99 protein-coding genes and 8 pseudogenes (2 of these 107 only partly in view) are annotated in these 114,502 nt (G+C 69.9%); 37 read left to right on the top strand and 70 right to left on the bottom strand.

The window, feature by feature from the left end; translation table 11 throughout:
• Window positions 1-615 carry the 3' portion of a 4-hydroxy-2-oxovalerate aldolase gene (gene dmpG / locus OG562_RS41460; protein WP_266407324.1) on the top strand. The gene continues 408 nt to the left of window position 1, outside the view, so 615 of the gene's 1,023 nt are visible here — the last part of the coding sequence; its start codon lies beyond the left edge, outside the window; it ends in the stop codon at window positions 613-615.
• A gap of 36 nt (window positions 616-651) precedes the next feature.
• Here the strand turns inward: dmpG and OG562_RS41455 are convergent, their stop codons facing one another.
• From OG562_RS41455 to OG562_RS41430, 6 genes are all read right to left on the bottom strand, one after another.
• Window positions 652-1,674, bottom strand: a complete 1,023-nt coding sequence (locus OG562_RS41455) for a hypothetical protein (RefSeq protein WP_266407322.1) — start codon at window positions 1,672-1,674, stop codon at window positions 652-654.
• Window positions 1,675-1,996: 322 nt separating this feature from the next.
• A complete protein-coding gene (locus OG562_RS41450) occupies window positions 1,997-2,929 on the bottom strand; it encodes an anti-sigma factor RsbA family regulatory protein (RefSeq protein ID WP_266407320.1) in 933 nt (310 codons plus the stop codon).
• Complete coding sequence (locus OG562_RS41445; RefSeq protein ID WP_266407318.1) at window positions 2,926-3,222, bottom strand: STAS domain-containing protein; 297 nt, start codon at window positions 3,220-3,222, stop codon at window positions 2,926-2,928. Before OG562_RS41445 ends, OG562_RS41450 begins: the two co-directional genes overlap by 4 nt.
• Before the next feature lie 72 nt (window positions 3,223-3,294).
• Window positions 3,295-3,570, bottom strand: a complete 276-nt coding sequence (locus tag OG562_RS41440; RefSeq protein WP_266407315.1) for a CDGSH iron-sulfur domain-containing protein — start codon at window positions 3,568-3,570, stop codon at window positions 3,295-3,297.
• Entirely contained in the window at window positions 3,542-4,204 is a 663-nt protein-coding gene (locus OG562_RS41435) for a HemK2/MTQ2 family protein methyltransferase (protein WP_266407313.1), read from the bottom strand. Before OG562_RS41435 ends, OG562_RS41440 begins: the two co-directional genes overlap by 29 nt.
• Window positions 4,205-4,307: 103 nt before the next feature.
• Window positions 4,308-5,297, bottom strand: coding sequence for an iron-containing redox enzyme family protein (locus OG562_RS41430; protein WP_266407311.1), 990 nt, complete (start codon window positions 5,295-5,297; stop codon window positions 4,308-4,310).
• Window positions 5,298-5,413: 116 nt separating this feature from the next.
• On the opposite strand from OG562_RS41430, the gene OG562_RS41425 reads away from it, so the two are divergent.
• From OG562_RS41425 to OG562_RS41410, 4 genes and pseudogenes are all read left to right on the top strand, one after another.
• A complete protein-coding gene (locus OG562_RS41425) occupies window positions 5,414-5,587 on the top strand; it encodes a hypothetical protein (protein ID WP_266407308.1) in 174 nt (57 codons plus the stop codon).
• Between the two features lie 146 nt (window positions 5,588-5,733).
• Window positions 5,734-6,543, top strand: a complete 810-nt coding sequence (locus tag OG562_RS41420; protein ID WP_266409805.1) for a SigB/SigF/SigG family RNA polymerase sigma factor — start codon at window positions 5,734-5,736, stop codon at window positions 6,541-6,543.
• Window positions 6,540-7,013, top strand: a complete 474-nt coding sequence (locus OG562_RS41415; RefSeq protein WP_266407305.1) for an STAS domain-containing protein — start codon at window positions 6,540-6,542, stop codon at window positions 7,011-7,013. Before OG562_RS41420 ends, OG562_RS41415 begins: the two co-directional genes overlap by 4 nt.
• 64 nt (window positions 7,014-7,077) lie before the next feature.
• A pseudogene (locus tag OG562_RS41410) lies at window positions 7,078-7,212 on the top strand (response regulator); the annotation flags it as partial.
• A 31-nt stretch (window positions 7,213-7,243) separates the two neighbouring features.
• Here OG562_RS41410 and OG562_RS41405 read toward each other — a convergent pair.
• Window positions 7,244-8,077, bottom strand: a complete 834-nt coding sequence (locus OG562_RS41405; protein ID WP_266407302.1) for a DUF1206 domain-containing protein — start codon at window positions 8,075-8,077, stop codon at window positions 7,244-7,246.
• A gap of 106 nt (window positions 8,078-8,183) precedes the next feature.
• On the bottom strand, window positions 8,184-8,552 hold the full coding sequence (locus tag OG562_RS41400) for a PRC-barrel domain containing protein (protein ID WP_266407299.1): 369 nt from the start codon (window positions 8,550-8,552) through the stop codon (window positions 8,184-8,186).
• Window positions 8,553-8,957: 405 nt separating this feature from the next.
• Between OG562_RS41400 and OG562_RS41395 the strand changes: the two genes are divergently transcribed.
• Window positions 8,958-9,953 (top strand): LacI family DNA-binding transcriptional regulator, encoded by a 996-nt coding sequence (locus tag OG562_RS41395; protein ID WP_266407296.1) that lies wholly within the window; start codon window positions 8,958-8,960, stop codon window positions 9,951-9,953.
• A 297-nt stretch (window positions 9,954-10,250) separates the two neighbouring features.
• Here the strand turns inward: OG562_RS41395 and OG562_RS41390 are convergent.
• The 8 genes and pseudogenes from OG562_RS41390 to OG562_RS41355 form a co-directional block, all read right to left on the bottom strand.
• A pseudogene (locus OG562_RS41390) lies at window positions 10,251-10,745 on the bottom strand (alpha-L-rhamnosidase C-terminal domain-containing protein); the annotation flags it as partial.
• A 75-nt stretch (window positions 10,746-10,820) separates the two neighbouring features.
• Complete coding sequence (locus tag OG562_RS41385; RefSeq protein WP_266407294.1) at window positions 10,821-11,348, bottom strand: globin; 528 nt, start codon at window positions 11,346-11,348, stop codon at window positions 10,821-10,823.
• Between the two features lie 26 nt (window positions 11,349-11,374).
• Entirely contained in the window at window positions 11,375-12,250 is an 876-nt protein-coding gene (locus OG562_RS41380) for an LLM class flavin-dependent oxidoreductase (RefSeq protein WP_266407292.1), read from the bottom strand.
• A gap of 173 nt (window positions 12,251-12,423) precedes the next feature.
• On the bottom strand, window positions 12,424-13,533 hold the full coding sequence (locus OG562_RS41375; RefSeq protein WP_266407289.1) for an FAD-dependent oxidoreductase: 1,110 nt from the start codon (window positions 13,531-13,533) through the stop codon (window positions 12,424-12,426).
• 38 nt (window positions 13,534-13,571) lie between these two features.
• A complete protein-coding gene (locus OG562_RS41370; protein WP_266407287.1) occupies window positions 13,572-14,423 on the bottom strand; it encodes a pirin family protein in 852 nt (283 codons plus the stop codon).
• The gene (locus OG562_RS41365; RefSeq protein WP_266407285.1) at window positions 14,420-15,934 is read right to left on the bottom strand and encodes an MFS transporter; all 1,515 of its coding nucleotides are present in this window, start codon (window positions 15,932-15,934) and stop codon (window positions 14,420-14,422) included. Before OG562_RS41365 ends, OG562_RS41370 begins: the two co-directional genes overlap by 4 nt.
• Window positions 15,935-16,052: 118 nt before the next feature.
• Complete coding sequence (locus OG562_RS41360; protein ID WP_266407283.1) at window positions 16,053-16,967, bottom strand: VOC family protein; 915 nt, start codon at window positions 16,965-16,967, stop codon at window positions 16,053-16,055.
• Between the two features lie 151 nt (window positions 16,968-17,118).
• Window positions 17,119-17,745 carry a GntR family transcriptional regulator gene (locus tag OG562_RS41355; protein WP_266407282.1) on the bottom strand — a complete coding sequence of 209 codons (627 nt, stop codon included), beginning with the start codon at window positions 17,743-17,745 and terminating at the stop codon, window positions 17,119-17,121.
• A 161-nt stretch (window positions 17,746-17,906) separates the two neighbouring features.
• Here OG562_RS41355 and OG562_RS41350 point away from each other — a divergent pair, with 161 nt between their 5' ends.
• Window positions 17,907-18,815, top strand: a complete 909-nt coding sequence (locus OG562_RS41350; protein WP_266407281.1) for a fumarylacetoacetate hydrolase family protein — start codon at window positions 17,907-17,909, stop codon at window positions 18,813-18,815.
• Between the two features lie 76 nt (window positions 18,816-18,891).
• On the opposite strand, the gene OG562_RS41345 is transcribed toward OG562_RS41350, so the two are convergent.
• The 3 genes from OG562_RS41345 to OG562_RS41335 all read right to left on the bottom strand — a co-directional run bounded on the left by OG562_RS41345 (window position 18,892) and on the right by OG562_RS41335 (window position 21,066).
• Complete coding sequence (locus tag OG562_RS41345; protein ID WP_266407279.1) at window positions 18,892-19,590, bottom strand: TetR/AcrR family transcriptional regulator; 699 nt, start codon at window positions 19,588-19,590, stop codon at window positions 18,892-18,894.
• A gap of 99 nt (window positions 19,591-19,689) precedes the next feature.
• Window positions 19,690-20,439: a GntR family transcriptional regulator gene (locus OG562_RS41340; RefSeq protein WP_266407277.1), complete on the bottom strand. Its 750-nt coding sequence runs from the start codon at window positions 20,437-20,439 to the stop codon at window positions 19,690-19,692.
• Between the two features lie 267 nt (window positions 20,440-20,706).
• A complete protein-coding gene (locus tag OG562_RS41335; RefSeq protein WP_266407275.1) occupies window positions 20,707-21,066 on the bottom strand; it encodes a nuclear transport factor 2 family protein in 360 nt (119 codons plus the stop codon).
• Between the two features lie 194 nt (window positions 21,067-21,260).
• On the opposite strand from OG562_RS41335, the pseudogene OG562_RS41325 reads away from it, so the two are divergent.
• Window positions 21,261-21,458: pseudogene (locus OG562_RS41325) on the top strand (oxidoreductase); the annotation flags it as partial.
• A gap of 155 nt (window positions 21,459-21,613) precedes the next feature.
• Here the strand turns inward: OG562_RS41325 and OG562_RS41320 are convergent.
• From OG562_RS41320 to OG562_RS41310, 3 genes are all read right to left on the bottom strand, one after another.
• Window positions 21,614-22,759 (bottom strand): RNA polymerase sigma factor, encoded by a 1,146-nt coding sequence (locus OG562_RS41320; protein WP_266409804.1) that lies wholly within the window; start codon window positions 22,757-22,759, stop codon window positions 21,614-21,616.
• Between the two features lie 8 nt (window positions 22,760-22,767).
• Window positions 22,768-23,175 (bottom strand): YciI family protein, encoded by a 408-nt coding sequence (locus OG562_RS41315; protein ID WP_266407272.1) that lies wholly within the window; start codon window positions 23,173-23,175, stop codon window positions 22,768-22,770.
• A 314-nt stretch (window positions 23,176-23,489) separates the two neighbouring features.
• Window positions 23,490-23,981 (bottom strand): CGNR zinc finger domain-containing protein, encoded by a 492-nt coding sequence (locus OG562_RS41310; RefSeq protein WP_266407270.1) that lies wholly within the window; start codon window positions 23,979-23,981, stop codon window positions 23,490-23,492.
• A gap of 64 nt (window positions 23,982-24,045) precedes the next feature.
• Between OG562_RS41310 and OG562_RS41305 the strand changes: the two genes are divergently transcribed.
• Together OG562_RS41305 and OG562_RS41300 are read left to right on the top strand one after the other, a co-directional pair.
• Window positions 24,046-24,726 carry a hypothetical protein gene (locus tag OG562_RS41305; protein ID WP_266407268.1) on the top strand — a complete coding sequence of 227 codons (681 nt, stop codon included), beginning with the start codon at window positions 24,046-24,048 and terminating at the stop codon, window positions 24,724-24,726.
• A 136-nt stretch (window positions 24,727-24,862) separates the two neighbouring features.
• Complete coding sequence (locus tag OG562_RS41300) at window positions 24,863-25,561, top strand: TetR/AcrR family transcriptional regulator (RefSeq protein WP_266407266.1); 699 nt, start codon at window positions 24,863-24,865, stop codon at window positions 25,559-25,561.
• 70 nt (window positions 25,562-25,631) lie between these two features.
• Here the strand turns inward: OG562_RS41300 and OG562_RS41295 are convergent, their stop codons facing one another.
• Window positions 25,632-26,309, bottom strand: coding sequence for an SDR family oxidoreductase (locus tag OG562_RS41295; RefSeq protein WP_266407264.1), 678 nt, complete (start codon window positions 26,307-26,309; stop codon window positions 25,632-25,634).
• A 139-nt stretch (window positions 26,310-26,448) separates the two neighbouring features.
• On the bottom strand, window positions 26,449-27,873 hold the full coding sequence (locus OG562_RS41290) for an aspartate ammonia-lyase (RefSeq protein WP_266407262.1): 1,425 nt from the start codon (window positions 27,871-27,873) through the stop codon (window positions 26,449-26,451).
• A gap of 134 nt (window positions 27,874-28,007) precedes the next feature.
• On the opposite strand from OG562_RS41290, the gene OG562_RS41285 reads away from it, so the two are divergent.
• From OG562_RS41285 to OG562_RS41275, 3 genes are all read left to right on the top strand, one after another.
• Complete coding sequence (locus tag OG562_RS41285) at window positions 28,008-29,351, top strand: dicarboxylate/amino acid:cation symporter (RefSeq protein WP_266407260.1); 1,344 nt, start codon at window positions 28,008-28,010, stop codon at window positions 29,349-29,351.
• On the top strand, window positions 29,348-30,103 hold the full coding sequence (locus OG562_RS41280) for an aspartate/glutamate racemase family protein (protein ID WP_266407258.1): 756 nt from the start codon (window positions 29,348-29,350) through the stop codon (window positions 30,101-30,103). Before OG562_RS41285 ends, OG562_RS41280 begins: the two co-directional genes overlap by 4 nt.
• A 68-nt stretch (window positions 30,104-30,171) precedes the next feature.
• Entirely contained in the window at window positions 30,172-30,813 is a 642-nt protein-coding gene (locus OG562_RS41275; RefSeq protein ID WP_266407255.1) for a GntR family transcriptional regulator, read from the top strand.
• Between the two features lie 828 nt (window positions 30,814-31,641).
• Here OG562_RS41275 and OG562_RS41270 read toward each other — a convergent pair.
• The 10 genes and pseudogenes from OG562_RS41270 to OG562_RS41225 form a co-directional block, all read right to left on the bottom strand.
• Window positions 31,642-31,857, bottom strand: coding sequence for a DUF6243 family protein (locus OG562_RS41270; RefSeq protein WP_266407253.1), 216 nt, complete (start codon window positions 31,855-31,857; stop codon window positions 31,642-31,644).
• 458 nt (window positions 31,858-32,315) lie between these two features.
• Window positions 32,316-32,471, bottom strand: a pseudogene (locus tag OG562_RS41265) (phosphotransferase); the annotation flags it as partial.
• Between the two features lie 233 nt (window positions 32,472-32,704).
• Entirely contained in the window at window positions 32,705-35,641 is a 2,937-nt protein-coding gene (locus OG562_RS41260; RefSeq protein ID WP_266407251.1) for a discoidin domain-containing protein, read from the bottom strand.
• Between the two features lie 110 nt (window positions 35,642-35,751).
• Window positions 35,752-37,203, bottom strand: coding sequence for a GH32 C-terminal domain-containing protein (locus OG562_RS41255; protein WP_266407250.1), 1,452 nt, complete (start codon window positions 37,201-37,203; stop codon window positions 35,752-35,754).
• A 100-nt stretch (window positions 37,204-37,303) separates the two neighbouring features.
• The gene (locus OG562_RS41250) at window positions 37,304-39,523 is read right to left on the bottom strand and encodes a glycoside hydrolase family 3 N-terminal domain-containing protein (protein ID WP_266409803.1); all 2,220 of its coding nucleotides are present in this window, start codon (window positions 39,521-39,523) and stop codon (window positions 37,304-37,306) included.
• A gap of 142 nt (window positions 39,524-39,665) precedes the next feature.
• Window positions 39,666-40,553 (bottom strand): carbohydrate ABC transporter permease, encoded by an 888-nt coding sequence (locus OG562_RS41245; protein ID WP_266407248.1) that lies wholly within the window; start codon window positions 40,551-40,553, stop codon window positions 39,666-39,668.
• A gap of 6 nt (window positions 40,554-40,559) precedes the next feature.
• Complete coding sequence (locus OG562_RS41240) at window positions 40,560-41,537, bottom strand: carbohydrate ABC transporter permease (protein ID WP_266407247.1); 978 nt, start codon at window positions 41,535-41,537, stop codon at window positions 40,560-40,562.
• Between the two features lie 43 nt (window positions 41,538-41,580).
• Window positions 41,581-42,879: an extracellular solute-binding protein gene (locus OG562_RS41235; protein WP_266407245.1), complete on the bottom strand. Its 1,299-nt coding sequence runs from the start codon at window positions 42,877-42,879 to the stop codon at window positions 41,581-41,583.
• A gap of 489 nt (window positions 42,880-43,368) precedes the next feature.
• The gene (locus OG562_RS41230; protein ID WP_266407242.1) at window positions 43,369-44,376 is read right to left on the bottom strand and encodes a LacI family DNA-binding transcriptional regulator; all 1,008 of its coding nucleotides are present in this window, start codon (window positions 44,374-44,376) and stop codon (window positions 43,369-43,371) included.
• Between the two features lie 236 nt (window positions 44,377-44,612).
• Window positions 44,613-45,614 carry a LacI family DNA-binding transcriptional regulator gene (locus OG562_RS41225; RefSeq protein WP_266407241.1) on the bottom strand — a complete coding sequence of 334 codons (1,002 nt, stop codon included), beginning with the start codon at window positions 45,612-45,614 and terminating at the stop codon, window positions 44,613-44,615.
• 346 nt (window positions 45,615-45,960) lie between these two features.
• On the opposite strand from OG562_RS41225, the gene OG562_RS41220 reads away from it, so the two are divergent.
• Complete coding sequence (locus tag OG562_RS41220) at window positions 45,961-48,510, top strand: glycoside hydrolase family 32 protein (protein WP_266407240.1); 2,550 nt, start codon at window positions 45,961-45,963, stop codon at window positions 48,508-48,510.
• Window positions 48,511-48,761: 251 nt separating this feature from the next.
• On the opposite strand, the gene OG562_RS41215 is transcribed toward OG562_RS41220, so the two are convergent.
• On the bottom strand, window positions 48,762-49,172 hold the full coding sequence (locus OG562_RS41215) for a hypothetical protein (RefSeq protein ID WP_266407237.1): 411 nt from the start codon (window positions 49,170-49,172) through the stop codon (window positions 48,762-48,764).
• A complete protein-coding gene (locus OG562_RS41210; protein ID WP_266409888.1) occupies window positions 49,169-49,600 on the bottom strand; it encodes a hypothetical protein in 432 nt (143 codons plus the stop codon). The genes OG562_RS41215 and OG562_RS41210 overlap by 4 nt, the downstream gene beginning before the upstream one ends.
• Before the next feature lie 15 nt (window positions 49,601-49,615).
• On the opposite strand from OG562_RS41210, the pseudogene OG562_RS41205 reads away from it, so the two are divergent.
• Window positions 49,616-50,253 (top strand): annotated as a pseudogene (locus tag OG562_RS41205) (transposase family protein); the annotation flags it as partial.
• A gap of 130 nt (window positions 50,254-50,383) precedes the next feature.
• Here the strand turns inward: OG562_RS41205 and OG562_RS41200 are convergent.
• A pseudogene (locus OG562_RS41200) lies at window positions 50,384-51,189 on the bottom strand (IS5 family transposase); the annotation flags it as partial.
• Window positions 51,190-51,323: 134 nt separating this feature from the next.
• The gene (locus OG562_RS41195; RefSeq protein WP_266407234.1) at window positions 51,324-52,172 is read right to left on the bottom strand and encodes a helix-turn-helix transcriptional regulator; all 849 of its coding nucleotides are present in this window, start codon (window positions 52,170-52,172) and stop codon (window positions 51,324-51,326) included.
• An 85-nt stretch (window positions 52,173-52,257) separates the two neighbouring features.
• On the opposite strand from OG562_RS41195, the gene OG562_RS41190 reads away from it, so the two are divergent.
• The 5 genes from OG562_RS41190 (at window position 52,258) to OG562_RS41170 (ending at window position 57,311) form a co-directional block, all read left to right on the top strand.
• Window positions 52,258-53,061, top strand: coding sequence for an SDR family NAD(P)-dependent oxidoreductase (locus tag OG562_RS41190; RefSeq protein WP_266407231.1), 804 nt, complete (start codon window positions 52,258-52,260; stop codon window positions 53,059-53,061).
• 259 nt (window positions 53,062-53,320) lie between these two features.
• Window positions 53,321-53,566 (top strand): hypothetical protein, encoded by a 246-nt coding sequence (locus tag OG562_RS41185; protein ID WP_266407229.1) that lies wholly within the window; start codon window positions 53,321-53,323, stop codon window positions 53,564-53,566.
• A 434-nt stretch (window positions 53,567-54,000) separates the two neighbouring features.
• Window positions 54,001-54,849, top strand: a complete 849-nt coding sequence (locus tag OG562_RS41180; RefSeq protein ID WP_266407227.1) for an alpha/beta fold hydrolase — start codon at window positions 54,001-54,003, stop codon at window positions 54,847-54,849.
• On the top strand, window positions 54,842-55,699 hold the full coding sequence (locus OG562_RS41175) for an SDR family NAD(P)-dependent oxidoreductase (RefSeq protein WP_266407225.1): 858 nt from the start codon (window positions 54,842-54,844) through the stop codon (window positions 55,697-55,699). The genes OG562_RS41180 and OG562_RS41175 overlap by 8 nt, the downstream gene beginning before the upstream one ends.
• A 70-nt stretch (window positions 55,700-55,769) precedes the next feature.
• Window positions 55,770-57,311, top strand: coding sequence for a long-chain fatty acid--CoA ligase (locus OG562_RS41170; protein WP_266407222.1), 1,542 nt, complete (start codon window positions 55,770-55,772; stop codon window positions 57,309-57,311).
• A gap of 811 nt (window positions 57,312-58,122) precedes the next feature.
• Here the strand turns inward: OG562_RS41170 and OG562_RS41165 are convergent.
• The 6 genes from OG562_RS41165 to OG562_RS41140 all read right to left on the bottom strand — a co-directional run bounded on the left by OG562_RS41165 (window position 58,123) and on the right by OG562_RS41140 (window position 65,058).
• Window positions 58,123-58,641: a helix-turn-helix domain-containing protein gene (locus tag OG562_RS41165; RefSeq protein ID WP_266407219.1), complete on the bottom strand. Its 519-nt coding sequence runs from the start codon at window positions 58,639-58,641 to the stop codon at window positions 58,123-58,125.
• A gap of 655 nt (window positions 58,642-59,296) precedes the next feature.
• Complete coding sequence (locus OG562_RS41160) at window positions 59,297-59,512, bottom strand: hypothetical protein (RefSeq protein ID WP_266407217.1); 216 nt, start codon at window positions 59,510-59,512, stop codon at window positions 59,297-59,299.
• Window positions 59,513-59,679: 167 nt separating this feature from the next.
• Window positions 59,680-61,443, bottom strand: coding sequence for an FAD-dependent monooxygenase (locus OG562_RS41155; RefSeq protein ID WP_266407214.1), 1,764 nt, complete (start codon window positions 61,441-61,443; stop codon window positions 59,680-59,682).
• Between the two features lie 25 nt (window positions 61,444-61,468).
• Window positions 61,469-63,394, bottom strand: a complete 1,926-nt coding sequence (locus tag OG562_RS41150) for a maleylacetate reductase and hydroxyquinol 1,2-dioxygenase domain-containing protein (protein ID WP_266407211.1) — start codon at window positions 63,392-63,394, stop codon at window positions 61,469-61,471.
• 109 nt (window positions 63,395-63,503) lie between these two features.
• Window positions 63,504-64,388, bottom strand: a complete 885-nt coding sequence (locus tag OG562_RS41145) for a helix-turn-helix domain-containing protein (protein ID WP_266407209.1) — start codon at window positions 64,386-64,388, stop codon at window positions 63,504-63,506.
• A 172-nt stretch (window positions 64,389-64,560) separates the two neighbouring features.
• Window positions 64,561-65,058 (bottom strand): MarR family winged helix-turn-helix transcriptional regulator, encoded by a 498-nt coding sequence (locus OG562_RS41140; protein WP_266407206.1) that lies wholly within the window; start codon window positions 65,056-65,058, stop codon window positions 64,561-64,563.
• 150 nt (window positions 65,059-65,208) lie between these two features.
• On the opposite strand from OG562_RS41140, the gene OG562_RS41135 reads away from it, so the two are divergent.
• Complete coding sequence (locus tag OG562_RS41135) at window positions 65,209-66,549, top strand: aminomethyl transferase family protein (RefSeq protein ID WP_266407204.1); 1,341 nt, start codon at window positions 65,209-65,211, stop codon at window positions 66,547-66,549.
• 446 nt (window positions 66,550-66,995) lie between these two features.
• Here OG562_RS41135 and OG562_RS41130 read toward each other — a convergent pair whose 3' ends face one another.
• The 7 genes from OG562_RS41130 to folP form a co-directional block, all read right to left on the bottom strand.
• Window positions 66,996-67,922 carry a LacI family DNA-binding transcriptional regulator gene (locus OG562_RS41130; RefSeq protein ID WP_266407202.1) on the bottom strand — a complete coding sequence of 309 codons (927 nt, stop codon included), beginning with the start codon at window positions 67,920-67,922 and terminating at the stop codon, window positions 66,996-66,998.
• A 299-nt stretch (window positions 67,923-68,221) separates the two neighbouring features.
• Window positions 68,222-69,274, bottom strand: a complete 1,053-nt coding sequence (locus OG562_RS41125; protein ID WP_266407200.1) for a chorismate-binding protein — start codon at window positions 69,272-69,274, stop codon at window positions 68,222-68,224.
• Window positions 69,275-69,370: 96 nt separating this feature from the next.
• Entirely contained in the window at window positions 69,371-70,234 is an 864-nt protein-coding gene (locus OG562_RS41120; protein ID WP_266407197.1) for a bifunctional 5,10-methylenetetrahydrofolate dehydrogenase/5,10-methenyltetrahydrofolate cyclohydrolase, read from the bottom strand.
• 208 nt (window positions 70,235-70,442) lie between these two features.
• A complete protein-coding gene (gene purU, locus OG562_RS41115; protein ID WP_266407193.1) occupies window positions 70,443-71,348 on the bottom strand; it encodes a formyltetrahydrofolate deformylase in 906 nt (301 codons plus the stop codon).
• Window positions 71,345-72,217: a methylenetetrahydrofolate reductase gene (locus OG562_RS41110; protein ID WP_266407190.1), complete on the bottom strand. Its 873-nt coding sequence runs from the start codon at window positions 72,215-72,217 to the stop codon at window positions 71,345-71,347. The genes purU and OG562_RS41110 overlap by 4 nt, the downstream gene beginning before the upstream one ends.
• Window positions 72,218-72,249: 32 nt before the next feature.
• Window positions 72,250-73,593 carry an aminomethyl transferase family protein gene (locus OG562_RS41105; RefSeq protein WP_266407187.1) on the bottom strand — a complete coding sequence of 448 codons (1,344 nt, stop codon included), beginning with the start codon at window positions 73,591-73,593 and terminating at the stop codon, window positions 72,250-72,252.
• A 165-nt stretch (window positions 73,594-73,758) separates the two neighbouring features.
• Window positions 73,759-74,652 carry a dihydropteroate synthase gene (folP, locus tag OG562_RS41100; RefSeq protein ID WP_266407185.1) on the bottom strand — a complete coding sequence of 298 codons (894 nt, stop codon included), beginning with the start codon at window positions 74,650-74,652 and terminating at the stop codon, window positions 73,759-73,761.
• 994 nt (window positions 74,653-75,646) lie between these two features.
• Here folP and OG562_RS41095 point away from each other — a divergent pair.
• Window positions 75,647-76,138 (top strand): hypothetical protein, encoded by a 492-nt coding sequence (locus OG562_RS41095; RefSeq protein WP_266407182.1) that lies wholly within the window; start codon window positions 75,647-75,649, stop codon window positions 76,136-76,138.
• A gap of 408 nt (window positions 76,139-76,546) precedes the next feature.
• Here OG562_RS41095 and OG562_RS41090 read toward each other — a convergent pair.
• Window positions 76,547-76,657: pseudogene (locus OG562_RS41090) on the bottom strand (molybdate-binding protein); the annotation flags it as partial.
• An 87-nt stretch (window positions 76,658-76,744) separates the two neighbouring features.
• A complete protein-coding gene (locus OG562_RS41085) occupies window positions 76,745-78,106 on the bottom strand; it encodes a glycine cleavage T C-terminal barrel domain-containing protein (RefSeq protein ID WP_266407180.1) in 1,362 nt (453 codons plus the stop codon).
• A 620-nt stretch (window positions 78,107-78,726) separates the two neighbouring features.
• Here OG562_RS41085 and OG562_RS41080 point away from each other — a divergent pair.
• The 3 genes and pseudogenes from OG562_RS41080 to OG562_RS41075 all read left to right on the top strand — a co-directional run bounded on the left by OG562_RS41080 (window position 78,727) and on the right by OG562_RS41075 (window position 80,419).
• Entirely contained in the window at window positions 78,727-79,128 is a 402-nt protein-coding gene (locus OG562_RS41080; RefSeq protein WP_266407177.1) for a Crp/Fnr family transcriptional regulator, read from the top strand.
• Window positions 79,037-79,243: pseudogene (locus OG562_RS46290) on the top strand (hypothetical protein); the annotation flags it as partial. The gene OG562_RS41080 and the pseudogene OG562_RS46290, both read left to right, overlap by 92 nt.
• A 285-nt stretch (window positions 79,244-79,528) precedes the next feature.
• A complete protein-coding gene (locus OG562_RS41075) occupies window positions 79,529-80,419 on the top strand; it encodes a universal stress protein (RefSeq protein WP_266407175.1) in 891 nt (296 codons plus the stop codon).
• Window positions 80,420-80,466: 47 nt separating this feature from the next.
• Here OG562_RS41075 and OG562_RS41070 read toward each other — a convergent pair whose 3' ends face one another.
• The 3 genes from OG562_RS41070 to OG562_RS41060 all read right to left on the bottom strand — a co-directional run bounded on the left by OG562_RS41070 (window position 80,467) and on the right by OG562_RS41060 (window position 84,578).
• Window positions 80,467-81,492 carry a 6-phosphofructokinase gene (locus OG562_RS41070; protein WP_266407173.1) on the bottom strand — a complete coding sequence of 342 codons (1,026 nt, stop codon included), beginning with the start codon at window positions 81,490-81,492 and terminating at the stop codon, window positions 80,467-80,469.
• Between the two features lie 703 nt (window positions 81,493-82,195).
• A complete protein-coding gene (locus tag OG562_RS41065; RefSeq protein WP_266407171.1) occupies window positions 82,196-83,716 on the bottom strand; it encodes an AAA family ATPase in 1,521 nt (506 codons plus the stop codon).
• Window positions 83,709-84,578, bottom strand: coding sequence for a universal stress protein (locus OG562_RS41060; RefSeq protein WP_266407170.1), 870 nt, complete (start codon window positions 84,576-84,578; stop codon window positions 83,709-83,711). Before OG562_RS41060 ends, OG562_RS41065 begins: the two co-directional genes overlap by 8 nt.
• Window positions 84,579-85,054: 476 nt before the next feature.
• Between OG562_RS41060 and OG562_RS41055 the strand changes: the two genes are divergently transcribed.
• The 3 genes from OG562_RS41055 to OG562_RS41045 all read left to right on the top strand — a co-directional run bounded on the left by OG562_RS41055 (window position 85,055) and on the right by OG562_RS41045 (window position 87,340).
• Window positions 85,055-86,359: a chloride channel protein gene (locus tag OG562_RS41055; protein ID WP_266407168.1), complete on the top strand. Its 1,305-nt coding sequence runs from the start codon at window positions 85,055-85,057 to the stop codon at window positions 86,357-86,359.
• Between the two features lie 127 nt (window positions 86,360-86,486).
• The gene (locus OG562_RS41050) at window positions 86,487-86,942 is read left to right on the top strand and encodes a DUF6325 family protein (protein WP_266407166.1); all 456 of its coding nucleotides are present in this window, start codon (window positions 86,487-86,489) and stop codon (window positions 86,940-86,942) included.
• Between the two features lie 113 nt (window positions 86,943-87,055).
• Window positions 87,056-87,340: an SHOCT domain-containing protein gene (locus OG562_RS41045; protein WP_266407164.1), complete on the top strand. Its 285-nt coding sequence runs from the start codon at window positions 87,056-87,058 to the stop codon at window positions 87,338-87,340.
• Window positions 87,341-87,347: 7 nt separating this feature from the next.
• On the opposite strand, the gene OG562_RS41040 is transcribed toward OG562_RS41045, so the two are convergent.
• From OG562_RS41040 to OG562_RS41025, 4 genes are all read right to left on the bottom strand, one after another.
• Window positions 87,348-88,016: a hypothetical protein gene (locus OG562_RS41040; protein WP_266407162.1), complete on the bottom strand. Its 669-nt coding sequence runs from the start codon at window positions 88,014-88,016 to the stop codon at window positions 87,348-87,350.
• 212 nt (window positions 88,017-88,228) lie between these two features.
• Window positions 88,229-90,007, bottom strand: a complete 1,779-nt coding sequence (locus tag OG562_RS41035; protein ID WP_266407160.1) for a sodium:proton antiporter — start codon at window positions 90,005-90,007, stop codon at window positions 88,229-88,231.
• Between the two features lie 27 nt (window positions 90,008-90,034).
• The gene (locus OG562_RS41030; RefSeq protein WP_266407158.1) at window positions 90,035-90,955 is read right to left on the bottom strand and encodes an aldose 1-epimerase family protein; all 921 of its coding nucleotides are present in this window, start codon (window positions 90,953-90,955) and stop codon (window positions 90,035-90,037) included.
• A gap of 231 nt (window positions 90,956-91,186) precedes the next feature.
• A complete protein-coding gene (locus tag OG562_RS41025) occupies window positions 91,187-92,140 on the bottom strand; it encodes a DUF389 domain-containing protein (protein WP_266407156.1) in 954 nt (317 codons plus the stop codon).
• Between the two features lie 309 nt (window positions 92,141-92,449).
• Between OG562_RS41025 and OG562_RS41020 the strand changes: the two genes are divergently transcribed.
• The 4 genes from OG562_RS41020 to OG562_RS41005 all read left to right on the top strand — a co-directional run bounded on the left by OG562_RS41020 (window position 92,450) and on the right by OG562_RS41005 (window position 97,420).
• Complete coding sequence (locus OG562_RS41020) at window positions 92,450-94,270, top strand: glycoside hydrolase family 15 protein (RefSeq protein ID WP_266407155.1); 1,821 nt, start codon at window positions 92,450-92,452, stop codon at window positions 94,268-94,270.
• 3 nt (window positions 94,271-94,273) lie between these two features.
• Window positions 94,274-95,218 (top strand): cyclase family protein, encoded by a 945-nt coding sequence (locus tag OG562_RS41015; protein ID WP_266407153.1) that lies wholly within the window; start codon window positions 94,274-94,276, stop codon window positions 95,216-95,218.
• Between the two features lie 26 nt (window positions 95,219-95,244).
• The gene (locus tag OG562_RS41010; protein WP_266409801.1) at window positions 95,245-95,730 is read left to right on the top strand and encodes a gluconokinase; all 486 of its coding nucleotides are present in this window, start codon (window positions 95,245-95,247) and stop codon (window positions 95,728-95,730) included.
• 109 nt (window positions 95,731-95,839) lie between these two features.
• Window positions 95,840-97,420, top strand: a complete 1,581-nt coding sequence (locus OG562_RS41005) for a GMC oxidoreductase (RefSeq protein ID WP_266407150.1) — start codon at window positions 95,840-95,842, stop codon at window positions 97,418-97,420.
• 52 nt (window positions 97,421-97,472) lie between these two features.
• Here the strand turns inward: OG562_RS41005 and OG562_RS41000 are convergent, their stop codons facing one another.
• From OG562_RS41000 to OG562_RS40975, 6 genes are all read right to left on the bottom strand, one after another.
• A complete protein-coding gene (locus OG562_RS41000; protein WP_266407147.1) occupies window positions 97,473-98,513 on the bottom strand; it encodes a cytochrome d ubiquinol oxidase subunit II in 1,041 nt (346 codons plus the stop codon).
• Window positions 98,513-100,000, bottom strand: coding sequence for a cytochrome ubiquinol oxidase subunit I (locus OG562_RS40995; RefSeq protein WP_266407144.1), 1,488 nt, complete (start codon window positions 99,998-100,000; stop codon window positions 98,513-98,515). Before OG562_RS40995 ends, OG562_RS41000 begins: the two co-directional genes overlap by 1 nt.
• Window positions 100,001-100,092: 92 nt before the next feature.
• Window positions 100,093-100,302, bottom strand: coding sequence for a hypothetical protein (locus OG562_RS40990; RefSeq protein ID WP_266407142.1), 210 nt, complete (start codon window positions 100,300-100,302; stop codon window positions 100,093-100,095).
• A 6-nt stretch (window positions 100,303-100,308) separates the two neighbouring features.
• Window positions 100,309-101,145, bottom strand: a complete 837-nt coding sequence (locus tag OG562_RS40985; protein WP_266409800.1) for an SDR family oxidoreductase — start codon at window positions 101,143-101,145, stop codon at window positions 100,309-100,311.
• A 386-nt stretch (window positions 101,146-101,531) separates the two neighbouring features.
• A complete protein-coding gene (locus tag OG562_RS40980; RefSeq protein ID WP_266407139.1) occupies window positions 101,532-103,136 on the bottom strand; it encodes an MFS transporter in 1,605 nt (534 codons plus the stop codon).
• 213 nt (window positions 103,137-103,349) lie between these two features.
• A complete protein-coding gene (locus OG562_RS40975) occupies window positions 103,350-104,660 on the bottom strand; it encodes a diacylglycerol kinase family protein (RefSeq protein ID WP_266407136.1) in 1,311 nt (436 codons plus the stop codon).
• Here OG562_RS40975 and OG562_RS46105 point away from each other — a divergent pair.
• A complete protein-coding gene (locus OG562_RS46105; protein WP_323187617.1) occupies window positions 104,542-105,522 on the top strand; it encodes a serine hydrolase in 981 nt (326 codons plus the stop codon). The two genes, OG562_RS40975 and OG562_RS46105, sit on opposite strands and share 119 nt — an antisense overlap.
• Before the next feature lie 183 nt (window positions 105,523-105,705).
• Here OG562_RS46105 and OG562_RS40965 read toward each other — a convergent pair whose 3' ends face one another.
• From OG562_RS40965 to OG562_RS40950, 4 genes are all read right to left on the bottom strand, one after another.
• The gene (locus OG562_RS40965) at window positions 105,706-106,452 is read right to left on the bottom strand and encodes an SDR family oxidoreductase (RefSeq protein WP_266407131.1); all 747 of its coding nucleotides are present in this window, start codon (window positions 106,450-106,452) and stop codon (window positions 105,706-105,708) included.
• A gap of 116 nt (window positions 106,453-106,568) precedes the next feature.
• On the bottom strand, window positions 106,569-107,468 hold the full coding sequence (locus OG562_RS40960) for an RNA polymerase sigma-70 factor (RefSeq protein ID WP_266407129.1): 900 nt from the start codon (window positions 107,466-107,468) through the stop codon (window positions 106,569-106,571).
• A 1,370-nt stretch (window positions 107,469-108,838) separates the two neighbouring features.
• On the bottom strand, window positions 108,839-109,141 hold the full coding sequence (locus OG562_RS40955; RefSeq protein ID WP_266407128.1) for a putative quinol monooxygenase: 303 nt from the start codon (window positions 109,139-109,141) through the stop codon (window positions 108,839-108,841).
• A 614-nt stretch (window positions 109,142-109,755) separates the two neighbouring features.
• On the bottom strand, window positions 109,756-110,718 hold the full coding sequence (locus OG562_RS40950; protein WP_266407127.1) for a carbohydrate kinase: 963 nt from the start codon (window positions 110,716-110,718) through the stop codon (window positions 109,756-109,758).
• Between the two features lie 257 nt (window positions 110,719-110,975).
• On the opposite strand from OG562_RS40950, the gene OG562_RS40945 reads away from it, so the two are divergent.
• The 4 genes from OG562_RS40945 to OG562_RS40930 form a co-directional block, all read left to right on the top strand.
• On the top strand, window positions 110,976-111,992 hold the full coding sequence (locus tag OG562_RS40945) for a sugar ABC transporter substrate-binding protein (protein WP_266407125.1): 1,017 nt from the start codon (window positions 110,976-110,978) through the stop codon (window positions 111,990-111,992).
• A gap of 156 nt (window positions 111,993-112,148) precedes the next feature.
• Window positions 112,149-113,144 (top strand): ABC transporter permease, encoded by a 996-nt coding sequence (locus tag OG562_RS40940; RefSeq protein WP_266407124.1) that lies wholly within the window; start codon window positions 112,149-112,151, stop codon window positions 113,142-113,144.
• Window positions 113,141-113,977 (top strand): ATP-binding cassette domain-containing protein, encoded by an 837-nt coding sequence (locus OG562_RS40935; RefSeq protein ID WP_266407123.1) that lies wholly within the window; start codon window positions 113,141-113,143, stop codon window positions 113,975-113,977. The genes OG562_RS40940 and OG562_RS40935 overlap by 4 nt, the downstream gene beginning before the upstream one ends.
• A gap of 76 nt (window positions 113,978-114,053) precedes the next feature.
• A protein-coding gene (locus OG562_RS40930; RefSeq protein ID WP_266407121.1) for a LacI family DNA-binding transcriptional regulator crosses the window boundary here: on the top strand, window positions 114,054-114,502 show its beginning. The gene runs 583 nt beyond the window's last position; the window shows 449 of its 1,032 coding nt (coding positions 1-449); the start codon lies at window positions 114,054-114,056; its stop codon lies off the right edge, out of view.

Raw genomic sequence — 114,502 nt, 5'->3', positions numbered from 1 at the left:
ATGATGTCCCACCTGGCCGAACCGGCCGAACTCGCCCGGCAGGCCAAGCTGATGGAGTCCTACGGCGCGCACTGCGTGTACGTCACGGACTCCGGCGGCCGGCTCACCATGGACGGCGTCCGCGACCGTTTCCGCGCCTTCCGGGACGCCCTCGACCCGGCCACCGAGCTCGGCATCCACGCCCACCACAACCTCGCCCTGGGCGTGGCGAACTCCGTCGTCGCCGTCGAGAGCGGAGCCGTACGCGTCGACGCCTCCCTCGCCGGGCAGGGCGCGGGGGCGGGCAACTGTCCGCTGGAGGCGTTCGTCGCGGTCGCCGACCTGATGGGCTGGCGGCACGCCTGCGACCTGTTCCCTCTCATGGACGCCGCCGACGACCTCGTACGACCGCTGCAGGACCGCGAGGTGCGGGTGGACCGCGAGACCCTCAGCCTCGGCTACGCGGGCGTGTACTCCAGCTTCCTGCGCCACGCCGAGACGGCGGCCGCCCGCTACGGGCTGGACACGCGCAGCATCCTGGTCGAGGTCGGCCGGCGGGGCCTGGTCGGCGGCCAGGAGGACATGATCACCGACGTCGCGCTGGACCTGGCCGCGGAGGCGGGGAGCTCGGCCTGAACCCGGTGCCCTCTCCCGCCCCGCGGGCGACTGCTGTCAGCGCAGGCGCCGGTGCAGCCGGGCGAGGAGCAGGTCGGGGTCCTTCTGGGTGAAGTACGCCGCGCTGGTGACGTAGGCGGTCCGGCCTCGTACGGCCACGGCGGTCGGGTTGGACAGGCCGTCCTGCTGGGTGAGCACGACGGTGTGGGCGCCGTCCGCGCGCACCAGGGCGACCTGGTTGGTTACGGGCAGGGCCGCGAAGGCGGTGTCCTCGTGTGCGGCGACGAAGCCGAAGTCGTCGATTCCGGCGAGTCCGGTCGCCCTGGTCTCGATCGCGCCGGCGGAGCCGTTGTCGCGGACCGGGATGCGCAGCAGGGTCCCGGTGTCGGTGTTGGACACCCAGACGGCGTCGCGGTGGAACCTGAGGCCGTTGGCGCCGAAGCCGGCCGCCGGGGCGGGCAACGGGTTCAGGACGGATCCCACGGCCCACGCGGTGGGCTCGCCGCCCGTGCGCGGAACGCTCCAGACGGTGCCCCGGACCGAGTCGGCGGCGTAGAGCACGCCTCGCCGCTCGTCGAGGGCCAGGCCGTTGGGGAACCCGTTCGTGGGCAGCTTGGCGATCTGCACGGGTGCGCTGCCGTCGGTGCCGAGACGCCAGATGCCGGTCTCGCTCGTGCCGGTGGCGTAGTTGACGTAGAGCGCGCCGTCGTGAGCGCGGGCGATGCCGAGCACGACGGCCGCACCGACCTTGGGGGTGCTCGGGTTCGCCACGGCGGGCAGGGTCGCCAGGATCCGGGTGTCGCCGGTGTGGGTGACATGGGCGATCTGGCGGGCGTAGGCGAAGGTCAGATCGGCGGAGCCGTCGGATTCGAGCGCGATGTTCTCCGGCGTCTGACCTGCGGCGAAGTCGAAGTGGGCGATGATGCGCGGATGGGACACGGTCGGCTCGTCGCCCGACGCGGGGCCGGTGGCGAGCAGCCCGAGCGCAGCGGCGGCGGCGACGGCGCCCGCCAGGCGTGGCAGCCGGCCCGTGGACCTCTGCTCGACGCGGCGCTCGGACTTCTCCTTGATGCGGGACACAGTTCTCTCCTTGGCCTGGGACAGGGGCGGACAGGGCGCCTGGGGAACACACGGGCACGCGGGACGCTCGCGCATCGGCGTCCGCCGGTGTGCGGCGTTCAGACGAACATGTCGGCGCGTCCACGGTGGTCACGGCAGCCCCGGCCGGGAGATCGCCCACGTGGCCCACGGCGTGCGGCCGCTTGCCGCGCACGTGGGCGAGCGTCGATCGTCGTCGGCGCGCTGATCCAGGCCGTACGGCTCGACGGGGACCGTCCGTCGGCGCGCTGCTGACCGCAGGCCCTCAGCAGTCGTTCCCTCCCGCCGGACAGGTCCTTGTCCTCTAGTAGCCGATGTAGCAGCGGATCGCCGTGCCCTCGGGGCCGGTGTGGATGCGTACGAGATCGGCGAGGCAGTGCACGAGGAGCAGGCCTCGGCCGCCTCGTTGGTCCCGGGCGGGTGGGCGTCTTCCGGCGAGCGGGTCGGTCAGGTGGCCGCGGTCGCGGACCTCGCAGACGACGTGGGAGCCCTCGCGCCAGACCCGCACGTTGCCGGTGCCGTCGCCGTGCACCACGCTGTTGGTGGTCAGTTCGGCGACCGCCAGCGCGAGATCGTCCAGACGGGTCCCGGACAGTCCGAGGCCGGTGGCCTGTGCGACGGCGAAGTAGCGGGCGGTCGGCAGATCGTCGACCCCGAAGGCATGGGCCTCGGTCGTGCCCGCCGCTTCGTCGAGCGGCTGGTTGTAGTGCGCGACGATGTGCTCGGGCGCGTAGGAGGGGCTGGGCCTCGTACGGCCGTCGGCGACGACGACGGGGTGGGTGGCGTACGCGTCGGTGAGCACCTGGTCGTCGAGGCGACCGGCGTCGTACGGGCACAGGATGGTCGCGACGCGGCCCTGGAACGCCGCGTTGATGAGCGCCTCGTGCTGAACGCAGGCGGGATACTCCAAGCTGCTGCGGCCGGGCCAGATCGGCTCGCCGATGATGCGTACCCGCGTGTGCGGATGGGCGTCGGCGAAGGGGCGCAGCACCCTGGGGATGATGCGGCCGGGGTTGCGGCCCGCCTCGGTCATGTCGACGAAGTGCACGGCTGTCGCGTCCTCGGCGAGGGCCTCCTGGAGCACCGTCAGGTTCGGGCCGGGCACCGCGACCGCCACGGGTTCCCCGTGCTTCAGGCCGTCGCGGATGAAGGGCAGCGTGCCCCGCAGATACTCCTGCCGGCCCCGGTAGAACAGGGCGGGATGGGCGAACGCCTCCGTGGTCGTGAGGGCGGTCATCGCGGCGCCACCTCGATGGCGGTCAGGTCCGGCCAGAACATGTCCAGCAGCCGACGCAGGGTGGCGGGCGGCCGATCGAGCACGATACGACGTCCCCGGGGCAGTTCCTGAGCGGTCGCCGCCAGAGCGGAGGCGCCGGCGACGTCGACGAAGCTGACGGAGGAGAGCTCCAGGTGGCACACCGCTTCGTCGAGTCGGGACAACCGTTCCAGCGCCTGTTCCCAGGCGGGGCAGGTGATCACAGTGATCTCACCGGCCGCCCGCCATCCCGTCCGACCCGCCAGGGGTCGCACCTGGAGTGCCTCCGCAGCGCGAACGGGCGCCGCTGCCGAGGCAGCCGCCTCCCGTGAACTGTCCACACTGAATCACCCCAGGTGCTCGCCGCCGGCTCCGTGCCCAGTATCCATCCTCCCCGCGCCGCCCGGCCGCCCGAGCCGCTCGGGCGTGCGATGGCTGGTGTCGCACCACGGGTAGGTCCGGCTGCGCCGGCAGGTGCACAGGGCGACGCAGAACCGGTCGGACGACACGGTGGAGCCGTCCTCCAGGGTGACGTCCACCGGGCCTTCGACCAGCAGCGGTCCCGCACGCTGAGCCACTATGCGACAGCGACGTTCATCCGGGTCGTCCGAGTCGTACCGCACGAATGATCACCAGCTCTTCCTTGTCGTCGTCGCCCTCGACCAGGCCGCGACCGCGCAGCCAGTCGTTCCGGGACCGCAGGACGGGGCCGAAGGCGATGCAGTGGCGTTCCACGATCCCGGCGCGCAGGCCCGCCGCGCGCAGTTGCCGCAGCGACTCCTGCGGACCGCTCAGCGCGGACTGGACCAGCAGCAGCACCCCGCCGGGCCGCAGGAGCACGGGCGCGTTCTGGCATATCCGGTCCAGTACGAGACGGCCGTCGCGCCCGGCGTCCCAGGCCCGTGCCCCGCCCCGCCGGGGGCACGAAGCAGCGGGGGCCGGCACGTACGGCGGGTTGGACAGGATGAGGTCGAAGGACCGGCCCGACACCGGAGCCAGCAGGTCGCCGCGCCTGACGCGCAGCGGGAGGCGGGCCAGCACCGCGTTGACCTTGGCGTTGAGAGCCGCTCGCCAGGAGATGTCGACGGCCGTCACGCGTGCCCCGAGCCGGGCCGCGGCCAAGGCGACGGCGCCTGTGCCCGTGCCGACGTCGAGGACCTCGGCCTGCGGGGGAAGGGTTTCCTGGTGGAGGTGGTGGACGAGGAGGTCGGTGTCGTCCTGTGCGGTGTAGACGCCGGGCAGAGTGACCGTGGTCATGGGGTTTCGTCTCCGGTTCTCGCGCCTGCGGGAGAAGCTGTTCGTCCGTGTGGGAGAGCCTGTTCGTCGGTGTGGGAGAACCTGTTCGTCGCGGGCACGCCGGTCAGACAGGGATGCGCAGCGACGACTCCCCGGCCCGCCACGCGTCGAGGAGACGCTCGGCAAGGCGGTCTTCGAGGTAGGCGGTGGCGTCCACGCCGAAGGCGACGTCGCCGTCGAGGTGGGGCTCCTCCTCGAGAAGGCCGGCGACGACCTCCCGGCGGACGATCTGTTCGTGCACGGCGTCGGCCTCGACGTGCTCGTCGTAGAAGTGCACGGCCGCCGGTCCGGCGCCGGTACGCCGCATGGCCTGCGCGAGGCGGCGCGAACCGGGGGACGAGGTGATCTCGACGGCGGCGAAGTGGCCCACCAGGGCTCCTCGCAGGGCGCGGTGCAGACCGAAGAGGGACATCATGTTCACGACGGCGAGGGCTTCGGCGCCGGTCGCGTCGAGGTAGTGCCCGTACGACGGGTCCAGATCGAGGTCGGCCATGAGATCGGCGAACAGGCGGGCGTGCACGCGGTCCGCGCGGCCCCCTCCGAACTCGTCGAACTCCACGGCGGCCATGCCCGCCTTCGCCCGGCCCCACAGTCGGGGCAGCACCCAGGCATGCGGGTCGGCTTCCTTGAGGTGGTACAGCGACCGCTGGGCGGCATACTCGCGCAGCTGCCACAACTCGCCCTCGTGCTGCAGGAAGTGGCTGACGCCGTTCCCGTCGACGGGTTCGACGAGCAATTCGTCCACTGCCTCGTCGGCCCGCTTGTGCGTGTGCGCCGCGTCGCGCAGAAGCCCGAGGAACGGCTGCTCCAGGGCTGCTCGGACCCTGAGCAGATCGGGATCCCATTCACGGTCGGCATCGACGTCGGCGAATCCCCGGTAATGCAGCTCGTAGCACATGTACAGGGCCAGCTGCGGATCGTCTCCGAGCGGGTCGGCGCCGAACAGCGCCTTGTCGTCCGGCGGCGGTCCCGTACTCCGCAGATATTCGGTAATCGCCTCCGATATCGGACCACGGGCGGACGGCAGCGCCGGCTCTCTCGGTTCGAAATCCATGAGCACCGAGTACCCACGATCCAGAAAATCCCACCTGTACCGTTGCGGTCAGGGATTTTCAGGGTACTCGGCAGGTTAATTCTGCATCCGGACTCGTGAGCCGGGAGCCGAATACCGTGATCGATCTCGATCCGTTCACCGATCCGCTCGCCGATCCGCTCGGCGATCCGCTCGGCGATCCGCTCGGCGATCCGCTCGGCGATCCGCTCGGCGATCCGCTCGGCGATCGCCCCACGCCGCTGTCGCTGACCGACGCGCGGGGCGTCACCCCGGGCCATCCGGCGGACTGACCGTCAGGACTCTCGCGCCGCGTGGACATGCATACGGCCGAAGGGGGCAGGAGACGCTCATCCTGCTTTCCATCTGAGGCGGCACCGTGATCTCTTCCGTGAATGCCCGCCGAGCGACCGCCGTCACCACGAGAACACCCGACGCCATGGACGACCTGCCGTGGATCGAGGACGGCGCCAAGGTCGCCCCCAAGGACGCGCGCGTCCTGTCCAAGCTGTTCCTGGACCGGCTGCAGGTGCTGGAGGAGGGCACCCGCGAGTACCAGTACGCCCGCGACACGCTGATCGAGATGAACCTGTCCCTGGTGTCCTTCGCGGCCCGCCGCTTCCGCAACCGGGGCAGCGGTGACATGGAGGACGTCATCCAGGTCGGGACGATCGGTCTGATCAAGGCCATCGACCGGTTCGACCTCAGCCGCGAGGTCGAGTTCACGTCGTTCGCGATCCCCTACATCGTCGGCGAGATGAAACGCTTCTTCCGCGACACCACCTGGGCCGTCCACGTCCCGCGACGTCTGCAGGAGCTGCGCGTCGACCTCGCCAAGAGCAGGGAGGCGCTCACCACCACGCTGGGCCGTACGCCCACGGTGAAGGAACTCGCGGCCCACCTGGACCGGACCGACGACGAGGTCATCGAGGGCCTCGTGGCCGCCAACGGCTACATCGCCGGCTCCATCGACACCGCGGGCGGCGACGACGAGCCCGACGGCGCGCCGAGGTACGCGGACACGATGGGCGACGTCGACCCCGCACTGGACCTCTTCGAAGACCTGCACTCGCTCGGCCCGCTGCTGCAACGGCTCGACGACCGGGAACGGGCCATCATCGAGATGCGCTTCGGCCAGGAGATGACCCAGGCGGAGATCGGCCGCGAACTGCACGTGTCCCAGATGCACATCTCCCGTCTGCTGACCCGCACCCTGACCAAGCTCCGCAGCGGTCTCCTCACCGGATGAGCCCGCGGATCCCACCGAGACCGAAACCCGAGCCCGAACCCGGGAGCCGGGCGGGGAGTCGGGCGGGGCGTCGGTGCGGGGCGTCGGCGCCGGGCGCCGGTGCGGCGCACCCAGGCATCCAGCCAGCCCAGCCCGGCCGTCTGACGGTCAGCCACTCCACCGTCGACGGCGTCCGCATCGTCGCCCTGTACAGCGAACTGGACCACGCCGCGCATGACTACGTCGATGCGGTGCTGCGTCCGGCGGTCGGCGACGCGCCGCCGCGGACCGTCGCGGATCTCTCCGGTCTGACCTTCATGGACTCCAGCGGCATCAACGCGCTCGTCAACGCCCACCGCGCGGCCGTGGACGCCCGGGGCCGGCCGCGCGTGGCCGGTACGCGGCCGCCCGTGCTGCGCGTGATGGAGCTCGCCGGCATCGACGCCCTCATTCCCTGCCGCCCGACCGTGGGTCAGGCGCTGGGTAACTGACCGCGGCGCATGGCCCTCAGGCCGCGCCGGTCACCCCTGCCCCGTACATATGAACTTTCCCGCACTCCTGCGCAGCTACAAGCTGCAAGCCGACGCCTACGTCACCGAGCCGGTCGACCCGGACCGGTTCATGGCCGCGGTCCGTCAGATCGACGACTCCTTCGTCCAGGTCGTACGCGTGCCCCGCAGCGGCGGCTGACCCCGCGCGGCCCCGCCGTACGGCAACCGTGTCACAGGCGGCGCCACCGAGCGGAGGCGAAGGAGAAGGCTCCGAAGAGGATCAGCCCGAGCGCGACGGCGACCAGGAGCCAGGGTCCCGCCGGTGTCTGCGCAAAGCTGCGGAGCGTCGCGTCCACGCCCTTGGCCTCGTGCGGGTCGAAGCGGACGGCCGCCACCAGGAGGAAGACCCCGGCCGCGGCGAACACCACACCCCGTGCCACGCCTCCGCCGACGCCCAGCGCGGTGACGACCTCCTTCGTACGAGGGCTCATCGCGCCGGTGTTCAGCTGCCGCAGGAAGCGTCGCAGGGCCGCCCGGACGGCGAGCACCACGCCGATCCCGATCAGCAGACAGCCCGCGGCGCCCACCAGTGCCTGGCCGTAGGGCAGTTCGAGCGCCGACGCCGTCCAGTCCTGCGACTGCGCGTTGCCACTGGAACCCTGCCCGCCGCCGGCGGCGTACACGGCCGTCCCCCAGCAGACCGAGGCGTAGAAGACCGCCCGGCCGCCGTCCAGCGCGCGCGAACCCGCCTTCCGCCGAGGCCCCCTGGTGAGCACGGCGCGGGAACCGCGCCACAGCGCCATGGCGCCGAAGCCGACGACCAGGGCCCACAGCATCGCCTCTCCGAAGGGCTTCGTCGCGATCTCGTGCAACGCGCCCTGGCGGTCCGCCCGGCCGCCGCCGCTGCCGACGGCGATCCGGAGGGACAGCAGCCCGATCAGCACGTACACGACCCCGCGGGCGATGAAACCCGCTCGCCCCGCGGCGGTCAGCGTCTCCTTCTGCGTGGTACGGGCCGCGGACTTCGCGGCCCCGCCTCCCCCTCGTGTGTGAGACGACCTCACGATGCCCTCCCCATTGCTCGGGCGCGAGGTACGCGTCCGTGGCTGTCGAGAGCCCCGGGACTCGTCGAGGAGTCCCGGGGCCGTGGTGCTCGGAGCAGGTGTCGGATCAGGCGTGCGGGCCGCCGAACGGGGCGCCGGTGCCGTAGTAGGCGCCCACCTCGTCGTGGTAGCCCGGGTCGCCGAGGTGCTTGTCGCGGTCGAAGTCCGGGGCGTCCTTGATCTGCTGCTTGGTGCGGTCGACGAAGACCTTCTGCTCGCTCGGGTCGATGCTGACGACCGTGCTCGCCGGGAGCAGGACCTCCTTGCCGAAGATCCACACACCGGTGTCCACCACCAGATGGGCGTCACCTACCTCGTCGGAGTGCTTGTCGACCTTGCCGATGCCGCCGTCCGTGGCCTCGACCTTGTACCCGGTGAGGTCGGCGCCCGCCAGACGACCCGCGGTCGACTTGTAACTCCACACATTTTCAGTCACGCGAAAACAACTCCTCCGGTAAAACAGAGGACAGCGGGGATACCCGTCGTTCCTCTTTTTTCCGTACGTCGTGCGCAGCGGTTTCATCGACCGCCTTTGTTGCGGGTGCCCCAAGTCCCTGGTTTCACGCCCCCATTTAATGCGGGATGTTTTTCGAACCTTGGAAGCGAAGTGGCGGAATCATGATTTCCAGCCTCCGAACCACCGTCTGCCCAGCCATTCCCCGTCCACGCACACGGATTCACCTCACGCACACACCCGCTGTGTGCACACGCGACGCGCGCACGGTTTTCCTGGTGCGAGGCGCCCGAAGCCTCGGACATCCCGCACCTTCACTGTTACGATTCAGTGACGCTCGCCACTCGGTCGGGCGCGCCGTACCGGCTTGTCCTACAGGAGGTTCCCGTGGCGCGCAGGACCGGCCGGGTGACGGCGACCGACGTCGCCAAGGAAGCGGGGGTCTCACAGACCACGGTCAGCTATGTGCTGAACGACGTGCCCAACCAGAAGATCTCCGAGCAGACTCGGCGCAGAGTGCTGGACGCGGTGGTGAAACTGGGCTACAAACCGTCGGCGGCCGCACGCGCACTGCGCCTGGGCCGCAGCGATCTGGTGCTGATGTTCCTTCCGGACGTTCCGGTCGGCGGCACCCTGACAGCCCTGGTCGAGCTCCTCGGCGACGAGCTGGAGCGGCACGGCCTGAACCTCGTCACCCGGCGCGAGCGGCACTCCCCGCTCGAGTCGCTGTGGCGGGAACTGATGCCCGCGGCCGTGATGACGACCTTCGACGTCTCCGCCGAGGACGTGTCCAGCATGCGCGCGGCCGGCATCCACGTGGTCAGCGCCGGGATGAGCCCGTCGACCGACCCGGGCGTCCTGACCATCCCCCAGCACCTCATCGGCGCCATACAGGTCGAGCGGCTGGCGACGACGAGGCACTCGCGTATCGGCTATGCCGCTCCCGGGGATCCCCGACTCCAGGAGTTCCTGGCCCTGCGACTCGACGGCGCTCGCGCCGCCTGCACGGAACTCGGCCTCGAACCCCCCGTCGTGCTCGAGGTGCCCCTCGACATCTCGGCGGCCGCCGCGGCCGCCGAGCAGTGGCACTCGGCCGTACCCGCCGTCACGGGGGTCTGCGCCTACAACGACGAGACGGCCTTCGCCCTCCTCGCGGGCATGCGCAGGGTGGGTCTCGCCGCCCCCGGCGACCTGGCCGTGATCGGCGTGGACAACGACAAGCTGGCGCCCTTCGCGATGCCGCCGCTGACGACCATCGACAACAACCTCGACGTCCTCGTGGGCCGCGCGGCCCGGATGATCGTCAATGGCGTGACCGGCCGATCGCTGCCGACGCCGCCCCAGGTGACTCCGCTGAGCCTGGTCGTACGCGAGTCCGCCTGACCTATACCGGCCTGACGCAGACCGGCCCGACACACCTCGGCCCGACGCACACCGGTGCGGGCCACAAGACTCGTGCGTCAGCTTTTTCCGGAAAGCCGGAAAGCCGGAAACCCTGAGGGGCGGTGCCATGGAGCGCCGGGAGATGATCTTTTCCGGAGGCGGCCCGGAGTCGGCCCGGAGGCGGCCTGGTCGGGCCTCGGGCCGGGGCGCGCTGACTGGAGCGCGCGGACCGGTGTTGAACCGACGTACTGATACGTACAAGTGAAACGTATGCGTAACGTAGCCCCGCGCTTTGGAGCCCGCCTCGGCCCTGCCGTACGGGGTGTCGTGGGACGCCTTCGCCCACGTCAGGTCGCCACCGGGGACCGGGGCGATGCGCAGCCGTCGCCAGCCGGGCTCGGCGGCGGCGAGGCCCGCGACCGTACGGTGCAGCCAGTCGGCGACGGCGCCGAGCGCGTAGTGGTTGAACGAGGTCATCTCGCCGGGGTTGACGGCGCCGTCGGGCAGCCTCGAGTCCCAGCGCTCCCAGACGGTGGTGGCGCCCATGGTCACCGGGTACAGCCACGACGGGCAGCCCTGCTCCAGAAGCATCCGGTAGGCGAGCTGCGGTTCGCCCGCCGCGCACAGGGCGTCGCAGATCAGCGGCGTGCCCGTGAATCCGGTGGCGATACGGAAGGAGGCGCGCCGCACGATGTGCGTCCGCCGTCGGGGAGTTGGACCTCGGCCCGGGTGTTCGGGGGGATGACGGCCTCCACGACGAGGGTGTCTCCGTTGCTGCCCTCGATGCGCCAGACCCGTTCGAGATCGGCTCGGGCCGGCACACGTTCCACCGTCCCCATACCGCCCCGGCCTGGCCGCCGACCGTGATCACGCACCCGTGAACCGCAGGCGGTCGGACGAGGAGGAACGCACGGTCAGCCGGCCACGCGGGCAAGGGTCTTCTTGAGCCTCGCGCATCATCAGCTGCGAGGCGCCCTGCGTGCTTCGCGGTCCGTCGCCGAGCATCGCTCTGGCCTCGGCCGGGCTCAGATGGGACACCCGGGTGGTGTTGCGGGACGGGCCCTGGAGGAAGTTGACGAAGACGGTGACGAACGCCTCCGGCAGGTCCGTCTCGCGCGCCGATGCGGTCATCAGCCGGATCCAGCGGAGCCGCTGCTCCTCGGTGATGCGCAGGCCTACGTGCTGCTTGAGCAGGAAGCGCAGGTCGCCGCGCTCGCGCTGATAGTCGTCGGGGCCGCCGAAGGTCATGACGAAGAAGTCCGCGATGTGCCCGGCGTGGTCGTCCAGACCGGCGAACATCGTGCCGAGCAGGTCGTCGGCCTGGGCCTTGGCGAGGAACGTCTTGGTCATCCGGTGGAAGGCCTCGCTGCCGCCGGCCAGTTCGTAGAGGTTCATGTCCGTGGCCCCGGCACTCCCTCCCTTCAGCCGGCCAGCGCCGCCCGCACGCCCGGCACGACCTCCAGCGCGAAGAGGGTCAGCTGGCGCAGATGGTCGGCGTCGGGCCAGTAGACGAAGCCGTTCATCCCGTACTCGCGCACAAGGGCGACGAGCTGGTCGACCCACTGGCGCACGGTGCCCTGGAAGGGCACAGCGGACTCGACCGGGCTGATCAGTCCGTTGAGGTTGTAGATCTTGCGCAGCGACGCGGGGTCCCGGCCGGCCTCCTGCGCGCCCGCGTCGATCCGCGCGACGGCGTCCTTGAGCCGGTCGAGGCCGAGGAAGCCGTACGAGGGCATCCAGCCGTCCGCCTTGCGGCCGGTGAGCGTCAGCATGCGGGGGCCGTAGGCGCCGAGCCAGATGCCGAGGTCAGAGGAGGGGGCGGGCCCCGGGTGGACGCCGGTGATCGAGTAGTGCTCGCCCTGGAAGCGCACCGAGCGCTCGCCGCTCCACATCAGCCGGGTGATGTCGATGGCCTCGTCGAGCGCCGCCACGGCCTCCTTGGGCTCCCGGCGCGGTCCGCCCATGGCCTCGATCGCGTCCCAGAAGGCCCCGGTGCCGAGGCCGAGCTGGATCCGCCCGGGAGCGAGCACGTCGAGGCTGGCCGCGGACTTCGCGAGCATCGCGGGCGGGCGCAGCGGGAGGTTCGCGACCGTGGGCACGAAGGTGACCTTCCGGGTCGCGCCCGCGAGATAGCTGATCAGCGTCCAGGCGTCGTAGAACCTGGGCTGATACGGGTGGTCCTGGACCGTGACGAGGTCGAGGCCGGCCTTCTCGACCTGCTGGGTGATCCGCAGGGGTTGCCCCGGGTCCTCCCAGACGGGGTCGACGTTGGCTCCGAACAGCACGGGAAGTGACATGGGGGCTCCGCTCACTCGGCCATCACCGCTCACTCCGAAAGAGTATCCACTTACCGTCCCTCGCTCGACGCGACAGCACCGAAAAGCTTTCTCTTCCCTGGGAGGTCACCCAAAGTGCATCCAAGAACCAGGGAAAGAGCGCGCCCGACCTCGTCCGCGACCTCCTGCGTCGGTCAGTCCGTCCGCGTGCCGAACAGCTCGCCGAAGCGGCCCGTCAGCAGGTCCGCGCCCTTGTACCGGGCGGCGACGTCGGCGCCGAGGACGCCCTGGCCGGGGAGTTGGGCCGCTCCCCCGGTCGGGCCGAGCGGCAGGAGGATGGCAGGGGGACCCGGCCGATAGGCGGCCAGTCCGCCAGAGCCCTCGCCCTCGCCCTCGCCCTCGCCCTCGATGAGCGCCTTGATGTTGTCGGCGACCACCTGCGCGTGGCGCGAGGCCGTGCCGGCGCGCTTGGACTCGGCGATGTCGGTGATGTCGCCGAGGGCGAAGACCGTGTCCTGTCCCTTGACCTGGAGGGTGTCGGTGACGGCGACCTCACCGTTTGCCTGGCGTACGTCCGCGAGGGCGCCGGCAAGGTAGTCGGTGTGGGGGACGACGCCGAAGCAGCGGAACCAGATGTCGGCGGTGATGTCGACGTCGGCGGCGGTGCTGACATGGAAAGTGCCGCGCTCGCCGGACGCGGTGGCCGGGTTCTCCTTCAGGGGTGTGCCCAGGACGAGTTGGACGTCGAGTGCGGCGAGCTGGCGGCGGATCTCCTCGCGCAGTTCGGGCTCGTACTCGCTGAGGATGTCGGCCACCGGGTCGACGATGACGACCTTCTTCTCGGGCCATACGGCCTTGATCTCACCGGCGAACTCCAGCCCGACCGGTCCGGCCCCGAGCAGCAGCACATGGTCGGCAGCCAGGAGGTCGGCGTGCGCCTCCCGGTACTTCCGCTGGGCCGCGGCGCTGTCGTCGAGGTCGCTCTTGGCGGGGAAGGGGTAGCCCGAGCCGGTCGCCAGCACGATGTAGTCGGCGGCCAGTTCTTCGCCGGAGGCCAGGGTCACACGGCCCGGTTCGACCCGTACCGCACGGTCGCGCACCACGCGCCCGTTGGCGAGCAGCTTGTCGTAGGGGAAGAAGACCTTGGGCAGGAACTCCGGGTCGACTACCGCGCGCAGGGCGCCGACGGCGTGGAAGAACGCGTCCTTGGGGTCGACGAGGACGACGTCGGCGACGCCGTCCAGGGCCTTGGCCGCGGCGCTTCCGCCGTAACCGCCGCCGATGACCACTACGGTCGGGGACATCTGTGCTCCTTCAAGTCGGGTGTGCGTCGTGCGTGTTGTCACGGGGCCGTCAGCAGGCCGTGCATCTCGCCGGACCGGTAGCGCTCGACGGCTTCCGTGACGCGGGTGCGGCTGGAGAGGCAGAACCCGCCGTACATGTACGCGGGGGTGCGCAGCGGTCGGCCCGCTCCGAACAGGAACTGTGCGCCCTGCTCGCCTGCCTCCACCTGCACGGCTCCGGTGCCGGGTTCGAACACGGCGAGGCCCGCCGGGCCCAGCTCGCCGCGGCTCGCGGGGGTGGCGATCCGGCCGTCGCCGTCGACGGTCATGACGAAGCCGCGGAACTCGGGGTCCACGGGAACCTCGACGCGGGCGCCGGGTCCCAGCATCAGGTCGTAGACGTGGGAGTCGGCCGCCTCGCGCACCGGCGAGCGCATGCCGAACGCCTCGCCCGCCACCACCCGGACCCGCACACCCTCGGCGAGTTCGTCCGCGGGCAGTTCCCGCGGGGTGAAGTGCATGCCGTACGGATCGTCCTGCTCGACGCTCTGGGGCAGTCGTACGAAGATCTGCGCGCCGTGTCCGAGCCGGCCGAGCTCCTCCACGACCTCGTCGTGCACGATGCCCGAGCCGGCGACGGTCCAGTGCACCCCGCCGGGTTCGATGAGGCTCCGGTCGCCGAGGCTGTCGCGGTTGTGGAAGCGGGTGGTGGAGTCGTCGAAGAGGTAGGTGACGGCGGAGAAGCCGGCGTGGGGGTGCGGGGAGAAGACCGGTCCGGTCATCCGGAAGAGGTCCGTGTTGAGGAACGGGTCGAGGTCGACCGTGAAGCGGGCGCCCCGGGCCGAGAACAGCGTTCCGCGCTCGTGGGTGTCGAGCTCCATGACGGTGGACAGCGCTCGGGGCTCGTTCACGGGGTGTGCTCCTGCTTCTTCGCGTTGATGGCGAACAGCGTGATCAGCAGGCCGCCCACGAAGAGGAAGCCCGCGACCGTGAAGGCCGTCGTATAGCCGTGGGTCAGGGCCTCGCCGGCCTTGGCGACCGTGGCGAGGTCCTTCATGGCGACGGCGCGGTAGAAGGCGCCGGCCGCCTCCGGGAGACGGTCGTTCGCCGCCGAGGTCGAGATCGTGGTGAGCACGGCGAGGCCCAGGGCGCCGCCGACCTGCTGCGCGGTGTTGAGGAGTGCGGAGGCGATGCCGGAGTCCTGGTCGCGCACTCCGCTGACCGCGCCGAGCGTCATCGGCACGAAGCTCATGCCGAGGCCGAGCGCGGTGACGAACATGGCGGGCATCAGGTGGGTGACGTAGGAGGCGCCCGGCTCCAGGGTGCTGAACCAGAACATGCCCGCCGCGCCGATGACCAGGCCGGGGCCGGCGATCTGCCGGGGCACGAGGCGGGCGACCAGCTTGGAGCTGACGCCCGCGGCGATCCCCATGCCGAAACTGAACGGCAGATAGGCGAACCCGGTCTTGACCGGGCTGTAGCCGAGGATCTGCTGCATGTACAGCGACAGGAAGTAGAAGGTGGCGAACATGCCCGCGCCCAGGAACAGCATGGTCGCGTACGACCCGGCACGGTTGCGGTCCTTGAACAGGCGCAGCGGCAGCATCGGGTGCGTGGTGCGCATCTGGAGGACGAGGAAGAGCGCCAGCAGGACGACGGCCACGCCGAAGAAGACCAGGGTCAGGGCGTCGGTCCAGCCGTCCTGGCCGCCGCGTGTGATGCCGTAGACGAGCGAGATGAGGCCGCCGGCGCCGGTGATCGCGCCCGGGACGTCGAGGCGTCCGGTGTTGCGCTCGCCCTCGGCGAGGACCTTCGTCCCGGCGAGTACGGCGATGCCGATGGGGATGTTGACGAAGAACACCCAGCGCCAGTCGAGGTAGTCGGTCAGGACGCCGCCGAGGAGGAGTCCGACCGTGGAGCCGAGGCCCGCCATGGCCGCGTACACGCCCATCGCCTTGTTCCGGGGCTTGCCCTCGGGAAAGCTGGTGGCGATCAGCGAGAGCGCGGTGGGGGCGGCGATCGCGGCGCCGACGCCCTGGAGGACGCGGGCGCCGATCAGCAGTTCCTCGTTCGGGGCCAGACCGCCCAGCAGGGAGGCGAGGGTGAACACCGTGATGCCGATACGGAACATGCGGCGGCGTCCGAAGAGGTCGCCGGCCCGGCCGCCGAGCAGCAGGAGTCCGCCGAAGGCGAGGGCGTAGGCGTTCACGATCCAGGCCAGGTTCGTCGCCGAGACGTCGAGGTCGGTCTGGATGCTCGGCAGCGCGATGTTGGTGATCGTTCCGTCCAGCACGACCATCAGCTGCGCGGCGGCGATGACGACGAGGGCGAGGCCGAGGTGGCGCCCGCCGGGGGCCTCCCCGGGTTCTCCCGGTGGGGCGGACTCCGGGTCCGCGGGCGTGGTCGTGCTGTCGGTGGGCATGGCAGGACTCCTGGTTCGGCGGTAGGCCGGAAGCGGCACCTCAAAAAAAATATACAAGCGTTGAGATTTATTCGGCACCGCCCCCGACCCGACCCGCCCGGTCAGGAATCGCGGGGGTTCAGGAGGACTTCTCCTCCTGGTTGACGATGAAGTCGGCCGGGATCTCCGGGCTCCAGACAGCCGGCGGGCAGTCCCAGTCGCCCGCCTTCCAGCTGTCCGTGATGCAGTCCATGTCGCTGGAGTACTCGATCCAGCTGCCCCACGGGTCCTGGATGTAGTGGAAGAAGTTGGAGCCGAGCGTGTGCCGACCGAGGCCCCAGCCGTGGCTGTGACCGGCCGCGGCCATGGCCTGCGCGCCCATCGCGATCTGGTCGATGTCGGCGACCTCCCAGCTGGAGTGGTGCAGGCCGGGGTGGGTGGCGGGCAGGAAGCCGAAGACGTGGTGGTCGCCGGGGCCGGAGTTCATGAAGACGGCCATGCCCCGGATGCGGTCCGAGAGGCGCAGGCCCAGGGTGCGGGCGTAGTAGGCCTCGGACGCGTCCAGGTCCGTACTGAAGATCAGCATGTGGCCGAGGCGCCGGGGACGGGGCTTCTCGTCTGCGGTGAGCCAGCGCGCCTGGTCGACACGGCGGACGCGGTCTCCGAAGTTGGGCTCGTGGGCGTCCGTGGTGCCGAAGTCCCGCCAGGCGCCAAGCTGTTCGTCGCGCAGGTTCAGCAGGTTGCCCTCATGGTCGCGGAACCACAGGCCGCCGGGGAGCTGGGCGGGCGCGTCGAGCAGCCGCACACCGAGGCCCTCCAGATGGCGCTGCCACTCGGGCAGTGAGTCCGGCTCCACGGCGAACGCCACATGATGCAGCCGCTTGACCGGCCCCTCCAGCAGGACCGCCTGGTCCTGTTCGCGGCCGTCGCAGCGGACCACGAGAGCGTTGTCCCGCTCGACCGTCCGCAGCCCGAAGGTGTCGTAGAAGCTCTGGCCCGTGTCCAGGGAGGGGACCTGAAGTCCGTAGTGCAGCAGGCCTTTGACACGCAGCATGGCAACCTCCTCACAGTTCCGTTGCGCCGCGCCCCGACGGCTCGCACCACTAAGTGTGTACACTTTTTTCGACAGGAGTCCAGCTCTCCCAGACGGCCGTTCCGAGATCCTCACCGCACACCATGGCGGTCGGAGCGGGCCGCACAGCTGATCACGAGACACCTCGCGCGCACGGCCCGCCGGGTGATCGACGACCTCGCCCCGGGCCGTGAGGCCCCCGACGTGGGCCAGGCCGCTCGCTGCGTTCGGCGTAGGAGGTGATCGTGCGCAGCACCGTGGGGGTGCAGCGGCACACGAGCACACGGTGGAAGGCCCGGTGCGCCTCGCGCCACGCCATGGCGTCGCCCGTCTCCTCGGCGCGGTCCACGTCGTGCAGGTGCGCCGAGCCCTCCTGCACATCCTGACGGGTCAGGCGCCCGGCGGTGACCCGCACGCCCATCGCCTCCAGGGAGATCCGGGCCGCGTAGAGGCAGTCCAGGTCGGCCACGTCCAGAACCGTGACCCGGCCCCGGTGGTTGATGTCCGCGTCGATCAGCCCCTCTTCCTGGAGCATCCGGAACGCCTCGCGCAGCGGGGTGCGGCTGACGTCGAAGACCCGGGCCAGCCCGGCCTGTTTCAGTTCCGTGCCGGGCGGCAGGTGACCGTCCAGGATCAGCCGTCTCAGGTGGTCGTGGATCTCGACGCTGGTGCGCCGGGGGTGGGAGATCACCGGCCGTGGCAGGCCCCCGAGCAGGCCGAGCAGATCACCTGTCGGCTCCGCCGCATCCGTCCGCGTCACCCGCACCGACCGCCTCTCCACTGCACAGGGCCACCGCGCGGGACCACCGCGTCCGGCTTCCCGGCCTGGCCACCACACCTACCGCAGCCTACCCTTTCCGACATAATGTGTATGCACTATGGTCCGGCTAGCCCACTGAGCCGCCCGCTGGAGGAAGAGCCATGCAGTCGCCTGACTGGTCGTTGGTGCAGTACTGCACCGGAGACTCCGAGAAGACCGTCGTCGGTGTCCTGATCGACGGGGAGGTGGTGGAGGGACCTCCCGAGACGGGCGGCCTGACGCTCCTGGAGGTGCTGGGCCGCTGGGACGCCCTGGCACCCGGGCTGCGCGACTGGACGCCGTCCGCATCCGCGACCCTCGCCGATGCCCGGCTCGCCCCTCCCCTGACCTACCCGGGGAAGGTGCTCTGCGCCGGCGCCAACTACTGGGACCACATAGCCGAGATGGGCATCGAGGCCCCGGGTGAACCGGGCGAACCGTTCTCCTTCCTCAAGCCGCCGACGACGACGGTGACAGGACCCGGCGATCCCGTGCCGCTGCCCGCCTATCCCGGCGCACGGGTGGACTGGGAGGCCGAACTCGCCGTCGTCATCGGCAGGCCGGGCCGTGGCCTCTCCCCCGACCAGGCGCTCGACCACGTGGCCGGCTATCTCGTGGCCAACGGCATCTCCGCCCGGGACCGTCTCAGGTCCGCGCTGCCCGTCGCCGAGCCGTTCACCTTCGACTGGCTGGGACACAAGGGGCAGGACGGGTTCTGCCCGCTCGGCCCCGGGCTCGTGCCCAGCTGGCAGGTGCCCGACCCGCAGAACCTGCGGATCCGGCTCAGCGTCAACGGAGTGGTGAAGCAGGACTCCTCCACCGCGCAGATGATGGCGCCGGTACGGGGAGTGGTCGCGGCCTCGAGCCGCCTCACCCGGCTCGAAGCCGGGGACGTCATCCCCACCGGCACACCGGCGGGATGCGGGATTCCCCGCGGTGAGTTCCTCGCCGCCGGAGACGAGGTCGTCGTGGAGATCGAGCGGATCGGCCGCCTGCACAACACGGTGGTGCCAACGGCGGTGACGTCATGAACGAACGGCGTACCGATGCGTACACGACGGTGGCGTCGAGGCGTTCCCGGAGGACCGGGAGGTGTGAGAGGCCAGGTCACTCCCCGGGCGAACGGCCCGGCGCCTCCGCCTTCTCGGGGTCGATGAGGCCGCGGAGCACCGGCACGACGAGGCGCAGGACGTCCTCGGTGTCCGCGGCGGCCAGGTCCGGCATGCGCAGCAGATAGCGCTGGCTGGCGATGCCCATCATCATCGCGCTGCACAGCGCGGCCCGCAGCCGGGCGTCGGGGCTGTCGACCATGGCGGCCACCGGATCGACGCCCTGGGCGGTGATGTGGCCGCGCAGGATCTCGGCGGCCTCTTCGCTGGTCATGCTGGCGCGCAGCAGTACGGCCATGGGGCTGTCCGGATCCGCGGCCCAGGCCCCGAGCATGCCTCGTACGAGATTCTCGACGGTCTGGGCGGGGTCGTCGGCGGTCAGCTCGGCGACGGGGATGTCCCAGCGGACCGCCTCGCGGAACAGCCCGTCCTTGCTGCCGAAGTACTGGATGACCGAGGACTTGTCGACGTCGGCCTCGGCCGCGATGGCCCGGATGGTGGCGCGCTCGTAGCCGACCTCGGCGAACTTGCGCCGAGCCGCCTCCAGAATGCGCTGCCGGGTGCGCTCGCCCTTGCGCGGGCAGTCGGCCTCGGTCCCGTGCTTCCTGGGCCGGCCTCGACCGGACGCCGTCGGCTGCGGCGCTTCTTCTGTGACAGTCGCTTCTTCTGTGACAGGCAGTTCTTCGCTGACAGGCACGTCTTCTGTGACATCGGCGGCGGCCACGCTCCGGCCCCTTTCCTCACTCGCTCGTTCCGATGCTACGGCGAGGAGGTACCGCTGTTACGAGGCGGAGTGTCAGGCCTGCCCGGCGCCGACGAGTCTGAGGGCCGTGCGCGTGGTGACGGGCTCGTACTCCGGGGCGACATCGGCCAGCACGCTCAGGGCGGTGCGCGCCAGGTGACCGGCGACCACTCTGGCGGCCTCGGCCGCGTCGTTCGCCTTCAGTGCCGCCAGCAGCGCCTCGTGCTCCTTGTGCGCCCGCGCCCGGGACCCCGGTACACCCAGCTGGGCAAGACGGATGTAGCGCTCGCTGTGCTCGGCGTGCGAGGAGAGCGTGCGCCGCAGCTGCGGCCCGACGGCCTGGGTGGCCACGCCGTGGAACTCGCGGTGCGCGGCATACCACTCGTCCGGCTTCTCCTCGTCCGCGAGGGCCTTCATCCGCTCCAGCAGCTCGCTCATGCGGTCGAGGTCCTCGCCGGTGAGCGTCTTCGCCGTCGTCGTCACGGCCAGAGCCTCCAGCATGATGCGGGCTCCGTACACCCCGTCCAGGTCCTGGGGGTCCACCGCGCGTACACGGGCCCGCTGGTCGGGCCGGGCATCGATGAGGCCCTCTTCCTGCAGGAGCCGGAACGCCTCGCGCATCGGAGTCCGGCTGACGCCCAGTTTTCGGGCCATCTCCGCCTGGAGCAGCGCCGAGCCCGGCGGCAGTTCGCCGCTGAGGATCATCCCCCGCAGTCGGCTGTGCACGTCGAGAGCCATCCGGCGTCCGCCCGGGGCCGCCTCGGGACCCGCGCCGGGTGCCGGAGTACCGTCGACCACGCTCACGGGCCCGCCTGGTTCCGGCTCTTCCGACGATTCGCTCGTATTCCTGCTCACGCCGGGAGTGTACCCAAGAGGTGTATCCAATATGGGTGCGCAGAAGCCCGGACCCGGCGATGACCCGCCGACAGGCCATCGCCCGAGCCCGGGCGGATCCGAGACTGTATCCACCTTCGGATACGTCGACAGTTCAACGGCTCAAGTATGCAAAGCAGCCGAGCGCGCACAGCACCGAAGCACGCGAAGCAACCAAGCGTCCAAGCGTCCAAGCGCTCAGGAGAAGAGCGGAGCGAGGTCGAAGTAGACGCGGAAGTCGTCGATGAGGCCGGTCTCGTCGACGTGCCACAGGGTGGCGGCCGGGATGGTGACCGTTTCTCCGTCCAGCCGGTAGTAGTCGACCAGTTCCTCGATGACGGCGTCCGCACCGGCGTACCACTCACGGACTACGGTGTGCCGCGGCCCCTTGACGGTGCCGAAGAAGCCACCGACTCCGGCCGCTATCTCCTCGGGGCCCACCATCGGCTCGTTGTTCCCGAAGCGCATACGGCCCTGCGGGGTGAACAGCCGACTGAAGCCGGCGGCATCGGTGGCGTCGACCAGGGCGAACACCTTGGCGGCGAACTCTGTGGGCATGGCAGGCTCCCTCAGGCCGAGATTCCGGTGGTGGCGCCGGCGACCCGGTCCCGTACGGCCTCAAGCGTCGTCCACACCGCGTCGAGGTAGTCGGCCTCCATGTGCGCGGCGAACTCCCTCCCCTCGGCGCCGCCCGCCTCCACTCCGTCGACGACGATGCGGAAGGAGAACGTGAGGGTCAGCTCACCGGCGTCGCCGAGTACGCGGCCTCCGAGGACTGGGGCGGCAACGGCGACCCCCTCACCGACACGCTCCCCCACCGGATCGTGCGCGCGGCCGGCGAGCTGGCCGGGCTGATGCGCGGGCGGGCGGGTTCCGCCGCCCGGACGACGGCGGATGACGTCGCCGTCGTACCGTTCGCGCAGCAACTGGAGGCGCTACGCCCCGCGTGAAGCCGCAGGCGCTACGCCCCGCGTGAAGCCGCAGGCCATGAGCTCCGCCGCGCCGGCCCGACTCCCGCTGCCGGGAATGGCCGCGGCGGGCGGACGATGCGCACAGACCGGCCGGCCGATGCGCGCCGACGCCGTACACAACCGGGCGCGACCCGTCAGTGACTGCGGCGGGCGTTGAGGCGGGCGGCCTGGCGGGTCAGGTGGTCGCGTTCGGCGAGGTCGGGCGCCTTGTGGGCCGCCTCGGCGTACAGCCGTGCCGCCGTCGTCAGGTCGCCGTCGCGTTCGTGGAGGTAGGCCGCCACCGCGGTGTGGCGGGGCAGCGAGTCGTCCAGCGCCGCGAGCGCGGCCAGCCCGGCGCGCGGTCCGTCGGCCTCGCCGACGGCCACCGCGCGGTTGAGCCGGACGACCGGGCTGTCGGTCAGGCGCGCGAGTTCGTCGTACCACTCGACGATCTGCACCCAGTCGGTCTCCTCGGTGGTGGGCGCGTCGGCGTGGAGCGCGGCGATGGCGGCCTGGGCCTGGAACTCGCCCAGCCGGTCGCGGGCGAGGGCCGCCTGCAGGATCCCGACGCCCTCGGCGATCAGCTTCGTGTCCCACCGGCCGCGGTCCTGCTCGGCGAGCGGCACCAGGCTGCCGTCGGGTGTGGTGCGGGCGGCGCGCCGGGCGTGGTGCAGCAGCATGAGGGCGAGCAGTCCGGCCACCTCGGGATGGTCGATCTGGGCCGCGAGCCGGCGGGTGAGGCGGATGGCCTCGGCGGCGAGGTCGACGTCGCCGGAGTAGCCCTCGTTGAAGACCAGGTAGAGGACGCGCAGCACGGTGGCGACGTCGCCGGGCTGGTCGAAGCGCACGCCGGAGACGGTGCGCTTGGCCCGGCTGATCCGCTGGGCCATGGTGGCCTCGGGCACGAGGTAGGCCTGGGCGATCTGGCGGGTGGTGAGCCCTCCGACGGCGCGCAGCGTGAGGGCGACCGCGGACGACGGCGTCAGCGACGGGTGGGCGCACAGGAAGTAGAGCTGGAGGGTGTCGTCCACGGCGGGCGCGGGTCCGGGGGCCGGCTCCTCGTCGAGGCGGTCCTCACGTCGGCGGCGGGCGGTGTCCGCCCGCGCCTGGTCGAGGAACCGGCGCCAGGCCACGGTGACCAGCCAGCCCTTCGCATCCCGCGGAGGGTCGGCCGGCCAGACGCGGACCGCCTCCACCAGCGCGTCCTGTACGGCGTCCTCGGCCGCCGCGAAGTCGGCTCCGCGGCGGACGAGGATCCCGAGCACGCTCGGCGTGAGGCTGCGGAGCAGGACCTCGTTCACTTCAGGACTCACTCCGTGATGGTGGGGGGTGCGGTCAGGAACGGGCGCAGCTCGAGCCACTCGTGGATCGGCTTCCCGCCCGCCCCGGGGGCTGCCGACAGTTCCCCGGCCAGTTCGACGGCGCGCTCGTAGCTGTCGACGTCGATCACCATCCAGCCGGCGATGAGGTCCTTGGTCTCGGCGAACGGGCCGTCGGTGACCGGCGGGCGGCCCTCTCCGTCGTACCGGACGAACGTCCCCTCGGGGGCGAGCGCCTGACCGTCGACGAACTCGCCGGTACCCTCCAGCCGGGCCGCGAAGTCGTTCATGTACTGGATGTGCGCGGAGATCTCCTCCTGCGTCCACTGGTCCATGGGCACGTCGTTGACCGCAGCCGGGGCACCTCGGTAGTGCTTGAGCAGCAGGTACTTGGCCATCGTGGTTCTCCTCAGTGCTGGTGCGGCCTATTTTGGTCGCGTTCACCGCTGGGACGGAGCCGGACACGGGTTCTCGACATCGCCGTCCGAATCTTTTCTGGTTCCCGTGGACGAGCCCGGGCGAGCCGTCACTTGCGGTGGAGTCCCGGCCGAGGCCTGCCAGGATTCCGGGGACGCTCGGTTCAGCGGGCCGAACCAGGGCTCCCCCTCCAGGCACCGGAGCAGAGAGTCGACGGGACGGGCGGCCGCAGCCGACGTCGGGGCGGCATCACCGAACCGATCGACGGCCGGCGACGACTCCACAACAGACTCTGCTAGGAGTCTTTCGCCGCCCGGGCCCGATAAGCCGCGACCGTCGTCCGGCTCGCACACGCGTTGGAGCAGAACCGGCGCGTCCGGTTCCGTGACTGGTCCACGAAGTAGTTTCCGCACCCGGCCGCGGCGCACCGCCCCAGCGTCACCGCCGGATCCCCGGCCGCGACCAGGGCGAGCTTGGCGGCGATCTGCTGGCCGACCCAGCGCTTGGCCGGGGTGCCGTTGCGGCTGAAGTGAATGTGCCAGCCGCCGAGGCCGTCGTGGTCGGACAGGTGCATTTCCGGCGGATAGTCGCGCAGCAGGCGGTGCACGGCCTCGGGGGCGGCGCCGTCGACCGACTGCGCCAGGGCCGTGCGCACGAGGTCCGGCAGCTCGCCGTAGTCGCCGCCCGGCGGCGGAGTGACCTCGTGCTCTGCGAAGAACGCGGCGACCAGTTCGCCGTGCTGGTCGAGGGTCCCGGTATTGGCCAGCTCGACGGCCAACCGCGTCACGTTTCCAATGTAGTCACCGTATTGCACTTGACCACCTACATCGCCGCTTCTTATTGTAGGTGCCATGTTACCTGATGACACCTACATAGCCCGCCGTCTGCAGCTGCTCGGGGAGTGGGACGCCGCGCTCGCCGCCTTGGGCCCGGACGCCGAGCCCGAGCTGCGCGCGGAGATCGCCGTCGACCGCTGGTTCTTCCGGATCGAGGGCCATGAGGAGGCCGAGAAGGCGGTCGCGGCGCTCGATCCCGCATCGCCGACCGCGCACCTGCTCACGGCGCGACTGGCCTACAGCCGCCTGCTGTTCCAGCGCGACCCCCGCGCCGACGACCGCGCCGTGGCCGAGGCCGGCTACCGCGCGGCGGTGGAGAGCGGCGACGAGAAGCTGCGCGGTTGGGCCGAGTACCACTGGGCCGTCCTGCTGGACAACATCGACGAGGACCCGGCGGGCGCCCTCCCGCGCTACGAGACAGCTCTCGAGATCGCGACGAAGTCCGGCGACGGCTACTTCGAGTCCTACATCATCCGGCACCTCGCACCGCACAAGGAGCCCGCCGAGCGGATCGCGATGCTGCGCCGCTCACTCCACCTGCGCGCCGCGCTCGGCGCCCGGCCCCAGACGCTCGCCGCGCAGGCCCTCCTCGCCGACAGCCTCCCCGAAAACGACCCCGAGCGCGCCGAGCTCATGCAGACGTTCCGCCCCGGCGCGAAAGAACTGCACATCGGATGGCTCCTGCCCGAGGACTGATCCGCCGAGCGCCCCGGCCCCGAGGAGAGTGCGGCGGGGTGGCCGCCGCCCCGCCGCACTCCGACGGCGAGTGCGCTTGCCGAATCAGCATGGCACTGGAATCGGATAGCCCTATCCGATTGCTAGACTGGTCGGCATGAAGCCTGGCACCCCGCACCCCGACAACCGCGCCGCCCCACCGCTGCGCAGCGACGCCGAGCGCAACCGGGCGCGGATCATCGCCGCCGGGCGCACGGTGTTGGGGCGCGACGGCCTGAACGCCTCCATGGCCTCCGTGGCCCGCGAGGCCGGAGTGGGGATCGCCACCATCCTCCGCCACTTCCCCGCGAAGGAGGAGCTGGTCGCCGCCGTCTTCTCCGACCGTATGAGCGCCTACGCCGACGCGGTCGCCGTCGCCCTCGACGACCCCGACCCCTGGCACGGTTTCACCGGCTACATCGAGGCCGCCTGCGCGATGCAGGCCGCCGACTACGGCTTCGCCGACGTGCTGACCATGACCTTCCCCACCGCCAAGGCCATGGAGGAGCGCCGCAATGAGGCGTACGAGGGCATGGTGCGGCTCATCGACCGAGCCAAGGCCACCGGCCGGCTGCGCGAGGACTTCGACCCCTCGGACCTCGTACTGATCCACATGGCCAACGCCGGCGTCGTCAACGCCTGCGGCGATGCCGCTCCCGACGCCTGGCGACGCGTCGTCGCCCTGACGATCCAGTCCCTGGAGGCCCCCGCGCGCGGCCCGCTGCCCGCCTCGCCCGAGCACGCCGCTCTCTACCAGGCCATGCTCCGCAACAGCCCGGCAGGCCCCACCGCCCCGCCGACAGGCACGAGCACCTGACCTCGGGGGGCGACGGCCATCGGAGCGATGCAAGGTTCGAGGAGGGGCGGATCACGAAGTCGGTCCGATGTCAGAGGCTGAACACGAGCTCGGCCTGGTCCCGCTTCGTGGTGTGCAGTTCCCAGTAGACGGGGGAGATCTGCTCGGGCCGGGCCGTCGGGAATCCGGGGACGACCGACATGCCGATCGACACGTCGATGCCGACGTGGGCGGCCTGGATGCCGGTGCCGTCCAGTTCCTTGTGCAGGTTGATCGCCCAGTTGCGCAGGGCCGCGGCGGCGGCGTTGACGTTGCCGACCTGCGGCACGGGGTCGATGGAGCCGGCGCCGGTGGTGTAGAGCAGGGTGCCCGCGCCGGCCTCGCGCATCGCGGGCAGCACCGCCTTCGTGGCGGCGATGGCCCCGTACAGCTGGAACTCCATCTCCTGCTGCACATGCGAGGGGTCGGTGTCGGCCGGAGTGGTCAGAACGGTGGAGCCGAACGTTCCCACCGGGGAGTACTCCAGCACGTCGATGCCACCGAACCGGGTGGCGGCGTCCTTGAGCGCCTGGGTGAGCGCGTCGCGGTCGAGCACGTCCGCCGGGAACGCGGCGGCGGTGACGCCCTCGGCGGTGAGCTTGCCGACGAGCCCGTCGAGCTTGTCGCGGTTGCGGGAGATCAGGGCGATGTCGAGGCCGTGGGAGCCGAAGGCGCGGGCGATGGCCAGGCCCAGCTGGGGGCCGGCTCCGACTATGGCGATGCTGGTCACAGCAAGTCCTTTCGTGGAAGACAGGGCAGAGGAAGCCGAAGAGTATGGATAGCCCTATCCGTTTTCATGATTCGGATAGGGCTATCCGGTTCCCGGCCACCGTACCACGAAACTGGATAGGGCAATCCGATTGCTTGCTTCACCGAGCGGCTGCTGTCGACGGCTGGGCGGAGTGCCCGGTGAGGTTCTCGGGCCGCAGGATCGCTTCCAGTTGATCGGTGGTGAGCAGGCCGGCTTCGGCGGCGAGATCCCTGACGGCTCGGCCGGTGTCCAGGGCCTGACGGGCGAGGGCGGTACCGGCGGCGTAGCCGATGTACGGGGCGAGCGCGGTCACCAGTCCGATGGAGCGGTGGACCGTGTCGTGGAGGTGTTCGCGGTTGGCGGTGATGCCGGGGACGCAGCGGGTGGCCAGGGTGTCGCAGGCGGCGCGCAGGTGGGTCAGGGAGCGCAGCAAGCTGTATGCGATGACCGGTTCGAAGGCGTTGAGCTGGAGCTGTCCGGCTTCGGCGGCCATGGTGACGGTCAGGTCGTTGCCGATGACCTCGAAGGCGACCTGGTTGACGACTTCGGGGATCACCGGGTTGACCTTGCCGGGCATGATCGACGAACCCGCCTGCACCGGCGGCAGATTGATCTCGCCGAGTCCTGCGGTGGGGCCGGACGAGGCCAGGCGCAGATCGTTGCAGGTCTTGGAGAGTTTCACGGCGACGCGCTTGAGGACGCCCGAGAGCTGGACGAAGGCGCCGCAGTCCTGGGTGGCCTCGATGAGGTCGCCCGCCGACCGGACGGGTTCGCCGCTGATCTCCGCGAGGTACGCGCAGGCGAGTTCGGCGTAGCGGGGGTGGCCGTTGATGCCGGTGCCGATGGCCGTGCCGCCGAGGTTGGACTCCAGCAGCAGGGCGGCGGCCTCGGTGAGGCGCTGGCGGTCCTCCCCGATCATGACGGCATAGGTGGTGAACTCCTGACCCAGCGTCATGGGGACGGCGTCCTGGAGTTGGGTGCGGCCCATCTTCAGCACATCGCTGAACTCCGCCGCCTTCGCGGTGAAGGCCGCGGCCAGAGCCTGCAGCGAATCGCCGAGCCGGCGCAGTGAGGCGACCAGGGCCAGGCGGACGGCGGTGGGGTAGACGTCGTTGGTGCTCTGGCCGAGGTTGACGTGGTCGAGGGAGTGGATCACCTCGTAGCAGCCGCGGGGGTGGCCGAGGATTTCCAGGGCTCGGTTGGCGATGACCTCGTTGGCGTTCATGTTGGTGGAGGTGCCCGCCCCGCCCTGGACGGGGTCGACGACGAACTGCTCGTGCAGTTGTCCGGCGCCTATCTCCTCGCAGGCGCTGATGATCGCTTCGGCGATGTCCGCCGGCAGCAGGCCGAGGTCGCGGTTGGCCCGCGCGGCCGCCTGCTTGACCGCGGCCAGTGCGGCGATCAGGTCGGGGAACCGGGCGATGGTCGATCCGGTGATCGCGAAGTTCTCCACGGCCCGCACGGTGTGCACCCCGTAGTAGGCGTCGGCGGGGACCTCCTTGTCGCCCACCAGGTCGTGCTCCGTTCGCGTGGTCTGCGCCATCTGATGCTCCTCGTCACTGCCGCCGGACGTCATCCGGGATGCCGATACGGGGCCCTTGACAGGCCACCGCCTCCGGCCTCAGTGTTACCGACCAACATGCAGAACGCAATATATTGCATATGTCAGGAGGTCTCATGAACACCACTCGTCCCCGTCCCACCAGCACAGACACTCCACCGGCCCGGCCCTCGGGGTTCTGGCTGCGATGTCTGCGGATGCCGATCGGAATCCAGTCGATCATCGCCGTCGGTCTCGGAGCCCTCATCGGATCCCTCGCCCCGTCAGCGGGCGAGCAGATGAAGATCCTCGGGGAGGTGTTCCTGAACCTGGTGCAGGTCGTCGTCCTGCCCCTGGTCTTCCCGCTCATCGTGCTGGGCATCGCCCGCATGGAGTCGGTCAAGAAGGTCGGCCGGATCGCCGGCAAGGCGATCCTCTACTTCGAGCTCGTCACCACCGTCGTCCTGCTCATCGCGGTGGGCCTGGCCAAGTTCACGGGCATCGGCAAGGGCGCCCCCGTCCACGGGGCCGACGCCAAGGAGCTGGACGGCCTGAGCCAGGGCATCGACTTCCACGAACTGCTCCTGCACGCCGTACCGAAGAACATCTTCGCCGCCTTCGGCGAGGGCAACCTGCTGGGCGCGATCGTCTTCGCCCTCCTCGTCGGGGTCGCCATGGCCGCCCTAGGGGAGAAGTCCGAGCCCTTCGCCTCGGTGCTCGAGTCCGTCGCCGCGGTCATGTTCAAGGTCGTCGGCTACGTCATCCGGATCGCCCCACTGGGCGTACTCGGCTTCATCTCCTACGACGTGGCGTACTACGGCTTCGGCAACCTGCGCAGTCTGCTGGGCTTCATCTCCGTGGTGTACGCGGGCCTGGCCATCGTCATCGGCGTGCTCTTCCCGCTCATCGCCGCGATCTACCGAATCCGCTACGTCGAACTGCTGAAGTCGATTGCCGGGCTGGCCTGGATCGCGTTCGTCACCCGCAGCTCCGAGTCGGTGCTGGCCCCGCTGATGGGCAGGCTCGAAGCGTTCGGCCTCAGCCGCTCGACGACCTCCTTCGTCGTCCCCCTCGGCTACTCCTTCAACACCGACGGCTCCGTTCTCTACCAGGCGACCGCGCTGGTCTTCCTCGCCAACGCCTACGGCGCGGACACCTCACTGCCCGCCCTGCTGCTCATGGTCGGCGTGCTGGTGATCCTCTCCAAGGGCATGGCCGGCGTCGCCTCCGCCTCCATCGTCGTCCTCATCGCCGCCGGCAACTCCATCGGCCTGCCCGCCGAAGGCATCGCGCTGCTTCTCGGTGTGGACTTCATCGTCGACATGGCCCGCACCGGCGTGAACGTCATCGGCAACTCGCTGGCCGCCGCCGTCGTCGACAGCTCCGAGAACCGGCGCGAAGCCAAACGCGGCACCCCCGAAAGCCCCCACACCCCGGCCGGGCACCAGGCCCCGGTCCTGCAGAAGGACACCGCACAGTGAACAGCCCCACCGCCGCCACCGCCGCCACCGCCGCCACCGAGATCATCGGAATCCTCGGCGGCATGGGCCCGGCAGCCACCGCCGACTTCTACGCCAAGCTGGTGTCGATGACCCCGGGCAGCAGCGACCAGGACCACCTGAGAACGGTCATCTGGTCCGACCCCACCATTCCCGACCGCACCGAGGCGCTGCTGGGCGACGGACCCGACCCCACCCCTTGGCTTCTGGACGGCAGTCGCGTTCTGCGCGAGGCCGGCGCCACGGTCATCGCCATCCCGTGCAACACCGCACACGCCTTCGTCCCACGCATCGCCGACCATGTCGACCTGCCCATCGTCCACATGATCGGCGAGGTCGTCCGGCACCTCACCAGCCTCAGTCCCCGCATCCACACCGTCGGACTGCTCGCCAGCACCGGCACCGTCCGCGCGGGCCTCTATCAGGAGTGGCTGGACCGCTTCGGGATCCGTCTTGTCCTACCCGATGGCGCCAGCCAGGACCGCGAGGTCATGGCCGCCGTCCGGGCGGTGAAAGCCGGCGTCCGCGACGATACGACGACCGCGTTGCTGACTCGCGCCGCACAGCGCCTGACCGAGCAGGGGGCGCAGGCAGTGATCGCCGGCTGCACCGAGATCCCCCTCGGGCTCACCGTCGACGCCGTGGACGTCCCCCTCATCGACCCGGCGCTCGTCCTGGCCCAGGTCCTGGTCCGCCGGGCCCGAGCTGAAGGCGGAGCCGAGCCGGGCGAGTGACGGACCGATGTACTGTACGCAATATGTCACTTGACCGCCCTGTCTCTCGCCGCCTCCTAAGTGACGAGGTGTTCGACCGTCTTCGCGACTCCATCGTGCGGGGGGAACTCGTCCCCGGCGAGAAGGTCAGGGACGCCGAGCTCGCCGAGCGCCTCGGCCTCAGCCGCACCCCGGTGCGCGAGGCGCTCGCCCGGCTCGCCGACATCGGCCTGGTCGAGGCCAAGCCCGGCGTCTACACCCGCATCACGACGCTCAACCGCCGCGACGTGGAGAAGACCCTCGCCGTCCTGCGCTCCCTCGACCAACTCGCCGTCGAGACAGCCGTGCCGGTCATGACCGAGCAGGATTTTGAGCGCATGCGAGAGGCGAACCGCGACTTCGAACGGGCCGTCGCCGCCAACGACACCACCGCCGCACTCGCCGCTGACGACCGCTTCCACGCCATCCCCATCGCGACCGCGGACAATCCCGTGCTCAGCCGGATCGTCGAGCAGCTCCACCCGCAGATCCACCGCATCCTCTACCGCAAGTTCTCCACCCTGCTCGGCGGCCGCAACACCATCGAACACCACGACCAACTCATCACCGTCTGCGCCGGCGGTGACGCCCGCGCCGCCGCCGAGCTCTCCGGACAGCACTGGTCCGAGCTCGGCGGGCACATCAACCAGCTCTTCGACACCAACCAGTTCACCGAGGCGGCCGCCGGTTAGGACGCCACTCTCTGTGGCGACGGCCGGGCTCCATCCGGACTGCGCGAGGGGAGCGTCCCCGTAGAGGGGCGCGGCCCGGTGGACTGAACGGCCGGGGCGGCCTCCATCACCCTTTGCCGAGGCCCGGCCCGGTCACAGACACGGTGCAGGCGGCGGAGGCGAGATGTCCGGCGTCGGGGAGGCGGCGAGGTCGTCGTCGGCGCCCAGGACGGGGCCAAAGCCGGTTAGCGATTGCCGGCCGTCACCGGCTCGAAGGCCACCAGTCTGGCGCGTGCCGCCGTGACGGGGCTGCGGGTTGCCGCTTGACGGGTTGGTCGAGGGATTCGGCCGGGCGAAGCTCGCCACCGACCGCGGTACCGTCTCGATGTCCGTCGGGACTGCCCCGGCAGGACAATCGGGTGTTCCGCGTGCCCGCAACTCGTGAACAAAGCCACTCGTCGCCGGGGTGAGCGTGGACTGCCATGAGCGTCAGGGGCCGGTCAGTCATGACAGTCCTCCTGCAGAAATACGTGCGGGTTTCGTGGTCGTCCCACCGAGGTGTCCACCAGTGTTGTCCTGCGCCCGTGTCCACTTCCTCTGCCGCGGTGCCGCCCCTAGCTGCGGTGTCGCCCGGGCCGGGCACGGGGAACGTGCTGAGCTGTGGTGCAGCTCGGGGTGGTGGCGGTGACGGGGCTGCCGAATCTCCGGCTGCCCCGGGTGGTCAGCTGCACCGCCGGGTGGTCGGCCGAGGGCTGAGCGGGACCGGCCGCGCCCGGTACGGCAGCAGAGCCCAGATACGGCAGCAGGGCCCGGACCGCGCGTCGCGCGGTCCGGGCCCTGCCCCGTGCGTCAGCTCTGTGCGGTGTCGTCGCCCGCCTGCCCGGCGTCCTCAGCTGCGCCTGCCTTCTCTCGCATCTTGCGCACGAGCTCCGCCTTCTGGTCAGCTGCACCCTGGCGGTCGAGGTTGCGGTACGGACCGTTGTTCTGCCGTTCGGCGCGAGACAGCTTCTTGCGCTGGCCGCCGCCCATGCCCACGGGGTTGTTGATGTTCTTGCTCACGGTCAAGGGTTCTCCCGGTAATGAGGTGAAGTGATCTACGGATTCATCGGTGGGGGACGGGTGGCGACGTCGAAAGGCGTCAGCAGGGGCCCATCACGCTCTCACTCGTAAATCGGCGCCTGGAAGAACATGACAAAGACGTTACCCGGTTCCGTCGGCCCCGCACACCAATCTGTTCGCCGCCCCGGCGTCGGCCGGGCCTTCGGCGAGCGCCCGGGGTCAGCCGTTTCCTCGACCTGATCAACACCTTGGCCGTCACCGAGGCGCTTTCCGCCATCGGCGCCATCGCCGACCCCGTGGCCCGGGAGAAGGCCGCCCGCGACTTCCAGGGCGGCCTCACCGAGGCCATCGCCGAACCCCTGACGCAGGCCAAGGCCGTCCGGCAGCAGGCCGTGCCCGAACTGCGCCAGATCCTCACCCTCGCCAAGGTCGCCGAGAAGATCGGCCTGTCCGTCGTCGGCTGCGCCCTGGGGCAGCAGTTTCCAAGCGGCGGCGAGGTCAGTGGCCGGATCGCCGGCACACAGGTCACCGAAGTCGACGATGCCGGAGATCGTGCCGTCGGAGACGAGGGCGTTGGCGGGGTGAAGATCGGCGTGCAGCCAGACCGCTGGGCCTGTCCAGGGTTGCGCTCTGACGTATCTGTTGAGTGATCAGCACGTGCTGCGCCGTAAACGATGTACGGCCGCAGCTGGACCCGAGGCCAAGCTCGGCAGGCGGCCTCCACGGGCTGCCTGCCGAGAGCGATCGCACATTTGCCTCAGCCAGGGCCCGGGCACGAGGCACAGCTCCATCACACGTCCTGCACTACTTGGCAGCGTCTTGGCGCCGAACCACGACGGAGCTTCGCCTGAGGTCAGCCGTATACGTTGAATTCCGCGATTGACCACCAGTTACTCGCGACGTCGCCGGTGTTGACGACCTTGATGTAGCGAGCCGACTGCGTCGGGAAAGACACCAGCTGGACGCGTTGGCCGTCTGTTACGGGAGAAACCTTGGTCCAGTCGGTTCCGTCCGTGGACACGTATACGTCTGCGCTTCGCGCGTAGTCGCCGGTGCTGCTGCCGACATCCAGCACGATCTTGTCGAAGGTCTGCGTCTGCCCCATGTCGACTTGGATCCAGAGGCCGTTGTACTGCCCTGTTCCGGAGCTGTACCGAGTGCCGGAGTCGCCGTCCAGCATGTTTCCGGGCGCGTCGCCGGAACTCGCGTCCGATGCCGTTGCGACCCATCCCGTCCGGGGCAGCGCGGAGGCCAGATCCATGACGTCGAAGGAAGATCCACCCGCAGCGGCTCCGCTGGCTCCGTTCACGGAGATCGTGTGTTTCCCGGACGGAACTCCGTCCGGAACGTAAGCACTGATGCTGGTGTCCGACCAGCTGTCTATGCCGGCGATGGCCGATCCGAAATACACGGTGCCCAGCTCCTGCGTGTCACCGAAACCTGAACCGCTGATCGTGAACCTGGAGCGCGGCATGCCTTCGCTCGGCGTCAAACCGCTGAACGCGGGCGCCGGGAGGCTCGACAACTTCTTGGTCGTGAACATCGCCGACGTCCCGCTCGGGAGTTCATAGACATAGGAGCCGTCGTCGGACACCGGGAAACTCTGGCTCCTGGCGGTTCCGTTGAACACCACGGTGACGTGCGACCCTTCCGAGCTGGTCCAGGTCTTCAGCCGAAGGCCCTTCGACACCGCAGCCGGAGCCGCGATCGATCCGGTTCCACGCGGAGAACCGTACACATCGATTTCGGCGATGGACCACCAGAAGCCGGATGTCGCGGTACTGCCTACGCGGATGTACCGCGCCGTCTGGGCCGGTATCGTGACGGTCGCCTTTCCTATGCCGCCGCTGCCGCTCGCGATCGCGCCGCCCCAGTCGACACCGTCGTCCGAGACATACACCTGATATTTGGTGATGTAGTCGAACGAATTGTCCTTGCCGGTGTCGAGGACGATTTTGTTGAAGCTGGTGGAGCTGCCCAGATCGATCTGGAACCAGTCGCCGCTCGTCATCCCGTGCCCGAGGTTCCACCTGGTGTTGATATCGCCGTCGATCGCGCTCGCGGCCACACCCCAGTCCGCGCTCGCCGACGCCGTGGCGGTCCACTCGCCACGGCTCAGCGCCGCTCCCGTCGTCTGGACGGAAGCTCCGATCGGCAGGGAGTACGTGATCAGGTTGTTTCCGGCGCGGATGGTGTTCTGGTAGGGCAGTAGTGCCGGATCGTAGGTGATGGTGACCGGACCGGACGGCGAGGTGAACGTGAAGTCGTGCGTCGGGTCCGAGACCTTGGCCGCGGCGGGGGTCCTGCCGCTCTGCGTGAGCCCTGAGTAGGTGAAGGTGACGGCGTCGCCGGCGTTCAGGGTGTAGTCGAACGACTGTGTTCTGTCTGCGACGCTGAAGGTTTTCGCGGAACTCCCCGAGTTGTAGGCGATCAGGACCTTGGAGCCGTCCGGGTTCCGGAAGGCGACGTTCTCTATGCTTCCTTCCCCGAAGGTGTTCGAGTAGATCCGATGCGCTCCGGGCTTGACGAACCTGCTGGCGTGAGCGAGGGCGTGGTAGTCCACGTTGTAGGACACCTTGCCGCTGGCCGGATCAATCGTGACCAGTCCCCGGCACATGGGGATGCCGTCGGTGTCGCTGTTGAGCGGGCCCATGTCGGGGTCGAGTGCGATGTTCCAGAGCATCACGCCGTTCGCCCAGTTGCGCATGCTGTCGATGATCCACGTGCCCAGTGCGTCGTTGAACGCCGTCTGATTGTCGCCCTGCCAAAGACCTCCGGTGGCTTCCGTGAGATAGGCTTCCTTGCCCGGATAGTCGTTGTGGACCAGGGTCTGGTAACGCGGGTTTCCGCTGTAAATGTGCCATCCGGTTCCGGCGGCGTACTTCGAGGCCGCGGGATCGTTGAAAATCGTCTCGGGATACGAGGGCACATCCCAGTTGTGGTCCCACGCCAGAATCTTCGTGGATATCCCGTTGGCCTCGAACGCCTTGCCGATCGCCTGGATCACCTGGGATTCCTGGTAGGCGGACAGGAACATGCCCGGCCAGGTGGGCGTGCCCATCGGTTCATTTTGCGGTGAGACGTAGGAGATCGGTACGCCGGCCTTGCGGTAGGCCTGGATGAACTTGACGAAGTAGTCGGCCAGTTCGGCGGTGTACTCGCTCTTGAGGGTGCCTCCCACCATGGAATCGGAGGTCTTCATCCAGCCTGGCGGGCTCCACGGGGTGGCCAGGATCTTGATGGACGGGTTGAGCGAGAGAGCCTGCCGCAGGGCGGGAATGATGTACGGCGCGTCATGCTGGATGGAGAAGTGGGACAGCGCCGGATCCGTCTGCCCCGCCGGCATGTCGTCGTAGGAGTAGCTTCCCGAGGCGTTGAAGTCCGTGGCGCCCATCGGGGAGCGGACCATGCTGAGGCCGATGCCCCTGGAGGGGTCGAAAAGTTCTTGCATCAACTTGGTTCGACCGGCGCTGGGCAGCTTGTTGATGAGCCAGGCGGCGGAGTCGGTCATGGCCGCACCGAACCCCTGGACTCTTTGGTACTTGACGCTGTCGTCGATCTTGATCGTGAGCGGGTTGGCCGTGCGCTTCGTCGCAAAGCGCACGGGGCTTTGAGGAGCGACCCATTTCTCTGCCGAGACGTCTGTCAGCCAGACACGCACGGAGTTGCCGTGTGAGGCTTCCTCCCGCTGCGGGGCGGCGACGGCGTTTTCGGAAACCCGCGTCCAGGCGGCGGCGACGCCGATGGCGGTGGTGAGGAACTGGCGTCGTCCGAGACCGTACGAGCTCATCGAAGATCCTCCTTCGGACCTGTGTGTCGGGTGCTTGAAAGGCAGGTGCGGGGAGGGGAGCGGCTTGGAGTCGGCTCCAGGGCGACGCCGTCGGCGTCAGTGCCTGCCGACTACGCGGCGCCGGTGCTCGGCTCCTTGATCACGAGCGGGTGCAGCTGCCACACGTCGACCGCGAATCCGAAGCTCGCACCTGATGCGGTGCGGGCCTGCAGGCGCCAAGGTCCCTGCCCTGTCGGGTAGAAGCGCAGGGTGAGGACCTGGCCGGTGGTGGTCAGGAAGACCTCGGCGATGGAGTGATCGACGACCACGCGCAGATCGACGGGCCGACCCGTGGGGCAGGGCATCCGGTAGGAGCCGCCGCGGGCCCGGGTATCCAGCGAGGCGTGCTCGCGGTCGACGACCAGTTCGCCCGCCTCGGCATCGAGGCGGATGTCGAGGTATTCCGAGCCGTCCGGATCGGTGAGCAGGCGCAGAGCGGCGTCTGCGGTGGGCTGCAGGCGGGCCGTCAGGTCGAAGGCCCGGCCCACGTCGCCGAAGTCCACCGGCTGCGGGCCGTGTGTCTCGCCTCGGGCGTGGACGGTGTGTTCGCCGCGCAGGGCGAGCAGTTCGGTGGCGGGCTGCTGGCGCAGCCTGTTGTCGTCGCCGACGTGGATCTCGCGGGGCAAGGTGAGGACGCCGGCCCATCCGTCCGAGACGGTCCAGGCTTGGTCGCGGGCTTCCCATGACCAGCCCCACAGCAGCCATCGGCCGCCAGGTGCACGCAGGAGGGCGGGTGCGTAGAAGTCGGGGCCGTGGTCCGCCCACACCGGTGGGCCGGCCTTGAAGTGGCCGTCGTGCTCTTCGCCGGTCAGGGCTGCGACGCGCTGCGGGCCGGTGTGGTAATTCCAGGTGCTGAAGATGAGCGCACCGCGTCCGTCGGCCGCCGGGAGGTACTGGGGGCATTCCCAGCCCTCGCCGGTGAGCTGCTCGGCGCCGCCGATGGGCTCCGGGTGGCGGGTGGCGAAGGGGCCTCGGTAGGTCCAGTTCTCCAGGTCGGGTGAGTCGTAGAGGAGGGCGGCGGCGCGGCCGTCCGCGAGGGCGGCGCCGACCAGCATCCGCCAGCCGTCGCCGTCCCGCCAGGCGTACGGGTCGCGGTACATGGTGCAGCCCTCGGGCAGCTCGGGGATGAGTAGTTCGCCCCGCGGGCGGAAGGTCCGGCCGCCGTCGTGGGAGACGGCGGAGGTGACCGGCTGGTGCTGGAACGAGCGGTCCTCGCGGTGTGCGGAGTAGAAGGCGACGAGCCGGTCGCCGTCGGAGACGGCGTTGCCGGAGAAGCAGCCATCGGCGTCCACGCCACCGGGCGTCGGGGACAGCGCGGTCGGCAGCGGCTCCCAGCTCAGCAGGTCGGGGCTGCGGAAGTGGCCCCAGTGCATGTTCGCGTGGGTCGCTCCGTACGGGTTGTACTGGTAGCAGAGGTGGTAGTGGCCGTCATGGAAGACCAGCCCGTTGGGGTCGTTGATCCAGTTGCGGGGCGGGCGCAGGTGCGCCACGGGGTGGTGCGGATCGCGGGGTGTGGTGGACACACGCGTGCCTTTCGTATGTCAGCGGGGCCCGCCCCGCCGGCCCTCGAGTTGGCGGGGCGGCGGGCTGACGAGGCGGGGTCTGCAAGCCTGTAAGCGGTCTTCAGGTCCGGATGCGGAAGCCCGCGCTCAGCTGCTGTTCCCGACGTGAGCTGGGGCCGACGCGAAGCGCGAACTCACCTGGTTCGACCACGCGGCGGTTGTCGGCCGTGACGAGTGAGCACTGCGAGGCGGGGATGCTCAGGCGGACGTCCCGGCTTTCGCCGGGACGGACTTCGACCTGGGTGAAACCCTTCAGCTCCTGCTCGGCCCACGTGACGCTGGTGGTCAGGTCGCTGACGTACGCCTGGACCGTTTCCAGGGCCGGACGGCTTCCGCTGTTGGTGAGCCGTACCGTGGCGGTGACGGTGCCGTCCGCGGACACGTCGTGGTCGTGCACGACAAGGTCGGAGTAGGTGACGGTGGTGTAGCTCAGGCCCTCACCGAATGCGAACAGGGGGTCCTGGGTCAGATCGGCGTAGCGGTCGCCATGCTGGCCGCGCACCTGGTTGTAGAAGACGGGTTGCTGTCCGACGTGGCGTGCGAAGGAGACCGGGAGCCGGCCGCTGGGTTCGACGAGTCCGAGGAGGAGTTCGGCGATGGCGCGGCCGCCGCGCATGCCCGGGTTGAACGCCTCGATGAGTGCTGGAGCGTTCAGTGCCGAGTCGGGGAGGGTGCTCGGCTTGGACTGGGCGAGTACGACGATCATGGGTGTGCCGGTGGCGGCGACCGCGTCCAGCAGAGCGATCTGGCCTCCCTGGAGGTCGAGGGTGGCCGTGGAGCGCACCTCGCCCGTCAGGGCGATGGTGTCCCCGACGACCACTACGGCGTAGTCGGCGGCCTCTGCCGCGGCGGTGGCCTCCCGAAGCTGTGCCTCGTCGACCGGGGCGGGGATGAAGGCGGGCGGCTGCGGCTGGCCGTCGGGCCCGGCGACCCACTGGTCGGGGTCGAAGGCGGGGCTTTCGATGTCGGCTCCGCGGGCGTGTGTGACGGTCCAGTCGGCGGGGACGACGGCGCGAAGGCCGTCCAGCACCGTCTCCACCAGTTCGCGTGGATGTCCTTCGGGCATCCACGGCACCTGGCCGGTGGCACCCGCCCAGTCGCCGAGCATGGCCTCCGGGCTGTCGGCGTTGGGGCCGATGACCGCGATCGTGCGTGGCGTGCCCTGGCCTGTGGCGCGGCCGGTTCCGTCCGCGGTCAGCCCGCCGTCGAGGGGCAGGATCCCCTCGTTGCGCAGCAGTACGAGGGAACGTCGGGCGGTCTCGAGGTTGAGGTCGGCGTGCTCGCGGCAGCCGATCACCTGCGCCTGCCGCTCGGGGTCGGGGGCGCGGGGGTCCTCGAAGAGCCCGAGCTGGAACTTCAGCCGCAGCACCCGCCGTACCGCGTCATCGATCTGCTTCTCGTCGACCAGGCCGCGGGCGACCGCCTCCTGGGCGCCCTCGAAGAACGCGGGCGTGGCCATGATCAGATCGTTTCCGGAGTTGACGGCGACCGCCGCCGCCTCGGCGTAGTCGGCGCAGGTCCGCTGGTCGTAGACCATCCGGCCGACGTTGTCCCAGTCGGTCACCAGCGTGCCGGTGAAGCCCCACTCGCCCTTGAGTACCTCGTTGATCAGCCACTCGTTCGCGGTGATGGGCACACCGTCGATCGACTGGTAGCCCAGCATGAAGCCGCGACAGCCGGCCCGGGCCGCCTGCTCGAACGGGGGCAGGAACCACGAGCGCAGCTTGCGGGGGCTGAGATCCGCTTCGCTGGCGTCACGTCCGCCCAGGGTCTCGGAGTAGCCCGCGAAGTGCTTGGCGTACGCCAGCACGGCGGTCGGATCGCCGAGGCCCTCCCCCTGGTAGCCGCGCACCATCGCCGCCCCCAGTTCGCCGATCAGGAACGGGTCCTCGCCGAACGTCTCGTTGATCCGGCCCCAGCGCAGGTCCCGGGTGATGCACAGCACCGGGGAGAACGTCCCGTGGATGCCGGTCGTCGCGATTTCGGTCGCGGACGCCCGGGCGACCCGGTGGACCAGAGAGGGATCCCAGGTGCAGGCCATGCCCAGCTGTGTCGGGAAGATGGTCGCGCCCGGCCAGAACGAGTGGCCGTGGATGCAGTCGTCGGCTGTCAGCAGCGGAATACCGAGCCGTGTCCGCTGGGCCCGTTCCATGGCCTCCAGCATCCGCGCGGGAGTCACATGCAGGACCGACCCGGCCAGCTTGGCCGACACGATGTCCTCGAGGTCCCCGTGTTGGGCGTCGAGCATCAGCAACTGCCCGACCTTCTCCTGCAAGGTCATCCGGGACAGCAGGTCCTCGGTTCTCGTTTCCACGGACGCGTCCGGATCCAGGTACACAGCAGAGCGGACCGGGTGTCCCACTATGTTCTCCAAGTCATGAGTCGTCACAGGTCAGAGAGGTGACGGGGGTAGGCGAGGGAGGTCACTTCAGGCCGGTGGTGGCGATGCCGGCGACGAAGTGGCGCTGGAAGAGCAGGAAGACGACCATCACGGGGAGCAGGACGACGACGGCGCCGGCGAGGAGGACGCCGAAGCGGGTGAAGTCCTGTCCGCTGCTGGCCAGGGCGAGGCCGACGGGAAGGGTGTACTGGTCCTCGTTCTGGGCCACGACCAGCGGCCACAGGAAGTTGTTCCAGGAGCCCAGGAAGGTGATGATCCCCAACGTGGCCAGGGCCGGCCTGGTCAGAGGCAGGATGATCTTCCAGTAGATGGCCAGTTCACGGCAGCCGTCGACGCGGGCGGCATCGATGAGTTCGTCGGGCAGGGTGGAGATGAACTGCCGCATCAGGAACACCCCGAACGGGGCCGCCAGGAACGGCAGAATCAGCCCGAGCAGCGAGCCGGTCAGCTTCATGTTGGCCACCAGCACGTACAGGGGTACGAAGGTGACCAGGCCCGGCACCATCAGGGTGCCGATGACCAGGCTGAACACGGCACGTCGCCCGCGGAAGTCCAGCTTGGCCAGGGCGTAGCCGAGCATGGAGCAGAACAGCAGGTTGCCTGCCGTCACGGCCAGGGCCACGATCACCGAGTTGGCGAACATGGTGGTGAAGTCCAGGCTGCTGAACAGCTGCCGGTAGCTGGCCAGGGTGGGCGCGGTGGGGACCAGGACCGGCGGCACCTTGCGGATGTCCGCCTCGGGCTTGAAGGAGCCGGAGAGCATCCACAGAAACGGCGCGACCATCAGCAGCAGGCAGCCGAACAGCGGCAGATACAGCCAGGGATGGCCCCATTTCTGCCGGATGCGACGCCGCCGCAGAGTCCGGTCCGTGCCCGGCCCGGCCGTCCGGAGGGCGGAGAGAGTGCTCATGGGGCATCAGTCCTTGTCTCGCAGCACGCGGAACTGCAGCACGGTCAGCGCGATGATGAGGACGAAGACGACGTAACCGGCGGCCGACGCAACGTCGTAGTTGCCGTTGCCGAACTGGTTGTAGGCGTACATCGTGGCGGACAGAGTGGAGTCCAGCGGTCCGCCGTCGGTCATCACGAACGGCTCGTCGAAGAACTGCAGATAGCCGATACCGGTCGTGACCGCGGTCAGCAGCAGGGCCGGACGCAGGAGCGGGAAGGTGACCCGCCAGAACCGCTGCCAGGCCCCGGCGCCGTCGAGCTCGGCCGCCTCCATCAGGGACTGCGGCACGGACTGCAGACCCGCCAGCATGATGATCATCACGGTGCCGAGGTTGCGCCACACGGCCATCACGATCATGACGGGGAGAGCGAACCGGGTGTCCGCCAGCCAGGCCGGACCGTCGATCCCGAACCATCCCAGAACCGTGTTCACCAGCCCCGCCTGCGGCTCCAGCAGCGTTTTCCACACCACCGCGACGGCCACGACGCTGGTGATCACCGGGAGGTAGAAGCCGACCCGGAAGACGGCCCGGAAGCGGCCGATGCCGCTGTTGAGGGCGACCGCTGCGGCGAGTCCGGTGGCCAGCGTCAGCGGCAGACCGACCAGGACGAACACGGCCGTGTTGCGCAGAGCATGAACGAACTGCTCGTCCTCAAACAGCCGTACATAGTTGTCGAAGCCGGTGAACGACACGTTCAACGGGGTCCGCAGGTCGGCGCTCTGTGTGTCGGTCAGGCTCATCAGCAGCGACCAGACGACCGGCAGCAGCATGAACGCCAGGAACAGGGCGAGGAAGGGAGCCGCGAGGATCCACGCGGCCCGCGTCTGCCTGCCGCGCGCGGTGCTGCGGAGGGCGAGTCGCCGACGGCCGGCGCCCCTCTCGGGCCGTGCGGTGCCCGGTTCGTGGGTGTCGCCCCGCCCGGGGAGTGTTTTCGTGGACATGGATGTCATCCGTCCCTACGAGGGGTGCTCACGTGGCGGCCGTTCAGCGGCCTGTGCCGATGCTGGTGGCCTTGGACTGCAGGTCCTTCTGCGCCTGGGCGACGGTGGCCTTGCCGAGGCTCAGCTTCTCCAGTTCGGAGTCGACGGCGTCGGCGACCTGCTGCCAGGTGGTGATGGCGGGCGGCGCCTTGCTGACCTTCAGCTGCTCGGCGAACGCCTGCATCGCCTCGTCGTCGCTCAGCTTCGCTGCGTCCCACGCCCCCGGCGTGGCGGGAAGGGAGCCCGTTGCCTTCGCGTAGGCGGCGAGGTTGGCGGGTTCGGTGAGGAACTTGGCGAACTTCCATGCCGCGTCGGAGTTCTTGGCCTCCTTGAACACCGCCAGGTCGCTGCCGCCGGCGAACCCGGCCGCCTGCTTGCCCTTCGGCAGCGGCATGGTCTTCCACTTGCTGTCCAGCTTCGGGGCGTCTTTGCGGAGGCTGCCGCTGACCCACGCGCCGTCCTTGTAAACGGCGATCTGTCCGTCCTGGAAAGCCTGCAGGCTGTCCGTCTTGTCCGTGGGCGCCAAGCCCTCCTTCGGGACGCTCGCGTAGTACTCCAGCGCCTTGGCGACCGCCGGCGAGTCGAAGGTGAACTTCTTGGTGCTCGGGTCGTAGATGTCGCCGTCCTGCTGCCAGACCAGCGGCAGCAGGAAGATCCAGGAGTTGAAGCCGATCTGCCACCCGCTGGCGTAGCGCAGCTTCGGGTTCTGTTTGCCCGCGGTGGCCTGGATGGCCTTCAGATCCTTCAGGTAACCGGCCCAGTCACTTGCCGGGGCGCCCTTGATACCGGCCTTCGCAGCGAGGTCGCTGCGGTAGTAGACCGCCTGGGTGTCGGCGATGAACGGGACGCCGTAGGAGGTGTCCTTGTACTTCGTGGTGTCCCACTGACCCGGGTAGAAGTCCGACGACTTGATCGACGTCGGGGTGGCCTGGAAGCCGTTCATGCCAGCCATCTCGGCCATCCAGGTGGTGCCGATCACGGACATGTCGGGTGTGTTGCCGCCGGCGATGGCGGTGGTCAGCTTGTCGTGGGCGGAGGCCCAGGGCACCGGGGTGATCTGGACCTTCACGCCGGGGTTCTGCTCCTCGAACTTCTTGGCCAGGCTCTGGAGGGACGTATCGGGATCGCCCATGGACCACATGACGACCTTGCCGGTGGCCTTGCCGCTGCCCAGCTTCGCGGGGGCGTCCGTGCCGGGCCCGGAGTCGGCGCTGCGGCCGCAGCCGGTCGCCACCAGGGCTGCCGTGACGGTGACGCACAGGACCTGGATTGTTCTGACAGTGTGACGAGTAGGGGTACGCATAGTGCGGCTCCTTGCCATTGAGCGAAACAGGCGCGGGGGGCGGCGAAGAGGAAGAGTGGCAGCGGGCGGGCGTCCGGATGGGCCGGCTCGTGAAGTGGAGACCGCCCGCGGTGGCATGGCATCGACGGTCAGCCGCAGGTCGCGGCTGGAGCGTCCGTCCCGGAGCGGTAGCGGCCGGGCGGGGGGCCAGGCGTGTCGCTCGGCGTGCCGGGTCGGGGAGGTGCAGACGGAAAGGGCACCTCGGCGGTGACGCGTGAACATGGTTGCGCATGCAGGGTGGTGAGGCCGGCCGAAAGACGAACGGGCCCATCAGGCCGGTACGTGCACCGGCTTCAGGTTGAGCTGGACGGCCCACCGGCCTGCGCGAGGTCCGGTGGGGTCAGTTCCGTTTCGGGATGGGTCCGTCTCCGCCTGCGGGGCTGGGCAGGAGCGGCGGAGACGGACGGTTCGATGGGACGCCGACGCCGTACGCGTCGCGATGACATGGCGTCAGTTCGGGCTCGGCCGTAACGTCGAGCCGCGGACCACGAGACTGGTGGGAATGACGCACGACGGGGCCGCCTTCGGCACTCCGCGCACGTGGTCCAGCAGCAGACGCGCCGCCGCCGCACCCATCTCCCGCATGGGCTGGCGGATGGTGGTCAGTGCCGGATAGGTGTACGAGGCCATCTCGACGTCGTCGAAGCCCACCACGGCGACATCCTGCGGAACCCACAGACCGGCCTCGTGCAGGGCGGTGAGCACGCCGGCCGCCGAGGGGTCGTTGTGTGCGAAGACCGAGTCGAACTCCAGGCCGTCCGCGAGAGCGCCTGCGATCGCGCTCCGGCAGCGTTCGAACTGGAAGTCGCCGCAGATGATGCTGCGTTGGTCGATCTCGATCCCGGCTTCCGCATAGACATCGACGAAGCCGCCCAGCCGTTCCCGGGTACAGCCGAACGCATAGGGGCCGGTCACCACCAGAGGGCGACGGCGCCCGATTTCCAGGAGGTGCCGCGCCGCCTGCGCACCCCCCTCCCGGTTGGTGGTGGCCACGTAGGGGAACCCCGGCCGCTGGAAGCGGTCGTCTATCAGCACGACCGGCAGCCCTGCTTCGTGCAGTTCCGTGATGTAGCCCATGGCGCCCTCGGGCTCTATCACCAGCAGACCGTCGAACGACTTGGCAGCGACCTGCAGACCCAGGCGGCGCAGTGACTCCTCACCGTGGTTCCAGGTCAGCATGCGCAGTCCGAAGCCCTCGGTCTCCAGCGTCTCGATGACCGCCTGCACGATGCCTGACCAGGCCCAGGCCAGGTCAGGGACCAGCATGCCGATCATCTGTGTCGTGCCCCGGGCGAGGCCGACCGCACCGGCGCTCGGCACATAGCCGAGCTCCGAGATCGCCTTGCGGACCTTCAGAACGGTGTTCTCGTTGATCTCGCCCTTGCTGTTCAGCACGCGTGAGACCGTCGTCTTGCTGACGCCGGCCCGGGCGGCCACGTCGGCGATGGTGACTCCCATGCCACCTCCTCTCCTCCATGCAGCGGCGGGAATGTCCTCCCGCACCGAAGGGCCGATCGTACAGAGACTCGCGGAACCGATACCGGGAGCGGTTCCGGAACCGGTTTCGGTACCGGTTCCGGCAGTGAAGCACCGAGCGGCTCAGCCCGTCAACACATCGGAATCAACTCGTTTACAGAGAATTTCCAAGCCTCGGACACCCCGCCGGTACCGGGACCCCGTGCCGGAGACGGTCGTCAGCGGTCCTCTGCGGCGGGGATTTCGCCGGAGCCGCGGGCGAGGTAGCGGGTGGGCAGCACGCGGTGGCGGGCGGGGCCGCGCTCGCCGTCGAGACGGTCGAACAGCAGGCCGGCGGCCTCCCGGCCGATCGCGGCGTGATCCTGGGCGATCACCGAGATGCCGGGTTCGAGGAGACCGGCCAGAGGCAGGTCGTCGAAGCCGATCAGCGCCACCCGGTGCTGCAGGCGGAGCTCCTGCAGGGCCATGCGGGCCCCGACGGTCAGGAGATTCTGGCTGGAGATGAGCGCGGTGGGCACATGAGCGAGGGCCAGGAGTTCTCGGGTCGCTTCCTGGGCGGCCTCCGCACCGTGCAGGCCACGCCTCACAAGGGAGCGGTGCAGGACGCACCCCGCCTCCGCCAGCCCCTTCACGAACCCTGCGTAACGCTCCTCGGCCGTCCAGATGGTGCGGAGGTCTCCGAGGAAGGCGATGCGCCGGTGACCTGCCGCGTGCAGCCTTTTCACCGCCGCCCGCAGGCCCGCGCGGTTGTCCACCGTCACGGCGTCCACCTGCGGCGCTGTGGTGGGGCGGTCCACGCAGACGACGGGTGTGCCGGCGCGGCGGGCCGCGTCGAGGTCGGCGTCGGCCTGTCCGGTGGGTACCACGATGAGGCCGTCGACCCGGCGGCCGGTGAAGGTCTTGAGCAGGCCGCGTTCGCGGACCGGGTCCTCGTCGGTGGACCCGGCCAGGACCAGCACGCCGCGCTCGGTGGCGGCGTCCTCCACCGCGCGGTGCAGCGCGGCGGAGAAGGGGTTGGCCGCGTCCTCCAGGACCAGGCCGAGGGTGCTGGTGCGGCGGTCGGCCCGGCGCAGGCTGCTGGCCGTCAGATCGAGGCGGTAGCCGAGCGACTCGGCCGCGCGCGTCACTCGTTCCGCCAGGTCAGGAGTGACGGGCTTGCCGTTGACGACCCGGGAGACGGTGGCGAGCCCCACCCCGGCGGCGGTCGCGACGTCGCGCATGGTCGCCGCTCGTCGGCCTGTGCCGTTCTGCTGGCTGGGCAACGTTTCCCCCTGTGGTCGATGGCACCGTGCAGCCGTCCTCATCCTCGCATTCGGGAGTTTTCCTGCGCAGGGTCTGGACTTCGGCGACATGGGCCCCTACGTTCGGCGAAACGTTTCCAGACCTGACTGGAACGGCTGGCACCGTGCCGTCATGCCGTCCCGACAGGCAGGCAGGCCCCGCCCATGGCCTCGGACGGGACCACGGCGGAGCCGCTGCCCGTACCCGACACGCCTCAAGCGTCACTTGTCACGCGCCAGTCCCCGTACGGCTGGACCGAAGCCCGCATGCCTGCAAGGAGCCGCCATGTCCAGAACGACTCGTCCGCGCCGCAGACTCCTCGCCGCGCTGGCCGTCCTGTCCGGGCTCGGCCTGGTCGCCGCCTCCCCGGCCATGGCCGACACCCTCTACCACGAGCAGTACCGGCCCCAGTTCCACTTCACCCCGGCCCAGAACTGGATGAACGACCCCAACGGACTGATCTACTACAAGGGCCAGTGGCACCTGTTCTTCCAGTACAACCCGGACGGCAACACCTGGGGCAACATGTCCTGGGGCCACGCCGTCAGCACCGACCTGGTCCACTGGAAGCAGCTCCCGGTGGCCATCCCCCAGGACGACCAGGAAATGATCTTCTCCGGCAGTGTGGTGCTGGACAAGAACAACACCACCGGCTTCGGCACCAAGCAGAACCCGCCGCTGGTCGCCATCTACACCAGCGCGCAGAAGGCCACCGGCAAGCAGGAGCAGGCCCTCGCCTACAGCACCGACGGCGGCACCACCTGGATGAAGTACTCGGGCAACCCGGTCCTCGACATCGGCTCGACCAACTTCCGCGACCCCAAGGTCTTCTGGTACGCCCCCACCAAGAGCTGGCTGATGGCGGTCGCCCTCGCCGACCAACACAAGATCTCCTTCTACAGCTCTCCCGACCTCAAGCACTGGACGCACCAGAGCGACTTCGGCCCGGCCGGCGCCACCGGCGGGGTGTGGGAGTGCCCGGACCTGTTCCCGCTGCCCGTGGACGGCAACCCGAAGAAGACCAAATGGGTGCTGGCGGTCAACCTCAACCCCGGCGGCATCGCGGGCGGTTCCGGCGCCCAGTACTTCGTCGGCGACTTCGACGGCGAGAAGTTCACCTCCGACGACAACGACAGCTACACCCCGCCGAGCGGCACCGTCGTGCAGGACTTCGAGTCCGGCTCGTTCGGCGACTGGACGGCCACCGGTAACGCGTTCGGCAGCGCACCGGCGACCGGGCCGGTGGACGGCCAGCAGACCGTCACCGGCTTCGAGGGCAAAGCCTTCGCCAACAGCTTCCACGGCGGCGATGCCTCCACCGGCACGCTCACCTCGCCCGCGTTCATCGTGACCAGCGCTTACATCAACTTCAAGGTCGGCGGCGGCACCCACCCCTACCAACCCGGCTCCGCCCTGGGCGACCAGCCGGCACCCACCGGTGAAACCCTCGCCGACTTCGAGGGCAGCACCTACACCAGCCCCATCGGCGACTGGACCACCACCGGCGACGCCTTCGGCCCCGGACCGGCCCAGGGCGCCCTCCCCGGCCAGCAGCAGGTCTCCGGCTACCTCGGCAAGGGGCTCGCCAACACCTTCCTCAACGGCGACGCGAGCACCGGCACGCTGACCTCGCCGACCTTCACCATCGACAAGAAGTACCTGAACTTCCTCATCGGCGGCGGCTATCACCCGGCGAGCTCCGACGCGCCCACCGCGGTGGAGCTCATCGTGGACGGCAAGGTGGTGCGCTCCGCCACCGGATCCAACGGCGAGGCCCTGAACTGGGCCTCCTGGGACCTGTCCGACCTGCAGGGCAAGCAGGCCCAGATCAAGGTCGTGGACGACAACACAGGCGGCTGGGGCCACCTCAACCTCGACCAGGTCGTCCTCTCCGACACCCAGGCGAAGCCCGCCTCCGTCGAGACCGGCGTCAACCTGCTGGTCGACGGCAAGGTCGTCCAGAGTGCCACCGGCGCCGACTCCGAGAACCTTGACTGGGCGTCGTTCAACACCAGCTCCTACAAGGGCGAGAAGGTCCAGCTCCAGATCGTGGACGCCAACTCCAGCGGCTGGGGACACGTCCTCGCCGATCAGTTCACCGCCGCCGACGAGCCGGCCCTGTCCACCACCCGGCGCGCCCACTGGCTCGACTATGGCGCCGACTTCTACGCCGCCAACACGTGGACCGACGCACCCGGCGGCCGCCGCATCATGACCGCCTGGATGAACAACTGGAATTACGGGCAGGCCATCCCCACCAGCCCGTGGCGCAGCGCCGACACCTTCCCCCGCCAGCTCTCCCTGAAGACCGTGAACAGCAGGGTCCAGCTGATCCAGCAGCCGGTCCGCGAACTGGCCGGCCTGCGCGGCGACGGCACCCAGGCGCCCAGCACCCGCGTCACGAACACCACCACCCCGCTCGCCGTACACGGCAGCGCCCTGGAACTCCAGGCCGACCTCACCCCGGGCACCGCCGACCGCTCCGGCCTGGACGTCCGCACCGGCGTCGGGCAGCGCACCCGCATCGGCTACGACACCACCACCGGCGAGGTCTACATCGACCGCACCGCCTCCGGCGCGACCGACTTCGACCCCACCTTCGGCGGCGTCCAGCGCGCCCCCCTCGAACTCCACGGCGGCCGACTGAGTCTGCACGTCCTCGTCGACGCCTCCTCCGTCGAGGTCTACGCCCAGAACACCCGCGGCGAACAGGTCACCCTCACCGACCAGATCTTCCCCGACCCCTCCAGCACCGGCATCGACGCCTTCGCCGAAGACGGCACCGCCACCCTCAACCACATGCAGTCGTGGCAGCTGAAGTCCATCTGGCCGTGACGAGCCCTCAGGTCCGTGCGCCGGACGGCCAGGCACGGCTTCCGGCGCGCGGATACCGGCAAGGGACCACGGCCTGGAACTCGGCAACCGATCGCGTCGACATCCTCGCCAACGCCCAGTCCAGGCGGGCGAAGGCCTACGTAGGGGAGCGCAACGCAACGCTCGGACCCTGGCGTGGCGAGGCGGCTGTGCGTGACTTCCTGCACCCGACTCGCACAGACCTGGGATCGCCCCCGAGCGGGCCCGCAGCCTCATTCCTCCGACGGACGGAAGGAAACGACGTTGTCCGGGACCTGCGAGCGGGGCGCCGACTGGCTCTGCTGGCCGGTCAGGACCGCAGCCGCAAGGGTGAGACGGGTGACTAGCTCCCGCAGTTCCTTGATCTCCCTTCGCTGGTTCGAGACGGTCTCCTTGAGCTTGACCACGGACTCGCGCAGTCGGCGCTCCGCCTCGGGGACCTGCTGCGCTTCGGTGCGTACCCGCTCGTAGAATGCGTACTTCAGATCCGCGTGCCCCTTCATCAAGGCCATGCGGTGGACGTCGGCCTCGACGGCGAGGGCCGCGATGGTGAGACTCCCGTTGGAGGCGGTGGCCTGCCCCGCCAGGAGGCGGTCCATGGCCTCGCGGATGCGCGTGCGCTCGTCGGTGGGTTGCTCGGTCATCTCAGGACCTCGGCGGTGGCGGCGTGGGTGACGGCGGCCTGGCGGAGTCGGGCGGCGTTGGCCCGCAGCCGGTTGCCGATGTGCATGGGTGCGTGCGCGGCGAGCTGGTCGATCTCGTCGGCGCGATCACGCAGTTGACTGGTGTGGGTGTCGGCGCGGGCCATGTTGTCGCAGCCTGCCCGGCAGTCGAGCACATTCGGCGAGGTCGCGTTCGCTGCCGGTTCGCACAATGCCGTCTCGCGCTTGAATGCGCAGATCAGGAGGGCGTCGGGGTTGTCGAACAGGACAATGCCGTCCCGGGCGGGATAGGCGGCTGCCTTCCTCGCGAACGTGGAGGGGACGATGCGGCCCTCGAAGTGCGGGGCTTCGGTCGCGCCGGTGACAGCGCGACGGGCCGCCGGTCCGGAGATCTTCTCACCGGCGGCCATGCGGTCGCGGAGCGGATGAAGCAGTTTGGGCGGTTGCTGAAGGTGGTGCGGAAGCGGGGTGGCGACGGGCCGCGGATCGGGCGGCCGTGGTGTCTGCCGCTCGCCGACCGGGTGCTGGTGGTGGCTGTCTACTACCGGACGAACCTGACCATGCGGCAGCTCGCGCCCCTGTTCGGGGTCTCGCCTGCAACGGTGTGCAGGGTCATCCAGCGGCTTGGGCCCCTCCTCGCGCTCGAGCCGTCCGCCCGTTCTGTCGATGCTGCGGACCGGCTGTGGATCGTGGACGGCACCTTGATTCCGGTCCGCGACCGCCGGGTCGGCGCCTCCAGCCGCAACTACCGCTTCTCCGCGAACGTGCAGGTCATCATCGATGCCGACACCCGCCTGGTCGTGGCCACCGCACGCCCGGCCCCGGGAAACAGGGCCGACGCCCATGTGTGGCGCGACTCCGGCCTGCCGCAGCAGTGTCAGGGCGTCACCGTGCTCGGTGACGGCGCCTACATCAACACGGGCCTGGTCGTCCCGCACCGCAAACGACCCGGCCGGGCTCTGCTGGCCGGCGAGGAAGGGACAACGCCGAGCATCGCCGGGTCCGTGCGCGGGTCGAGCATGCGATCGGCCGGCTGAAGAACTACAAAATCCTCCGCGACTGCCGGCAGCACGGCGACGGCCTCCACCACGCCGTCCAGGCCGTCGCCCACATGCACAACCTCGCCCTGGCCGCGTGATCAGAACAGCCGCGATCGGGCCTTGACCTGCAAAAATATGGCCTTCTGCAACGCGCTTCAGGAAGGCCTCGTGGATGTCGTCGCGTCGTTCCCAGCAGATCCGCAGGCGGCGGAAGCCGTGTAGCCATGCGATCGTGCGCTCAACCACATAACGGAAGACGCCCAGGCCAGAGCCGTGTTCCTCGCCTCGTCTGGCGATCACCGGGCGGATGCAGCGCTGCCATAGCAGGCACCGGTACTTGTCGTGGTCGTAGCCGCGGTCCGCGAGAAGCGCATCGGGCCGGCGTCTGGGCCGGCCGACGACGCCGGCCACGGCGGGAACCTTGTCGAGCAAGGGCAGGAGTTGGGTGACGTCGTTGCGGTTTCCGCCGGTCAGCGACACCGCGAGCGGGATGCCCTGGCCGTCGGTGAGGACGTGGTGCTTGCTGCCCGGCCGTGCGCGGTCGACCGGGCTGGGCCCGCTTTTGGGCCCCGCCGGGCCGCCCGCACGTGGGAGGAGTCGATCACCGCCCGCGACCAGTCCAGTTTGTTCGCGGCCCGCAGCTTCTTCAGCAGCACCAGGTGCAGTTCGTCCCAGACCCCGGCCTCGTGCCAAGCCGCCAGGCGCCGCCAGCACGTCATGCCGGAGCCGAAGCCCAGCTCCTGGGGCAGGTACTCCCACTGAATGCCGGTGTGCAGCACGAACAGGATCCCGCACAAGGCCTGCCGGTCCGGTATCCGAGGCCTGCCCTCCACCAGCTTCGGTCCCGGCACCGGCAACAACGGCTCGATAAGCGAACACAGTTCATCCGACACGATCCACGGCCGCGACTGACGTTTCCCCACGAACAGACCAACGACCGCCCAAGCCGAAAGCCACATGATCAACAGCTTCTGTGAGGACCTCTTAGTGGTGGAGCGTGGATGTCCTTCGGGGGTTGACGTGGGGCTTCGCTCTGTGGCGTTCCGATGTTGCCGGGTGCACATCGAATATCGGGCGCAGTGGCTGGGGTGGCCTATGTGTCGATATCCATGTTCTGGGTGCCGAGGACGGAGAGGAGTTGCAGGGCCTGGTCGGAGGGGGAGCCGGGTTCGGCGGTGAAGATGACCACGTGCTGGTCCTGGTCGGGGACGACGAGGACATCGCAGTTCAGCGTGATCGGTCCGACCACCGGGTGGTGGATCGTTTTGTGGAGGTGGCGGGCGGTCCGTACCTGGTGTGAGGTCCACAGGCGGGCGAACTCGTCGCTGCCACTCGCCAGTTCGTCAACGAGGGCGCGGATCCCCGGGTCGTCGGGGTAGCGAGCTGCTGTGGCGCGCAGGTGGCCGGCGGCGAACAGGCCGAACACTTCCTCGCCGGACAGGCCGTAATGCCGTTGTGCCGGGTCGGGGTGCAGGAAGTGGCGCCGGATGAGGTTGCGCTCGCGTGGTGCCAGTGCGGAGAAGTCCTCCAGGAGCGCGGCGGCCAGGGCGTTCCAGGCGATCACTTCGTACGTCGCGTCGAGCACAATGGCAGCGGCCTGTGGCAGGCGGTCGATGAGGTCCAGGATGCTCTGCCGCACCTCGCGGGGCGGGCCTGGCGGCGGGCCGGGGGGCTCACCCGCGAGGTGGTAGAGGTGGTCGCGTTCCGCGTCGGACAGGCGCAACGCACGCACGATGCCCGCCAGCACGCGCCTTGAGGGGTGGGGGCCGCGGGCCTGTTCCAGGCGGGTGTAGTACTCCGTTGAGATGTGGGCGAGCTGGGCGACCTCCTCCCTGCGCAGACCGGGCGTGCGCCGTCGTGGTCCGGTCGGCAGTCCCACATGCGAGGGCTGCAGCCGTTCGCGCCTGCTGCGCAGGAAGTCCGCCAGTTCAGGTTTGTCCACACGCCCAGTGTCCCGTCGTCCACGCGGGCCAGCCAGGTACCGGCCGTGCCTGGCTGGCGCGGCAAAACGGCCGCAGGCTGCGGGCATGAGCAATGCAACGACACCGAACAACGGTCCGGACCGCGCTCCTGGCGGGCTCCTGGCGGACAAGGTCGCACTGATCACCGGCGCCGGTCGAGGCATCGGCGCCGCCGCGGCACGGCTGTTCGCCCGGGAAGGAGCCATAGTCCTACTGGCCTCGCGGAGCGAATCCGAACTGAACGGCGTGGCCGAGGAAATCCGCGGGGCCGGCGGCACCGCCAGCTACGTGGTGACCGACCTGGCCGACGCCGCGAGTGTCCAGAACGCGGTCGACGCAGCGGTGGAGCGCCATGGACGGCTGGACGTCGCCTTCAACAACGCCGGCATCACCATCCCCCACGCATCCCTCGCCGAGGTGCCCGAAGGCGACTTCGACGTCGTCACCTCGATCAACTACAAAGGCGTCTGGCTGGCGATGGCGGCTGAGGTCCGGACGATCCTCCGGACGTCCGGAACTGGCGCGATCGTCAACAACAGCAGTGTCGGCAGCCTGGTGGGCAACCCGGGACTGGGGCCATACTCCGCCGCCAAACGGGCGGTCAACAGCCTCACCCAGACCGCAGCCGCCGAGTACGGGCCGGAAGGCATCCGCATCAACGCCATCGCTCCCGGCACAACCATGACCGCCATGATGCGGCAGTGGGCCAGCCGGGAGCCCACCATCGTCGAGCACCTCAACGCCCGCACCCCCCTGCGACGCGCCGCCGACCCCGACGAAGTCGCCGAAGCGGCCGCCTGGCTGTTGAGCGACCGCGCCTCGTACATCACCGGAGCAGTCCTGCCCGTCGACGGAGGCATCACGGTGTGAGTCGCACCTGCGGGCCCCGCCCGAGTACGCCGCCCCTGTCAGAGCCCCTCGGCGCGTGAACAGCCCGAAATGACGAGACCAGGGGATGGAACGCGACGGTTGTGGACGATCACCCAATTGCGTGACCGTCGACAACGGGACAGCCATCAAGTGCGTCCTCAACTGGGGTAAGCGGCTGGCGGGTGCGGCCCGGGACCTGCCCGGTCCTCCTCTGTCCCCAAGGATCGGCCGCCCTACTCCCGTGCCCGTGATCGCCGCCATGCCCACACAGAACGTCATCGCGAGCTTCACATGGCCCGTACGCACCGATGTCGCCCCGCCCACAGGGCTGAAGCCCCTCGCCGACTACCGCACCACCGACCCCCTCGCCTTTCCGAAGTTCATGAGCGGCCGCGCCGCCGTCGATCGGTTCAAGTCCCAGGTCGAGCTGTACGTCGGAGCAGTACAAGGCCCCAACCCCGCCGACCCTCAAAACACCCTCGGCCGCACCCCCGGCCGATTCTGAACCACGCCACCCACGCCCGCGCACCAAACCGATCCTGTTGGTGCGCGGGCTCCCAGGATTCGGTAGGCGGCGGGTCAGGCCCGTTGGGAGGTGATCGGCGTGCGGACGCGGCGCCGCGGTGCCGCCCCGGAGGGCCTTGGTGAACCGCCCCGGGTTCGACAGAGATCTCGGAGTGCCAGGTGCACCTACCGTCGGCGTCTCTTGCCCAGGGCCGCTCGAGATGGTGTCGACTCGAGCCGGGTTAGTTCCGCTGCCCGGTCGAGACGTCTTCGCGACGGTCCATCGGACCGGAGCCTTCGGTGGCAACTCCTACTCAGTGGGTGCAGAGCACTTGCCACCACTTCATTCCGCCTGTATGTATTACAACCGTAAGTTAAATGACCGTAATGCAACTGCGCGGAGCCGCGGTCCTCGGCCGTATCCGGTGAGGTCAGATGAAGACGACAAAGAACATGAAGTGGATCGACGTACCCACCCGCACGATCGACGTCGGCGGGGTGCCGTTCGCCTACCGCGAGCTCGGCCCGACCGAAGGCGTTCCGGTGGTGTTCCTGCACCACCTGATGGCCGTCCTTGACGACTGGGACCCGAGGATCATCGACGGCATCGCCGCCCGCCACCGAGTGATCACGTTCGACAACCGCGGGGTCGGCGCGTCCGGCGGATCCGTGCCGCCCGACGTCGCGGACATGGGCCGCGACGCCGTCGCCTTCATCCGTGCGATGGGACTCGAGAAAGTCGACCTCCTCGGGTTCTCGCTCGGCGGCGGAGTCGCACAGATGGTGGCCCTGCAGGCACCCGAGCTCGTGCGCCGGATCATCCTGGCCGGGACCGGTCCCCGAGGAGGCGGCGGCATCAAGGAGATCAACAAGGTCGCGGTCAGGGCGTACGTCAAGTCCGCGCTCACCCTGAAGGACGCCAGGACATTCCTGTTCTTCCCCCGCAACGCCGAGGGCAAGCGGGCCGCGAAGGACTACCTCACCCGGCTCAAGGAACGCACCCACAATCGCGACGAAAAAATCTCCCTGCAGGCTCGACGCGCGCAGCTGAAGGCCATCCGCGCCGCCGGACTGCACGAACCCGACGACCTCTCGGTCATCACCCAACCGGTCTTCGTCGCCAACGGTGATCACGACCTCATGGTCGCGAGCAGCAACTCGGCCGACATGGCCCGCCGGATCCCGAACGCCCGCCTGAAGATCTACCCGAACTCCGGGCACGGCGGCGTCTTCCAGCACCACCGGGAGTTCGTCCCCCAAGTTCTGGAGTTCCTCGATGACTGACAGGTCCGACCGGTCGATCGCCGGAAAGGTCGCCCTCGTCACCGGCGGCGGCCGGGGCCTGGGCGCGGCGACCGCGCGGTGCCTGACCGCCGCTGGCGCCCGGGTCTTCGTGATCGATCTGCACCGCCCGGCTGCGGGCGAGGCGATCGACGAGCGGGTCACCTACCTGGCCGGCGACGTGACCGACCTCGGTGACATGAGCCGAGCGGTCGAGACCGTCGTCAGGGACGCCGGCCGCCTGGACATCGTGATCGCGAACGCAGGTGTACTCGGGCGGGGCGTGACCCTCCGGGCGTCATCGGCTTCGGCGGTCGACCGACTCTTCGACGTGAACGTCGGTGGTGCGCTCAACACGGTCCGTGCCGCCCTTCCGGGCCTCATCGAGAACCGTGGCCGGCTCGTACTGATCTCGTCGGTGTTCGCCTTCGTCAACGGGGCCGGCGCCATCCCGTACGCGATGAGCAAGGCAGCTGTCGAGCAACTCGGCCGTGGACTGCGGGTCGAGCTCGCCGCTCACGGCGTCAGCGTCACGACCGCGTACTTCGCGGTGATCAACACGGACATGACCCGGCAGGGCCTCGACGAGGATCCAGTGGCCCAGGCGCTGCTCGGCACCCAGCCGAGGTTCCTGCGTAGGCGCATCAGCCCCGAGCAAGCGGCAAAAGCCATCGTCGAGGGCCTGTGTCGCCGGGATGCGCGGGTGTTTCGTCCGCGCAGATGGACCGTGGTCTCCAGGGCCCGCGGCATCATCGCACCCGGTATGGACTCCGGCCTGGCGCAGGACAACACGGTCCAGAGCATTCTCGGACGCCTCGACACGCGTGAAGGCGAGGACTTCCTGACCACCTGACGTCAGGAACAACGCGGTGCCCCGACCAAGCACAGACCAGGAGCCATTGATGACGAGTTCGACCCGGAACGTGTCCGGACTGCTGACCCGCACCGCGTCGGTACACCCGGCGCGCACGGCGATCGTCTTCGGTCGCGATCGGATCTCCTACGCGGAACTCGACGCGGCGTCGAACCGGGTGGCGAACCTGCTGATCGAGCGCGGCGTTCGCCCTGGCGAGAAGGTCGCCCTGTCCTGCACGAACAGCCCGCAGTTCACGACGATCTACTTCGGGATCCTCAAGGCCGGCGCGGTCGTCGTGCCGTTGAACGTGCTCCTCAAGGCGCGGGAGATTGCCTACCACCTCAACGACTCCGAAGCGACGGCGTACTTCGCCTCCGAAGGCAGTCCAGAGCTCCCGATCGGGCGCGAGGCATGGTCGGCCTTCGAGGCCGCCGATCGGGCCGCGCACTTCTTCCTCATCGGCAGCGGCGCGTCTGTGGACGGCGTCACGCCGGACCGGATCCATGCCGCCGCTGTCGCCGGGCAGCCGGAGACGTTCGAGACGGTCGATCGTGCCGACGACGACACCGCGGTCATCCTCTACACGTCCGGTACCACCGGGCAGCCCAAGGGCGCGGAACTGAGACACCGGAACGTGTACGACATCGCCCGAGCCGGTGTCCAGCTCTTCGAGTCGGACCCTGCGACACCCGACGTCTACCTGTGCGTGCTTCCGCTCTTCCATGCCTTCGGCCAGATGGTCATCCAGAACGGCGCCATCGGGTTCGGCGGCACACTCGTCCTGCAAGCGAGGTTCTCCGCCCGAGAGGCGCTGGAGCTCATGCTCGACCATGACGTGACGTTCTTCGGCGGCGTGCCGACCATGTACTGGGGTCTGCTCGAGGCGCTCGACGACAGCGTCGACGTCGCCCGACTGGCCGCCAACCTGCGCATCGCCGTGTCCGGTGGTTCCGCGCTTCCCGCGAAGATCCACCAAGAGTTCAAGAAACGTTTCGGTGTGACGATCCTCGAGGGCTACGGGCTCTCGGAGACGGTGGCCATCGCGTCATTCGCCAAGTACGGCGAGGAGCCCCGTGTCGGATCGATCGGCCGGCCCATCGCCGGGGTCCAGATGAAGCTCATCAACGATGACTGGTCGGATGTGGAGGACGACCCCGGCGCGGTCGGGGAGATCGCGATCAAGGGCTACAACATCATGAAGGGCTATTACAAGCGCCCCGAGGCCACCTCGGAGGCCGTCAACCAAGGATGGTTCCGCACCGGAGATCTGGCTCGCAAGGACATGGACGGCTTCTACTTCGTCGTCGACCGGTCCAAGGACATGATCATTCGCGGGGGGTTCAACGTCTACCCGCGCGAGCTCGAGGAGGTGCTCATGGAGCACCCCGCGGTCTCCTTGGTCGCTGTGATCGGAGTTCCGCACCTGAGTCACGGGGAAGAGATCAAGGCCGTCGTCGTCAAGAGGGCCGGCGACAGTACGACTGAGGCCGAGCTGACAGCCTGGGGAAAAGAGCAATTCGCAGGCTACAAATACCCGCGCATCGTCGAGTTCGTCGACGCCCTGCCCATGACCGCCACCGGGAAGATCCTCAAGCGCGAACTGTCCTAGAAGGCAGGGCCGTCGCCGGCGCCACGGGTTCCCTGCGCACTGCACGTGCCTCGCGGCTGTCACCCAGTCGCGTTGGTCGCCGGTCCACGGCTACGAGGACGGGCTCAGTGCTGATCCGCTGCCGGCGGCCTGGCCTCGGCCGCGCTGGTGCAAGCCACGCATCAAATGCACACAGTCGTCGGGTGCAGTCAGGACTCTGCGGGTCGATTCGAGGACCTTGTACGGAAGTTCCGTGCCCGGTGGGGCCCGGCGCATCCCGCTGCGGGACCACCGGTGCCGAGCTGGTCACCGTGCTCGCCCGAGAGGTGGCGGTCGACGAGGCTCCGCGCCAGGTGTCGTGATCGCCGTGAGTCGTGTCGAATCCCGTCAGAGGGCAGTGCCGAGAGCGACACCCACAAGCTGAACCCGGCATCATAGGCGCCCTCGCCCCGCTCAGTTCGCCTACCTGCACATCGCCCACTACGGCGACGACGGCCTCCTGCACACCCTCCCGCAAGCTGTGGCCGACCAGGCTGGTCCTGACCGTACCGGCACCGACATCGCCACCCGCGCCAGGACATCGAAGACGGCGTCGCCGCCATCGTCAGAGCCGGCTTGACGGCACTCGCCAACCCCGACCTGGTCGAGTGCATACGCACTGGTGCGCAACTGAACACCCGCGGCCGGCCACCTTCTACGGCGGCGGCGAGGCGGCTACACCGACCACCCCACCCGCACCGCCTGACAAACCCCTCAGCAAGGCTCATCGGCCCAGGTCAGTAAGGCGCTTGGTTATGTCCGCCCGGAGTCAGCCGTCCCCAGAAACGGGAGGTCAGGTTGGGCGGGTTTCGGCGTCCTGGCTGGCGGCTGTGCTCCTGTCCTCGCGTTCGCGTGCGAAGGCCGCGCTGAGTTCAGCGGTCACTTCGTCCATGGTGAAGGGCTTGCCGCACCCTTCACACACGGTGCCGCTCAGACCCACCTCGCGACCGCATGTCTTGTGGACGTGATGGACGGCGATCCCTTCCCCGGGCTCCTTGCACCACGTCTCGCCCCATGCCCGCAGGGCGAGCAGCACCGAGGCGAAGGCCTCGCCCTTGGCGGTCAGGTGGTACTCGTAGCGGCGGGGTTTCACGCTGTAGGCGCGGCGTTCGAGCATGCCGTCGGCCTCCAGCCGCTTGAGGCGATTGGTCGGCATCTGCGGCGAAGCCAGCGTCTGGACCTGCAGCGAGTCGAAGCGACGATTCCCCATCGTCAGCTCCCGCATGATCACCAGCGTCCAGCGGTCCCCGATCACCGCGCTCGAACGCGCGATGGGGCACTCCGTGCTCGTGATCTCCGACCAGCCACCCACACCCACTTCCGTCGGAGCGGCGGTCAGCCCACCATCAGGTCACTCAAGCGCACAGCGTCCAGCCGGGCAGTCGTTCGCCCAATTCCGATGACAAGGCGCTCCCCCAATACCGTCGCTGCACACAGGGGATCCGCTGCGCATCTTCTGTCACGTCCGTGTCACGAGCCCCATGGACGCTTGCTTGTCACAGGGCTCCGACCTGGACTTACGCGCCCGCCCTGGACCAGCTGGACGCCCAGAGACGCCTCTACGACATGTGCCAGGCGGGACCGACTTATCAGAGCAGCTTGGCCACTACCTGCGGCCGCGACCGGCGGATTGCCGCCCTGCGAGAGCAGCGTGCGGGCTTCAATGTGCAGGGCAGTGTGGCCGGCGCCGCTGTCTGGCCGGGAGTACGAGCGATTGCCGCAGGCCCCGACCGCTACCGCCACCGGGCGGCCCCCGGGCAAATCAAGATCCGGACCATGCCCGGGCCAACGACTCCGCCGAGCTGTCCACCGGCTGCCATGTGCGCAGGTCAGCGATGCGCTGCCGCTGTACCACCAGCAGACGAAGAACCTGCCGGTGGGCCCCTGCCCGGGCCTGCGGCAGTCACTCAGCGTGGCTACAGCAGCACTACGCAGGTCAGAGACGCCGGTGACCGCATTACCCCAGGTCAGAGCGGCTCGGTGGTGAACTTCATGACGGACGTGTCCAGAACCATCAGGAACTGGGCCGTCCCCAGGACGGTCAGAGCCCGCCAGTGCGCCAAGGTGTCCACCTCGCCGAGTCGGCCCGGGACGCCGGTGGGCGTCACCCGGGCAGCGACCGCCGCCGACCGGCCGCCCCCTCCATCGCAGCTGAGCAGCCCGCCCGGCACCTCGCCCGCCACGGGCGAGCCTGCTGCCGCGCGACCGGCGCCCACGGACCGGCGGAGCCGTGAACAGGTCATGGCGCCCACAGCTCGCGTACCCGGCGCACCGCGTCGGTCCGCAAGGCCCGACCGGCGGCTCGCACCCGGTTCCGTACGGTGATCCTGAGCCGGAAGCACGTTTCCGGTCAGCGGTGCAGGACCGCTGTCAGGGCTTCGTGCAGCGCCGACTCCGCGTCCGTCTCGCTGCCCGGGGCCGAAGTGCGCCGCCAGGCGACATGGCCGTCGGGGCGGATCAGCAGACAGCCGTCCTCGTCGGTCTCCCGGGCGGCGTGCCAGGCTCCGTAGGCGTCCTGGGCTTCTTCGCCGCCGATGCGCAGCGCCTTGAGCGGGATGCCCAGCCGCTCGGCACACCGTCGGGCGGCGGCCTCCCAGACTCCGCCGGACAGGCCGGTGAGCACGGTGAACCCGCCCTTGCCCACCAGGTCGAGGGTGGAGATCCGGCGGCCCGCCGCGTCGATCAGCCAGGCATGCGGGAGCTTCGCCCCCGGGCGGGTGGTGGGCTGGTGGTAAAGCTCCGGGTCGCGCGGCCATTCCTCGGCCGGGCTGCCGTCGTCGATCACGGCGGTGGACGCGTACCGCTGGTTGAGCTCGACGCCATGGGCGTTGAACTCGTAGTGCTTGAGGCGGACCGCCTCGTCCAGTTCGGCGCGGCGCTTCGCGCCCTCGGTGTCCGGCGCCCTGGAAGCGGCGACGGCCCGCGCGATGCCGTCGTCGTCGGTGGCGTCGCCGATCCCCAGGGCCCGGAAGACCGGGGCGAACTGGTCGCGGCTCAGGTTGGCCCGGTCGACGATCTGCTTGCCGACCGGGGCGCGCTCGGCGGTGTAGGTGTCGAGCAGTCCTTCGCCCGCCTGCCCGTTCAGGACCAGGGCGAGCTTCCAGGCCAGGTTGTACGCGTCCTGCACCGAGGTGTTGGAGCCGAGGCCGTTGGACGGCGGGTGCCGGTGGACGGCGTCCCCGGCGCAGAGGACCCTCCCGGACGAGTAGCTCGTCGCGTAGCTGTGGTTGACGGTCCACAGCGACGCCGAGGTGATCTCCACGTCGATCGTGTCGTCACCGACGAGGTCGTGGACGATGCGGCGGGCTTCGGCCCCGTCGATGTCCGGCGGCGGCTGATCGATGTCGTACCCCCAGGTGATCAGCCACTCGTTCCAGGGGCGGACCATGCGCACCAGCCCCATGCCGATGCCGCCGGTCGCCGCACCGGGCCGCAGCACCCAGTACAGGACGCTGGGCCGGTGCGCGACGAAGGCGCTGAGGTCGGCCTTGAAGACGATGTTCATGCTGCCGGCCTTGCTGTCCTGCCCGGCGACGGGCAGGCCGATCTCCTCGGCGACCTGGCTGCGGCTGCCGTCCGCGCCGATCACGTAACGGGCCCGCAGGGTGTACTCGTCGCCCCGCACCCGGTCGCGGAGGCGGGCGGTGACGCCGTGCTCGTCCTGCTCCAGGCTCAGGAACTCGGTGTCGAAGCGGACGGTCGCGCCGCGCTTGGCGGCGTTGGACACCAGGATCGGCTCCAGGTAGGTCTGCGGCAGATCGGTCATGGGCGAGGGACTCGCGGCGGTGTACTCGCTGAGCCGGTCGTCGCCGGTGCCCCAGGTGCGGATCCGGCCGATCTCGACCCCCGCGATGGAGGTGCAGAAGACCGTGTCGCCCATCAGGTGCTGCGGCGTTCCCGCGGCCAGTGCCTCCTCCTCGACCCCGAGGTCGCGCAGCACCTCCAGGGTGCGCTGGTTGGTGATGTGCGCGCGGGGGGTGTTGGCCACCCACCCGTACTTGTTGATCAGCGTGACGCGGACGCCGTACGTCGCCAGCAGGAGGGCAGCCGCCCCGCCGGCCGGTCCGGTGCCGACGACCAGCACGTCGGCGTCGAAGGTGTCCTTGGGACTCATATGTCTCTCCTGGAACAGGTCGGCGCTATGCGGTGCGGGCGAGGCGGAAGGTGTAGTCGAGCGAGTGCCAGGAGCCGTCGAGGGAACGGCCGTCGGGGGTGGGCCCCTTGTGCTCGGGGTAGTCGACGACGAGCGCCTCCTTGACCCCGAAGACGGTGTCGCCGTCGATGTACGCGCCTCCCGCGACGAACAGTTGCGTGATCAGGGTGCGCATCCCGGGAGCGCTGATCATGAAGTGCAGGTGCGGGGCCCGGTAGGGGTGACGCCCGGTGGCCTTCAGCATCCGTCCGACGGGCCCGTCGTCCGGGATGGGGTATTCGCAGGGCAGGATCGACCAGAAGGTGAGCCTGCCCACGGCGTCGGAGCGGAAGCGGGCGCGCAGCACGGGCCCTTCCAGATCCGGCAGTTGCACGTCGTAGAAACCGTCGGCGTTGGACTGCCAGACGTCCACGACGGCGTCGGCGACGGGGGCGCCCTCGATGTCGGTGATCCGCACGTCCGCGTACAGCGGGGCTCCGTCGAGGCCTTCGGCGATGTCGTCGCCGCTGTCCCGTGGGGGTGGCCCCTCGACGTAGAACGGTCCGAGCACGGCGGAGGGCGTGGAGTGGGCGGTACGGGAGTTGGTGAGCACATCGACGGCGCTGGACACGCCCAGGGTGTCGGAGAGCAGGATGAACTCCTGCCGGGTCGGCCCGCACAACTGGCCGGTGCGGGTGAGGAAGTCGATGGCGTGGCGCCATTCGTCGTCGGTGAGGTCGTTGTCGGCGACGAACCCGTGCAGACGGCGCACCAGGTCGGTGAGCAGCTGTTGTACGCGCGGGTCGTGACTTCCCTCGAAACTGGCCGTGACCTGGTCGAGCAGGATGCGCAGCGTCTCCGCGAGCGGTTCCGCCGACGCCGGGCGACGGCCTGCCCATGCCTCGCGGAGCAGGGCGGACATTCCCTCGGGGGTCACTTCCCGGGGGTTGGGGTACGGCGTGGCTGTGGCGAGGTCGACGGCGCGGGGAAGGTCGGTCTGCGCCAGGCCGAGGTCGCGCAGGGAGAGCGGGCCGCCGAGCGAGGCGACGAGGTCGTACACGGCGGTGGGCGCGTCGGCGGCGCCGAGCGCGTCCGCGATGCGGCGCATCGCCTCGGGGGCGGAGGGTGCGTTGTAGGCCATGGCGTGCGGGAGCACGACGGTGTGCGTCTCGGCGTGCGGCAGGCCGAAGGAGCCGCCGAGGGTGTGGCACAGCTTGTGGTGCAGGGCCATGCCGACCGTACCGAGGCAGGTGCCGGCGAGCCACGCCGCTTCCAGCGCCTCGGCGCGGGCGGCCGGGTGGCCGGGGTCGGCGGCGATCCGCGGGAGTGCCCCGGCCAAGAGCGAGATCGAACGGAGCGCCAGCGCGTCGGTCGCGGGGTTGGACTGCGGTGCGTACAGCGCCTCCACCGCATGGGCCATGGCGTTGACACCGCTGGTGACGGTGAGGGGCACCGGCAGTCCCAGGGTGAGGTTCACGTCGTAGACGACGGTCTCCGGCAGGATCGAGGGGGACGAGCGGGTGGTCTTCACTCCGTTCTCGGTCTCCCCCAGCACCGGTGTGACCTCGGATCCGGCGTACGTCGTCGCCACGACGACCTGCGGCAGACCGGTGCGCACGGCGAGGGCCTTGGACAGGCCGGTGGTCGATCCCCCGCCCAGCGCCACCAGGCAGTCGGCGTCCACGTCCCGGAGAACCGCCAGTGCCCGCTCGGTCACATCGACCGGAGTGTGCATCGCGGCTCCGGTGAACTCACCTGCCGCCAGGGGGCCCAGCTCGTCCCGAGCCAGCGCCGCGAGAGAGGCCTGCCGGGGAGTGGTGAGGATCAGGGCGCGGGTGCCGCCGACGTGCTCGACCTCCGCGCGAAGGCGTTGCAACGTTCCGGCACCGAAGACAACCCTTGAGGAATGGCTGGCGTACACGAATTCCCGCATGTGGCTCTCTCCGGTCCTCGCGGCTCCCCGTCTCCCCGCATTCTCGGCGTTGGGGCCTGAGGATCTCCTGCACGATCGCGCTGACCGGGCTGCACGAAAGAGGCGTGGGTCAGCCCGATCGGCGCAGCGCGGCGGGGGTCATGCCCATGTGTGCGCGGAGGACCCGCGTGAGGTGTTCCTGGTGGGAGAAGCCGCACATGGCCGCGATGTCGGCGATCGGAGTCCGGGAGGTGCGCAGCAGCCGCGCGGCCCGCTCCACACGCATCCGCATCAGGTAGCGGTGGGGAGGCAGGCCGGTGCGGGCCTTGAACAACCGCGCGAACCGGCTGACGCTCAGCCCGACGCTGCCCGCCAGATCCTCCAGGGGGAGCGGTTCGGCGAGCCGGACGTCCATCAGCTCGCGCACGGTGGCGAACTGCCGGTCCGTGAGGGACGCGAGGCGGTGGGCCTGACCGGGGTCCTGCACCCGGACGCTGTGGCGTCGGGCCAGTTGCGCGGCGACGGTGGCGCCGAGCTGGTCGACGTAGGTACGGCCGGCCGGCTCCCAGTCGCGCACGGCTTCGTCGAGGGCCAGGACCAGTTGTCCCAGCAGAGGGTCGGTGACGCCGAACTCCTCGGCGAGCCGCACCGGCCGGTCGCCGCCCGCGGCGCGTTGCAGGGCCTCGTCGGAGAGATACAAGTGGATCGTGCACAGCGGGCCGCCGAGCTCGACGTCCAGCTCGGTGTCCGCGGGGTGCAGGAACAGACCGCCGGGCGGGACTGCCTGCTCGTCCGTGAGCCTCCGACGACCACGGCGTACGGTGACGGGGCCGTCCAGATGCAGGATCAGCAGGTGGCTGGGCGCGCCGTCGAAGGCTTCCCGGTACGGCCGCTCGGCCTGGACGGAGAGATACAGCCCTTCCCAGCCGAGCCCCCGGCTCGTCCGGACCGGATGCACCCACGGCTGTTCGAGGATCCCGACGGTGTCCCCGACCCCCAACTCGCGCAGCGTCATGGGCACCTCCAACTCCGTTGTCGGCAAGAGCGTTTCACAGACCTGTGCGAATGGCGATGCCCTCGTGTTTGGCGGTGAGGGTGTACGGCACTTCTCCCTGGGGCGGGCCTCCCAGGGAGAAGACCCGTCTGCGGCTCTCGCCCCGGACACCCCGGCCTTCGTCGGCGATCTGTCACGACGCGCCACGGTTCACCGGCCATGTGCCCGCGGGCGGAGGGTCCTCCCCTTCCAGTGCGACGGTCAGTTTCTGCAGCCAGGCCACGGCCTCGCCCCTCCCGTCGTCGCCGAGGATCTCGGCGAAGAAACGGTCGATCTCGGTGACACGCGCGCGGCCGTCGGCGACGCCCGTGAGGCCGGTCTCCGTGAGCTCGTTGAGGATGATGCGTTTGTGCACGGGATGCGGCAGTCGCCGGATCCAGCCGAGGCGCTCCAGCTGGGCGAGCGCCGTCGTCACGCTCTGCGGTGTGAGGCGGAAGAGGCGGGCCAGGTCCGAGGCCGACATCGCGCCGAGTTCGTCGAGGTGGACGGCGAGTCCGAGCTGGGTCGGGGTGACGTCCAGACCGTCGAGTGCGGTCTGCAGGCGGCGGTGCACGGCCTGCTGGGCGCGCCAGAGCGCATGAGGCAATGCGTCCTGCCACGCGGGTACCGCCCCACCTGTCACCGATGACATCGACACCCTCCTGGACCCTTGGGAGCACCATTCTCCCTCCTGCCTCCCTCCGACGACATTGTTTCAGACACCTTCAATCTTTTCAGTTGTCTGATATAGCTTGGGCCCGCACAGCGACGAGGCTGTGCACCGGCGAGTGGGAGGATGGCCATGCCCAGTCTGGAAGAAGAGATCAGCAACGCTGGAGGGGCGCTCAGCCTGCTCCGTCAGGGGCGCTCCGGTGCGTACCCGTTCCCGATCAAGGCCGAGTACAGCAACTGGCGCGACGAGCAGGAGGCGTGGCGGGGCAGCGCCGCGCTGATGGACCTGTCGCACCACATGCCGGATCTCGTCGTGCAGGGACCCGACACGTACAGCCTGCTGGAACACCTCGGGGCCAACAGCTTCCAGGGCTTCGGCCCGGGCAGCGCCAAGCAGCTCATCACCGTCCGCCCGGACGGCTACATGATCGGCGACTGCATCCTGTTCTGCGTCGGCGATCGCAACGTCCGCGTCGTCGGCCGCCCGCCGGCCCTCAACTGGGTCCAGTTCCACGCGGAGACCGGCGACTGGGACGTGACCGTGCGGCGGGACGAACGTACCGTGAACAACCCGAAGGGCCGGGAGCTGTTCCGGTTCCAGTTGCAGGGCCCACACGCCGCGGCGATCTTCGAGAAGGTCAACGGCGGCCCGATGCCCGACATCCCGTTCTTCCACATGGGAGGCTTCAAGGTCGGCGCCTACGAGGTCACCGCGCTCAACCACCGGATGTCCGGCTTCCCCGGTTACGAGTTCACCGGGCCGTTCGCGAACTCCGAAGCCGTGCGCGACGTCATCGTGGAGGCCGGCGCCGAGTACGGCCTGCGCCTCGTGGGCGCCCGCGCCTACGCCTCGGTGGCCACCGAGTCCGGATGGATAGCGAACACGCTGCCCGCGACCTACACGGGCGAGGACATGAAGGCGTTCCGGGAGTGGATGCCGGCACGCTCGTTCGAGGGCAGCCTCGCTCTCGGCGGCAGTCATGTCGCCGACCGCATCGAGGACTACTACCTCACCCCCTGGGACCTCGGCTACGGCCACATCCTCAAGTTCGACCACGACTTCGTCGGGCGGGCGGGACTCGAGGCGATCAAGGACCAGCCGCACCGCCGCAAGGCCTGGGTGCTCTGGGACCGCGAGGACGTGACGAAGATCTTCGCCAGCATGCACGAGCCGGGCGACCAGCGCTTCAAGTACCTGGAGATGCCGGCCGCGTTCTACACCGCCTGCCAGTTCGACCGCGTCGAGAAGGACGGCGAACTCGTCGGCTCGGCCATGCTCACCGCGTACTCCTCGAACGTGCGCGGCTGGATCTCGCTCGGCACGATCGACCCGGCCGCCGCGGTGGGCGACCAGGTGGAGATCGTGTGGGGCGAACCGAACGGCGGCTCACCGAACCCGGCCGTGGAGCGCCACACCCAGACCCGTGTGCGCGGCACCGTCATGTCGCGGCCCTTCCCGAACAAGCTCTGACGGGGCCGAGCGGGACGTGGGAGGTCCGGCGCAGAGCGCGGGTGGGCGCGTCGTCGGCGAGGCCTGAGCGGCCTGTGCCGAGCGGAGTGCCGCCGGTCCACCACCGGGTGGCGGACCACGCCGAGCGTGGCGACTACGAGGCCGAGTCGGCGTACACACGGACGGACCACCGGAAGAACCGGCGCGGCCGTCGGCGGCAGGACCGAGCGCGGCTTCTCCGGCGGCCCTGCCCGGCCAGGGCGAGCGTATGGCGCGGAACCCGGCCGCCCAGCTCCTCCCGGACACGGGCCACCAACCGCCCGAGGCGCCGAGCGACCCGGGCAACACTCTCGGCTCGCTGCACCGGGCGACGCTCTGCGCGCCGCATCCATTGCTGACGCCGCGTGGGCCGACGGAACCGCCCCCGCCCGCGTCGGCTAGGACCTGTCCGGCCCACCGACGGGCACTCACGCCGACGCGCGGACCACGATCCTGCCGAGCACCGGGGCCAGGCCGCCCAGGTCGATGCCGAGGGCGCCCCGGGCGGCGAGCCGCCCCAGAATCTCCGCGTCGATGTGGACGGTGCTGAGCGCGGGCGAGGACAGGGAGCCGTACTCGGTCTCGTCGAAGCCGATCACGGCCATGTCCTCGGGCACCCGCAGCCCCAGATCCTTCAGGGCCGTGAGGCTGCGCAGCGCGATGTCGTCGTCGAAGGCGGCCAGAGCGGTCACCTCCGAGTGAGCCGCCCGGAACGCCTCGACCGCGGCGGTGCCGGCCGCCCGGGGCCTCGGCACGACGAACCGCTCCAGGGGCGGTAGTCCCAGCCGCCGGGCGGCCTCCTGGGCGAATCCGAGCCGGGCCTCGGTCAGCGGGAAGTCGTGGTCGGGCAGGGCCATCGCGATCCGGGTGTGTCCCCGTTCGGCGAGGTAGCCGATCTGCAGCGCGGCATTGGCGGCGAACCCGTTCTCCCAGTCCTGCTCGTCCGGCTCGTGTCCCCGCATGTAGACCTCGCCCAGCCTGAGCACCGCGCGCGGCACGATGGCGTCGAGGATCTTCTGCGTGGTCTCGGGTGCCGCGTACCCGTGCCGGACGAGAAGGACGTGGTCGTGTTCGGCCAGTTCCTCGTCCAGGCCCCGGACATAGCTTCGGGAGAAGTTGCCCTCCATACCCCGGTCGACATAGAGCACGACGATGCGCGACGAGCCCTCGCGCAGGGCGCGGGCGATGCCGTGCGGGACGTATCCCAGGTCCTGGGCGGCCTCCATCACCCGCTCCCGGGTGGCCGTGGAGATGGTCTGCCGTGGGTCGTCGTTCAGCACGAAGCTCACCGTCGCCCGCGACACTCCGGACGCCTTGGCCACGTCGCTCAACGTCACGCGGCCAGAACGGCCCATGCCGGCCCACTCCTTCCCTGTCGAACCACGCGCCCTTTCACGAGCGGTGTCACCAGAAGTGGTGTCCGACCTCTAGAACGATTAAGCATCAGGCGCTAGCCTACGCGACTAGATCGTTCCAGTTCCTCGCACCACTCTCCCATCGGTCACTAGATCGATTCAGTTCGCACTGTCGGCTTCCCCCGCGTCCGCGCCACCGTGCATGCGACGCCGTACGACGATCACGCCCGCCGTCGCTGCCGCCGGGCCGGCTGAGCCGCCGCCCGCCCCGAAACGCGCGGGCCGCGTGCTGCTTCCCCTCAGTGCGCGGCCCGCGTCCAGCCGAGGCGGCCCCCGCTGTCCGCCGACGCTATGGCCAGCAGTCGGCTCGCTTTCAGTTCGGTTTCCAGCCACTCCCGCTCGGGATCCGAGCCCCAGGTGATGCCGGCTCCCGTGCCGAACTTCAGGAGTCCCTCGGCGCTGTCGATCCAGAAGGTGCGGATGCCGACCGCCAGTTCACCGCGGCCGCGGTCGGCGTCGACCCAGCCGATGCCACCGCAGTAGGGGCCCCGTGGGGACGTCTCCAAGGTTTCGATGATCTTCAGGGCGCTCTCCTTGGGCGCCCCGGTGACCGAACCGGGCGGGAACGTCGCCGCCAGCAGTTCGGGCCAGCCCAGCCCGTCGCGCAGTCGCCCCCGCACCGTGGACACGAGATGGACGAGTCCCGGATGCTTCTCGACGGCGCACAGGTCCGGCACGGTCACGGAGCCGGGGACGCAGACGCGGCCGAGGTCGTTGCGGACCAGGTCCACGATCATCACGTTCTCCGCGTGGTCCTTCTCCAGCAGATCCGCCTCGGTGCGGCCGGTTCCCTTGATGGGCCCCGAGGTGACCTCGCCTCCGTCGCGACGGAGAAAGAGCTCCGGGGAGGCGGTGGCGACCTCCACGCCGTGCCGCGGGAGGCGGACGAAGCCTGCGTACGGCGCCGGGTTGTGCCGTGCCAGCGAGCCGGCCAGCGCCCCGACGTCGGCGCCCGTCTCCACGGGAGCGAACAGCACCCGGCACAGGTTGGCCTGGTAGACCGCGCCGGCCGCGATGTGTTCGCGGATGCGTGTCACGCCGTTCTGGTAGGCGCGGCGGTCGAGCGAGGTGGACCAGGCGTCGGCGCGCGGTCCGTGCCACGGCGCCGCGGGAAGGTCACGCTGCTCGGTCCGCCGTACGTCGCGGAAGCGGGCGCATGTCAGCCGGCCCTCGAAGTCGGCTGCCACGGCCCAGAAGCCCTTGGATTCGAGGGCCGAGGGATCGCTGGCGACGTCGACGAGACCGGTGGCGAGATGTCCGCCGAGCAGGGCCGTGGGAGGGGGCAGGTGCATTCCGCGCGCCTCCTGTGCGGTGCGCACTTCTGTGTGGTGCGGCCTTCTGTGTGGTGCGGTGCCGTCGAGGAACATCTGGAACGCTTGCGGAGCGCCCTACGCCACGGCGGCCTCGTGTTCGGCACGCCATTGGGCGGCACGCAGCGTGTTGACCATGAGCATGGCGATGGTCATCGGGCCCACCCCACCGGGAACGGGGGTGATGCGGTCGGCGATGCCGTCGAGTTCGTCGGAGCGGACGTCGCCGGCCAGGCCCGAGGGCGTGCGGTGGATACCGACGTCGATGACGACGGCGCCGGGAGCGACGTGTTCGGGGCCGACGAGCCCGCGCACGCCGGTGGCGACCACGACGATGTCGGCGGGCCGGGTGACCGCCGCGAGATCGGTGGTGTGTTCGTGCGCGACCGACAGGGTCGCCCCGCGCCGCAGCAGCAGCTGGGTCAGGGGTTTTCCGACGAGTTCACCCCAGCCCACGACGGCGACGTGGGCGCCCCGGAGGGGAATGCCCTCCGCGTCGAGCAGTTCGACGACACCGCTGGGCGTGCAGGGGCGCAGCCCCCGCTCGCCCCGGGCGAGGCGACCGAGGCTGGCGGTGGTGAGGCCGTCGACGTCCTTGGTGACGGGGATGCGGTCGATCAGGGTGGCCGCGTCCAGGTGGCGGGGCAGCGGGAGTTGGAGCAGGATGCCGGAGACCTGCGGGTCAGCGGCGAGCTCGTCGATCACCGCGGCCACCTCGTCCTGCGTGGCGTGCCGGGGCAGGTGGCGGTGGAAGTCGCGCATGCCGGCCTCCCGGACGGCGCGTCGTTTGGCGGCGACGTACACGGCGCTGGCCGGATCGTCGCCGACGAGGACGGTCGCCAGCCCGGGAACTCGTCCCGAACCCGCAGCCGTGGCGACCTCCTTGGCGACCCGGGCGCGGATCCGCTGGGCGATCCCGGCGCCGTCGATCGTGGTTGTCATGGTGACGGACCGCTTTCTTGTCATGCGGAACGATTCACCCGGGTGAGGGCGAGGGTGAGGGTGAGGCGTGCTGCGTGCGGTCGGCGTGACCACGGCCTCACGGCGCCGGTACCGGGCCGACCGTCAGTCGTCGTAGCGGCCGACGGTCGGCCCGATGGGACTCGGCGCACGACGGGACCGTCCGTCCCACACCGGGCGAATGCTCCTGTCAGGCGAAGACGATGGTGTGGTTGCCGTTGCGGATCACCCGGTCCTCGGCGTGCCACAGCACGGCGCGGGAGAGCACCGCGCGTTCCACGTCGGCGCCCCGGCGGGTGAGGTCGGCCGCCGTGTGGGCGTGGGTGACGCGGACGACGTCCTGCTCGATGATCGGGCCCTCGTCGAGGTTCTCGGTGACGTAGTGGGCGGTGGCTCCCACCAGCTTCACGCCCCGTTCCTTGGCCTTGGCGTACGGTCCGGCGCCGATGAAGGCGGGCAGGAAGGAGTGGTGGATGTTGATGATCGGCGCACCGACGGCATGGATGAAGTCGCCGGAGAGGATCTGCATGTACCGGGCCAGGACGACGAGGTCGACGTTGCCCTGAAGCAGTCGGAGGTGTTCCGCCTCGGCGGCGGACTTGTCCGCGCCCTGGCAGGGGACGTGGAAGAAGGGGATGCCGAAGCTCCGTACCTCCTCGGCCACATCGGGGTGGTTGGAGATCACCATGGCGACGGTGACCGGGAGTTGGCCCTGCCGATGACGCCAGAGCAGGTCGAGCAGGCAGTGGTCGGACTTGGAGGCGAAGATCGCGACCCGCTTGGGGACAGACAGATCGCGCAGGGTGTACGTCAGCCCGAAGGCGCCCACCAGGTGTTCGTCCAGGTCGGCCTGCAGGGCGGGCAGCGCGGCCCGGAGGCCGTCGAGGCCGAAGACGGTGCGCTGGAAGAAGGCGCCGCCCTGCGGGTTGTCGGAGTACTGGTCGAGGGAGACGATGTTCGCGCCGTGGCCGCTGAGGACCGACGTCACGGCGGCGACGATGCCCGTGGCATCGGCGCCCTGCACGATGAGCGAGGCCTGCGGGGCGAGCGCCTTGCCCGGAGCGGTGCGGGCCGGGGCGTCTTGCATGAGGGTCATGCCAGGCTGTCCTTCCGAAAGCGGGCGGCCCACTCCGAGGTGGCCCTGAGCCCGCCGAACGTATAGAAGTGGATCTTCAACTCGCCATGGCGGCCGGGGTCGTACGCCATGGCGAGGTCACGCAGGAAGCGGTCGGGACCCGCGGTGCCCATGAGGTTGGTCAGCGAGAGCCCGTACTTCCTGACGACGGACGCGCTGGTGCCGACGCCGAAGCGGGACGCGTACGCCATGAGCCGGCGCACTCCGGCCGGACCGGGCACCCCGATCCTGACCGGGAGCCCGATGCCCCGGCGCCGTACCTCCTCCACCCACGCGAGCACCGGATCGACATCGAACCCGAACTGTGTGATGACGCCGCCCTCCAGGGGCCGGGCGGCGAGCGCCGCGTGCTTGTCCTGCAACGCGGACCACAGCACATCGCCGTCGATCGCGGGATGGCCCTCCGGGTAGCCGGTGACGCCGACGTGCCGGACGCCGTACTCCTGCAACAGCCCCGTGTCGATCAGCGACAGCGCATCCTCGTAGGGGCCCTCGGGGTGTGCCGGGTCTCCGCCGACGAGGAACACGTCGTCGGAGGTGCCGTCGGCGTGCAGGCCGGCCAGGAACCGCTCGAAGTCCGCACGCGACCCGAGACGGCGGGCGGATATGTGCGGTACGGGCACGAAACCGAGTCGCTTCACCGCCCGGGCCGCCGACAGGCGCATCTCCAGGTCCTCGTTGCCGAGGAAGGTGACATTGATCCTGGTGCCCTGGGGGATGCTGTCGCGGGCCTCCTCCAGCTTCGGGACGTCCTTCCCTGTCATCTCCAGGGAGAAGTCCTCGAGTAGTGACGTGCCGACCGCTGTTCGTACCGTGCTCGCGGGGTTCATCGTCGTTCGTCTCGCTTTTCGGTCGGCCGGCGTCAGCGGTTGCGTCGGTAGAGGGTGCGTGCGTGCTGGTTGAACGGGGAGGGCTGGACGGTGGCACGGATGCGGGGGAAGCCGAGGTCGGCCTCCGGGTCGGTGCCGGAGCCGGGGTGCTCGCCCCAGACGACCGTCACCTCGGTGCCCGGTACGGCCTGTTCGGCGTCGATCAGCGTCTGCGCCAGCACGGTCCCCACCGGGTCGATCGACGCGCTCTGCATCGTCACGCCGACCAGCCCGGAAGCGCTCTCCACCCGGTGCCGGGCATAGGAGAGGACGAAGCCGGGGTCCTTGCCCTGTCCGATGACGGTGCGCACGTCGTCCGCGTCGAGGACGAGGGTGACCTTGGTGCGCAGCGGCCCGTCCTTGGCCTTCAGCAGCGCGTCCCGGCCCACGAAGTCATGCGCGAAGTGGATCAACTTGCCGTAGCCCAGCTCGTACGGGGAGACGTAGTAGTCCGCGATGTCCTCCGAGAAGTGGCTGCCGTTGAGCGGGCGCTTGCCCTCGATGCCGAACAGGGGCAGGTACCTGCGGTATTCCAGCAGGTCCGGGTCGGTGTAGATGCCGGGTACGGGCGAGGGGATCCAGCCGCTCTCCACGCTGGGCGTGGCGTACGCGAGGGCGCCCACCTGGATGAGGCCGAGCGGCTCGCCCGCCTTCAGCAGCGCCTCGTGGACGTACGCGGCATGCTCCCAGGAGCCGATGAACTCGAAGCCTGCCTGGCCGGCCATGCCGTGGCGCAGGGCGCGCAGGGGGCGGCCGTCGAGGGTGACCGGGCTCGAGTGGAAGAACTTGGTCTCCGGCAACGGTCCGCCGAAGGCCCGCTCGACGAGTTCCGTCGCCAGCGGGCCCTGGATCTGGTATCGGAACAGCTTGGGGTCACCGCCGCCCGGGCGGAAGGCGGAGGACGGGTCGGTGACGAAGCCGACGTCGTAGCCGCCCTTCTCCGCGTGGTACCGCACCCAGTGCTGCGCGGCCGGGATCCCGCTGAGCAGGTACCTGTTCTCGCCCTCGCGGGCGAGGATCCCGTCGGTGACGAGGTGGCCGTTCCGGGTGACCGGCACGTACTGCTTGGCCTGCCCGATCGCGAACTTCTCGAAGTTGTTGGCGCCGTGGTCGGCCAGCACCCGGGTGGCGTCCGGGCCCTCGATCCACAGGTCGTACATGTGGTGCGAGAGGTTGAGCAGGGCCACGCCCTCGTGCCACGCCGCCTGCTCCTGACGCCAGCCCGCGTACTCACGAGCCACCACCTCGGGCGTCCACGGCTCGGCGTTCGGCTGCCACAGCAGGTTGATCGGCGATCCGGCCTTGTCGATACCGTCCTGAAGGGAGGGGATGGTCACAACGGCTCCTTTTCCAAGCTGTTCGTCCGGGGATCCACATCGATCCAGTGCACGGCAAGGGTTGGACCGTCCCGCAGGCCAGACCCACCGCACGGTGTCACTAAAACGATCTAGCGAAAACTAGCAAAGCGACCTCGACCGCACGAGGCGCTGAACGCGGAACCTTTACGTGCGTTCCATGTGCTCGACATAGGCGGCCGCCATCCGCACCGCGTCGAGACTGCCGCGAACATCATGGACGCGGACACAGCACGCGCCCCCGACGGCGGCGAGCGCGGAGACGGCCGCCGTCGCCACGTCACGCCCGCCGGGCGGCCCCTCGCCCGCGTCGACCCCGGCGAGGGCCGCACCGATGAACCGCTTCCTCGACGCACCGACCAGCAGAGGGAAACCCAGCTCCCGCAGCCTGTTCAGACCGGCCAGCAGCGCCCAGTCGTGCTCGGGACGCTTGGAGAAGCCGAGTCCGGGATCGAGGACGATGCGGGCGGGGTCGACCCCGCCCTCCGCCAATCGTCGGAGACGAGCCTCGAGTTCGGCCATGACGTCGGAGACGACGTCGTGGTAGTCCGCGCGGCGGTCCATCTCGTCGCTGGGCGCACGCCAGTGCATGGCGACATACGCAACGCCGGCCGCGGCGACGGTCCGCGCCATGGCCGGGTCGGCCAGCCCGCCGCTGACGTCGTTGACGAGGCGCGCGCCCGCCGCGACGGCCGCCCGGGCCACGGGTACGTGCATCGTGTCGACGCTCACCCGCACCCCGGCCCGGGCGAGTTCGCGCACCACCGGAACGGCCCTGGCCAGTTCCTCGTCGAGGCACACGGGCCGCGCTCCCGGCCGGGTGGACTCGCCCCCCACGTCGACGATGTCCGCACCCTGGGCGGCGAGTTCCAGCCCGCGGTCGATCGCCCGCCGGGTGTCCGCGTACAGGCCACCGTCGGAGAAGGAATCGGACGTCACGTTGAGGATCCCCATCACCAGACAGCGCCCGACTCTCGGCAGCCCTTCCGGCGGCGCGAGGAGCCCCGACCGCCCGAGGGCGGCGCGTTCCATGGTTGACATCGGCGGCAACCTCCTTGACCCCGCGTCCCATCGCGAGATTCGAAACTAAATCGATTTGGCCGAGAGGATACAGACCACCACTAAATCGCTCTAGTCCTGGGAGGGGGAATCGCCGGCGCTCCAGCATGTGACGGTCGCTGCCGTTCCCGGTCATCACGGGCACTCCCAGGCTGCGCGCCAGTCGCGCAGCGGAGGCCTGCGGGTCGCGTTCGACGCCGACGACAGCAACGCCCAGGCTCCGTAGTTCGACACACAGCCGCATGAGCGGATGCTCGGTCCCAGGCTGATCGGCCTGGTGGGGCCGCGGACCCTGCCACGCTCCCGACACGTCATCGTGGTCGGTATGGGGCAGGTGGGCCCTCCACCACCCCGGCGGTGAACAGCGCGGTGAAGGCGACCGTGCCCAGCATGGCCAGGCCCGTCAGCACCTGATAGATCCCCACCGCGTCGACGCACTCCTCCGCCTTGCAGCTGCACGCGCCACACCCCTCGCACCGGTGCCGACGAAGGCAGGACTGATGTCGTCCACCGTGATCGACCGGACAGGCCCGATCGCCATCTGGGGCAGTCATCGCTCTCGCGACAAGCGAGGGGCCTCTGCTAGCGTCCCACCAGGCCTACGCATCCCGAGCCCCGCGGACTGACGACCGGGACGGCCAGGAACGACCCAGCTCGGTGAGTACCTCGTCGGCAGCTCGTTCACCCCTCTCCACGCCTCCGTTGAGGTATCCCCGGCTGTGCGTGCCGGGGTGTTCGCCCGCCATGGGCCTGCGGCCCTGACCCTGGCCCGTCCAGCCCCGTACTTGTGTACCGGCCCGGTCGACCGACGACGTACGAGGCGCGTGCCCCGCAGGGGGGTGAGGCTGTCGCCGGTCTGAGGCGCCTCCCGGCCGGTGCGGCAAGGTTTTCGCAAGGTCGGTGGTTCAGCGTGGGCGTCACCAAGCACGGACGGTCGCGTCCCGGGTGGGCGCCGCCGGTCACGGAGGACGTGAACATGCACGTGAAAGAGATGATCTCCAAGCGGTTCGGCACCGGGCGGGTCCGGTCGGTCACCGTCGTCGCGGCGCTGGGCTGCGCCGCTGTCGTGGGCGTGGCGCCGACCGCGCAAGCGGGCACGGGCTGCACGCTCACCTTGTGCTCGACGACCGTGAACGACAGCGCGTACGGGGTCACGGCCTACTTCAACTGGTGCCGGGGCGGCGACAGCACGGGCGACTCGACGGCCACCGAGCCGAAGTGCGCGTCCGACGACGTGAAGCAGAAGACCCAGAACCTCACGGCGCGAGGCGGCCACACGCCGTACAACCAGGACTGGGACGCCTTCCGCGTGGACGCCGGCTGGTGCTACAAGGTGAAGTTCGTCCGCACCGGGCAGTCCGACTTCACGCGCACCTACGACCGGCGGGGCACGTCAGCGCTCTGGGTGAAGGTCGGGGACAACGCTGACGCGCACGTCCTCGACCAGGGGACCGCGTCCTGCCCGTGACCGGCCGTAAGCACACCCGGCCGGCCGGCGGGCATCGTCCGGGCGGGAGTCAGCGGTGGGCCGGTCGGAGCTGGGGCATCCGAGAGCGTGCAGGCGCCGTTGGACGCGGTGCCGGCGTGCGGAACGCCGCCACCTGACTCACCCCCGCGCCTCCCCACCGGTCCCTGCTTCAGCGGACCTTGGCGTCGGGATGCTCATCGTCACGGAGGGAGCCAGCATGACCATGAAAAAGACAATGGCCGGGTGGGCGGCGTTCGCGGCCGTGAGCGCGGTGGTGGCGAGTGCCCCACCTGCGGCTGCCGAGCCGACCTTGCATGGATGTGTTAGCACAGCCGCCCCAGGCGTGCCGGCCGACCACGGAACGGACGGGACGCCTGGCGCCTGGCCCAGCCCGGCGCACCGAGCGGATCAACCCTCGGCGGACTGCACCAGCGCGATGAACGCCCTGGCCGCGTCGACGTCGGGCGCGTCCTTGACGAGGGTGATCGGGTGTTCGTCGATGGCGTCGGCGGACTCGGGGGTTCAGGAGCAGCTACCGACGGAACCGCGAACTCCCGCCCACCGGTGTCCACTTGGCCGGCCGGCGAGGAGTCGTGAGGGGAACCGTCACAGCTTGGCGACGTCGGCCCGCCGGTTGTCCGGCTTGAACGGCAGCGCGGTGACCGTCGCCCGGATCTCCCGCTGCGGGGTGCCCGGACGGCCCCAGAGGACGACGACCTCCGTGCCGGGTGCCGCGTGCTCAGGGGCGATCACGCAGAGCGAGATCATCGCCCGCAGGGTCGGGCTCACCGTTCGGCCTGTGGCCACGCCCACCGGGTTGCCCGACACCAGCACCTGGTCGAAGTGGGGACCGCGCGAGCGGGGGATCTCCATCTGGTCGGGCAGTTCGGCGTTGCTCAGGAGCGAGGTGACGACACCGGTGACATCCTGTTCGTTCCACCGCAGGCCGACCAACTGACGTGTGGGGACACCGCTTTCGGCGTCCTTGACGAGTGCGTCCCGGCCGATGAAGTCGCGGGCGGGAATGCCCTTGCGGAACCCCCAGCCCAGTTCGCCCGGCTTGCGGAAGTAGTCGGTCACCCCGTCGGCCGGGACGAAACTGCCCGTGGGCGCACCCTTGCGGAACTGCCTCGGTGCACCCGGCGTGAGGATCGACGCCGGCAGATAGTCGAGCCCGTTGGTCGCGATACCGGCTTCGATGTGCTGAACGGGCTGGGCGCGGAAGCCGAGTTGACGGATGCCGACGTCCTGCCCGCTCGCCACGACCGCCGCCCAGATCTCGTTTGCGTGTTCGGCCGGCCCGTGCAGCTCGTACCCGAGCTCACCCGAGATCCCGGTGCGCAGGGCTCGTACCGGGATCCCGCCGACCTGCGACATCCTGCTGCGGCTGAAGCCGATGTCGCGGAGATCGTCTCCCGTCAGCTTCTCCAGCGTGGCCAGGGACGCCGGTCCCTGTATGCCGAAGATGAACCGGTCGGGGCTGACGTCGGTCGCTGCCGCGTCCCACCCGCCCTGGCCCAATTGCCACAGCAGCCAGTCGCAGCTGCCCGCGGTGTAGACGAACTCCTCCGGGCCGAGCCGGCACAGCACGCCCTCGGACGCGATCCAGCCGTTCTCGTCGAGCTGCACATGGTGCTTGATCTGCCCGGTCTCGAAACGCGAGAGATCCCGCATCCCGAGCCTGCCGAGAAACTCGAGCGCCTGCGGGCCGTGCACCTTCACCTTGTGCAGCGAGGTCCAGTCGCCGATGTAGCACGACCCGACGTGGGCAGCGCTCTCCTCGCACCAGTCCGTGTACTCCTCGGGGAGCAGGATCTGCGCGAAGCGGCCGAACGTGCCCCGCGTGTTGCCCTCGTCCTGGGCGGCTGCGGCCGGGCTGAACATCGCCGGCCGCTCGGTGATGAACGGCGCCTCGTTCTGGCGGAGGACCGCTTCGTAGGTACTGCGCTGTTGTGCGACCAAATCCATTTCGTACTCCCACTCTGCGACGCGAGCGACTCCCGTAGCCGTCCCGTTGACCACGGACACGCTTCGCGGGCGCCGCAACGCCGATGACACGAAGCGTCGACGGCACTGTCGGTACGAGCCTGTTCCCGTCAGTCCCGCGGAGGCAGAGCGACGGATCCTCGTGTCGCCCTTCTACTGATCGCCGGCGAAGCCAACTAGATCGATTCAGTGGACGTTAACAGATGGTACCGACCGCAGCGAGAGGCTTGCTGCACCGCTGTTGACGCGCACTCCGCAAGCAAAGAAGAACTTCCCGTACGGCTTCGCTGTCGTGCCGGCGTGCTCGGCCATGAAGAACGTCGGCGACGCCGCGTACGCCTGAACGGCCGGCCTCGTCATTCGGAGTGCCTCCGCCCAGGTTGCGCCACGCCGGTTTGCGGCGATGGTGGAGTCATGCGGCCGGGAGTAGGACGCCGCTGGGTCCCACGCCCCGCCATGGCTTTCGCATCGGCCGCGTGACGAGACGACCGTGACCCGACAGGAGCCCGTCTCCACTTCGGGGTCGCGGAGAAGGGACGGCCATCGTGGTTGCGAGGACCGGAGTTTTCGGCGCCCTGACCGAGGAGCATCGCGAGCAGCTCATGTCACACGCTCGCGAGGTGTCGTTCGCGGCAGGCGAGCGCGTCTTCGACGAGGGCGGCAAGGCCGACCGCTTCTGGATCATCCACACGGGCACGGTCGCTCTCGACCTTCGAGTGCCCGGCAGACGGCCGGTGGTCGTCGAGACCCTCGGTGCCGGAAGACTGCTGGGCTGGTCCTGGATGGTCCCTCCCCATCACTGGCATCTGGGGGCCGAGGCCGGCAGCCCGGTGCGTGCCTACGAGTTCGACGCGGCGGCGGTTCGTGAGATGTGCGCGAAAGACCCGGGGCTGGATCACGAGCTGTGTAGCTATGTCTCCGGCGTGCTCGCGCGCCGGCTCAGGTCCGCCCGGGTGCGACTGCTCGACCTGTACGCGCCCCACGGTGCGGGCGAGGTTCCCTGACGAGGCGAGACGAGGTGCTTCGAGGCGTCGCAGACTGGCCGTCCGGCATGTCAGGCGTCTGCCCGTGGTCGACGACATCGGCATGCTCCAGGGCATCGTCAGCCGCGCCGATCTGCTGAAGGTCTTCCTGCGGTCGGACGAGGACATCGAGGAGGAAGTCCGCCGCACCGTGGTGTCCTGCCCCTTCCCGGCCGTCAGCCACGCCATCCACGTGAACGTGTACGAGGGAGCGTCGGCGCGAGTCACTGCCTCCAGGTGTTGCTGGTGCGGGCCGCCGAGGGCCTTCGGGGCTCCGCACCCGGTGCGGACGCCGTCGCCGTCCCGCCGTGGAACAGTGGAAGGGAAGCGGCATGGGCCGACCGGTTCCTGCGGAGGTCCGCGCCGGGCGAAGGAGGACACGATGAGTCACCCTGTGGTGGCGGGTATCGACGGGTCCGCGCACAGTTCGGTGGCAGCCGACTGGGCGGCGCGAGAGGCCACGCTGCGTGGCGTTGAGCTGCGCCTGGTACATGCCTCCCCACCGCTTCCGGGCACCGCCGTGCCGCTCCCGGCGGTGGACGGGTTGCGTCACATGGGCGAGCGGATGCTCGAGCGGACGGTCGCCGACCTCGGCGACCGCTACCCGCACCTCGAGGTACGGGGTGAACAGGCCGACGACCCCCCGGCCTCGGCGCTCCTCGCCGCGGCGCGCACCGCCGGGCTCCTCGTCGTCGGCACACGGGGCACAGGCGGCTTCGACGGTCTCACGGTCGGCTCGGTGGCCCTGCGGACGGCCATGGCAGCCCCTTGTCCCGTTGTCCTGGTGCCCCGACAGCACGCCGGCGCCTTCGGGGGAGGGATGCCCTCGGCACGCGGCGCCACCCAGGTGGTGGTGGGATTCGACGCGCATCACCCGGTCAGCGAGACGGTGGACTTCGCGTTCTCGGCCGCTGAGGCACGCGGAGCAGGTCTGCGGGTGGTCCAGGCATGGGCCTTTCCTGCCGACTCCGTGTCGCCCCGGACGCTGGCGGTGACGGAGGAGGACCGCGCCACCTGGGAGGACCAGGAGGTCTTCCAGCTCTCCGACGCCCTGCGCGCGTGGCAGGAGAAGTATCCGCGGGTGACGGTCCGTCCCGATGTCGTGCTGCTCCACCCCGCGGAAGCGCTCTTGAGCACGTCCCGCAGTGCGGAGCTGCTCGTCGTGGGCCGCCGTACCGATCCGCAGGCGGTCGAGGGCAGACTCGGGTTCATCGCCCACGGCGTGCTGCACCACGCCCGCTGTCCGGTGGCGGTCGTTCCGCACGTCGGCTGAGGGCGGACCAGCAGGTCTGCTGGCGATCCGGCGGATGCCTGGGGCGGTCAGCCGAAGAACACCTCGAACTCGTCGTACAGCGACGGGTCGACCCGCTTGGTCTTCTCTGTGACATCGGCGAGGGGAACGCGGACGATCTGCGTACCCTGCAGGGCCACCATCACGCCGAAGTCACCGTCCTTGACCGCGTCGATGGCGTGCAGACCGAAGCGCGTGGCCAGCCACCGGTCGAAGGAGCTCGGCGTGCCGCCGCGCTGGATGTGCCCCAGGACCGTGGTGCGGGCGTCGGTGCCCGTGCGCTCCGAGATCTCCCGGGCCAGCCATTCGCCGATGCCGGACAGCCGCACATGGCCGAACTCGTCCAGCATCTGGTCCTTGACCATCATCTGTCCCTCTTGCGGGACGGCTCCCTCGGCCACCACGACGATCGGCGCGTAGTTGGTCTCGAATCGGCTTTTCACCCGCTCACAGACCTGATCGATGTCGAACGGCCGCTCCGGTATGAGGATCACGTTGGCGCCGCCCGCGACGCCGCCGTGCAGCGCGATCCACCCTGAGTGCCGCCCCATCACCTCCACCACCAGGGTGCGCATGTGCGACTCGGCAGTGGTGTGGAGCCGGTCGACGGCCTCGGTCACGATGCCGACGGCGGTGTCGAAGCCGAAGGTGTAGTCGGTGCCGGAAACGTCGTTGTCGATGGTCTTCGGAACACCGACCAGATCGACCCCCTGCCGGCTCAGTGCGGTGGCCACACCGAGCGTGTCCTCGCCGCCGATCACGACGAGCGCGTCCACGTTGTGCGCGGCAAGGGTGTCCTGCACCCGCCGCAGGCCGTCCTCGTGCTTGAACGGGTTGGTACGGGAGGAGCCGAGGATGGTTCCTCCGCGGGGGAGGATTCCGCGCACGCTGGGGATGTCGAGCGGCACCACCTTGTCCTGGAGCGCGCCGAGCCAGCCGTCTCGCAGGCCGACGAAGTCAAAGGCGTACTCCTGTACGCCTTTGCGGACGACGCTGCGGATCACAGCATTGAGGCCGGGACAGTCACCGCCGCCGGTCAGCACTCCAACCCTCATGGCTTCCTCCCATCAGCTGGTCACCCGACCTGGTGGCAGCCCTCTCGGCGATCGAAACCGCTGTCGGGGAACATGGATCACCTCCCCTCCAGCCTCCCTCCAATCGGTCCGCAGTGGCCACTCGGCGGACGCAGGATCCAGACGGCTCGCTCGTGGTTGCCACGGGTCGGCGCGGTACGGCGCAGGGGCCCTCCTCGTCGAATGCTCTGCGGTCCGGCCGATGCGCAACCGCCCGGCCCGAGGCGCCCGCACCGCCTACGACGCCGCGCCCGGCCGCCACAGGCACGACAGGGACTCTGACGTTCAGTCACTCGGCGCGGGAACAGGAGCGGGGCGTCCCCCTTCCGCGACGGCGTGGCCACCCGGTCGGCGACTGCGCCGGACAGAACCGTGGAAGCCGGTACGGGGCCGCAAGGACCGCATGAGTGCCCGATCGACTCAGTGCACGAGTCGTCCCGAGGAGCATTCTCGAAGAGAGAGCCTGCGGTGTCACCGCGAAGGAGACCGACGGAACCGACGTTCGCGGTGGAGCCTGAGCAACCCGGTGGGCGACCGGCTGGTGCTGCCGGGGACCGGAAGGCGGCGAGTCGCGACAGTCCGGGCCCGACGACTCTTCGGCTGATGCCCTCAGCTGACCCCGGCGCCGCGACGTACCGGTCGGGAGGGCGCCGCCGGAGGAGCCGCCCGCGTCATGCGGCTCCCGTCAGTCCGGCTCCATGTAGGGGCGCCGGAAGACCGGGGCCTGACCGGTGCCCCAGGGGCGTACGGCTGCCAGTGCCCGGGCTACCACGGACTCCAACGGGCCGCTGGTGTCGACGGCGACGGCCTCGGGCCACGCGGGTTCCCTGGCCGCCATGGCGGTGGCGATGTCGAGATCGGCGTCGGACGCGCCGGGGGCGCGCGTGCTCAGGCGGGCCGCTGACACGTCGTCCGGGACGTGACAGTGCAGGGCGACCAGGTCGGCGCTGGTGTGTTCGGCCACGCGCCGTGCCGCTTCACGCCGTGCCGTGTCGGACCAGGTGGCGTCCAGAACGACGGACTCCCCGGCGGACAGCAGAGCGGCCGCGCGGTCCAGGAGGGCGGCGTAGGTCCTGGCGGTCCACTCGGGTGTGTACAGCCCTTCGCCGTAGCCGGCCGCCGCGGACTGCTCTGGGGGAATGCCCGCCAGTTCCTTGCGGACGCGGTCGCTGCTGAGCAGGGTGACTCCCAGCCGGTCGGCCAGCGCACCGGAGAGGGTGGACTTCCCGCTGCCCGGCAGCCCGCCGACGAGGGTCAGGCCGACGGCGGAGGTGCGCAGGTGGCGCAGCGTCGTCGAGATCAGCCTGCGTGTCACCGCCGCCGCGCCGGGCGCTCCCTGGCGGGCCTGGATCAGGGAGACCTTGGCGCGGACGAACGCGCGGTAGGCGACGTAGTGGTGCCACAGTGACGCGGGGGCGGGGTCGCCGGAGTATTCGCTGTACTGCGCCAGGAAGTACGCGGCGGCTTCCGGGGCTCCTAGCTGTTCCAGGTCCATGGCGAGGAAGGCGGCGTCGTCCAGGCCGTCGACGTAGCGCAGCCGGTCGTCGAACTCCAGGCAGTCCAGGACGCGGGGACCGTCGTCCAGGCAGAAGATGTCCTCGGCGAGCAGGTCACCGTGGCCGTCGACCACCCGCCGTTGCTCGATACGGGATGCGAACAACCGCTCGCGGCCTGCGAGATAGCGGCGCACCAGTTGTTCCGTCTCCGTCATCCCCTCGGGCACGGAGCCGTCGTCGGCCGACGCGTGGATCTGCGCGAAGCTGGCCTCCCAGCGCGACGACAGGGCGTCCCGGGTGCCTTGCTCGTCCACGTCCCGGCCACGGGGCGCGTCCGCGTGCCACGCGGCGAGGTGCCGGGCGACGGTCCGCAGGACGTCGTCCAGGACGGCGCCTCCTCGTACCAGGCGGGAGAGACGCCGGTCCGCGGGCATGCGTCGCATCACCACCAGGGGTTCGGGTGCTTCGGCGTCCGGGCTGCTGAACTCGCCCAGGCCCAGATAGACGTCGGGGGCGAAGCGGCGGTTGAGAGCGACTTCGCGTTCGCACGCGTCCTGGCGCGCCGTCGGCGTGGTGTAGTCCAGGAATCCCAGGTCCACCGGTTTCTTGACCTTGTAGGCGCGGTCCCCGGCGAAGAACACGATCGCGGTATGGGTCTCGCACACCTCCGCGCGCGGGGGCGGCGGCCCGTGGTGGCCGGGCTCAGTCATGGGGGACTACGGCGACGGGGCAGCGCCCGTGATGGATGGCGGCGTGGGCGATGGGACCGAGGTGGGGCGCCACACCGTGCCGGTGTGCCCGCCGGCCGACGACCAGCAGTGCGGCGCCTTCGGCTGCCTGTACGACGGTCTTGGCGGGGCTTGCGAGACGGATGCTGTCGGCCACGTCCACCTGCGGGTACTTCTCGCGCCAGGGGCGGAGGGCCGTGCTCAGCTCCTTCTGCGCGTCACGCGTCATCTGTTCGGTGGCGTCGTGGTCCACCCCCCAGGGAACGCGCGCGTGGAGCGGCACGCTTCGGCCGTGCACGGCCACCAGCGGAACCTGCCTGGCCGCGGCGGTGTGGAACGCGAAGTCGAGCAGGTCGTCGGAGGTTCCGTGCAGTTTCAGGGCCACGACCACGCGGCTCACGAGTGCCGGATGTGCTCCCTCCACAGGGGTTTCGGCGCGGACCAGTACCACCGGCCGCTCCGCCCGGGCCACGACCGGCATGCTGACGTCGCCCAGGAAGTAGCTCTCGACGGTCTCCAGCCCTCGTGAGCCGAGCACCATCATCTCGGATTCCGACGCCGCCTGGAGCAGTGCCTTTCGGGCGTCGTCGGCGACCAGGCTCCCGACAATGGTCAGGCCCGGGTGGCGGGCTTGCAGTTCGGCCCTCGCGGCGTGCACGAGACGCTTCGCCCAGTAGTTCTGGTCGACCTCGGAGGAAGCGTGCATGGGCTCCGGTGCCAGCAGGGGCCACGCGTGCAGCAGGCGCAGCGTGAGCCTGCGCTTCTCGGCCTCGTCGGCGGCCCAGCGGGCGGCGGCAAGACTCTCGGGTGAACCGTCGAGACCCACGGTGACGACTGGTTGCATGGCGGCGGCCTCCGTCTCGTACGAAGCTGGATACGACGGTGGATGACGGTGAACGAGTCCGATGGCGTGCATGCTCCGGACGCCGCCGACATGCCGAGCGCGGTGCTTCTCTCCTTCGAGGAGTACCCCAATCCCCTCCCCGGCGCATGTGGAGCCGTGGAGGAGGTGGCCGGGCACGTGGCAGCCGCCACGAGAAAGGAGGCTCGGACCCGCCCGCAGCGGATTCGCTTTCCCCCGCACTGCGCGTCCATCCGGAGGGGTTTTGGGACGTAGCCGCAATGCTCGGAGCGATATCGCGTGACCTGATGGGTAATCTCGCGCTGCCACTGGCCGAATCGCCTCCCAGCAGACGCAGCAGACCCGGCAGACCCGGCAGACTAAGCAGACTCAGGAGAAGAGCCATCACCGAGCAGAAGCCCGGAAAGACTGGGACCGCTCCGGGAAACCAGCCCCAAGAGGCCGACCAGTTGAGGAACATGCTGCGTCGGCCCGAGTACCGGCGGGCGTTGGTGTTCTGCGGCTTGATCGGGATCCCGGTGTCGTTGATCGCGTTCTGGTTTCTCGTCCTGCTCCATCAGCTGGAGAACCTGATCTGGGTGGACTGGCCGCACGATCTCGGGTGGGCGGATCCGCCATGGTGGTGGCCCTTTCCGCCGGCTCTGCTGTCCGGTGTGGTCGTCGCCCTGGTCGTCCTGCGGTTTCCGGGCCGAGGAGGACACATCCCGGCGGCGGGTCTGCACTCCGGAGGGGCGTCGAAAGCCGCTGTTCCCGGTGTGGTCTTCGCCGCGTTGGCCAGCCTGCCGCTGGGTGCCGTTCTCGGGCCCGAGGCGCCGCTGATCGCCCTCGGCGGTGGTCTGGCACTGGTTTTCCGGGATCTCGTACGCGCTCCCGCGACCGAGGCGAGCACGGCTCTGCTCGGCGCCGCCGGCGCCGCGGCAGCCATCTCCGCGATCTTCGGCAGTCCGCTCGTGGCGGCCGTGATGCTCATGGAAGTGGCCGGAGTCGGCGGACCGCAACTGTTCGCGGTGATGCTCCCCGCCCTGCTGTCCAGCGGAATCGGCGCCATCGTGTTCACCGGCTTCGACCACTGGACCGGGCTGAAGACCGGGAGCCTCGACATCGGACTGCCCGCTCCGCCCCTCCTCGACGCCGGGGACGTGCTGTGGTCGGCGCTGATGGCGGTTGCCATCGGGGCAGCCGTCCACGGGGTCATGGTGGGCGGACGGTTCGCAGCGCGCTTCGTGTCCGCACATCCGTTGCGCAACACGGTGCTCTGCGCTCTCGCCGCGGCGGGCTGCGCGGCTCTCTACGCGGTCGTCACCGGCCGTTCGCCGTCCGAGGTCTCCCTCTCCGGCCAGGCCACTCTGGCGCAACTCGCCGGGAACCCCCATGCGTGGTCGGTCGGCAGTCTGGTGGCGGTCCTCGCGTTCAAGGGCATCGCGTACGCGCTCTGCCTGGGAAGCCTTCGCGGCGGTCCGACCTTCCCCTCCTTGTTCCTGGGCGGAGCGGTGGGCGTCCTGCTGTCGCCCCTGCCTGGACTCGGCGTCGTAGCGGGCATGGCGGCGGGTATGGCGGCCGCGTGCGCCGCCGCGCTGCGGCTGCCCGTCAGCACGGTGGTGCTGGTCGTCCTCATGGTGGGCAACTCGGAGACGGTGTCCGTGATCGTGCTGGCCGCCGTGGTGTCCTTCGTGACCACCGAGTTGCTGCCACAGGGACCGGGGATTCCCGCGTTCAGGCCGAGAGCCGGTCGAGCGCGTCGTCCAGCGTCGTCGCGCCCATGATGAGGGAGAGAGGGGACAAGGCCGGGAGGACGCAGCGCCACCGTCCACCGAGGTGCGGCGACTTCGGTCCGGTGATGCAATGAAAATCGATGACAGGGGACTTCCGTGACCACCCAGGGGTGACGCCGTGAAGGATGAACTCGTCGAGATGGGACCGATCGACTATGTGGTCGTCGAGTTCCCCGGTAACCGAATGACCGGCGAAGGCTTTCCTATGCTCGTCGACCTGGTGGACCGCGGCCTCATCCGGATCCTCGATCTGATGTTTGTCAGAAAAGAAGCGGATGGATCCGTGGCCGGCCTGGAGATCGCCGACCTCACCGGTGACGGAGCTCTGGACCTGGCCGTCTTCGATGGTGCGTCCTCCGGCCTGCTGGGCCAGGACGACATCGAGGAGGCGGGAGCCGCCCTGGAGCCCGGCTCCTCCGCCGGAATCCTGATCTACGAGAACCTGTGGGCCGCGCCCTTCGCCGCCGCCCTGCGACGCGGCGGCGCGCAGCTGGTCGCCTCCGGACGGATCCCGGTGCCGGCCGTCCTGGCCGCTCTGGACGCCACGGACCCCGGTCGACCGCCGACGACGTAGTACGCCACCGGCCGAAGGACGGGAGCTGTCCGTTTTCGCATGCCGTCCGTTCGCGTGCCGTCCATTTCGCATGCCGTTCGTCTCGCATGCCTCCTGCGAGAAAGGAACTCGCCGTGCCAGGTCTCCTCCGCGGGGTCGCCCGCACAGCCGTAGTGGCCGGTACCGCCACCGCCGTGTCGAACCGTGTGTCCCGCCGCCAGCAGGGGCGATGGGCCCGGCAGGACGACCAGGAGGCCCCGCCACAGCCTGTGAGGTCCTCCGAGCCGGCTCCCGCCCCGCCGCCCGTCGACATGAACAGCAAGATCGATCAACTGAAGCAACTCGGGGAGCTCAAGGCTCAAGGCGTCCTCACCGAGACCGAATTCGAGGTCCAGAAGAGCAAGATTCTCGGCTCCTGAGCACCGGTCAGGACGCACCGACAGGTCCGGGCCTCGGGCGGAAACTGGCCACCAGAATGTGCAGGCTGACGACAAGAGCCCACAGCGGGAAGACCAGCTCGGACCAGGCGATGCTGCCCGTCAGGAGAAGCAGCGTCAGAGCGACGAGATAGCCGAGGAGGGCGAGCCAGCGCGGAAGGACTCCGAGCCGATGCCCGATGGTGGAGGTGGAGAAGGTGAACACCGCGGCCATGCGCATCGCGTAGGTCGTCAGGAGGCTGTAGGTGACGTGACGGCCGAATGACCACCCTTGGAGCTTGGAGCCGACCCCGGACACGTCGGCCGTGACCAGCAGGCCGCCGGCCGCCGCCGCGGCCCCGAAGAGAGTCGCCACGAACAGCAGACCGCTGCCCAGGAAGACCATGGCGAAGAACTGGTCCTCCGCCTCTCCGATGCGTGCGCGCACGGCGCCCATGAACCACAGGAAGAAGATGCCTGCGAAGGGAATGAGGTTGAGCGCCGTCTGTACGGTACGCCGCCGCGAGGGGTCGGTGATCCAGCTGTTGCCCACGTTGCCGGGCTCGTCCGGTACCGCTACGCGGATCAGAACGATGGCCGCGGCGAGCAGCAGGGCGAAGACGATCCCCACCAGTCCTGCGGCTCGTGGAGTGCGCAGCGCCTGAAGCTTCCTTTCCATGGGCGGTCTCTCGCTTCCTCTCCCAGCCGGTGTGTCCTCGTCCGGTGACGGTCCTCTCCCCCGTCCGGTGCAGCCTGGCGCGGACCCCCAGCGGGCGGCCAAGTCCAGCAAGCACCGGTCTACGTCGATCTGCCACTGGGACTGTCCATGCGGGTGACGTGCGCGGACACCGGGAACCACGGGGTTCGGGCGGCCGACAGCCCACGGCCGGCCTACTCCGGCGGACTCTCGGTACCCCGTCGGCCCGGGGCCAGCAGGACGGCCGTGTCCCCCGGCCGGGGCAGTGGCGTGCTGCCTCCCGTGACCGGATCGAGGCGGCCGTCCCTCCGCACGAGGAACAGCAGATCGCTGCCGGGCCGTAGGGCGTCGTCGGCGGGCTGCCCCAGAACGGCTGCCCCGTCCTCGTACCTGCGGGAGAACGTCGGCCAGGTCAGGTCCGCGCCGAACAGAACCTCGCCGCCGATGAACGGCGCCACCACACCGTGGCTGTCGGCCGGTGCGGTGAGGCGGTGGACCGTACCCTCCAAACTGCCTCGCAGAAGCACCGCCGCCAGTGCGTTGAAGTCGTCCTCGGCGGTGAGGAAGTACACCGCCGTGATGCCCTCCAGCTCGGCGGCCCCACCCGTGGCGGCGCCCAGCAGCTCACCGGGCGCAAGCTCGATCCCCGCCTGCCGGATACGTTCGCGCTGTTCCTCCTCCCCCGCCCACATCAGCACCTCCAGCCCTGCCGACTTCAGGGCCACGCCCAGGTCGACCACCCAGGGGTCGCCGCCGACCAGCAGGGGCCGCGAGCGGGACGGGCGCACGACGCCCAGGCGCCGGGCGACGGGCGAGGCGGTCAGGCCGTAGAGCGTCACGGTCGCGACGATGACCACGAACGTGGCCGGAAGGATCTTCGACGCGCCGCCGATCCCCTTGGCCACCAGGCCCGCCGAGAACGTCGAAGCCGTGGCGGCCGCGACGATGCCGCGCGGCGCCATCCAGCCGATGAAGCCCCGCTCGCCGCGTGTCAGGTCGGTGCCGAGGGTGGACACGACCGCGACCAGCGGTCTGACGACCAGCACCAGAAAGGCTGCGAGCCCGAGCGCGGGCAGCCACACATGGCGCAGCGAGTGCGGGGTGACGGTGGCCGAGATCGAGATGAAGAGCAGACCGAGAATCAGGCTGACCAGGGTCTCGAAGAACGGCCGACGCGCGGGTACGTCCATGCTGGGGAGGTTGGCGACGGCCAGGCCCATCACCACGGCGGCGATGAGTCCCGTGTCGTCGCGCAGGACATCGCAGAGCGCCGCCACACCGACCACCGAGGCAAGCTGCGCCGTGGTGCCGAGGACCTCGCCGAGCCGCAGCACCCGGAACAGCACCCACAGCAGAGCCGCCCCGGCCGCTCCTCCGGCCGCTCCGATGCCCACGCTGGCCAGGAAATGCGCCGCCCCACTGCCGAGGTGGTGGGCCGAGCTCGCGACGACCGCGTGGAAGACCAGTGCTCCCAGTACGCCGCCGACCGGGTCGATGAGGGAGCCTTCCCAGATCAGGATGCGCTGGAGCCGGTCCTTCGGTCGCACGAAGCCGAGCAGCGGTCCGACGACCGTCGGCCCCGAGACCACGAGGATCGCGCCGGTCATGACGGCCGCCCGTGGGGACATGCCCAGCAGCGGCGCGGCGAGGAGCGTGCCGAGCAGCCCGGTGATCAGGACGCCGATCCAGATCAGCCGGACGACGACGCGGCGGGTGTGGCCCTTCAGCCTCGCCAGGTCCAGTCCGAGGCCCGCGTCGTAGAGGATCACGGCGACGGCCAGCGACACCAGCGGTGAGAACGCCGCCCCCAGCAACTGCTCGGGGTCGACGTCGTCGATCAGCGCGCCGGCGGCGAAGCCGACCGGCAGCAGGACGATGAGGGCGGGGATGCGCAGGCGGCCGGCCAGAATCTGCGATCCGACGGCCAGCACCAGGATCAGGCCCACGCCGATGAGCACCTGGTTCGTCGTCACACGTGGCCCTTTCGATGCGTGGTGCCGTCACTCTCCCCACGGCGTGATCCCCCAGCGGACGGTGTGCTGCTCGCCCGGGCCGAGGCTGACGAGCCCGGCACCGCTGCGGAAGGCGTCCGGGGGGCAGGTCATCGGCTCGATGGCGACCGCGCGACGGCGCTCCCCCGGCGGCAGGGTGTCGCCGGTGTAGAGCTGTACGTAGTCGGCGCCTTCGCCCAGCCACACGTCCGTGCCGAAGGCGCCCGACGGGTGGGCCAGGCGCACCACCGCCCGACCGTCCGCGTCCCGGTCGAGGTCGCCGAAAGGGGTGTCCAGCCGGAGCGCACCGACAGGTTGCGGCGTTCGCAGGTCGTACTCGGTCCCGGCGACCGGCTCGGCGGCCACCGGCAGGCCGCGCTCGTCGGTGCGCAGCCAGGTCCGTGCGGGGACGGTCAGCACCGCCTGGTCGACGACGGCGGTGCCCGCGGTGACGTAGGGATGCTGGCCGAAGCCGTAGGGTGCGGTGCTCGCGTCGAGGTTGTGTGCGGTGACGGTGACTTCGAGCCCGCTCTCGCCCAGGGCGTACTCGGCGCGGACGTGGAGGTGGAACGGGTAGCCCGGCTGCGGCCACAGCGGAACCTCCAGGACGGCGCGGCGGTCGCTCGCGTCCACGACCCGCCATGCGACCCACCGGAGCAGCCCGTGGATGGCGTTGCCGCCGGCCGGCTCGGTGAGCGGCAGCTGCAGATCCTGTCCGTCCCAGGGGTAGCGGCCGTCGCGGATCCGGTTGGGCCACGGCACCAGGATCTGGCCGCGTCCGCCGGTGATCCGGTCCTGTTCGGCGAATCCGTCGATCACGGTGCGTTCTCCGACCACGTACGACCGAAGGGCCGCCCCCAGCTCGACGATGACGGCACGGTGCGTGCCGTGGCGGAGGGTCAGTTGCCGTCCGGTGCGGCGTTGCTGCACGTGTGGCCTCCTCGGTCCGGCCTGCCGGAGTCCTCGGACGCCGGCGTAGTGGTGGCCTGCGGCGCCGGCCCTCCCGTCGGGAGCGTGCGACCCCGCATCGGCCCGGTCAAGCGCAACACGTTCCGGCCGGCGGAATCGCCGGGCAGGTTCGCCTGCTGGGGCCACAGGCGGTAGCAGGCGGCGGTGGACGCACGGGGCGCTCGTGCTGTCTCCCGGACGGCGACGGCGGCGTCACCCGCTGCCCGTGCGCCTGCTGCGACGGCCGATGCGCCGCCAGACAGCCCGTTGGAATCTGATCATCAGCACGCCCACCAGGATCAGCAGCACGATGTTGAGCAGGAGCTGGACCAGGGATCCGCGCGCCTCGCTCCAGCTGGAGAACGCGCAGGAGACGCCGATGTCGGCGGCGGCCGGGATGGTGGTGACCGAGATGAAGACGCCGAGCAGCGCGCTCGTCCTGGCCTGGGTCAGGGACATGATCCCGACGATGCCGGCCAGCACCGCGACGACCACGGAGAAGAAGTTGGGGGCGTCGATCAGCGTGGAGACCGGCCTGAAGCCCAGGTCGAATGCCTCGGGTTGAAAGTCGAGCGCTCGGATCGCCCACGAGAACAGGAAGGTCACCACAACGGCCAGCAGGAATCCCACGGTCAGGGCGAACAGGCCCTGCCGGATCCTGGCGCCGTTGCCGCGGTCGATGCCCAGCGCAACGCTGGTGATGGCGCCGTACTCCGGTCCTACGACCATCGCCGCGACGATCAGGATCTGGGAGTTGGTGATGATGCCCGCCGCCCCGATGACGCCTGCGATGACCAGGTAGACGTAGAAGCTCGGCAGATAGGTGCCCTCGGCGCGAATCCGCGCTTCCACCTCCTCCCAGACCGGCGCGTGCGCGAGCGCCCCGAGCTGCTGCTGCTCGGCTTCGGCCGCTGTGCCGGAGAAGGCCATCTCGACCGGCTCGATGACGATGGATCCGCGACGGTCGAGTTCCAGTGCGCGCAGACCGCGCAGCACGGCGTTGGCCGCGCCCGCCAGGATGTCGCACTCGATCGCGTCGCCGTCGGGGTTGTGCGCCAGTTCGGGAAGGACGACCAGGTTGAAGACATAGCGGTCGTCGGTCAGCAGCCCGACCGCCCGGGGGGTGAGATCAGAGGGGCTCACCAGCCGGACGTGGATCATCTCCATGCACAACCTCCCTCGCTCGTCCGACGGACCCACCGAGGCGCCACGGTGCCCGAGCGCCGGGCTCGCCCACCTGCGACCGACCGGCTCCGGCCAGTAACGCCCGCTGGGTGGGGGTCGGCAAGCCGGGTGCGGTGATCGGCTCCAGCGGCCCCCGGTCGCTTCGGTCGCCCGGCCACAGCCCACGGCCGCGGCGGGCTGTCGTCACCGGCTGCCGTGGGCGAGCCGTCGTTGACCGCTTCCGACGCGCAAGGGCCACCCGAGTGGCCGATAGTGGACGTAGGGGGATCTTTCCGAGAACTCGGAGCAGCCATGGACCGCTACCCTCCCATCGCCGAACACGGCCTGGTGGGCGACCTGCAGACCGCCGCGCTCGTCTCCTCGCAGGGTGTCGTCGACTGGTTCGCCGCTCCCCGTTTCGACTCGCCCAGCATCTTCGCCGCCCTGCTCGACCACGACGGCGGCGGTTACCTGCGGCTGTCCCCCGAGCACCCCGACGCGACCTGCAAGCAGCTCTACTACCCCGACACGGCCATTCTGGTGACCCGTTTCATGTCACCGGACGGGGTGGGCGAGGTCGTCGACTTCATGCCTCCGGACCGGACCCGCACCGCCACCGACCGTCACACCCTGATACGCGTCGTGCGCGCCGTGCGGGGGACCGTCGACTTCACGCTCGAGTGCCGGCCGCGCTTCGACTACGGCCGGGCCGAGCACCGGCTGGAACTCGGCGAGAACACCGGTCTGTTCCGGTCCCCGGGGATGGACGCGCACCTGCAGACCTCCTTCCCTCTGGAACGGGACGGCCAGGACGTACGCGGCAGGGTGACGCTGAGCGCCGGCGAGTCGGGCGGCGCCGTGTTCACCGTCTGCGCTTCCGGCGGCGAGGCGCCCGCACCCCTCACGGTCGACGGGCTCACCGCGCAGGTCGACGACACCGGCCTCTTCTGGCAGACCTGGTTGCACCAGTCCCGCTACCGGGGCCGCTGGCCCGAGCTGGTGCACCGTTCGGTCATCACCCTCAAGCTCCTGACCTATGCCCCCACCGGCGCCCTCATCGCGGCGGCCACCATGGGCCTGCCCGAGCAGGTCGGCGGAGAACGCAACTGGGACTACCGGTTCACCTGGGTACGCGACAGTGCGCTGTCCGTGCGCGCCATGCTGGACCTGGGGTTCGCCGAGGAGGCCACCGCCTTCCTCCACTGGCTGGTCGAAAGGCTGCAGGAGCGCGAGGGAAAGGAAGAGGAGCCGCTCCAGACGATGTACCGGGTCGACGGCAACCCCGACCTGCCCGAGGAGACGCTCGAACACTTCGAGGGCTACCGCGGATCCTCCCCTGTCCGCATCGGCAACGGAGCCGCCGACCAGCTCCAGCTGGACATCTACGGTGAGGCCCTCTACGCGTTGTCCCAGGGCCGCGAGATCGCGCAGCAGGCCACCTACCGGGGATGGAAGACGCTGACCAGGACGCTGGACTGGTTCGCCGAGGCCTGGGACCGGCCGGACGAGGGCATCTGGGAGACCCGCGGCGGCCGCCAGGACTTCACCTACAGCCGGGTGATGGCCTGGGCGGCCTTCGACCACGGGCTGAGCCTGGCCGACCACTTCCGCAGACCCGCCGACGTGGAGAAGTGGCGCAGCGCCAGGGACGCCATCCTGGAGCAGGTCATGGAACGCGGCTGGAGCGAGCAGGAGGGCGCCTTCGTCCAGCACTACGGCGGCGACGTCCTGGACGCTTCGCTGCTGCTGATGCCGAGAGTCCAGTTCATCGCCCCCAGGGACCCGGCCTGGCTCGCCACCCTCGACGCGATGGACCGCAAGCTCGTCTCCGACAGCCTCGTCTACCGCTACGACCCGGCGGCGTCGCCGGACGGGCTGCGCGGCTCGGAGGGCACCTTCAGTCTGTGCACCTTCCTCTACGTCGACGCGCTGGCCCGGGCGGGGCGGCTGCCCCAGGCCCGCTACACCTTCGAGAAGATGCAGACCTACGCCAACCACGTCGGGCTCTTCGCCGAGGAGATCGGTCCGAGCGGGGAGCAACTGGGCAACTTCCCCCAGGCGTTCACCCATCTGTCGCTCATCATGGCGGCCACCACCCTCGACGAGGCGCTCGACGCGGAGAACAGGCGCTGACCCGTGGTCGTGCATCCCCGTCCGGCAGGATCGCCGCCGCTGACCGAGGACGAGTTCGGCGTGCTGTACCGGCGCCTGCTCTCGTCCGCCGCCTGGGCCGCGGGTGACCGGGGCGCCTTGGCCGCGCTCACTCCCGCCCGCGTGCTGGCCGCCACCCGCGAGGTGCGGACCGGCCGGACGGTCACGCTCGCCGCGCCGGTGGAGACGCTGCCCGGTCCGGACAATCCGGAGCCCGCGAAGCACAGGATGAGCGGGCAGCCGGAGGAGGACGCCTCCAGCGGGCTCCACTTCGCACGGGACAGCTTCGCGATGAACGTGCACGGCGACGCCGACAGCCACATCGACGCCCTGTGTCACGTCATCTACGACGGCACGCTGCACGGCGGCGTGTCCGCGAGCAGCGTCACGGCGGACGGGGCCACGACGCTCTCCATCGAGGTGGCGCGCGACGGGATCGTCGGACGGGGGGTGCTGTTGGACATCCCGCGGCTGCGCGGCGTGCCCTGGCTCGAACCGGGTGATCACGTGACCGCCGACGACCTCATCGCGTCCGAGACCGCCCAGCACGTCCGCGTGGGCGAGGGCGACCTCCTGTTCGTCAGGGTCGGCCACCGCCGACGCCGTGCCGAACTGGGCGCGTGGCACGCGGCGGAGGCACGCGCGGGGCTCCATCCGTCCGCGCTGGAGTTCCTGGCGGAGCGGCGGGTCGCCGTGCTCGGCGGCGACGGGAACAACGACACCGCTCCGAGTTCCACCGAGGGCGTCGGCTTCCCCGTGCATGTGCTGGCGGTCCACGCCATGGGCCTTCACCTGCTGGACTACCTGCAGTTCGAGGACCTGGAGCCCGTCTGCGAGGCCGAGGGGCGCTGGTCGTTCCTCTGCGTCATCGCGCCGCTGAGGCTCCCGGACGCCACCGGCTCGCCGGTCAACCCGATCGCCGTGCTGTGACCGCGGCGCCCACGGTCGTGGTGGTCATGGGTGTCTCGGGATCGGGCAAGTCCACCGTGGGACCGCTGCTCGCGCAGCGGCTCATGGTGCCCTTCCTGGAGGCGGACGACGTCCACCCGGCCGCGAACCGCGCCAAGATGGCCGCGGGTCACCCACTCGACGACGAGGATCGCCGGCCGTGGCTGCGGTCCCTCGCCGACTGGATCCGGGAGGCGACCGACGCCGGCCGGGGCGGGGTGGTGGCGTGCTCGGCCCTCAAGCACGAGTACCGGGATCTGTTTCGCAGGGCGGGAGCAGGCGTGTGGTTCCTGTGTCTGGCGCTCGATCGAGCGACCGCCGACCGACGGGTCACAGGCCGTGTGGACCACTTCATGCCCGCCCGGCTGGTGGACTCCCAGTACGCCGCCCTCGAACCGCTGCGGCCCGACGAGCCCGGCCTGACCGTCGACGCGACGGCCGCCCCCCAGGCGATCGTCGAGGCGGCGGTGCGCGCCCTGCACAGAAGCAGGTGATCGCACACCCGTTCGCCCCCTGTCGGGTCGCCACCACCCGACCCGCCGGATAGTTTGGAAATAAGCGCCGAATGTCCCGATTGCCTGACTCCTAGAACGGGACCCTCTCATGGCCGACGATCAGCACTACGACGTCATCATCATCGGTACGGGAGCGGGCGGCGGTACGCTCGCCCACCGGCTGGCCCCCACCGGCAAACGGGTCCTGATCCTCGAACGCGGCGGCTACCTGCCACGGGAGCGGGACAACTGGGACTCCACCGCCGTCTTCGTCAAGGGCAAGTACCGTGCCCCCGAGTTCTGGTACGACAAGCACGGCGACCAGTTCCCCCCGGAGGTCAACTACTACGTCGGGGGCAACACCAAGTTCTACGGTGCCGCGCTCTTCCGGCTCCGGCCCGAGGACTTCGGCGAACTGCGCCACCACGACGGCGTCTCGCCTGCCTGGCCGATCCGTTACGAGGACCTGGAGCCGTACTACACCCAGGCCGAGCACCTCTACCTGGTGCACGGCCGGCACGGCGAGGACCCCACCGGGGGGCCGACCAGCGCGCAGTACGCCTACCCGCCGGTCGAGCACGAGGCGCGCATCCAGCAGCTCAGCGACGACCTGGGGAAGGCCGGCCTGCACCCCTTCCACCTGCCGATCGGCGTGAACCTCACCCAGGACGAGCACGGCCGGGCCACCCACGACAGCGTCTGCATCCGCTGCGACCGGGTCGACGGCTTCCCCTGCCTGGTGGGTGCGAAGTCCGACGCGCAGGTGATCTGCGTCGACCCGGCGCTGAAGTACGACAACGTCACGATGGTGACCGACGCCCACGTGCGCCGCCTGGAGACCGACCCGACCGGACGCACCGTCACCAAGGTCGTCGCCGAGCTCAAGAACGGAGCGACCGAGGTATTCGGCGCCGACATCGTGGTGGTCGCCGCCGGCGCGGTCAACTCCGCCGTCCTGTTGCTGCGTTCGGCCAACGACCAGCACCCCGGCGGCCTGGCCAACAGCTCGGACGTGGTGGGACGCCACTACATGCGCCACAACAACCTGGCGCTGATGGCGGTGTCGAAGGAACCGAACCCCACCAGATTCCAGAAGACGCTGGCGCTGAACGACTGGTACCTGGGCGCGGACGACTGGGAGTATCCGCTCGGCGGCATCCAGATGCTCGGCAAGTCGGACGCCGACCAGATCCACGGCGAGGCGCCGCGCTGGGCCGGCGCCGTCATGCCCGACATGCCCTTCGAGGTACTGGCGCACCATGCCGTCGACTTCTGGCTGTGCGGGGAGGACCTCCCCCTGCCCGAGAGCCGGGTCACCCTCGACAAGGACGACGCCATCCACCTGGCTCTCGACGAGAAGAACAACACCGCCGGATTGAAGCGCCTCCAGCACAAGCTGCGGGGAATGCTCGGGCACCTGGGCATGCACGAACACCACCTGCTGGATCACAGCATCTACCTGCACAAGGGCATGCCGATCGGCGCCACCGCGCACCAGGCCGGCACCGTGCGGTTCGGCGACGACCCACGGAGTTCGGCCCTCGACGTCAACTGCAAGGCCCACGACCTCGACAACCTCTACGTCGTGGACACCAGCTTCTTCCCCAGCATCGGCGCGGTGAACCCGTCGCTGACCGCCATCGCCAACGCCCTGCGGGTCGGTGACCACATCGCCGCCCGGCTGAGCTGACGGCTGAGCTGACGGGGGCTCCATCGCTGCGTGATGAACCGGCAGAGCGCCGCTACAGGTCGTCGCCGGGCGTTCTGGCGGCCCGGGTGTCGGCGTCGGTGAGCTCCTCCAGCTCACCCATCGTGTCGAGCCGGTAGAGCAGCACCAGCGCCGGACCGATCAGCACGATCGCGATGCCCGTGACGATCATCAGCCAGCGCAGGGTGTGAGCGGCCCCGGCCGCCTCGGCCACCGTCAGCGAGGTGGGCAGCACGTAGGGCCGCTGCGCGCAGCCCCAGGCGCCGACGACCAGGGCGACGCTCGCCACCGAGGTGTGGCGGGACCAGCCGTACGACCGGCGCCACAGAAGCAGCACCGTGGCCAGACCACAGACCGCGGCCAGAATGATCAGCAGCAGTCCCAGGCCCCCGGTGAGGCCGTCCCAGACGTACCGGGCGTCGTCGTGGGTGACGGGCAGACCGATGAGTGCGAGGACGACGACCACGCCGAAGGCGATCATCGCCCGCAGGCGGAAGTAGTCGACGAGGTCGTCCGCACCGAACCGCAGGGCGTCGGAGCCGAGGAAGACCGCACCGAGGAACGCGGTGGCGGCGATGGCCAGCAGTCCCACGAGGACGGAGGTTCCATTGGCCCAGGCGTCCGCGGAGGCGGTCGTGCCGACCTTGACCCGACCGGAGGCGATGCCGCCGAGCACCGCCCCGAGGAAGAACGGCGTGAGCAGCGACGAGACGGCGAACACCGCGCCGTAGATCCGTTGTTGGGCCAGGCGGCGGGTCGGCTTGCGCAGGGCGAACCCGGCGCCGCGCAGCACCATGCCGACGGCGGCGAGGGCGAGCGGCAGCCACATCGCGGAGAAGACGGCCTGGAACATCGTCGGGAAGCCGGTCCACATGATCACCAGAATGAAGATCAACCAGACGTTGTTGACCTCCCACACCGGTGCCATGGCGTGATCGATCAGCCAGCGGGGCCGCTTGCCGCGCTCCGCGCCACCGGCCAGGAGGTCCCAGAAGCCCGCGCCGTAGTCGGTGCCCCCGGCACAGGCGTAGGCGGCGATCGCGAGCACCATCACCCAGGCGATGAAGTCGGCCATCACGACGCACCGCCAGAGGTACGGCCGGACCCGCCACCCGGCGCGGCCCCGGTGGTTGTGGGCTCGGGCTCGCTTCTGGGCCCGTAGGGGGTGTCGGTCTCCGGCGGCAGTTCGGCGCGCGCGGCGGCCGAGCCCTCGTCGGCGATGCGCCAGCGGGTGCGCATCTTCAGGACGACCGCGAGGAACGCGCCGAAGACAGCCGCGTACACGACCATGACGATGCCGAGCATCGCCCACAGCGATCCGGCGCGCGTGCTGGTCACCGCCTCCGAGACCCTCATGTGGTGGTACACGATCCAGGGCTGGCGGCCGACCTCCGTGGTGATCCACCCGCACTCGACGGTGACCAGGCAGGCGACTCCCGCGAGCGCGCCGCAGCGGTAGAACCAGCGGCTGCGCGGGTTGTCCCGGTGCCGCCACCAGCACCAGGCGTACCAGAGCGCGAGCAGGATCAGCACGCTGCCGACGGTGACCATGATGTCGAAGGCCCAGTGGGCGATGGTGGCCTGAGTCGCCGTCGGGCGGTCGCTCGCCGCGACCGACGACAGGCCCGTCACCTTCGTGTCCGGGCTGAATCCGGCGAGGATCGAGTCCAGTTGGGGAATCTTGAGGCCGCCGGAGATCGTCCCGTCGGGATGCAGGCGCCCGAACATGTACTCCGGTACGTGGGTGTCGGTCTTCCAGACGATCTCCGTGGCGGCGAACTTGATCGGCTGTTTGTGGAAGACGGCGCGAGCGGCGGAGTCACCGAGCATGAACTGGACCGGAGTGAGGATCGCGGCAACCGTGAACGGCACGGTGAAGCCGAGCCGGTGGTAGCGGTCACGGCGCCCGCGCAGCCAGCCGACCGCGTACACACCGGCGACCACGTAACCGGCGGTCAGAAGCATCGCGACCACGAAGTGCCAGTACTCCGGGCCGAACATCGGTGTGAAGATCGCCTGTTGTACGTCGACGTGGATCGGCTTGCCCTGGGCGTCGAGGCTGAACCCCTGGGGAGTGTTCATCCAGGAGTTGGCCGCGATGATGCCGAACGCCCCCATCAGGGCGGCCAGCGGCAGCGGTACGGCGAGCCAGAAGTGGGTCCAGGGCTTGAGCCGGCGCCAGCCGTAGAGGTAGATCGCGATCAGGACGGCCTCCAGGAAGAACGCCCACGCCTCGATGCCGAACCCGAGGCCGAAGACGTCTCCCCAGCGGCCCATCATGCCGGGCCACAGCAGACCGAACTCGAAGGACAGCACGGTGCCGGTGACGACGCCGATGGCGAACTGAACGGCCATCACCGCCGACCAGCGCCGGGCGAGCAGGAGGGCGACGGGGTCGTTGCGACGCAGCCCCCGGTGGTGCATCAGCAGAGTGATGAACGGCAGTGCCACACCGAACGGGACCAGCAGGATGTGCGAGGCCAGGGTGAAGGCCATCAGTTCCCGCGCCGGCAGGAGTTGGGCCGGGGTGCTGTTCGCCAGAAGGGCAGCGGTGCTGAGCATGTGCGCCTCGATGGTCTGCCCTGCGGGAGTGGCGGGGCTGAAGAAGGACAGGATGCGGAGGACGCCCGCAGAGGGCCGGCGAGGGCCCGTCCTCAGGGAGGCGGAGGCGCCTTCGGCCCGGCCGCGGGACAGATACGGGAGATCGCCGGACGCGCGCGACCGAACGCGCCGTCACCGACTTCGACACCGGTCGGCCCGGCGCCGACGAGTGCGAAGGTGAGCCGTTGCTGCCGTTCCCGGGCGTGCGCGGCGAACCCCCCGCCGAGGATCACCACCCGGCGGGGCGTGACGTGATCCTGCATCGGTGGTCAGCCTCCGGTGGCGAAGCCGGGGAAGAGCGTCATTCCGCCGTCGACGTAGAGGGTGGTGCCGACGACGTAGTCGAGCAGGTCGGACGCCATGGCGACGACGGCGTTGGCGATGTCGTCCGGGTCGCCCACGCGGCGGTACGGGATCAGGCGCAGGAGGTCGGCCTCGGCCTCGGGCGTGGACCAGGCGTCGCGGTTGATCGGCGTGCGGATGGCGCCGGGTGCGACCGCGTTGACCCTGATCCGCTTGGGGGCGAGCTCCTGGGCGAGGGTCTGCATCAGCATGCCCACACCGCCCTTGGAGGAGGCGTAGTTCACGTGCCCCGCCCACGGGACGATCTGGTGGACCGAGCTCATACAGATGATCTTTCCCGCCGAACGGGACACCTCCTCCACCACGCCGCGCCGGATGAACTCCTTGGCGGCCTCCCGTGCGCACAGGAACTGGCCGGTCAGGTTGACGTCGATGACCTTCTGCCACTGGGCGAGCGTCATCTCCGTCACGGCTGCGTCCCGCTGGAGGCCCGCGTTGGCCACCATGATGTCGATGGTGCCGAACTCCTCGACCATCCGCGCGACCATGGCGGTCACCTGGTCCTCGTCGGACACGTCGGCCTCGTGGGCGTAGGCGCGGACCCCGAAGCCCTCGATCTCCTTCACGACGTTCTCTGCCTCGTGCGCACCGACGACGTAGTTCACCACGACGTCCGCTCCGGCCCGGCCCAGGGCGACGGCGGTCGCCAGGCCGATGCCCGAGTTGGCACCGGTCACCAACGCCTTCTGGCCCTTGAGGAGCTGCGCGGACGTCGTCCCGCGGTTCTCGACTCTTGCTGCCACCACGATCTCTCCTTGGGCGTTTCGGACGGCACGCCCGCCGGAAACGGGCGACGCGTATGAGGAAGGCCGGGACTCGGCCGGCCGCCAGGACAGACACAGGAGCCGTGGCACACCCGGCCCCCAGACGAAAGCACCCTGCCCCGCGGGCGAGACCGACCGGCACGCCGTGCCACCGAATTCGGCGCGGTACGTCACACGGTCGGGCTACGCGCCCGAGCCGGTGCCTGCCGTGCCGCTTTCCGCCAGAGGGAGACGGAAGGCCGCCGCCGTCCCGATCGGGCCCGCGCCGTCACCGTGCTCGCGGGGTTTCCCGTTCACTGTTGACGGGCGGCAGGATGAGCTGGGCGTCCTCTCCTGCTTCAGGCCGTCCGCTGCGACGGCTTCGTTCAGCGGGGCTGGGTCTTCGGGATCCGTGACGTGAAGAACAGCGCGAGGAGGGCGGTGAAGGCGAGGACGGCGAGTGCGGCGCGCAGACCGTCGATCCTGGCGTCGGCGTTCGCGTCGAGTGCCGCCTGAGTCACCACCGTGCTCGTGCCCGCTTCGTCGAGGGCGGACTTGAGCTGGGCGTCCGACAAGAACGGTGCGCCGCTTTGGAGTTCGACGGTCGCTTGGCTCTTGACCTCGGCCGGGATCTCCGGATTCTGGTCCACGCTGGTGAGGAAGGAGGTCGTCAGCGCGGCGATCATGATCGACCCGGCGAGCGCCGTGCCGATCGAGGCGCCGAGGTTGGTGACGGCGTTCTGGACGCCGCCGACTTCCGCGCTCTGTGCCTCCGGCACCGCGGACACGGTGACCGACCCGAGCTGGGACGCCAGCGCGCCCATGCCGAGCCCGATCAGCAGGAGGGGGATGGTGACGATTTCCGCGCCGGCGTCCGCGTCGAGCGCGGCCATCAGGACCACCGCGCCCGCGAGCAACGCGAGGATCCCGAGCCGCACCACCCGCCGTGGCGATACGTCCGGGAAGAAGCGGGGGATCAGGATGGCGGCTGCCAGGAGGGTCACGGAGAGCGGCAGGATGCGGGCACCGGTCTTGAGCGCGGACAGGCCCAGGGCGACCGACAGATAGAGCGGTACGACGAAGAAGACGCCCATCTGAACGAGGTACTGGAAGAAGAACATCGTCAGTCCGCCGGTGAGCTGCCTGTTGTGCAGCATGCCCGGATCGACGAGTGGCTCCTTGCGCCGCTCGACCATGCGGGCCTCCCAGCGCAGGAAGAGCCAGATCAGCAGCAGACCGGCCAGCATCAGCCAGACGACCAGCGAGACCCCGAGCCACGAGGGCGCGTCGGGCTTCGGCCGGAACCAGCCCCATTCGTCCGAGCGAAGGACGCCGTAGACGAAGATCCCGAGCCCGAGCGCGGACAGCACGGCGCCGACGAGATCGATGCGAGGGCGTTCGCCGATCGGCGCGTCGGCGATGCGGCCGGCGAGCACCAGGATGCCGAGCACCATCACGACCTCGCCGGCGAAGACCCACCGCCAGGAGAAGTACGTCGTCGCGACGCCCCCGATGATCGGCCCGACCGCGATCGCCACAGCCCCTGCGGCAGCGACGAGACCGTAGGCGGCGGGACGGCGTTCCGTGGCGAAGTTGCTCGCCACGAGCGCCACGATCGCGGGCAGGATGAGTGCCGCCCCGATCCCCTCGAAGAACGACCAGCCGAGCAGCAGCACGGGCAGGTTCGGCGCGAGCGCCGTGGTGAGGGAGCCGCAGCCGTAGACGACACAGCCGATCATGAACGCGCGTTTGCGGCCGATCAGCTCCCCCACCTTGCCGCCGGGGATCATGAACATCGCCATCACGAGGGTGTAGGCCGTGATGGCGCCTTGGATACCGGTCACCGTCGTGCCCACGTCTTCGGCCACCGTCGCGATCGAGACGTTCATGACCGAACTGTCCAGCGCCATCAGGAACTGACCTGCCGCGAGTGTCAAGAGGACGATTCGCGCCGTTGCCGAACTCTCGGCAGTGCCTGTCCTGGGAGCCATGGGCGAATCGTCCCAGCGGCCCCGGAGGATGGATCCGCGACCCGCCATAGGGATCAACTGATTGGCGGATGCGAGGTTTGGTGGATACGAGGGTTGGTGGATACGAGGGTGGCGGATGCGAGATTGGTGGAGCGATGTCGGGCGGGAGCGGGCCTGGGGCGAGAGACCCCGGCCCCGGTCTCGAGGTCGCAGCTGAGCACTGCGGCCAGGCGCTCAGCTCAGCGCCAGCTTCCGTAGCCGCCGCCAGTCCATGGGGGCCTTCGCCCGGGGCACGCCAGGGCGGTTGCGTGGTACGCGTACGCGCAGGGCCCGGGGGTGGATCGTGCATCGTACGGGCGTCGGCAGGGTCAGTGCCTCACCGTCGACCCCGGCCTCGATCTCGGGTTCGTCCGCGTCGATGACGACCTCCTGGGCGGTCAGGCTGGTGAGGCCGGGCGCGTTCTTCCCCGCGAGCAACTCGGCTGCCTGCGCGGCGTTGTCGACGTTGACGCCCAGAACTCCGAGGGTGCCTGAGTCCAGGACCTCACGGCGTCCGAGGCCGGCGAGGTCTCCCATCCGGTAGGGATTGTTGCTGACGAGCACGGCCTGGGGTCCGTCGATGGCCCTGTTCGCGACGCGGACGGCCAGACGGGGACCGCGTCGGTGGGTCAGCAGGTCGGGAAGCGTCTGCAGGATGGTGCGGACCTTGTCGTCGCGGTAGGCGGGACTTTGCACCACGGCTGCGTAGGTGCCGAAGGACGCGTTGTTGACGAAGGCTCGCTCGCCGACGAAACCGAGGTCGACGCGGAGTTCGACGCCGTCGGTGAGCGCGTCCAGGCAGGTCGACGGGTCGTCCCGGTCCAGGCCCAGGTCGAGGGCGAAGTGGTTGCGGGTTCCGGCCGAGATCACCATGAAGGGAATGCCGTGCCTGGCGGCGACCCCGGCGACCAGGGCCTGTGTGCCGTCACCGCCCGCGACTCCGAGAAGGTCGGCGCCGCCTTCGACTGCCTTGTCGGCGAGCGCGACCACGTCCTGCTGATGAGCTGTGTCCAGCAGGAGGACGTCGGCGTCGAGCGCGTCGGCCTTCTCCTTGAGGTGGAACCTCCCCACCTTTCCACCCCCTGATCGTGGATTCATGATGAGGAAGGGATGTTCGGGAGGAGCAGTCCGCGTCTCCGGGGGCCCGGCCGGCTCGCGGTCCCTGCTGAGGGCCGCTCCGCCGACGGCGGCCCCGAGGGCCCACAGGGCGAGGGAGACGAGTACGACCCACAGCAGCTCCGCCCATGCGTAGAGCGCCAGCACCGCGAGCGGGGCGACGGCGGCCAGGGTGAAGGCGAGCAGTCTGCGGATTCCCCGCTGGGTCAGTGCCCACCACAGGCTCGCCGCCGATATGGCCAGCCCGGCCAGCCCCGCGCCCAGGAGCGCGATGCTCTTGATTCCGGCGAACACGAGAAGGACCATCACCGCGGCGAGCCCGGCCGCCAGCGCAAGCCGTGCGAACCATCGCTGTACGAGACGACCGTGCGCCCCGGAGTCCCTGTGCATGGAACCTCCTGCCGGTCGGGGGCACGGCCGACGCGGCTGTACGTGGCACCGCGTCCAGTGGAGAGTCCAACCGTTGTCCGAGCGGAGCGGGTCAAGGGCGAACCAACCCGTTTCCGGCCTGCCCGGGGCCCGCGACTCGGGCGTCCGCCTCGTTCGCCACCCCACGGGGATGCATCTTGGCAGCGATACGGTCCGCCGAAGGCCGCGACCGACCACGGCCGCGACGGGGAGGTACTCGCTGCGGTGCGATTCCACCCACGGCCGCCGCCACCTTCCCATTGCACCACCCGGCGGTGTGCGCCGCATGTTCACCACCCCGGCACGGTGCGCACCGCACACCTTCTCGGCTTCAAGCAGGTCACCGGATTGCGGGCTGCGGCGACCGGCTGAGGCTTGCCCGCACGCCGGTGGCGGACGGCGGTGGCGGCTCAGCCTTCCAGGTAACACCAACTACACGGAATGGGCCGCCGGGGGCATGGTCTCCACCGCGCAGGACTGGGCCCGGTTCGACACCGCGCTGATGTCCGGCAAGCTCCTGCCGCCCGCCCAGCTCAAGGAGACGAAGACCACCGTCGCGGAGGAGAGCGGCAACCCGAACCGCCACGGTCTCGGCCTGGAGAAGAAGGTGGTCCCTCCCTGTGGCACCGTCTGGGGCCACGACGGCCAGGTCCCCGGCTACTCCAGCTGGGCCTACACCGACAGCACCGGGCGGCGCACCGTCTCGGTCTTCGCCACGACCGTCTTCGGCATCGCGGACCCCAAGTCCGGCGCAGCCGACCAGGACCTGCTGAACGCCGCGATCTGCACCATGCCCGACAAGCCGATCCCCACCGCACCCGCGTCGGTGCCGACCGGCTCCTGAGCCCTCCGTCCGCTCGGCGGCGAGGTGCACCTTGCTGGTCAGGCCGCCGCGTAAGCGGCGCAGCCCGGCATGCGTTCCACCAGCTCGGGCCAGCGCTGCCCGAATCCGGATCCCGCGTTGGGGGCTCCCCCAGCTCATGGGGGTACGCCTCCACGCCGCCTGGCACGCGCCCCACCCCGGGCGTCAGCCCTGCGTAGGGAAACGCCCCGCCAGGAACTGCTCGAACGTGCCCTGGCCCACGGCCCGCTCCGGCACCAGATGCCCACCCTCCCGGAACGCGTGGTAAGTCTTGCCTGCCAGACGCACGCTCAACAGGGAACGGCGCCGTCCGCTCGCGCGCAGATAGGCCCGGGCCAGCTCGGGAAACGCACGCACCTCGGGGCCGCCCATGTCCGACACCCGCCCCGCAGGCGCCCCTGTTGCGAGCTCGGCCAGCCGGGCGGCGACCTCTGCCACCTCGATCGGCTGGTCGGCGACCCCCGCCGGGAGCAGCATGACCGGCAGCTTCGCCGAGCCCTGCAGGAACTGCAGCACCAAGTCGTGGAACTGTGTCGTGCGCAGCACGGTCCAGCCGAGTCCCGATTCCTCGATCAGCCTCTCGACGGCGAGCTTGGTCCGGTAGTAGCCGAGCGGCACCCGGTCGACGCCGACGATCGAGATGTACGCCAGATGCCGTACCCCGGCCTGGCGGGCCGCCTCGATCAGATGGCGTGCCGCCTGCTCGTCACCGCCGCGCGGCGCGGTCGCGCAGTGCACGACCGTGTCCACGTCCGCGACGGCTGCGGCCAACCCCTTGCCTTCGCGCAGGTCCACGGCGTACGGCCGGGAGTGGCGACTCAGCACGCGCACCTCGTGCCCGTCCGCGCGCAGTCGCTCGGTGACGAGCCGGCCGAGCGTTCCGGTTCCACCGGTCACCAGGATCGTGGTCATCGCAGTCGTCCTTCCTCGGTGGGCGTGCGCTCCCCGGTGGAGCGCACGCCCACCACTGAGAACCGACGAGCGCCCGAAGACGTGACAGCCTCCTCGTGACCGCACCCGCCCCTGGGTCACGCCCCGGAAGCCGTCGCGGGTGACTGCCGACCCGCGAACACGAGTTTGTCCGGGTTCAAGACGACCCGGACCCGGGCGATGACGCCGTCGCGCAGTTCGAAGGAGGCGACGGCGATGAGCTGCTCCGCCGCGTGTGCCACCAGCGCCGGCGCCCCGTTGACTTCCTCCACCACGAGGTCCCAGTCGCCCGAGAACCGCCGCATGCCGCTCATCAGGAAGCGTATGACCTTCTCCCGGCCGACGATGGGGCGCCGCGCCGCGGTGACCTTGCCGCCGCCGTCGCTCCACCAGGTGACGTCCTTGGCGAGCAGCTTCTCCAGTCCTGCCAGGTCGCCCTGGCGTGCTGCCCTGACGAAGGACTCGACGAGCTCGTGCTGCCGCTCGGCTCCCGGTGTGAAACGAGCCTCGGGCGTCGCCACCCGCTGGACCGCCCTGCGGTACAGCTGGCGGCAGTTGGCCTCGCTCAGGTCAAGCACCCCGGCGATGTCCCGATGCCGGTAGCCGAACGCCTCGCGCAGAACGTAGACCGCACGCTCCGTCGGCGTGAGCCGCTCCAGCAGCACCAGCAGCGCCGTCGACACGGCGTCGCGCTGCTCGGCGGACTCCAGGGGGCCGAGCGAACCGTCCTGCGTGAGCACCGGTTCCGGCAGCCACGGTCCCACGTACTCCTCGCGCTGCACGCGGGCCGAGGTGAGCCGGTTGACGCACAGGTTGGTGACCACCCTGGCGAGCCAGGCCCCCGGGTGATCAATCGCCGCACGGTGGGCTCTGCTCCAGCGCAGATACGCGTCCTGCACCGCGTCCTCCGCCTCCTCGGCGGAGCCGAGCAACCGGTAGGCCAAGCCGAACATCCTGGGGCGGTGGGCGGTGAACTCCTCGGCGGTCCCTGACGTCACGCGCTCAGCCTGCCAGAGGCGCGGAGGCATTCGGTGACCGGCAGCAGGCAGTGGAACAAGGCGGGCAGGACGGCGACGATCCAGTCCGCTCCGGACGCCGACGTATCCGCCGCCGACGGAGGGCCCGGCCGAAGGCCGCCTTGCTCGGGCGGTCCCGCGGAGGGGACGCCGTGTCAAGGCGGTCACCCCGGAGAAGAAGGACCAGGTCGCCGACCGCCGACCGCCGGAAGAAAGGCAGCCAGGGCGGCAGGCCCCGTCACCCACGACACCGCCCTCTACCGCGACCGCAACACCGTAGAACCCGCCGGCCAGGGAAGTTGTTCGGGGAGGCACGCGAAGGAACCGGCGAGTTCGTTGACCACGGTCGTCGGGGCCGCAAGCGAGGGGCCGTTGGGCGTGCGGCTGGCCAGAGGAGCCCCGTGGCGCCGCTGGCCGGATCGCTCCTGAAGCAGAGAAAAGGGACCCACGGTGTCCGACCAAGGACGGCTGATCGCCGACCGCTACCGCGTCCTCGACCGTATCGGCCGAGGCGGCATGGCCACCGTGTGGCGCGCCCACGACGATCTCCTCGCCCGCCATTCCTCCGGGACACGGTGCCGGAGACGATGTACGCCCTTGCCACGGAACCGGCTCCCGAGATGCGACGCGCCGGACCGCTGACCCCGCTGATCCAGGGTCTGCTCGCCGGCAACCCGGCCGACCGAATGTCGGCCGAGGACGCCGAGCGCCTCTTGCGGACAGTGGACGCCGACCCGCGGCGAATACACCGAGTGGGCTACTCCGCCACTCCGCCCGCCGCCCGTGCGGCCACCGCCGACGCTCCGGCTACTGCGGCTGCGGCTGCGGCTGCCCCGAGTTCGGCGGCGAAGCCGACCCCGAGTCTCGACGGTCTGCTTGACGACGCCGTACTCGGCGGCGTTGCCGGCGTTGTGCGTCCACAGGGTCAGGGTGTTGCCGTCGGCGCCCGACGAGCCCGTGCTCCCACTGCCGCCGCGGCGAGGGCGGCTATGCTCGATACGGCGAGGCGCCTGGTTCTCGATTCCACGAGGTTCCTCCCTTTTCACTGGGCACGGTCCTGGCGGACCGTGCCGGCGGCCGGTAGTGACGGCCGCCTGTACCGGTGGTACTTCGCCGTTCCGAGGTCAGAGTCGGGGCGGCGAAGTAACCGATGCCCGTGCCACCAGTGGGCAGGGCCCCATTTCCTGAGCAGTCGGACCAGACTCCTGGCCCGGGATCGGTCGTGACCGAGACGCCGACGGCTGCCGCCACGTCCTTCGTCCCGATCCGCCTGCCCATGTGGCGCCCAGTCGTTTTGGCAGGTGAGTGCGGGATGGGACTGCGCCCTGGTGGGGTCCCATGTCAACGGCTCGCTAGGAATTCGTGGCCAGCGGGTTCAGGAACGTCAGCACTGAGGCGTCCTCTTCGATCAGCGGGGTGAGCGCGGTGTTGAAAGGGCCGCCGTACGGGGCCTTCAGGTGCGCCTGGAAGGCGTCCTCGTCCCGGTACACCTCGAAGATCCAGAAGGCGCGCGGGTCGGCTGCCTTGGTGTAGACGTCGAAGGCGATGTTGCCTTCCTCCTCCCGCACCTTCAGGGCGTAGTCGCCGATCAGGTGGGCAACCTCGTCCTCAGCTCCCTCGCGGGCGGTGAACTCGGCGAGCAGGGTCTTCTTCACGGTCTCGGGTCCTTGTCAGTGGTGGCTGCCAGTGGTGGGCATCAGTGGTGGGCGTCGCTTGTGGGCGGAGCCGAGGTGCCGGACGACGGCCTTGCCCAGCTTCACCGAACCGTTCTCGGGGAAGGTGCTGCTGAAGCCGACGGCGCCGGAGTGGGTGCGGTCGACGTACAGCTCCTGTGTCGTGGTGTCGGAGCGGACGACGGACGAGCCGAAATCGGCGCCCCGTTCTTCTCGGGCGTGAAGTGGAACTGGGGCCGGTAGGGCTCGGGGGACGGCGGGGTGTCTGCGGCGACGGCCTCGGGGGCCAACGGGGCGGAGGGCAGGGCGCGGACGGTCGCCACCGCCGCGATCATCCGCACGCGGCCATGCCGGGACACATGTCCAGAGCTCAATGGCGTCTCCTGTGCTGTGGCCGTCCACTGGGCGGAGCCTGCGGCTCCGGCGTGGACCGACCGAAAAGTGACGCCCTGTTCGGCGTCGTCGTCCACGCCGCCGGACCAGGGTGTCATCGTTGACTTGTGTCATCGATGACATCGAATGGCCCGATGATGAGCCGAATCCGGCTCACGCGTCAACGGTTCGGGCGGGATTGCCCGGCGCGGCCCGCCCGCCCGTCAGGCGCCGCCACCGGTCGTCAGCTGTGCCAACTGGTCCCGCCACGGCGGATTGGGACCGGCAACCGAGCAGGTCAGGGCCGCGACCCGAGTGCCGAACCGGCAGGCTTCCGCGACCTCGTCGAGACCGAGATCGGCCAGCCGGCCACCGAGGAGTCCGCGGGTGCCGAGGTGGTGCAGCAGGCCGGCGGTGAAGGAGTCCCCCGCGCCCACCGTGTCGACGACCCGCGTGGCCACCGCGGGCACCCGCAGCCGTTCGCCGTCGAGCGAGGCCAGGGCGCCGCCCGCACCGAGCGTGATCACGACGAGCCGCACACCCGCGGCGTGCCAGGTGTCGCAGGCCTGCTCGGGCGGGGTGCCCGGCAGGAGGAGTTCCAGGTCGTCCTCGCTCAGGCGCAGGATGTCGGCGAGAGCGCACCAGTGCGCCAACCGGGCGCGGTAGACCTCGGGGCGCACCAGCAGCGGCCGAACGTTGGGATCGATGCTGATGGTGGCCTGCGGAGCCGCCGTCGCCAGGAACTCCTCCACCACCGCCCCGCCGGGCTCACGGACCAGCGCCAGCGACCCGGTGTGCACACAGGCCGTTTCGGACAGATCCGCCCTTTCCAGTTCCCCTGGAGTCCACTGCCAGTCGGCCGTGTTCTGCGCGTGGAACGAGAACACGGCCTGCCCGGTGGCGTCCAGCTCCGCCACGGCCAGCGTGCTGGGCTCGGCGGCGGCGACGGCGTACGACAGGTCCACGCCGGACGCCTCCAGGTGGGCCCGGAACAGGCGGCCGAACACGTCGCCGGACAGGCGTGCCAGGAAGCGGGCCGGGGTGCCGAGGCGGGCCAGGGCCACCGCCGTATTCGCAGGTCCGCCGCCCGGCAGCACCCGCAGGGCGAGTTCGTTCGAGGCGTTTGCCGGTTCGGCGAAGGCGTCCGCGACGCACTCTCCCAGAACGGTGATCTGACGAGGGCTCATGGGCTGCTCACTCTCGAAAAGGCTCGGAAGACCGGGCAGGGGGGCGGCGCGGAGACACAGCCACTGACCGGCTGCGCGGAGACGACGGCCACGGACGTTGCCGATTTGTGACGGGTGGAAGGCATTGACGTTGCCGGGATCCGGAGTCCATCATCCTCGCCAGGCAGTGTCAACGATGACATAAGTCAACGATGACACCCCGGGCAGCATGCTCTGATCCCAACCCCGTGCCGCTCGCTATCCCACAGGAGTCGATCATGTCTCGCACCACTCGCCTGTCCTCCTCTCTCCTCAGAGTCGCCGCGGTCACGGGCGTCGCTGCCCTCACCCTGACGGCCTGCGGCTCCGGCTCCGGTTCGGGCTCCACGAGCTCCGGCTCGGGCGCCGTCAAGGTCGGCCTGATCACCAAGACCGACACCAACCCGTTCTTCGTGAAGATGAAGGAGGGCGCGGAGAAGGCCGCCAAGGAGAACGGCGCACAACTGTCCACTGCTGCAGGCAAGTTCGACGGGGACAACGCCGGTCAGGTCACCGCCATCGAGAACATGGTCGCCGCCGGGGTGAAGGGCATCCTGATCACCCCGAGCGACTCCAAGGCGATCGTGCCCGCGATCCAGAAGGCCCGCGCCAAGGGTGTCCTGGTCATCGCCCTGGACACTCCGACCGAGCCGGAGAGCGCGGTCGACGCCCTCTTCGCCACCGACAACCTCAAGGCCGGCCAGCTGATCGGCGAGTACGCCAAGGCCGCCATGAAGGGCAAGACGGCGAAGATAGCCGCCCTCGACCTGGCGCCGGGCGTCTCCGTCGGCGTCCAGCGCCACAACGGCTTCCTGAAGGGCTTCGGCGCCACCGACAAGGACGTCGTGTGTGCCCAGGACACCGGCGGCGACCAGGCCAAGGGCCAGACCGCGATGGAGAACTGCCTGCAGAAGGCGCCCGACATCAACGTCGTCTACACCATCAACGAACCGGCCGCCCTGGGCGCGTACACCGCGCTGAAGGCCAAGGGCCGGGAGAAGGACGTGCTGATCGTCTCCGTCGACGGTGGCTGCACCGGCACCCAGGCGGTCAAGGACGGCAAGATCGCCGCGACTTCGCAGCAGTACCCGCTGAAGATGGCCGCCGAGGGCGTGAAGGCCGTCGTGACGTACGCCAAGGACGGCAAGAAGGCGTCCGGTTACACCGACACCGGCGTCACTCTGATCACCGACAAGGCGCAGGACGGGGTCACGTCGCAGGACACCGGCTACGGCCTGGAGAACTGCTGGGGCTGAGCCGCGCCCCTAGGACCGTACGACACCGCCACTCCCCTCAGCGGGGCGGTCGGCCCGCCTCCCCGACCAAGGGACGGCCGCCCCCCTTGTCCCGGTGGCGGGGCCTTGGGCCCTCGTCCTCCGACAAGGACATCCGTCTTCCGACAAGGACTTCGCATGACAGCGACGACAACGCCGTACTCGGAGCTCAAAGCACCGACCACGGCCCGCAGACTGCTCACGGCGCCGACCACCGGACCCCTGGCCGCCCTCCTCCTGGCCTGCGCCTTCTTCTCCTTCTCGACCGACCAGTTCCTGACCGGCGGGAACTTCTCGCTGATCGTGCAGCAGGTCATGGTCGTGGGCACCCTCGCCATCGGGCAGACCCTGATCATCCTCACGGCGGGGATCGACCTGTCGTGCGGGGCGGTGATGGCGTTCGGCAGCATCGTGATCGCCAAGATGGCGGCCGAGGGCTCCGTGCCCCCGCTCGTCGCGATCGCGCTGGGCCTGGTCGTCTGCGGCGGTTTCGGGCTGCTCAACGGGCTGTTGGTGCAGAAGATCCCGCTGCCGCCGTTCATCGTGACCCTCGGCATGCTCAACGTGGCGTTCGCGCTGACCCACATCTACTCCGAGGAGCAGACTGTCACCAGCCTGCCCAGCTCGCTGACGGCCCTCGGCGAGACCTTCCCTCTGGGCCACACGGACATCACTTACGGCTCCCTGGTCACCATCGCCCTGTTCCTGCTCCTCGCCTACGCGCTGAGCAGCACCGGCTGGGGCCGGCACGTCTACGCCCTGGGCAACAGCGCCGAGGCCGCCCGGCTGAACGGCATCCGCACCTCGCGCCTCACCATCGGCATCTACACCGTGGCCGGCCTGCTGTACGGCATCGCCGCCCTGCTGCTCATCTCCCGCACCGGAGTCGGCGACCCGCAGGCAGGGCAGACCGACAACCTCGACAGCATCACCGCCGTGGTCCTCGGCGGCACCAGCCTCTTCGGCGGACGCGGTTCGGTCCTGGGCACCTTCATCGGCGTCCTCATCGTCGGCGTGTTCCGCAACGGTCTCCAGCTGATGGGCGTCGCCTCCATCTACCAGACCCTGATCACCGGCGTCCTGGTGATCCTCGCGGTGACCGTCGACCAGATCTCCCGGAAGAAGGCCCGATGACCGCCATCTCCTCCCCCACGCCCGTGCTGCAGGCCCGCGGTCTGGTCAAGCGGTACGGCCAGGTCACCGCCATCGACGGCGCCGACTTCGACCTGCTGCCCGGCGAGGTCCTCGCCGTCATCGGCGACAACGGCGCCGGCAAGACCAGTCTGATCAAGGCCCTCACCGGAGCTGTGGTCCCCGACGCGGGCGAGATAAGGCTCGGCGGCGAACCCATCACCTTCTCCGGCCCGCAGAGCGCACAAGCCCACGGCATCGAGACGGTGTATCAGGACCTCGCGGTGGCCGCCTCCATGGACATCGCCTCGAACATGTTCCTAGGGCGCGAGCTGCGCCGCCCCGGCATCCTCGGCAGTACCTTCCGCATGCTCGACAAGAAGCGCATGCGTCAGGAGGCCGCCGAGCACATGGCCGACCTGAAGATCGGCCTGCGCTCGCTCACTCAGGCGGTCGAGACCCTCTCCGGCGGACAACGGCAGGCCGTCGCGGTCGCCCGCGCCGTCGCCTGGGCCCGCAGCGTCGTCGTCATGGACGAACCCACCGCCGCCCTCGGCGTCAAGGAGTCCGGTCAGGTCCTGGACCTCATCCGCCGAGTCCGCGACAAGGGCATGCCAGTCGTTCTGATCAGCCACAACATGCCCCACGTCTTCGAGATCGCCGACCGGATCCACGTCCACCGACTGGGTCGGCGTGCCGCCCTGATCAAGCCCTCCGACTACTCCATGGCCGAGGTCGTCGCCATCATGACCGGCGCGCTCAGCATCGACGAGGCCGGAGATACTGTCGTAGCGGATTCGGAGGCCGCGAAGGCCGCCGGAGTCCAGGCCACCTGACAGCACAACCCCGCTCTCGCATCTTCCGGCCGAGGCCGCGGCCGGAACCGAGAGCCCTCAGGAGACGGTTTCCTCCATGGCAGCGAACCGCCGCCCCACCCTGGCCGACGTCGCCCGCGAAGTCGGCGTCAGCGCCAAGACGGTCTCCCGAGTCCTCAACGAGGACGGGCCCGCCTCCGCGCAGACCAGGGAACAGGTACTGGCCGCAGTGGCCAAGCTCGGCTTCCAGCCGAACCTCATGGCCCGCAACATCCGCGTCGGCGGCCCGGACACCACCATCGGCCTGGTCATCCCCGACCTCGCCAACCCCTTCTTCGGAGCCGTGGCCCGCGCCATCGAGGACACTGTCAGCGAACGCGGACTGACCCTGCTCATGGGCTCCTCCGCGGACGACCCCGCCCGCGAACGCGCCCTGACGGACAAGTTCCTCGCCCGCCGCGTCAGCATCCTGATCGTGGTTCCGTCCGTCGGCGCCGACCACTCCCACCTCAAGTCCCACCGTACGGCGGGACTGCCCGTGATCTT

The sequence above is a fragment of the Streptomyces sp. NBC_01275 genome, assembly GCF_026340655.1.
Classification (GTDB): domain Bacteria; phylum Actinomycetota; class Actinomycetes; order Streptomycetales; family Streptomycetaceae; genus Streptomyces.
The sequence above is the reverse complement of the archived record's forward strand: the minus strand, read 5'-3'. Positions and strand labels throughout refer to the sequence as shown.

Bases quoted from the DNA above. Each gene is read 5' to 3' on its own strand.
- OG562_RS41450 (WP_266407320.1), bottom strand. From the start codon at position 2,929: ATGACCGCCCTCACGACCACGGAGGCGTTCGCCCATCCCGCCCTGTTC.
- OG562_RS41435 (WP_266407313.1), bottom strand. From the start codon at position 4,204: ATGACCACGGTCACTCTGCCCGGCGTCTACACCGCACAGGACGACACC.
- OG562_RS41430 (WP_266407311.1), bottom strand. From the start codon at position 5,297: ATGGATTTCGAACCGAGAGAGCCGGCGCTGCCGTCCGCCCGTGGTCCG.
- OG562_RS41420 (WP_266409805.1), top strand. From the start codon at position 5,734: ATGGACGACCTGCCGTGGATCGAGGACGGCGCCAAGGTCGCCCCCAAG.
- OG562_RS41415 (WP_266407305.1), top strand. From the start codon at position 6,540: ATGAGCCCGCGGATCCCACCGAGACCGAAACCCGAGCCCGAACCCGGG.
- OG562_RS41385 (WP_266407294.1), bottom strand. From the start codon at position 11,348: ATGAACCTCTACGAACTGGCCGGCGGCAGCGAGGCCTTCCACCGGATG.
- OG562_RS41380 (WP_266407292.1), bottom strand. From the start codon at position 12,250: ATGTCACTTCCCGTGCTGTTCGGAGCCAACGTCGACCCCGTCTGGGAG.
- OG562_RS41375 (WP_266407289.1), bottom strand. From the start codon at position 13,533: ATGTCCCCGACCGTAGTGGTCATCGGCGGCGGTTACGGCGGAAGCGCC.
- OG562_RS41365 (WP_266407285.1), bottom strand. From the start codon at position 15,934: ATGCCCACCGACAGCACGACCACGCCCGCGGACCCGGAGTCCGCCCCA.
- OG562_RS41360 (WP_266407283.1), bottom strand. From the start codon at position 16,967: ATGCTGCGTGTCAAAGGCCTGCTGCACTACGGACTTCAGGTCCCCTCC.
- OG562_RS41350 (WP_266407281.1), top strand. From the start codon at position 17,907: ATGCAGTCGCCTGACTGGTCGTTGGTGCAGTACTGCACCGGAGACTCC.
- OG562_RS41335 (WP_266407275.1), bottom strand. From the start codon at position 21,066: ATGCCCACAGAGTTCGCCGCCAAGGTGTTCGCCCTGGTCGACGCCACC.
- OG562_RS41315 (WP_266407272.1), bottom strand. From the start codon at position 23,175: ATGGCCAAGTACCTGCTGCTCAAGCACTACCGAGGTGCCCCGGCTGCG.
- OG562_RS41305 (WP_266407268.1), top strand. From the start codon at position 24,046: ATGTTACCTGATGACACCTACATAGCCCGCCGTCTGCAGCTGCTCGGG.
- OG562_RS41300 (WP_266407266.1), top strand. From the start codon at position 24,863: ATGAAGCCTGGCACCCCGCACCCCGACAACCGCGCCGCCCCACCGCTG.
- OG562_RS41290 (WP_266407262.1), bottom strand. From the start codon at position 27,873: ATGGCGCAGACCACGCGAACGGAGCACGACCTGGTGGGCGACAAGGAG.
- OG562_RS41285 (WP_266407260.1), top strand. From the start codon at position 28,008: ATGAACACCACTCGTCCCCGTCCCACCAGCACAGACACTCCACCGGCC.
- OG562_RS41260 (WP_266407251.1), bottom strand. From the start codon at position 35,641: ATGAGCTCGTACGGTCTCGGACGACGCCAGTTCCTCACCACCGCCATC.
- OG562_RS41250 (WP_266409803.1), bottom strand. From the start codon at position 39,523: ATGACCTTGCAGGAGAAGGTCGGGCAGTTGCTGATGCTCGACGCCCAA.
- OG562_RS41245 (WP_266407248.1), bottom strand. From the start codon at position 40,553: ATGAGCACTCTCTCCGCCCTCCGGACGGCCGGGCCGGGCACGGACCGG.
- OG562_RS41240 (WP_266407247.1), bottom strand. From the start codon at position 41,537: ATGTCCACGAAAACACTCCCCGGGCGGGGCGACACCCACGAACCGGGC.
- OG562_RS41235 (WP_266407245.1), bottom strand. From the start codon at position 42,879: ATGCGTACCCCTACTCGTCACACTGTCAGAACAATCCAGGTCCTGTGC.
- OG562_RS41230 (WP_266407242.1), bottom strand. From the start codon at position 44,376: ATGGGAGTCACCATCGCCGACGTGGCCGCCCGGGCCGGCGTCAGCAAG.
- OG562_RS41225 (WP_266407241.1), bottom strand. From the start codon at position 45,614: ATGCGCGACGTCGCGACCGCCGCCGGGGTGGGGCTCGCCACCGTCTCC.
- OG562_RS41220 (WP_266407240.1), top strand. From the start codon at position 45,961: ATGTCCAGAACGACTCGTCCGCGCCGCAGACTCCTCGCCGCGCTGGCC.
- OG562_RS41215 (WP_266407237.1), bottom strand. From the start codon at position 49,172: ATGACCGAGCAACCCACCGACGAGCGCACGCGCATCCGCGAGGCCATG.
- OG562_RS41210 (WP_266409888.1), bottom strand. From the start codon at position 49,600: ATGGCCGCCGGTGAGAAGATCTCCGGACCGGCGGCCCGTCGCGCTGTC.
- OG562_RS41190 (WP_266407231.1), top strand. From the start codon at position 52,258: ATGAGCAATGCAACGACACCGAACAACGGTCCGGACCGCGCTCCTGGC.
- OG562_RS41185 (WP_266407229.1), top strand. From the start codon at position 53,321: ATGCCCACACAGAACGTCATCGCGAGCTTCACATGGCCCGTACGCACC.
- OG562_RS41180 (WP_266407227.1), top strand. From the start codon at position 54,001: ATGAAGACGACAAAGAACATGAAGTGGATCGACGTACCCACCCGCACG.
- OG562_RS41175 (WP_266407225.1), top strand. From the start codon at position 54,842: ATGACTGACAGGTCCGACCGGTCGATCGCCGGAAAGGTCGCCCTCGTC.
- OG562_RS41155 (WP_266407214.1), bottom strand. From the start codon at position 61,443: ATGAGTCCCAAGGACACCTTCGACGCCGACGTGCTGGTCGTCGGCACC.
- OG562_RS41150 (WP_266407211.1), bottom strand. From the start codon at position 63,394: ATGCGGGAATTCGTGTACGCCAGCCATTCCTCAAGGGTTGTCTTCGGT.
- OG562_RS41145 (WP_266407209.1), bottom strand. From the start codon at position 64,388: ATGACGCTGCGCGAGTTGGGGGTCGGGGACACCGTCGGGATCCTCGAA.
- OG562_RS41140 (WP_266407206.1), bottom strand. From the start codon at position 65,058: ATGTCATCGGTGACAGGTGGGGCGGTACCCGCGTGGCAGGACGCATTG.
- OG562_RS41135 (WP_266407204.1), top strand. From the start codon at position 65,209: ATGCCCAGTCTGGAAGAAGAGATCAGCAACGCTGGAGGGGCGCTCAGC.
- OG562_RS41130 (WP_266407202.1), bottom strand. From the start codon at position 67,922: ATGGGCCGTTCTGGCCGCGTGACGTTGAGCGACGTGGCCAAGGCGTCC.
- OG562_RS41125 (WP_266407200.1), bottom strand. From the start codon at position 69,274: ATGCACCTGCCCCCTCCCACGGCCCTGCTCGGCGGACATCTCGCCACC.
- OG562_RS41120 (WP_266407197.1), bottom strand. From the start codon at position 70,234: ATGACAACCACGATCGACGGCGCCGGGATCGCCCAGCGGATCCGCGCC.
- purU (WP_266407193.1), bottom strand. From the start codon at position 71,348: ATGACCCTCATGCAAGACGCCCCGGCCCGCACCGCTCCGGGCAAGGCG.
- OG562_RS41110 (WP_266407190.1), bottom strand. From the start codon at position 72,217: ATGAACCCCGCGAGCACGGTACGAACAGCGGTCGGCACGTCACTACTC.
- folP (WP_266407185.1), bottom strand. From the start codon at position 74,652: ATGTCAACCATGGAACGCGCCGCCCTCGGGCGGTCGGGGCTCCTCGCG.
- OG562_RS41095 (WP_266407182.1), top strand. From the start codon at position 75,647: ATGCACGTGAAAGAGATGATCTCCAAGCGGTTCGGCACCGGGCGGGTC.
- OG562_RS41085 (WP_266407180.1), bottom strand. From the start codon at position 78,106: ATGGATTTGGTCGCACAACAGCGCAGTACCTACGAAGCGGTCCTCCGC.
- OG562_RS41080 (WP_266407177.1), top strand. From the start codon at position 78,727: ATGTCACACGCTCGCGAGGTGTCGTTCGCGGCAGGCGAGCGCGTCTTC.
- OG562_RS41075 (WP_266407175.1), top strand. From the start codon at position 79,529: ATGAGTCACCCTGTGGTGGCGGGTATCGACGGGTCCGCGCACAGTTCG.
- OG562_RS41070 (WP_266407173.1), bottom strand. From the start codon at position 81,492: ATGAGGGTTGGAGTGCTGACCGGCGGCGGTGACTGTCCCGGCCTCAAT.
- OG562_RS41065 (WP_266407171.1), bottom strand. From the start codon at position 83,716: ATGACTGAGCCCGGCCACCACGGGCCGCCGCCCCCGCGCGCGGAGGTG.
- OG562_RS41060 (WP_266407170.1), bottom strand. From the start codon at position 84,578: ATGCAACCAGTCGTCACCGTGGGTCTCGACGGTTCACCCGAGAGTCTT.
- OG562_RS41055 (WP_266407168.1), top strand. From the start codon at position 85,055: ATGCTGCGTCGGCCCGAGTACCGGCGGGCGTTGGTGTTCTGCGGCTTG.
- OG562_RS41040 (WP_266407162.1), bottom strand. From the start codon at position 88,016: ATGGAAAGGAAGCTTCAGGCGCTGCGCACTCCACGAGCCGCAGGACTG.
- OG562_RS41025 (WP_266407156.1), bottom strand. From the start codon at position 92,140: ATGGAGATGATCCACGTCCGGCTGGTGAGCCCCTCTGATCTCACCCCC.
- OG562_RS41020 (WP_266407155.1), top strand. From the start codon at position 92,450: ATGGACCGCTACCCTCCCATCGCCGAACACGGCCTGGTGGGCGACCTG.
- OG562_RS41010 (WP_266409801.1), top strand. From the start codon at position 95,245: ATGGGTGTCTCGGGATCGGGCAAGTCCACCGTGGGACCGCTGCTCGCG.
- OG562_RS41005 (WP_266407150.1), top strand. From the start codon at position 95,840: ATGGCCGACGATCAGCACTACGACGTCATCATCATCGGTACGGGAGCG.
- OG562_RS41000 (WP_266407147.1), bottom strand. From the start codon at position 98,513: ATGGCCGACTTCATCGCCTGGGTGATGGTGCTCGCGATCGCCGCCTAC.
- OG562_RS40995 (WP_266407144.1), bottom strand. From the start codon at position 100,000: ATGCTCAGCACCGCTGCCCTTCTGGCGAACAGCACCCCGGCCCAACTC.
- OG562_RS40990 (WP_266407142.1), bottom strand. From the start codon at position 100,302: ATGCAGGATCACGTCACGCCCCGCCGGGTGGTGATCCTCGGCGGGGGG.
- OG562_RS40980 (WP_266407139.1), bottom strand. From the start codon at position 103,136: ATGGCTCCCAGGACAGGCACTGCCGAGAGTTCGGCAACGGCGCGAATC.
- OG562_RS46105 (WP_323187617.1), top strand. From the start codon at position 104,542: ATGCTCTTGATTCCGGCGAACACGAGAAGGACCATCACCGCGGCGAGC.
- OG562_RS40975 (WP_266407136.1), bottom strand. From the start codon at position 104,660: ATGCACAGGGACTCCGGGGCGCACGGTCGTCTCGTACAGCGATGGTTC.
- OG562_RS40965 (WP_266407131.1), bottom strand. From the start codon at position 106,452: ATGACCACGATCCTGGTGACCGGTGGAACCGGAACGCTCGGCCGGCTC.
- OG562_RS40950 (WP_266407127.1), bottom strand. From the start codon at position 110,718: ATGAGCCCTCGTCAGATCACCGTTCTGGGAGAGTGCGTCGCGGACGCC.
- OG562_RS40945 (WP_266407125.1), top strand. From the start codon at position 110,976: ATGTCTCGCACCACTCGCCTGTCCTCCTCTCTCCTCAGAGTCGCCGCG.
- OG562_RS40940 (WP_266407124.1), top strand. From the start codon at position 112,149: ATGACAGCGACGACAACGCCGTACTCGGAGCTCAAAGCACCGACCACG.
- OG562_RS40935 (WP_266407123.1), top strand. From the start codon at position 113,141: ATGACCGCCATCTCCTCCCCCACGCCCGTGCTGCAGGCCCGCGGTCTG.